The organism is Streptomyces sp. NPDC057445 (assembly GCF_042802855.1).
Lineage (GTDB): Bacteria > Actinomycetota > Actinomycetes > Streptomycetales > Streptomycetaceae > Streptomyces.
Map to the genome: position 1 here is coordinate 113,157 of NZ_JBHVDH010000005.1, position 112,158 is coordinate 225,314.

Genomic DNA, 112,158 nt, shown 5'->3' on the forward strand with positions numbered 1-112,158 from the left:
GCGAAGGCGCGGGCCCATTCGACGCCCCCGCCGCGCACGGCCGGCAGCAGATCGTGCTCGCGGGCCACGTTGACGGCGGCGATGACGTCCCCCGCGTCCGCGGCCCTGACGACAACCGCGGGCCGCCTGTCGTGCATGGCGTTGTAGACCTTCCGGGCCTCGTCGTAGCCGGCGTCGCCGGGCTCCACGATCTCGCCGTGGACGGCTTCGGCCAGACGCTCCATGAGCGGACGGTCCATGGCCGGTGCACAGCTGTTCATGACGGTGGCCACCTTCCGGGATCCTCGGTCGTGCCTGTGGATCCGTTGTAGGCACCGCCCCGGAGCGCGCGCATCGCCGGAGCGGTCCATCAGGGCAGTCCGGGGCATGGGCGGAACGGCCCATGCGGGGGGGCTGGGGCGTGTCATCGAAGGAATGGTGTCGGCCCTCTGCCAGAAGGCAGGGCCGGCGGCGTCCGGTGCCGGGGCACTCCGCGCCGTTGCCGGAGGTCCGGCGGGCGGGCGTGGAAGATCCCCGTCGAGCCCGGCCGGCGTATCGTCCTGACTCCCTGACCTCCTTTGACGCCCGTCGTGTCCGACACCGGCACGGCCCCAACGGCCACCGAGCGAAGGGGAAGTGGTCGGTCAGGACGCATCCGTCAGAGCCTGCGCATCCGCCTCGGGCTCCTTCGACGTGGCAGACACCGTCCGGCCCGAGCCGCCGCCACGGCTGAGGTGCACGCCGAACGCCGACGTCGCCAGGCCCAGTACGGCGGCCACGCACCAGACGATCCGGAAGTCGTGAAGTGAGGCGGCACCGACGTGGGAGCCGACCACCGCGACCAGGACAGCGACGCCGACCGTGGCCGAGATCTGGCGGACGGAGTTGACCAGCGCCGACCCGGTCGCCGCACGGTGCCCCGGCACGGCGTGCACACCGGCGGCCACCAGCGTGCCCAGGGCCAGACCGACACCCGCACCGGTCAGCAGCTGGCTGGGCAGCAGGTCACGCAGATAGTCCGGCGTGACGGACGTGAAGCACGCGAGCCAGACCATGCCGCCGGTGAACAGCAACCCGCCCGCGGCGACCAGCGGTCCGTGCCCGAAGCGCTGCGCGGTGCGGGCGGTCAGAAGGGTGACGACCGGCACGAGGACGGGACCGGGGACCAGGGCGACACCGGTGCGCAGCGCGCTCCAGTGCCAGACCTCCTGGCACCACAGCACGTTCGACAGCAGCATGATCGCGAAGGCGACACCGAACACGAGGCTGCCCGCGTTCGCCGCTCCGAAGCGCGGCAGCTGCAGCAGGTCCAGCTCGAACAGCGGATGGGAGTGCCGCAGGGACCTGAGGACGAACGCGGCGCCGCTGATCACGGCAACGGCCAGGAGGAGTACGGTCCTGCCGCTCGTCCAGCCCCAGTCGGGTGCCTGCACCAGCGCCCCGGACAGCGTCGCGACCGAGGAGATGACCAGCAGGGCGCCGAGGAGGTCGGGCAGCGGTCCGGCCTCCCGGGCGGCCGGCTTCGGCAGGACCGATCGGCCGGCGACGAGCGCCGCGATGCCGATGGGCACGTTGACGGCGAAGACCCACCTCCAGTCCACCTCGGTCAGGAGGCCGCCGGCGACGGGCCCGGCGGCCGCGGCGAGTCCGCCGACCGCAGCCCAGCTCCGGGTGGCCTGGATACGGCGCTCGGCCGGCACCGTCGCCAGCAGCAGGGCCAGGGACGTCGGAATCTGGGCGGACGCCCCGACGGCCTGCACCACCCGGGCCACGACGAGGGTCCCCAGGTTCGGGGCCAGGGCACAGCCCAGCGACGCGGGGTGAAGACGGTGATCCCGGTGAGGAAGACCGGCCGCTGGCCTATGCGGTCACCGGCACGCCCGGCCACCACCAACAGCGCGGCGAAGGCGATCGCGTAGGCGTTGAGGACCCAGGACAGCGAACCGAGGGTCGCGCCCCTGCCGCCCCCGGAGAAGGTGGCTCCCATGGCCGGAAGCGCGACGTTGACGATCATCAGATCCAGGTTGGTCATGAAGACGGCCACCAGGACGACTGCGGCAGCCGTTCGAGGGTGCTTTGAAAATCGAAGCAGGGTAGGCATGGCGCAAGCCAAGCACGGAGTGATTTGGAAATCAAACCCTGCCGGGGTGATACTGGGGCCGTGACCACGCGCATCGATCCCCAGGACATGGCAGGACGCCCTTGCTCGCTCGCCGCCGCCCTGCAGATCGTCGGCGACCGATGGGCCCTGCCGGCGATCCGCGAGGTCATGCTCGGCAACCACCGGTTCCGGCAGATCGCCAGGAACACCGGGGCCCCTACGGACCGCCTGGCGGCGCGCCTGAAGGCGCTGGTGGAGAGCGGCGTCCTCGAACGGCGCCCGCTGCCGGACGACGCACGCTACAGCGGCTACTACCTGACGGAGGCGGGGCGCGATCTGGGAGGCATCACCCGCGAGCTCATCGGCTGGGGCGACCGCTGGGCCGTCACCGCGCCGCCCGGCCGGATCAGCCACCGGGACCACGAACTCGTCACCCACACGGTCTGCGAGACCTGCGGCGAGCAGGTCCACGCAGAGGACGTCCACCGGGAGGAGCTGGTCCCCGGCTGGGACCGGTCCGGCCCGGTGCAAGCCCCGTAGACCGTGCGGTGGTCGTCGATCCCGCCCCGGAACGGGCGTGTGATCCGGGCACGGTTGTCGGCCCGGAAAGTCGTGCGGATCTCCGGTCGTCGCCCTTGATCAGCTCGTCCAGGGCCAGGAGTCGGTGGGCCAGGTCGCGCACCGGCTTCGCACCGACGAGCCCGCTACGAGGCGACCGTCGTGTCGGTGCCTGAGCCGGTGTCGGTGTCGGCCCTGGCACCGGTGATCCGCTCGGCCACACGCGACTCCCTTCCCGCTGCTGCTCACCGCGAGTCGGACCGCCCCTCACCAGCATAGGAGCGGCGGCCCACGGTGGGGTCCGTCGCGCGCGACGGACCGCTCGGCCCCTGCCGATCCGGCTCCCGCTCATCGGCTCCGGGAGGGACACTGCAGACAGGACGCCGCGCTCGAGACGGAGGACCGGCGATGAGCACCCACACCCCCACACGTATGACGGCAGTCCTGTCCGCCGAGCACCGTGCCCGGCTGCAGGAAGTCGGACGGGAGGTCAACATTCCCGAGGAGACCCGCATCTTCGAGGAGGGCGGTCCCGCGGACCGCTTCTGGATCATCCGCTCCGGGACGGTCACGCTCGCCATACCCGTTCCCGGACAGCGACCTGTCGCTATCGAGAGCCTGGGATTCGGCGAACTCGTGGGCTGGTCCTGGCTGTTCCCTCCCTATCGATGGCAGCTCAGTGCAGAGGCCATGACACCGGTTCGCGCGCAGGAGTTCGACGCACTCACCGTCCGCCTGATGATGGACGCCGACACGGCGTTCGGTTCGGCGATCGGGCAGTGGGTCGCCAGAGTCCTCGCCCACCGGCTGCACGCGGCCCGTGTCCGCCTTCTTGATCTGTACGCGCCGCGCGGCAGCGGCAGCATGCTGTGATCAGCGCGCGGCACGACGGCCGGCCGCTGACCCGGCGGGCGATCTCGCCGGTCGGGCGGCGCCTGAGCGCCTGCTACGGCAACAGGCGGAAAGGGCCCATCCACTTCTCGCGGATCCTGATTGCGCGGTGAACGTTCCGACCGTTGCTCCGCGTCCTCTGCAGGGCCCTTTCCGTCACTTCCATGAAAGCACCCCGGCCACGGACGGCAACACGGCCGCACCGCCCGCGGTCCGGCCCTCGTCCCTGAATGCGGCGCTCCTCTGCATGCGCGCCGCCTCACTCGCGCCCGTGGGCGCCACGGTTGCCGCGCTGGGATCCTGGAAGTGTGACCGTGCTGGGCGTCCATGAGGAGGTCGGCACATGAGCCGCAACGTGACCGCAGGTTTGGACGGGTCCCCGGAAAGCCTTGCCGCCGCCGAGTGGGCGGCCGGCGAGGCTCAGCTGCGCGAGGTGCCCCTGCGCCTGGTGCATTCCGAGGAGTCGCCCCCCGCGGCGGCCGTCCGGCTCGCCGCCCCGCAGGAGCGGCGCCGGTGGGCCGACACCATGCTCATCGATACCGCCGGCCATCTGCAGCGGACGCATCCCGGGCTGACGATCACCACCCGTCGGCTGCCGGGCCGGCCCGCCGAGGACCTGCCCGCAGCGGCGGGCGACGCCGACATGCTGGTCCTCGGCTCACGCGGTCTGAGCGGCCTCATGGGCTTCCTGGTGGGTTCGGCCGGTATGCACACGATCGCCGCCACGGAACAGCCGGTCGTACTCGTGCGCGCCCCGAAGGAACCGGGCGAGGAGCCCGTGTCCGTGCCGCCCGGGGTGTTCCGGGAGGTGGTCGTCGGCGTCGACATCCACCAGTCCTGCGACGAGGTCCTGGCCTTCGCCTTCGACGAGGCGGAACGGCGTGGGTGTGCGCTGCGTGCCGTGTACGCCTGGATCCTCGCCCCGGTCCTGAGCTACGACCCGTTGCTGGACCCGGGCGTCCAGCTCGAGGTGGGCCGGGGGATCGAGCGGACGCTCGGCGACATGCTGGCGCCCTGGCGGGGGAGACACCCCGGCGTCAAGGTCGTCGAGACCGCGCTCATCGGCGCACCCGCACAGCAGTTGCTGCACTTCGCCGCCGATGCGGACCTGGTGGTCGTCGGCCGGCTCATCCGTACGGCGCTCATGGGTGCTCACATCGGTCCGGTCGCCCACGCCGTGATACACCACTGCGCCGCCCCCGTCGCCGTCGTCGCCCACAACTGAAGCCCGGCCGGCCGCGTCGCCGATGATCCGGTCGAGGGTGCTTGTCCGCGTCGGCGTCGACCAGGGCGAGGTCGCGGGTCACGCCGACGGCCTCCGCGGAGGCTTCGCGCCGGGCGCGGGTGCCCGCCCTCGTACCAGCCGGGGGACGCCGACGCCGACGGGGATCATCGCCGCGGCGACCGGCCAGAGGGGCGCGGTGGCAGGCAAGGCGGTCAGGAGGGTCAGGTCGGCGCCCATCAGGGCCAGGCCGAGGTCGTCGGGACGCGCGATCCGAAGCGTTCCGCGGCCCGGGCGGCGGCGGTGCGACAGGCGGCGGCGGTGGGACGGACGGAGCCGCTGACGATGGTCAGGGAGCGACGAGGACCTTCAGGGCCTCGCGCTGGTCCATCGCCCGGTAGCCCTCGGGCACCTCGTCCAGGGTCACGGTGCGGTCGAAGACGCGGCCGGGCTCGACGGTGCCGTCCAGAACGGCGGGCAGCAGCTCGTCGATGTAGGCGCGCACCGGTGCCGGGCCGCCGGTCAGCGTGATGTTCGGGCCGAACAGGCTGGGGAAACCGACCGGGGCGTTCTCGTACTGCGGCACGCCGACCCGGCTGATCACGCCGCCTGGGCGGACCACGCCGACGGCCATCTCGTAGGCGGGCATGTGGCCCACGGCCTCCAGCACGGCGTGGGTCCCCTGGCCGCCGGTCAGCTCGCGCACCTTGGCGATGCCCTCCTCGCCGCGCTCGGCCACCACGTCGGTTGCGCCGTAGAAGCGTCCGAGGTCGGTGCGTTCCTTGTGCCGGCCCATCAGGATGATCCGCTCCGCGCCCAGTTGCTTCGCAGAGAGCACCGCCAGAAGGCCGACCGCACCGTCACCGATGACCGTCACCGTGGTGCGCTCATCGACGCGGGCCTGCCTGGCGGCGTGGTAGCCGGTGCCGTAGACGTCGGCCAGGGTCAGCAGGGAGGGCAGCAGCGCGGAGTCCTCGCCGACGGGCAGCTTGACCAGGGTGCCCTGGGCCTGCGGGACTCGGACGGCCTCCGCCTGGGCGCCGCCGACACCGCCGACGGCGAAGAACCCGCCGTTCGGGCAGGAGGTGTGCAGGCCTTCCCGGCAGAACTCGCAGGTGTTGTCCGCGTAGGCGAACGGCGCCACCACCAGGTCGCCCCGCTTCGGACCGGCCACCTCGGAGCCGAGCTCCTCGACGACGCCCAGGAACTCGTGGCCCATCGGCGCCGGCCCGTCGGAGGCCGCCATGGTGTGGTAGGGGTGCAGGTCACTGCCGCACACGCAGGTGCGCACGATGCGTACGACCGCGTCGGTGGGCTGTTCGATGACCGGGTCCGCTGCGTCCTGGACGCGCACGTCGCCGGCTTCGTACATGAACGCTGCTCGCATGGGGACGTCTCGCTTTCTTGTCGGAACCCAGGCGCTCGACGCCTCGTCGGCGATGTCCTGAGAAACGGGCGCCGTGAGGAACGGGCGCCGTTACGAGGGGCCGGACGCGGCCGTCGGGGACCGCGCGGTACGCGCGCCCGGGGAGGGGCGCACCATGTTCGCGCCCGGCCGGGAGGGCTCCTGGCCTGCGTGGGTGACGTCGAACCACACGTCCCGGTGAACGGATCCTCGCGGCCCGGCCCGTGGCCCGTACCTGCGTGGCACAAGCTGCGCGTGGAGGCCGTGAAGTACCCGGAACGGCCCCCTCACCGGCGCGCGGGGGCCTGGACAGCATGAGAAGCGCGGCAGAGCCGACGCCCACGCACCCGCGGGACCCCGGCTCTGTCGCAGCGCCGGCGCTCAGGCCTTGAACGCGTCGCGGCCGACGACGCACAGTGCCCAGATGATCAGGACTTCGATCGCGATGGCCACGATCGACCAGACGGGGAAGTAGGGCAGGGACAGGAAGTTCCCGATGATGAGCAGCACCGCCACGACCATGGCGGCGACACGGGCCCAGTGCGCGGCCATGAACAGCCCGACGCTCACCGCGATCGCGATCACTCCGAGGATCAGATGGATCCAGCCCCAGCTGGTCAGGTCGAACTGGAAGACATAGCTGGGGGTGATGACGAAGACTTCGTCCTGGGCGATCGCCATGATGCCGCGGAAGAGGCCCAGGAGCCCCGCGATCAGCAGCATCACGGCGGCGAAGAGCACCAGGCCTTCGGCCACAGCACCGGACGTCCCGGAGCGGGACTGGGGTGTGGAAGTCGTCATGTCTGTGCCTCGATTCGTCGTACGACCCGGGAGAGTCCGGCGGCGTTCGGCCGCCCCTGGCACCGCCCCGGCAGGGACCGTCTCGCGGCTTGTGCGGGTGTGGTGCCCGAACGCTTCCAGGAGACCCCCCGCGTCGCCGGAGTACCTCGCCCATGGCGGGTGATTTCCGTCCCGGGCGCACGCGCCGCGGCTGCCCGGGACGGAAAGCCCCGGCCCGCTGACCCGCTCGCCCGCTGACCCGCTGACCCGCTCTGTCAGGGGCCGACCGGTCCTGCCCCGTCCGAGCCGGCCTTCTGCCGGGTCGCCGCGCGGAGCGCGAACGCCCCGGCGAGTTCGACGATTCCGAGCAGGACCAGCCACAGCCCGAGGAGCCTGGCGAGCGCGACCGCGGAGTTCACCGGATAGGCCAGCACCACGATGCCGGCGACGACGCCCAGCGCACCGACGGCGAAGGCGGGGCCCCGGTGCCGCAGGTCGTGGTCCGCGATGGCGATGAACACGGTCAGCAGACCCGACAACAGCCAGAAGACCCCGACGATCAGCGACAACGCGGCGATCGTCTGCAGGGGATTGCGCAGACAGAGCACACCCGCCAGCACGGCCACCACCGCGATGAGCACCCCGGACAGCCGGCTTCCTTCACGGGCGCCGGCCCCGGAGAAGGCGGCCACGAACCGGAAGATGCCGGTGACCAGCAGTTGCAGGCCGATGATGATCGCCACGACGTGCAGCGTCCCGTTGGGCCACACGAGCACGACGATGCCCGGTACGAGTGTCACCAGGGCCAGGCCGAGCGCCCAGCCCCATGAGCCGCCGAGGTCGGCGAGGACGTCCTGGGGTTCCCTCGGGCCGCGGCCGGCCGGGAAATCACGCGGTGCGGTCATGATGCCTCCTTCGTCGCCTGTGAGTGTCCGTCGGTGGGCCGGCGGGGAAATCACCCCACCGGAGTGATTCCTCCTCGCCGGACGGACGCGAGTCGGGACGCGGAACGCGCTTCAGGTCACGTTGCTTGCTTCCAAAACTACGAAACCGTATAGTCCGATATCGTGAAGTCCGAAGACGTATCATCCGAACAGTCGGTACTGCTCGCATTGCAGCGGGCCACGCATACGACCCTGCATGCGCTCTCCGCAGAGCTCGTCGACCTCGACCTGACCGCCTCCGAGATCAATGCCCTGGCCAACCTCGCTGACGGCCGCGCCCGCACGGTCTCCGAGCTCGGCGCCGCCGCGGGGACCCGGCCGTCCACGTTGACCAGCGTTCTCGACCGGCTGGAACGACGGGGACACATCACCCGCGGCACCCGCACGGGCGACCGCCGCGCGGTGCTCATCGAACTGACGCCCACCGGCCGGCCGGCTGCGGAAACCATCCGGAAGGCCCTGACCGATCTGGAGCACCGTGCCGTCGCCGGGCTGCCGACCGAGGCGGTCGCCGGTTTCCGCGCCGTTCTCGGGGCGTTGACGAAGGTGTCCTCATGACCCGGACCGGCTCGGAACCGGACGGGACGGGCCCGGCCGCCTTCGACGAGCTGATGGCCGAGGTGATGGCGTGCTCCGAGCATTTCGGCCACCGACAGCACGTACACCTGACCTGGCTGGCGGTGCGACGGTACGGCGTCCCGGTGGCGGTCGGTCTGGTCGGTGACGGCATCCGGCGCACCGCACGCTATGCGGGAGCGCCCCAGAAGTACCACGCCACCGTCAGCCGGGCCTGGGTGGAACTGGTGGGGCACCACGTCGCCGAGGACGACACCGGATCCTTCTCCGTCTTCGCCGAGCACCAGCCCGCTCTGCTCGACAAGCGCCTGCTGACCCGCTTCTACCGCTCCGCGACACTGGCCGGTGCGCCCGCCAGAACCGGCTGGGTCGAACCCGACCTTGCCCCGTTTCCCTGGCAGGACTCCGCACGCCAGATGCATTGACCTGGAGTGTTGTTGACGGGCCGGCCACCTCCGGCCCTCAGCCGCATTGCCACGGCCTCGTGGTGCGACCGGTCCGGCGGGGCTCAGCCCTGGGCCGGCCCGGGCACGGTGATCACGGGGCAGACGGCCCGGTGCAGCAGGCCGTGCGGAACGGACCCGAGCCGCATGCCGGTGAAGCCCTCCCTGCCCCGGCGGCCGACGACCACGGCCACCGCGTACGCGGACGCCTCGGCGAGCACCTCGACCGGATGACCGCGCAGCACCGCGTGCGTCACCGGCACGTCAGGGTGGAGGGCCGACCGCGAGGCGACGGCTTCATCCAGCAGCGCCTCGCGCTTCTCCGTCTCGGCCCGCTCGTCACGAGGGCCGAGCAGCGGCGGCTGCCATACCCAGACCGGACGCACCGAGATGCCCCGCACGGCGGCGGCCTCCAGGGCGTAATCCAGTGCCGCGTCAGCCGCACGGCTGCCGTCCACCCCGACCACCAGGTACGCCGGCTCCTCGACGACACTCCCGGTTTCCGGAACCACGGCCACCGGACAGGCGGCGTTCGCGCTGACCGGGTAGGCCGTGGAGGCGGCGCTGAGCATCTCCGCCGACCGGCCGAGCCGGCGCGAACCGAGGACCACGAGCTGGGCGTGGCGGGACTGCCTGACCAGGACCTGGGCCGGGGTGCCGTCCGCGATGAACGTCGTCACCCCGAGGTCCGGAAGGCGCTCGTGGACGCGCAGCCTCGCCTCGTCCAACGCCTCGTCCCCGAGCGCGCGCAGCGCCTTGTGATGGGCGGTCTCCTCGACACCGGGCACATGGTGGAAGGCCGGCGTGACGGCGTGCACCAGTTGCAGGGGCACCCCCCGGCGGGCAGCTTCGTCCGCGGCCCGGTCCACGGCTGCCTCCGTCCGCTTCACGGCATCGACCCCGAACACGACCGGAAGTCCTTCGCCGGCAGCTGTCACGGCTCCTCCAACGATCAGGCGGCGATCGGCGAGCGGCCGGCGGCTGCCTGCCGCGGCCCCTGACCACACTGCTCCCGGCACACCGTGGAGGCACGTGACGGCCGTCCTGCCTCTGGTTCCTTGTCACACGGTGGCCTGCGGCCTTCGTCAACCGGTGTGGGCACAGCGCGCCGCGGCGCCGTCGCCGACCGGCATGTCACGCTGCCTCGGCCGCAGCGGCGCCCTCCCCGCCGACCTCCGGACGGACGATGACGACCGGACAGGGCGCGTGAAGTGCCACCTGCTGGCTCACCGAACCGAGCAGCAGCCGCGCGAAGCCTCCGCGCCCCCGGCAGCCCACCACCAGCACCTCGGCTCCCCCGGCGGCATCCACGAGCACCTCGACCGGGTTGCCCCGCACAAGGCGCTCGTGCACCCGGGTGGCGCCCGTGTCACCGAGGATGTCGCGCACCTCCTGGACGAGGTTGCGCTTGGCCGCTTCCGCGTCGAAGTCCGCGTCGACCGGAGGGGCCGACCAGCCATGAGCACCTGGCAGCTCGTATGCCGCCACCGCGTCCACGGTCGCTCCGATCAGACCGGCGTGCCTGACACCCCAGCGCAGTGCCGCGTACGACGAGGGTGAACCGTCGATGCCCACGACGACGCGCGGAGCCGGATCGCTCGTGCTCATGCCGTGCCACCTTTCTCGCAGTCCCCGTCATCCACGCTGCGCCACTCCCGGAAGGTTCGCCACGCAGGATCGGCCACGAGGAGCACGGCGTACCGGACCCACCGGAGGACGGTCCACGCCCGCCCTCGTCGCTGCCCAGGTGTCCGACCGCGCCACCCGGTTCCGGGCACCGGCGCGCTTACGTGACACTCCCCCGCCACTGCTCCGGCTGTCGCGCCGGACGAGGGCGAGCCCGGCCGCGGAAGCGGTTTCGAAGGAGCCGTGCGCGGCGACCACTTGCCGCCCGGCGGCGTCCGCAAGGGAGGCTACGATCACGGCGCACACGCCACGCGATGTCCCCGACGCCGGTGCGCCGGCGTCGGGGCACCCTGGTCCGGGACCACCGGGCGACTCCCGACGAGTGGTGGAGCGGCCCGGCGGGCCGGGGTGGCGACGATCGGGCAGGTCGTGCGGAGCCGACCGCCCGCGGTCATCGCGGAGATCAAGCGCCACTACGACTCGCTCTGCGCCGAGTTCACCGGCCCGGACGGCGCGCTGGTGCTTCCTCACGCGGCCCTGATGGCGTACGGCCGGGCATGAGATGTCTCGGCGTCACGGGACGCCGGTGTGCCGTCGCCAGTTCCGGTCGGCGCCTCACCGCTCCAGATGGGCCTCTGTGATCGCCAGTGCCGCCGCCATGATGCTGAGCTGCGGGTTCACCTCCGGACAGCCCGGCAGCACCGAGGCATCCGCGACCAGGACCCCGTGCACGCCCCGAAGCCGTCCAGACCCGTCGGCCGGGGAGCGCAGAGGGTCGGCACCGGCTGCCACCGTGCCCGAAGGGTGGTACGCGGAGAGATGGAGCTGTCCGGGGCCCACGCGCGCGAGAATGCCGTCCAGTTCCGGGAGTGCCCGGGCGCGCGGGGCGGTGGGGATGCCGGTGAGGACCTCCTCGGCGCCCGCGGCGAAGAGCAGTTCACCCATGGCGCGAACGGCTCTCATCAGCCGGCCCCCGTCCCGACGGTCCAGGTCGTAGCGGAGCAGGGTGCGCTCGCGGCCGATGACGCGCCCCGACGGGCGGTCGGCGATCATGGTCCCGAGAGTGGCGAGCCGGTCGGCTCCCTCCAGCTCGCGCCGCAACTCGCTCCCCAGGCCAGGCAGTACGAAGGAACCCATGCCGGGCGGTGTCGCGGTGGCCTCGATCAGCACGCCGCCGTCGTGGTGCTCCTCCACGCCCACACTCTGCAGCACCCCCTCCCAGGCGGTGACCGGCTCGGCGAACCGTCCCGCGACGCTGGTGGCCGGGTGGACGCTGAGATTGCGGCCGAGCCGGGGGTGTCCGCCGAGGCCCGAACGGCGCAGCAGGGGTGGCGACTGCAGGGCGCCGGCGGCGACGACGACCAGCGGGGCCAGGATCTCGAACTCGCCCCCGCCCTCACGGCGTACGCGTACACCCGCCGCCCGCGGACCGCCGGGACGGTCCGAGTCGACGAGGATCCGCCGTACCTGCGCTCCGGTGACGATCCGGGCGCCCGCGGCACAGGCGTCGGGCAGGACGGAAAGCTGCACGCTCTGCTTCGCGCCGGTCGGGCAGCCCACCACGCACTGGCAGGAACCCTTGCAGCCGGGTGCGTTGCGGCGCAGGGGTGCGGCCTGCCAGCCGAGGCGTTCGGCCCCGGTGAGCGCGATGCGGCCGTTGTTGCCGAGGACGTCGAGCGGCTGGGTGGCCACGTTCAGGGTGCGCTCGGCCTCGTCGAGACAGGTCTCGAAGCGCTCGGCGAGGTCGAACCCGAAGTCCTTCGTCCAGCGCGTCAGCACATGGTCAGGAGTGCGATAGCAGGTGCCGGAGTTGACGACGGTGGTGCCGCCCACGGCCCGGCCCACGGGCAGCAGCAGGGGCGGATTGCCCACGGCGACGGTGGCTCCTCCGTCCCGGTAGAGCTCCGCGAACCGGTCGAGCGGGGTGCGACGCCCGAACGACTCGGTGGAGTGATGGTGCCCTTCCTCCAGCACCACGACGACGAGTCCGGCCCTCGCCAGGGTCCGCGCGGCCGTGGCACCGCCCGCGCCGGAGCCGATCACGACGGCGTCAGCGGTGGTGCGTGCGGGCCACGCGTCGGCGGGTGTGCAGTCGAGCGCAGGGTCCTTCCGTGCCAACAGGGTCCGTTTCACGCCCTGTTGGAGATGGCGCTCGGTACCGGCGGCGAGCAGGACGGGCACCTTGAGCACGTCGAGCAGCGGGAGGAGCCGTTGTCGCGCGCCGACACCGGCGAGCAGGGCTTCCCTTTCGGGGCCGGTGAGGGCGGAGAGCGTACGGCCGGTCCGCGCCACGGCGTAGACATCGGCGGCGCGCGCGGCGGCGCGGACCCCGGCCCGGGCGGGCAGCGGCATCGATTCGAGGACCGCCTCCAGCCGCCCGGGGACACGTGCGGGCCAGTCCCCTGTGCCGTCGTCGGCGATCAGTGCGGCGACGAATCCGCTGAGGCTCATCGGGTGCCCACCTCCGCGTGCGCGGTGCCGTCCAGGGTCCACTCGGCCTCCGTACGCCAGCCGCCCCACCACCAGCGCTCCAGCAGCACCTGCGCGTCGGCGCTTTCGCTGTTGCGGCACACCGCGTGGGCTCCGTCCGGGTCGGTGTAGTCGAGCGCGAGGGTACGGTCCTCGGGCTGGGTGACCTCGACGCGGATGCGGCGCAGGCCGGCGCGTCCGGTCACCGTCCAGGTGGGCAGGCCGATGGCGGCGCGGAAGCGCCCGAGCCCGGCCCAGCCGACCGCTGTGCGCTCCGCCCGCCTCGGCCATGTGGCGTTGCCGCGGCGCAGCCGCAGGAAGACCAGGGGCGGAAGGCGTCGAAGACCGGGGCGCATGGAGACGGCGGCGACGATCTCCAGTACGTCTCCCCCGCCCAGGTCGGCGTGCAGCCAGGCCCAGCGGCGGGCGTTGCCGTGCCCGAAGATCCGGGCGGAGGCGCCGGGCGCGCCGTCGAGCGGAAGGGTCGTGTCCCCGTAGGAGAAGGTCCCGTCGTACGAGGCACGCGCGGCGGGGAGGATCTGGGCGGCCGGGAGCAAGGGGCGGCGCCAGGACCAGCGGGGGAAGGTGAACAGCGGTGTGTCCGCGGCCTGTTCGGTGAGATCCCAGCGCAGGGAGTCCGCCGTGCCGGTCAGCCGGCCAGGCGTGGCGGACACCCCGTCCGCGGCGAAGCCGGCGCTGTCGCCGGTCCACTTGGCGGGGCCGAAGCGGGCGTGCCGTACCGGCTCGTTCCTCGGGAACACCGCTGCCCAGCCGTGCGCGTACGGCTCGGATCCGTCGGCGGGGGCGGTGAGTTCGTGGTGGATCCACAGTCCGGTGCCGCTGGCCGGGTCGGTCAGGGTCGTGTACCAGACCTCGGTGCGCCCCGGCTCCCCGTCCCAGCGGGGCGCCATGAGCGCCCCGGGGTTCTCCCGCCTGGGGAAGCGGAAACTTGCGAGGAAGGGCACGAGCTGGGTGGTCACGGGGAAGCGCAGTGTGCCGGTGCCGACCCGCGCGCCGTCCTCGTAGAGCGTGTACGGCAGTACGGTCATCGACGCGACAGGCCTGCGCGGGCTCACGGACTTCCAGCCGTCGAGGGTGAGGCGACGGCCTTCGGCGGTGAACGAGATGCGGTAGCGGATACGCCGCCTGGCGAGCGGCGAGATCTCCAACTCGCCCTCGGCAGCGGGGTCGTCCGCCCATCCGGCTATGCGTATCCGGCCGGTGGTCCGGGCCTCGGTCGTGCCGAGAAGCCGCATGACGCGGTCCGCCGACACCAGCAGATCGAGACGGACCCGGCGGGTGCGGTCCTCGCCGTCGAGCCGGACCGTGCCGAGCATCGTCTCGCTGAAGGACGTACCGCGTGCGCCCGTGCCCGCGCCCGTCGCCGTACCCGTGTCCGCTCGTGCTCCTGTGCTCATGCGAGCCCCTCCAGCATGATCCGTTCGGTCGCCGTCAGATAGGCCTCGGCCGCTCGCCGTGCCGCGATCTCGTCACCGGCCGCCACCGCTTCGACCACCGGCTCCAGCCGCCCGTGGGCGACCTCGGCATCCGTGAAGGGGCCGACGAGCGCGGACCGGACCGGCAGATAGGCGTTGAAGAGGGTGTTGGTGAGCAGCGCGTAGACGCGGTTCCCGGTGGCGCGGGCCAGTGCCCGGTGCACCTCGACGTCGGCGAGCTGCACGGCGTCCGCGCTGTCGGCCGTCCGCACCGCGGCCAGCAGGGTGCGCAGCTCGGCGCGCTGCTTCCCGGTGGCGTGGACCGCGGCGCGCTCGGCGATCAACGCCCCGACGCTGCGCCGCACTTCGAAGATCTCGCCGATCCAGTCGGGGCTGTGCCGTACGAGCATGGGCAGCAGATCGGCTCCGCCGAGCCGCGCGAAGTCGCGGACCCGTGTGCCCACTCCGTGCCGGGTCTCGAGGAGCCCGGCCTGGACGAGACGGCCGAAGGCGTGCTTCAGGGTGGTACGCGTGACGCCGTAGCCGTCGGCGAGCTGGCGCTCCGGCGGCAGATAGCTGCCTGCGGGGTGGCGTCCGGCGAGGATGTCCTCCCGCAGCCGGTTCTCCAGAACGTCGACGATGGTTTCGCGGGGCAGTGCCTCCACGCCATTCCTCCCCGGTGGATCAGTGGATGAGCCACTCAACCAAGAGGGATCAGCGAAGTCAATGGCTCGTCAGCCCGAAGTCATGTAGGCCTTCAGGGCAAGGTGCACCTGCAGCGCCTGGTCGCCATGGCGCCACTGCTTCCCGATCAGCGCCGAGATCCGGTCGATGCGCTGGTAGAGCGTGTTGACGTGGACGTAGAGGGCGGCAGCGGTACGTGCCAGGCTCCCGTCGCAAGCGAAGTACTCCAGGGCCGTACGCACCAGTTCACTGCCGCGCGCCGCGTCGTGCGCGACGAGCGGGCCGATGGTGCGGGTCACGAAACGGTCCAGTTCGCTGCGGTCCGTCTGACCGAGCAGGATGCCGTGGATGCCCAGTTCGTCGCGGCAGGCGCCCTCGCCCGCCCGGTCGAGCGCGAGCAGCACGTCGAGACAGCGTGCGGCGTCGCGGTGCGCCTCGACCACCGCCGCGGCTCCGGGCGCCGCGGCTTCCCCTCCCACGGTGACCCGGCCACCGCCGCCCCCCGTGGTCAGCGCCTCTGCGAGTGCACGGGCGGCCCTGCCCGGGTCGTCGGCCCCGGGCAGCACGACGACGGTGTTACCGCCGTACTCGCCCGCGATCCCGCCCAGCCGTGTGGCGTGTGCGCTCGCCAGTTCCGTGATCCGGCGGCGGCGGTCGCCGTCCTCGCCGCGCGCCGCGAGGACCACATGGGCGTCCTCGAGATCGAGGCCGACCAGGGCGGCGCGGCGGCGCAGTCCGTCGGGGTCGCGGTGCGGGGCACCCAGCAGGTCGTCCAGGATCTCGCCGCGCAGCCGCTGCTCGGCCTCTGCGACCGAGCGCTCGCCGAGCAGCATCAGCGCGGCGGCCTGGGCGGCCCGTTCGAGGGCGTGCACGTCGGAGGCGTCGAGTCCGCCGCGTGCGAAGAAGAGCGTGCCCAGGTGTTCGCCGACGGCGACGATGGGGGTGATGCACATGCCCCCGCGGGTCACGGAGATCCTCCGGGCGCGTACCTCGCCCAACTCCCGCTTCCATGGCTGCGGTTCGGGCGGGGCCTCCCCGGCGGCGGCCAGCGGGCGGTCGTTCGCGTCGAGGACGAGGACGCTGCCGCGCAGCACTTCGGCGAGCGCGTGCGCGAGGCCGGCGGTGCCGCCGCCCTCCAGGGCGACGGCCGTCAGCCGCTCATGGACGGCCGCGGCCTTGTGCACCTCCTCGAAGAGCGTGGCGTTCTCGATGGCCAGCGCGGCATGGTTGGCGAGCGAGATGAGCAGTTCGACCTCCTCGGGCGAGAAGGGCCGCACCCGCCGGTTGGCGGCGAACAGCACGCCGTAGACCTGGTCGCCGAACTTGAGGGGTACGCCCTGGATGGCCACCAGGCCCTCGGCGGTGATGACGCCGTCGACGTAGTCGGAGTGCGCGAAGCGCTCGTCGTTGGGGTAGTCGGCGGTGTGGTACGGCTGTGCCGTCTCGGCGACCAGCCCGCCGAGTCCGGTGCCGACGGCGAGCCGGCCGGTCTTGAAGGCCTCCGTGGTGATGCCGTCGGTGACGCGGACATAGGTGTCACCGGCCTCCGGGTCGGAGAGCAGCAGATAGGCGACATCGGTACCGACGAGGGTGCGGGCCCGGCGGACGATCGCCTGGAGCACGTCCTCCAGGTCGCGCAGCGAGGCGAGGTCGCCGGCGGTCTCGTAGAGGCCGGCGAGAGCGGCTTCGCGGCGTCGGTGGGCGGCGAGCCGGGAGCGTATCTCCAGGGCGTCGTCGACCATGGGGCCGTCCGCCCCGAGGGCGTGGAACTCTTCCTCGTCCGCCTCCTCACGCAGGAGACGGAGCAGGGAACCGGTGGTGGTCGTGTGCGTCGTCGTCACACGGCCAGTGATACCTCACACCCGCTGCTCCTCGCCCATGGATGCACCCTCCGTCACGGACGGCGCGTCGGTGGAGGTTTTCTCCACCCGCCTGGCGAGGAGCCCGGCCGCCGTCCCCCACACCCCGCGCCGCAGCAGCAGCACTGCGGCGATGAAGACCGCTCCGGTGACCAGCTGGACGGACTCGAAGCCCGCGGTGGAAAGCCAGTCCTCCAGCCGTACGAGGGCGGCCGCTCCGACGACCGGACCCCACAGCGTGCCGATGCCGCCGAGCAGCACCATGACCACCGCCTTGCCCGAGGTGGTCCAGTAGACCTCCTGGAGCGAGGCGAAGCCGTGGTTGATCGCGTACAGTCCGCCGGCGATTCCGGTGAGGAAGGCCGAGCCGGTGAAGGCGGCGAGCCGGTAGCGGTCGGCGCCGTAGCCGAGGGCCCGCGTCCGCTCCGGGTTGTCGCGTACGGCGGTGAGGACGCGTCCGAACGGCGAGCGGACGGTCCGCCACGCCGCGAACAGGCCGAGGAGCACGAGGGGCAGGGCCGCGTAGTAGAACACGAAGCTGTCGTTCAGGTCGGCTCCGGGGAGGTCGCGCGGGATGGCCTGCAGTCCGTTCTCGCCGCCCGTCACGTCCTTCCACTGGTTGGCGGTGAAGTAGACGAGCTGGGCGAAGGCGAGCGTGACCATCGCGAAGTAGATGCCGGTGCGCCGTACGGCGAGGTAGCCGATGGGCAGCGCGAGCACGGCGGCGGCCAGCGCCCCGCCGAGCACGGCCACGGGGAACGGCAGTCCGGTGTGGATGGCGATGAGCCCCGTCGCGTACGCCGACGAACCCCAGAAGGCGGCGTGCCCGAAGGAGAGCAGTCCGGCGTATCCGATGAGCAGGTCGAGCGCGACGGCGAACAGCGCCCAGCACAGGATGTCGGTGGCCACCGGCGGATAGAGCAGCCACGGCAGGGCCAGTGCGCCCAGAAGCCCGGCGGCGAGGAGCGGCAGGCCGCCTCTTTCCACCATGTACTTGACGATCACGTGAGACCTTCCTTGCCGAACAGCCCGGCCGGACGGGCCAGCAGTACGACGGCCATGAGCAGGAACACCGAGGTCTGGGAGAGTGCGGGGACGTAGAGATTGCCGAGCGCCTGGAGCATGCCGATGGCGAAGCCCGCGATGACCGCGCCCGTCACCGAGCCGAGGCCGCCGATGACGACGACCGCGAAGACGGTGATGACGAGGTCGGCGCCCATCTGGGAGTTGACCGCGCGCATCGGCGCGGCGAGTACGCCCGCGAATGCGGCAAGTGCCACTCCGAAGCCGAAGACGGGGGTGACCCAGCGGCCGGTGTCGATGCCCAGCGAGCGGGTGAGTTCGGGGCGCTCGGTGGCGGCGCGCACGATAGTGCCGGCCTTCGTACGGGCGAGCATCAGCCACACCACGCAGCAGGCCACCGCCGAGACACCGAGCGCGAAGACCTGATAGGCCGGGAAGGTGAAGGCGCCGAGGTCGAGCGAGCCGGGGAAGGGGCCGCTCGCATAGGGCTGTGACGCGGACCCGTACTCGGCCCTCAGCAGGTCCTGGCAGACCAGAGCGATGCCGAAAGTGAGCAGAAAGCCGTAGAGCGGGTCGAGATCGGCGATCCGGCGGATGAGCAGCCGCTCGACGGCGACGCCCGCCGGCCCGAGACCGAGCGGGACGAGCAGCAGCGCCCACCAGAAGCCGAGCCCGGCGGCGTCCGCGAGCCGGACCGCGCCGAAGGCGCCGAGGGTGTAGACGGCGCCATGGGCGAAGTTGATGACCCTGAGCATGCCGAAGATGACGGCGAGGCCGAGGGCCAGCAGCGCGTAGAACCCGCCGCTGACCAGCCCGTTGAACGCCTGCTGGAGGCTGCCTGTGAGGGTGAACTGGGCTGTCATGACAGCCTGCACGCCGGGTCGGCGGGTGCGAAGGCCTGCGCGGCCGGGATCTTCCTGACCAGTTCCGTGGTGTCGGCCGGGTCACTTCCGGGCTTCTTCACGCGCGCGAGGTACGCGTCGTGGACGACCCGGTGGTCGGCGGCACGGACGGTGGCGGAGCGGGCGAAGACGTCCTCGAACGTCATGCCGTCGAGTTGCTTGCGCACGGCGGCGGGGTCGTCGGTCCCGGCCTTCTGCACCGCTTCCAGGTACTGGGTGGCCGCGGAGTAGTTGCCGGCGTGGTCGAAGCTGGGCACCTTGCCGGTGCGCTCCTTGAAGCCCTTCGACCAGTCCTTGGCCTTCGGGTCCATGTTCCACCACCAGGCGCTGGTGAACTGGGCACCCGCCAGCTTGTCCGCACCGATCGCCTGGATGTCGGTGTCCGAGATCAGCCCGACGGCCAGAGCGATCCCCTTCTCCTTCAGCTTGAACTGGTCGTACTGCTTGACGACGTTGACCAGATCACCGCCCGCCTGCAGAACGCCGAGCACCTTCGGCGCCGGCTTCATCGAGGACGCCTTGAGGAGGAAGGTGGAGAAGTTGTCGTTGGGGAAGGGGGTCGGGTCCTTGCCGACGACCGTGCCTCCGGCCCCCTTGACGGCGGCTTCGAACCCGGCGCTCATCGCCTCGCCGAAGGCGTAGTCGGGGTAGAGCAGGTACCAGCTCCTGCCGCCCTCCGCGGTGACGGTCGCGCCGGTCCCGTGGGCGAGCATGTAGGCGTCGTAGGCCCATGCGTACGTGTACGGATTACAGGACTTGCCGGTGAGTTCGGGGGTCGCGGCGCCGACGTTGAAGTACAGCTTCCGGGCCTGGCCCGCAACGGTCTGGACGGCGAGGGCCGCGGAGGAGGTAGGCACGTCGAACAGGGCGTCGGCGCCCTTGCGTTCGTACAGCTCACGGGCCTTCGTCGAGGCGGTCTCCGGCTTGTTCTGGTGGTCGGCCGAGAGCACCTCGATGTCCTTGGCGACGGCCTTGTCGCCGTACTTCTTCCTGTAGTCGTCGACGGCCATCCTCACGGCCTCGACCGATCCAGGGCCACTCAGCGAGGCGTAGACGCCCGAGAGGTCGGTGACGACTCCGAGCGTCACCTTTCCGCCGCTGATCTTGCCGCCTGACGACGACGGGCCGCCTCCGCCGCAACCGGCCAGGGCGGCGAGGAGCGCGGTCACCGCGGCCGAGGCCGTGAGGGCATGCCGAACGTGGGTCATGGCTTTCCTTTCGAGGGTGGTGCGCGAGGGTGCTGCGGACCGAGTCAGTTGCCACGGACCGAGGCAGATGCGGGAGATGCGGGAGGTGCGGGAGGTGCGGGAGGTGCTAAAGACCGAGGCGGTCGAGGAGCTCGTGCTCCCGGTCCTTCACGGCGGAGTTGTCCAGGGTCTCGACGACGCGGCCGCCGTCGAGGAGGTGGTGCCGGTCGGCGACGGTGACGGCGAACCGGAGGTTCTGCTCGACGAGGAGTACGGTCACGCCGTGCCGCTTGGCCTCACGCAGCACATCGCCGATGCGCCGGACCATGACCGGAGCCAGGCCCTCGGTCGGCTCGTCGCAGAGCATGATGCGCGAGCCCATCCTCAACACCCTGGCCAGAGCGAGGAGTTGCTGCTCACCGCCGGAGAGCTTGGCCGCCGGGGTACGGCGGCGCTCGGCCAGTACGGGGAAGGTGTCGTGCACACGCTCCAGTGACCAGCCGTGCGCCGGATCGCTGTAGGGGAAGGCGAGGTGTTCCTCGACGCTGAGACCGGCGTAGATGCCGCGGTCGTCGGGGACATGCCCGAGTCCGAGGCGGGCACGGCGGTGGGCGGGCAGCCTGTCGACGGTGCGGCCCGCGAGGGAGATGCTGCCGGTCGCGTGCCGGTGCAGGCCCATGACACAGCGCAGGAGGGTCGTCTTGCCTGCGCCGTTGCGGCCGACCAGGGTGGCGATCTCGCCGGGGGCGACGTCCAGGGACACCTGGTGCAGGGCCTGGGCCCGGCCGTAGAAGGCGTCGAGGCCCTCGACGCGCAGCGCCGGGACGGCAGTTGCCGGGGCGTTCCCTGCGGAGGCGTCATTCATGTCCCGCCCCCAGGTAGGCCTCGACCACCCGCTCGTCGGAGCGGACGTCGTCGTAGCTGCCCTCGGCCAGTATCCGACCGCGCTGCAGCACGGTGACGCGCTCCGCGAGCGACGCGACGACCTGCATGTTGTGCTCGACCAGCACGACCGTACGGCCCTGTCTCACCCGGCCGATGAGTTCGACGGTGCGCTCGATGTCCTCGGTGCCCATCCCGGCGGTCGGTTCGTCGAGCAGCAGCAGCTTGGGGTCGAGGGCGATCGCGAGGGCCAGCTCCAGTGCGCGGCCGCGGCCGTAGGGGAGCCGCCCCGCGGGTTCGTCCGCCCAGCGGGCGAGGCCCACCTGGTCGAGCAGTTCGAGCGCCCGCTCGCGATGGCGGGCCAGGGCACGGTCCGAGCGCCAGAACGCACGGCCGAGCGGGCTGCCCGCCATCAGCGCCAGCTCCAGGTGCTCCGCCGCGGTCGCGTGCTCGAAGAGGCTGGTGACCTGGAAGGAGCGGGCGACGCCGAGGCGGGCGATGCGCTCGGGTGAGTGCCCCGTGATGTCGCGTCCGTCGAGCACGATACGGCCGGTGCCTGCCGGTACATGGCCGGTGAGGAGATGGAAGAGGGTGGTCTTGCCCGCGCCGTTGGGTCCCACCAGTGCGTGCACCGTGCCTTCGGAGATCCGAAGATCGACCGGGCCCACGGCGGTGAACCCGCCGTAGGCCTTGGTGAGCGCTCGGGTTTCCAGCACGGGGCGGCTGCTCAGGGTCATGCCGACCTCGAATGTTCAGGTTCGACGCCGGCGATCGCCGGCGTGGCTCAGACCGTAGGAACGAGCCGCCTCGCAGGGCGACGGAGGAAATCTCCACTCCTCTGGGCCCGACAGCGTGGAACCGTTCCATGGCGCGCGGTGCGCCCCTCGGCGAACGATGTCGGACATTACCCGGACGTCACCGCCGCGCTTCCTGGAGGTTTCCGTGCCCTCGTACCACCGCACCGCCACCCCGCTCCGGAGGGCTTCGTGAATCTCGCACAGCTGGTGTCGGACACCGCGGTCCGCCACCCGGACCGTCCCGCACTGCGCCTGGACGACGAGGTGTTGACGTACGCCCGGCTGGAGCGGGACGCCGCACGGGCCGCGTCGTATCTGCGCTCGCTCGGCGTCCGCCCGGGCGACCGGGTCGGACTGTCCCTGCCCAATGTGCCCGCGTTCGCCGTGCTCTACTACGGCATCCTGCGGGCGGGCGGTGTGGTCGTCCCGATGAACCCGCTGCTCAAGGAGCGCGAGACGGACTACTACCTGGCGGACTCGGGCGCGGAGCACCTCCTGGGCGGGGACCGGGACTGGCCGGCGGTCCTGGCCGGGTACGAGCCGTACGACGAGGTCGCCGCCCGCTCCCCCGATGACACCGCCGTCATCATCTACACCTCCGGCACCACGGGCCACCCCAAAGGTGCGGAGCTCACACACGGCAATCTGCATCAGAACGTCACCGCCACGCTCACTTCGCTGCTGCGGCTCACGGAGCGGGACGTCGTCTTCGGCGGCCTTCCCCTCTTCCACTCCTTCGGCCAGACGTGCGCCCTCAACTGCGCGGTGGCGGCGGGCGCGTGCCTGACTCTGCTGCCGCGCTTCGACCCGGGCCGGGCGCTGGAGATGCTGCTGCGGGACCGGGTCACCGTCTTCGAGGGCGTGCCGACGATGTACGCGGCGCTGCTCGCGCATCCCTCGCTGAGCGCTGCCCACAAGCAGCATCTGCGGCTCGCCGCGTCGGGGGGCGCGGCGATGCCGGTCGAGGTCCTGCACGCCTTCGAGGAGGCCTTCGACTGTCCGCTGCTGGAGGGTTACGGCCTGTCCGAGACCTCGCCGGTGGCGGCCTTCAACCGGCCGGAGGGGCCGCGGCGCGCCGGGACCATCGGTGTGCCGATCGAAGGCGTGCGCATCCGCGTCCAGGACGATGCCGGCCGGGAGGTGCCCGCCGGGAACACGGGCGAAGTGGCGGTCAGCGGCCACAACATCATGAAGGGCTACTGGAACCGGCCCGGGGCCACGGCCGAGGCGATCCAGGACGGCTGGTTCCGCACCGGTGACCTCGGGGTGCAGGACCCCGACGGGCTCTTCCGGATCGTCGGCCGCAAGAAGGAAATGATCATCCGCGGCGGGTTCAACGTCTATCCACGGGAGATCGAGGAGGTGCTGTACGAGCACCCCGCGGTGGCCGAGGCCGCCGTGCTCGGCACGCCGCACCCGGAACTGGGCGAGGAAGTGACCGCCGTGGTCGCGCTCAAGCCCGGACACGGGACGGCCGTCGCCCCCGACGAACTGCGGGAGTTCGTCAAGGCGCGCGTCGCCCCGTACAAGTACCCGCGTCTGGTGCGGATCACCGACGCGCTGCCGAAGGGACCCACCGGCAAGATCCTCAAGCGGGAGATCACTCCGCCCGCACTGCCGATCCCCCAGGTGTGACCTTTGGACCGGGACCGGCACGGTCCTCGGTCCCCACGCAGGACGCCCCGGGTCCTCTCGGTCCCCCACACCGAGCCGAAGGAGCACAATCGATGAGGTTCCGCTCGCACGAGCGACGGAAGAACCTGAGAGCCGCCGTCGTCACCCTCGCCACGGCCCTGGCCGCGGCCATCGGGCTCGCGACGCCCGCTCAGGCGGCCGAACCGGCCCTGCCCGAGCTCAACATCACCGACACCTACATCACCGGGATCTCCTCCGGCGGCTTCATGGCGTCGCAGCTGCAGGTCGCCTACTCCGGCACCTTCAAAGGCGCCGGAATCTTCGCCGCGGGCCCCTACTACTGCGGCAAGGGCGGCATCGTCACCGGCCTGATCGCCTGCGGCACGGGCCTGATCTCCACCGATCCCGAAGGTATCGAGGCGATCGCCCGCCGCTGGTCGGCCGAGGGCAGGATCGACCCGCTGTCGAATCTGGCGGGCAAGCCCGTCTACACGTACCACGGAACCAAGGATCCGCTGGTGCGGGACCGGGTGAGCGACGAAGGGGTGCAGTTCTACCGGGACTTCGGGGCCCGGACCCTCTATCACGACACGGACCCGGCCGGACATGGCTGGCCGACGCCCAACGCGCCGCTGTCCTGCGGCACCACCTTCTACCCGTTCCTGATCAACTGCGGGAACGACCCGCAGGGCGAGATGCTGACCCACTGGCTCGGCAGTGTGAACGCCCCGGCCGCGAGCCAGACCGGGACGCTCAGCGCGCACGACCAGGACCGGTACGTTCCCGGCGGCTGGGCCCAGTGGTACAGCATGGGTACCAAGAGTTTCCTCTACACGCCCAGGTCCTGCGCCGAGGGCGCCGCGTGCAAGCTGGTGGTCGCCCTGCACGGATGTCTGAGCGACAACAAGTTCGTCGGCGACCGCTTCGCGCGGGAATCCCATCTCAACGAGTACGCCGACACCAACGATCTGGTGATTCTGTACCCGCAGACCGACATCAGCATCGTCCGTGGCAATCCGCAGGGCTGCTGGGACTGGTGGGGTTTCACGGGCAGTGACTACGCCCGGAAGTCCGGACCCCAGATGCGCGCCGTCGTCAACCAGGTCCACGCTCTCGGCGGCTGAGCCGCCACCGCACCCGAAGGGGAACAACAGATGACCAAGCCGGCCGAGCTCGACCTCCGGGTGGACGGCGGGACGCTTCGCGTCCTGCGCTTCGGCGAGGGACCCCGTACTGCCGTCGCGGCGCACGGAATCACCGCCTCGGCGATGTCCTTCGCCACCGTCGCCCGCCGGATGCCCCCGGACTGGTCCCTGTTCGCCCCCGACCTGCGGGGCCGGGGCGGCAGCAGCGCCGCCCCGGGCCCGTACGGCATCGACAGCCACGCCCGGGACCTCTGCGCGGTTGCCGAGCGCTGGGGCGGCGGCGCGCCCGTCGCCCTCGCGGGCCAGTCCATGGGCGCGTACGTCGCCCTGCGCGCCGCCGCCCGCCACCCGCAGCTCTTCGACCGTCTGCTGCTCATCGACGGCGGCCTCCCCCTCCCCGTCCCTCCGGACGCCGACCCCGACGCACTGCTCGACGCGTCGCTCGGCCCCGCGATCGCCCGGCTGTCCCTCACGTACGAGAGCGACGAGGCGTACGTCGGCTTCTTCCGCGCCCACCCCGCGCTCGGCCCGCACTGGAACGAGGACATCGAGGCGTACGTCCGCTACGACATCACCGGCCCTCCTGGCGCCCTCCGCTCCCGCGCCAAGGAGGACGTCGTCCGCCACGACGGCCGTGAACTCCTCACCACGGCCGCCTCCTTCGCGGCGGACCTGGCCGGCCTGTCGGTACCGGCACGGCTGCTGTACGCGCCCCTGGGCCTGATGGGCACCGAGCCGGGCATGCTCCCGGAACCGCTGGTCGCGCACTGGGCCTCCCAGGCTCCGATGCTGACCGCGGAGTCCGTCAGGGACTGCAACCACTACACGATCCTGATGGGCGCGGCACCGGCACGGACGGTCGCGGACCGCCTCACCTCACCCCTCCAATAGGTGCCCCATACATCCGGGCGCGATCACCCAGAAACGGACATATGGTTCAAAGGTGCCGGTGTGGCGACCTAGGAGGCACTGATGTCCGATCTCATCGTCATCGGCTATGACAGCGCTGCGGCCGCGAACGACGCGTTCAAGACGGTGCAGAAGCTGCAGAAGGACAAGGTGGTCGACCTCACCGGACTGGCCGTCGTCAGGGTGGACGAAGACGGCAAGACACACGTGGACACACCCCGGAGGGACGAGAAAGTGGCCATGTCGGCCACCGCGGGCGCCCTCTGGGCCATGGTCATCGGCCTCATCATCGCCACCCCGGCCCTCGGCGTGGTGGGCGCCGCACTCGGTGGGCTCTTCGGGAAGCTGCGCAAGATGGGGGTCGACGACAAGTTCCGCGGGAAGGTCGAGTCGCTCCTGGAACCCGGCTCCGCGGCCGTCGTGATCATGGCTCCGGAGATCGACGACGAGAAGTTCACCGCGGAGATGCGGTCCCACGGCGGCACCGTTCTGAAGACCTCGCTCGACGAGGAGGCCGAGAAGGAACTCGCCGAGCAGCTGACCGGCTCCGACTAGGGTCTTTCGTCCGGATCAGGCCGGTTCAGGGAGCGGGGTCCGGCGCGTGCAGATGCAAGGCGAAGGAGGGAGCCACTGCGGAGCACCGCGACTGACGACAACGCAGCTGGGGGCACCCCGGACGAAGCTCTGGGGGCGCGCGTGCCAGGGCACGCAAGCCCGGCAAGATCCGAAAGACACCCCTAGGACCTACGGCCTGCGCCCGGCCGGCCCCGCCCGAGCCGCCCGGGCGCTCGCACCAACACCCGCATGCTTCGAAAGGGTTCCCGATGCACCCCTCTCTCGGCTCCGACACCCTCGCCCGGCTGCGCCGTCATCGCCCCTATCCGGCGGTGTCGGTTCTGATGCCCACGCATCGCCGTGAACCCGACAACGCACAGGACCCGGTCCGTCTGCGCAATCTGATGACCGAGGCCAAGGAGCAGCTGGAGGCCGATCCGGCGATCACCCGTGCCACCCGGATGGACGTCGCCGAGCAACTGGACCAGGCCATGGCGGAGATAGACCTGGTGCACGCGGAGGACGGGCTGGTCGTCTTCGCCGCACCGGGAGAGCACGAGGTGTGGCAGCTGGGACGGAGCGTGCCCGAGCGTGTCGTGCTCTCCGACACCTTCCTGACCCGCAACCTCGTCTCCGCGCAGGCCGCCGAGCGGCCCTTCTGGGTGCTGACCGTCTCGTCCGACCGGGTCGGACTGTGGAGCGGCGTGGCCGATCGTGTCACTCCGGCAGAGGCCGGGTCCTTTCCCATGACCCGGACCGTCGAGAACTTCGACGCCGAACGCCGGGAACGGATCGGTGATGTGCCCAGCATCTTCTCCGACGAGGCCACCCGTCAGTTCCTGAAGGGGGCGGACGCCGAACTCTCCGCCGTTCTCAAGTCCGACCCCCGGCCGCTGTACGTGGCCGGTGAGGCTGCCGCACTGTCCCTCTTCGACGAAGCCGGCACGGTGGCCAAGGGGATGGCCGTCCACGTCACACAGGGAGGGCTGGCGTCAGGCTCGGCCGATGCCGTCTGGCACGCGGTCCGCCCGTTCGTCGAGGCCCAGGCCGAGAAAGAGGTCGCGGGTGTGCTCGAGGATCTGGACAAGGCCCGTGGCCGGCGGGCCTTCGCCGCCGGCGTGGACGAGATCCGCCAGAACGTGGAGTCCGGCCGGGTCGCCCTGCTGGCCGTGGAGGAGAACTACCGCGAGACCGTGCGCGACTCGGGCGGCCATCTGTCGCCGGCCGCCCCCGGCGACCTGGATGCCCTCGTCGACATCGTCGACGAGATCGTCGAACGGTCCCTGGAAACGGGGGCGAAGGTCCGCTTCGTACCCGACGGCACTCTCGCCGGCATGGGCGGCATGGCGAGCGCCCTGCGCTACTGACCCGTGCCGTAGGCCGGCCGACGCCCGGCCGGCCTCCGGCCGCCTTCCCGGTAGGTGACGGCATCGTCCCTCGGCCCGTCTCTGTCCCTCAGTGCCATGGCATGGCGTACTCAGTGCCCAGATTCCGACTTCGTGCCCCTCGTGCGGGGGCACCGCCTAGGCTGGGCGCCTCGCCGGGCCCGATTTGGGGGGTGCCCGGCCGAACTGAGGGACATCCATGCTCCGTACGCGTACCATCGCGGCCGCCGCCATGTCGGCCGCGGCGGGTCTCCTGCTGCTGCCGTCGCCCGCCCAGGCGGCCGGCTCGGTCCACCTTTACAAGATCTACTACGACAGTCCCGGCTCGGACCGCGGCGCCAACTCCAGCCTGAACGCCGAGTACGTGCAGATACGCAACACCACCTCGGCCGCCGTCAGCCTGAAGGGCTGGACCGTGACGGACGCGGCGAACCACAGGTACACCTTCGGGACGTTCACCCTCGGCAAGGGCAAGACCGTCACGATACGCACCGGGAAGGGCACCGCCACGAGCACGAACCTCTACCAGGGGCGCTCCTGGTACGTGTGGAACAACGACAAGGACACGGCGACCCTGAAGAAGCCGGCCGGCACCCGGGTCGACACGTGCTCGTACAACTCGACGCGCGCGGACTACAAGATGTGCTGACGTGAGCTGACGTCTTTCCGAGGGGCCTGCCGGCGTTCGAGCCGGCAGGCCCCTCGCCGTCGGTTCGCCGGCCCGGCGCGAGCGCCGTATCGCCGCCCGGAACCTGAGCGCAGGATGACGTCCAGGTGACTGCAGGGTGGCGGGCAGGTGACCACCGGGCGGCTGCCGGGTGCGGTCCAGCGTGGCAGGTTGATCCACCGGGGCCCGTGGCCTTCACTCGGTTCCGGCGTTTCGCCGAGTCCTGCAGCACCAGTCAGCGGGTCCTCTCGGACCGCATCCGACCGGCCTGGGGGTCGTTCACCGTGTCCGAGGCGATCAACGGATCTCCCGGCAGCTCGTATCCACTGGGTACGGCGCTCGACAACGCACCGATCACACGTCTGCACATGAGGTTCTGGCTGCTGGCCGGACTGGGGATTCTGCTCGACGGGTTCGACTTCTTCATCATCGGGGTCGCCAATCCCCTGATCACGAAGGAGTTCGGGGGGAGTTCCGCCCAGCAGGGGCTGCTCTCGGCCGCCGCGATCGTGGGAGCGGCCCTGGGCGCCGCACTGCTGGGCCCGCTCGGCGACCGGATCGGGCGCTCCCGGATCTTCCGGGTCGACCTGTGGCTCTTCGTCGTCTTCTCCGTCCTGTGCGCGTGTGCCTGGGACATCTGGTCCCTGATCGTCTTCCGGCTGCTGCTGGGCGTGGCGGTCGGACTCGACTATCCGATCGCGGCCAGCTATCTCGCGGAGATCCTGCCGGCGAGGAACCGGGGTCGCTGGCTGGTCGGCGCGTTCAGTCTGCAGGCGGTCGGCATTCTGCTCGGGGCGACGGTCGGGGTGGTGACTCTGCTGCTGCTCCCGGACCTCGACTCATGGCGGATCATGCTCGGGTTCGGTGCGCTGCCCGCCCTGCTGATCATCCGGCTGCGCCGGAACATGCCCGAGAGCCCTCGATGGCTCGCCGGGAACGGCCATGAGCGGGAAGCCTGTGAGATCGGGCAGGTGATGACCGGGCTTCGGGTGCACGTCAGCGAGTCGGACCGTGAGCGCCGGGAACCGCCGCCGGAGGGGCTGAAGGCATTTGTGCAGCCCCAGTTGTTCTCGCGCCGGCTGCTGCGGCGCACGGTGTTCGCAGCCGTTCCCTGGTTCCTCATGGACATCGCGACGTACGGGGTCGGCATCTTCACCCCCACCCTGCTGGCCGGGCTCGCCCTGAAGGGCCCGAACGCCACGTTCATCAGCGACGACATCGCGTCCACCGAGGGCACGGCCGTGCTGGACGTCTTCCTCGTGATCGGATTCGCGCTGGCGATCGTGCTGGTCGACCGCGTAGGCCGGGTCCCGCTGCAGCTCACCGGATTCGCGGTGATGACCGGTGCCCTCTGCCTCCTTGCCGCCGTGGGACAGCTCCACGGAGGTGCAGAGGCCCATCTGGCCCTGGTGTTCACCGGCTTCGCCCTGTTCAACACCTTCATGAACATGGGACCGAACGCCACGACCTTCGCGCTGCCCGCCGAGGTCTTCCCCTCCGAGGTACGTGCCGCGGGACACGGCTTCGCGGCCGGATGCGGAAAGCTCGGCGCCGCGCTGGGAACGTTCCTCTTTCCCGTACTCCTCGCGGACGTCGGCGAGAGCGCGCTGCTGTACGGCATCGCGGCAACCACCGCGCTCGCCTTCCTGGTCACCCTGGCCTTCCGCATCGAACCGGCAGGCCGCTCGCTCGAGGAACTCTCCGGCGAGGAGGCGGCCGCCGTCGCACCGCGGGTGACTCCTCCGTAGGGCGGTACAGCGGGCGGCGGACAGCGCGCGACGGACCCCGGACACCGGCCGGCCGGCTCCGTGGGACACAAGGACGGAAGCGACCAGGCACATGCGGGCGCCCGAGAAGACGGTTGCCTCGATACTGGGAGGAGCACCGGTGCCTGCGCACCCCGCAGGGGGCGCCGGGGACAAATCAAGATCGATAACCTACGACACGCTTCCTGACCTGCGAAGACCCTGTCCACAGCGATTGTTGTCAGTCTCATCAGGAGGAACCCATGAGGATGCTCATCAACGTCCCCGAGACAGTCGTCGCGGATGCCCTGCGTGGGATGGCCGCCGCACATCCCGAGCTGACGGTCGATGTCGAGAACCGGGTCGTGGTACGGGGCGACGCGCCCGTTGCCGGGAAGGTCGGGCTGGTGTCCGGCGGCGGGTCGGGGCACGAGCCGCTGCACGGCGGGTTCGTCGGGCCGGGGATGCTGTCCGCGGCGTGTCCCGGGGAGGTGTTCACCTCGCCGGTGCCCGATCAGATGGCGAAAGCCGCGGCTGCGGTCGACAGCGGGGCCGGTGTGCTGTTCATCGTCAAGAACTACACGGGCGACGTCCTGAACTTCGACATGGCGGCCGAGTTGGCCGAGGACGAGGGCGTCCAGGTCGCCAAGGTTCTGGTGAACGACGACGTGGCGGTGACGGACAGTCTGTACACGGCGGGCCGGCGAGGGACGGGGGCGACCCTGTTCGTCGAGAAGCTCGCGGGTGCGGCGGCCGAGGAGGGAGCGCCGCTGGAGCGGGTCGAGTCGATCGCCCGGGAGGTGAACTCGCGGTCGCGGAGCTTCGGTGTGGCACTGAGCGCGGTGACCACGCCCGCGAAGGGGACACCGACGTTCGATCTCCCACCCGGCGAGCTGGAGCTCGGCATCGGTATCCACGGTGAGCCTGGCCGGGAGCGCCGGCCGATGATGACGTCCCGCGAGATCGCGGACTTCGCCGTCAACGCGGTGCTGGAGGACCTCAAGCCGTCCAGCCCGGTCCTGCTTCTCGTCAACGGCATGGGTGCGACGCCGCTGCTGGAACTGTACGGATTCAACGCGGAGGTCCACCGGGTGCTCGGGGAGCGAGGAGTGCCGGTCGCCCGTACGCTCGTCGGGAACTACGTGACCTCGCTCGACATGGCCGGCTGCTCGGTGACGCTCTGCGCGATGGACGAGGAGCTGCTGCGACTGTGGGACGCGCCCGTACAGACCCCGGCGCTTCGGTGGGGGCGCTGATCCATGGAGCAGTCGGAAGGAGGACGCGTGCTGGACACCGGGTTCTTCCTGAGGTGGATGCACGCAAGTGCCGTCGCCGTGGACCGTGAGGCCGCGCACCTCACCGAACTCGACTCGCCCATCGGCGACGCGGACCACGGCACCAATCTGCAGCGCGGTTTCGCCGCGGTCACGGCCGTGCTGGAGAAGGACGCCCCGGACACGCCCGGGGCCGTACTGGTCCTGTCGGGACGGCAGTTGATCTCGACGGTCGGCGGGGCGTCGGGGCCGCTGTACGGGACACTCCTGCGGCGTACGGGCAAGGCGCTGGGCGAAGCCGCCGAGGTGTCGCAGCAGCAGCTCGCCGAGGCGCTGCGCGCGGGGGTCACTGCCGTGGCGCAGCTCGGCGGTGCGCAGGCCGGGGACAAGACGATGCTGGACGCGCTGGAGCCCGCCGTCGAGGCGCTGGGCGAGTCCTTCTCCGCCGCCCGGGAGGCCGCCGAGCAGGGTGCGCTCGCGACGGTGCCGATGCTGGCGCGCAAAGGCCGGGCGAGCTATCTCGGCGAGCGCAGCATCGGGCACCAGGACCCTGGCGCGACGTCCTCCGCGCTGCTGATGGCCGCCCTCGCCGAAGCCGGGGCCGGGGTGGAGGAGGCTTCATGAGTCCCGTCGGGATCGTCCTCGTCTCCCACAGCGCGGAGGTCGCCGCCTCCGTCGCCGAACTCGCGCGGGGGCTCGCGGGCGGCGGCGAGACCGCTCCGGTCGCGGCCGCCGGGGGCACGCCCGACGGAGGCCTGGGCACCAGCTCCGACCTGATCACGCGGGCCGCGGAGGAGGTCGACCGGGGCGACGGGGTCGCCGTACTTGCCGACCTCGGCAGTGCCGTACTCACCGTCAAGACCCTGCTCGCCATGGAGGACGAACTACCGCAGAACACCAAGCTGGTGGACGCTCCCTTCGTCGAAGGGGCGGTCGCCGCGCTGGTCACCGCCTCGGCGGGCGGCGATCTGGATGCCGTGGCAGCGGCGGCCGCGGAGGCGTACACCTATCGCAAGGTGTGACCCGCACATCGGTGCGCGGCTGGTGATGTACCCGGTCGAAGCACCGGTGTCGCAGCGCCTTGGTGAACGCGAAACCGGTGGGGTTCCGCCCCGTTCGCGTCCAGGGCGTGCGAGACCTCGACCGGGAGGCCGGGGGCCCGTCCCGGGTCGGCCCTCCATCCCTGCGCCTGCAGGCCCTCACCTTCGTCGGCCGTGATCGGCGGTCGGTACAGGATCGCGCCGGTCCGGCTTCTGACGGGACACACCCGACCGCAGGCGCGTTCAGAGCCGTGTCAGTTTTCGTGCCCGGCGGCTTCTTCGGGCTGGAGGTGCGTGTTGTCGGCGGTCCAGCCGGCGAGCATGCGCAGGGCGTTCTCCGACGGTGATCCGGGTTCGACGGTGTACAGGCCGAGCGTCTGCTCGGGGTCGCCCATGGGCGTGAAGGCTTCGAAGCCGAGGGTGAGGTCCCCGACGAGCGGGTGGTGGTAGCGCTTGGAGCCGTACCTGGGCTGGTACACGTCGTGGTCCGCCCACCATCGTCGGAAGTCCGGGTCGCCTACGGACAGTTCACCGACCAGCTGGGCGAGCCGGGGATCGCGCGGATGGTGGCTCGCGTACAGGTGCAGCATGCCCACGTTCTCGCGGGCGGTCTCGGGCCAGTCGACGTAGAGCTTGCGGGCCGCGGCGTCGAGGAACATGTAGCGGGCCATGTTCCACTCGTCGGCCGGCAGGCCCTCGAAATCACGGTAGAAGGCGCGGGCCAGGTGATTGGCGGCCAGGACGTCGAGGCGGTGGCCCAGAAGCAGTGCCGGAACGTCGGCGATGTTCTCCAGCGCCTGCAGCAGCCGGGGCGGGCACGTTGGGTCGCTCTCGTATGCGGGCGCTGCCGGGTGGGCTTGGCCAGGGCGAACAGATGGTTACGCTCGGTGTCGTTCAGTTGCAGCGCGCGAGCGACGGCATCCAGGACGGCAGCGGAGACACCCGTCGTACGTCCGCGTTCCAGCCGTACGTAGTAGTCCACGCTCACTCCAGCGAGCTGGGCGACTTCCTCGCGCCTGAGACCGGGCACCCGGCGCACGCCCGGGTGCGGGGGCAGACCGGCTTGTTCGGGGGTGATGCGGGCCCGGCGTGTCCGCAGGAAGTCCCGGACATCGGGCTCGGGCACGTGCTGGCTCATGTTTTTCAGGCTAGCCCTGCGAGCCGGCCGCGCCCTTGTCCGTGAGGGGGTACCGCTGTACCCCCCGTAGGCCACGCCCCGGGTCGAGGAGAGCTCTTCCTGGTGTTCCGGGCCGCTGGTGCTCTGGATGTGCCACCCGGCCACAAGGGCCGGCAGAACATCTGAGGAAGCCCAGCCATGAACCACCCCGTCCCGTCCTCCGACCGCAAGATCGTCCTGGTGACCGGCGCGTCCGGCGGCATCGGCGAGGCGACCGCCCGCCACCTCGCCGCCGCCGGTCACCAGGTCGTCCTCGGCGCCCGTCGCGTGGACCGCCTGGACCGTCTGGTCACCGAGCTCACCGAGGCCGGCCACCGCGCCGAGTCCGCGCAGCTGGACGTCACCGATCGCGACAGCGTGAACGCCTTCGTCGCGGGCGCGCTCGAACGTCACGGGCGCGTCGACGTCCTGGTCAACAATGCCGGTGTGATGCCGCTGGGCCTCATGGAGGAGCTGCGCGTCGACGAATGGGACCAGATGATCGACGTGAACCTGCGCGGCGTGCTGCACGGCATCGCGGCGGTCCTGCCCGCCATGCGCGAGCGCCGGTCCGGGCACATCGTCAACGTCGCCTCCACCGCCGCGCACCGCGTCGACCCGACCGGGGTCGTGTACTGCGCGACGAAGTTCGCCGTACGCGCCGTGTCCGACGGCCTGCGCCAGGAGACCACCGACGTCCGCGTCACCGTCGTCAGCCCCGGCCTCACCAAGACCGAGCTCACCCACTCCGGAGGCAACCCCGAGCAGCAGAACGCGGTGCGGGCGGCGCTCGAAGCGATCGGTATCGACGCTTCGGCCATCGCCCAGGCCATCGGCTACGCCATCGCCCAGCCGGCCGGCGTCAACGTCAACGAGGTCATCGTCCAGGGCACGGCGCAGGTCTGACGTCGTGCCGGAGGGCCGTCTGCTCGTGCCGCCGACCTTCGCGGCACCTGCCGCGGTCACCGCTGAACCACCGGTCACCGGTCACCGGTCACCGGTCACCGGTCACCGGCTGAACGGTTCGCTCCCGTGGCCGTGCGGCGGGCCCCCCCCGCACCCCCGGGCGGGGGGGCCCCCCCCGGCGCCCGGCCCCCCGCGTTGCTGGGGGGGGGGGGGCGGGGCGGCGCCGCCCCGCGCGGGCCGGCGGGGGGGGGCCCCCCCCCCCCACGGCGCCGGCCGCCGGGCCCTCGTCCGAGGGTGACGCCGTGCGTCAGCGCTCCTGACCGACCGCTCCCCGAGGGACAACACCCCACCCCTACTGGAGAGATCACCACATGACCCAGCAGTTTGCAGGCACCTCGGCGCTCGTCACCGGCGGCGGCAGCGGCATGGGGCGGGCCTCCGCCCTGGCCCTGGCCGCCGAAGGAGCCCTGGTGACGGTCGTCGGCCGCACGCGACTACTCGACCGAGATGCTCGACCACATGATCGCCCTCAATGTGTGCGGCGTGTTTCCTGTCGATGAAACACGGACTCCGGCACATGACGGCCCGGGGTTCCGGGGGCGATCGTGAACATGTCCCCCGGGGCCGGACCGATCGGCGTCCCCTGGTACTCCGGTCACGCGGCCACCAAGGCCGCCGAGATCACCACGACCAAGAGCTCGGCACTTCACCATGACCAAGAGCTCGGCACTCGAGGCCGCGCCCCACGGCATCCGCCTCAACGCCGTGTGCCCCGGCCCGGTGGACACTCCGATGATCGCGGCCCTGGACGGGACCAGCGCAAGTCGCTCGACACCGCCCACCCCCTTGGACGGATCGCGCGCGCAGAAGAGACCGCCGTGGCCCGACGCGATTCCTGCGACGCGGCAGGCGGCAGGGCCCGCACGGCGTCTCCCGCCGCGTCCGCGCTCTGCCCGACGTAGCGCAGCTCACGTCATCCCTCTTATGCAACTTGTTGCACAACACTCCTCCGACCGTCTACAACTGGGACCACGACACTGCGCGAGGAGGCGCCGGATGACCCCGTACCCGCACCTGCTGAGCCCGCTCGACCTCGGGTTCACAACGCTGCCCAACCGGGTGCTGATGGGCTCGATGCACATCGGCCTCGAGGAGGCCGAGAACGGCTTCGAGCGCATGGCCGCCTTCTACGCGGCCCGGGCACGCGGCGGCGTCGGCCTGATCGTCACCGGCGGTATCGCTCCGAACGAGCAGGGACGCCCCTACGACGGCGGAGCCAAGCTCACCACCGAGGCCGAGGCCGACAAGCACCGCGTGGTGACCGACGCGGTGCACGCGGCGGGCGGCCGGATCGCGATGCAGATCCTGCACTTCGGCCGGTACGCCTACCACCAGGAGCTCGTCGCACCCAGCGCGCTACAGGCCCCCATCAGCCCCTTCGTGCCGCACGCCCTCAGCGACGAAGAGGTCGAGCAGACCGTCGAGGACTACGTACGGGCGGCGGAACTCGCCAAGTCCGCGGGGTACGACGGAGTCGAGATCATGGGCTCCGAGGGCTACCTGATCAACGAGTTCATCGCGAGCGCCACCAACCGGCGCGACGACCGCTGGGGAGGCTCGTACACGAACCGGACCCGCTTCCCGCGCGAGATCGTCCGCCGCACACGGGAGCGCGTCGGCGACGACTTCATCATCATCTACCGCCTCTCGATGCTCGACCTGGTCCCCGGCGGTTCGTCGCTGGAGGAGGTCGTGGCCCTCGCCAAGGAGATCGAGGCGGCCGGCGCGACGATCATCAACACCGGTATCGGCTGGCACGAGGCCCGCATTCCGACCATCGCGACCTCCGTGCCGCGCGGCGCGTACACGTGGGTGACGCAGAAGCTGATGGGCTCGGTCTCGGTACCGCTCGTCACCAGCAACCGGATCAACACGCCGGAGGTGGCCGAGCGGCTGCTCGCCGAGGGGCGCGCCGACATGGTGTCGATGGCGCGGCCGTTCCTGGCCGACCCGGACTTCGTGACGAAGGCCCGGGAGGACCGCGCCGAGGCGATCAACACCTGCATCGGCTGCAACCAGGCCTGCCTGGACCACACGTTCAGCGGCAAGATCACGTCCTGCCTGGTCAATCCGCGTGCCTGTCACGAGACCGAACTGGTCCTCTCCCCCACCCGGCTGCGCAAGCGTCTCGCCGTCGTCGGCGCGGGACCCGCGGGACTCGCCTTCGCGGTGTCGGCGGCCGAGCGCGGACACGAGGTGACGCTCTTCGACGCCGCCGAAGAGATCGGCGGGCAGCTCAACATCGCCAAGCGGGTGCCCGGCAAGGAGGAGTTCGAGGAGACACTGCGCTACTTCCGCACGCAACTCGGGCTCCGAGGCGTGGAAGTGAAACTGGGGACGTTCGTCACGCCGGAACTGCTCACCGGATACGACGAGATCGTGGTCGCCACCGGAGTCACCCCCCGCACCCCCGAGATCGAGGGGGTCGGCCACCCGAGCGTCGTGAGCTATCTCGATGTGCTGCGCGACGGGGCCGAGGTCGGCGAGCGCGTGGCCGTCGTCGGCGCGGGCGGAATCGGCTTCGACGTGGTGGAGTTCCTGACCGACGGCGGCGAAGGCGCGAGCCTGGACCCGGAGACGTACTTCCGGCAGTGGGGTGTGGACACCGGGTACGAGGAGCGGGGCGGGCTGCGCACCCCCGAGCGGCCGGCGCCGCCGCGCACGGTGCACCTTCTGCAGCGCAAGACGTCCAAGGTCGGCGCGGGGCTCGGCAAGACGACCGGCTGGATCCACCGCACCGAACTCAGGCACCGCGGGGTCACCATGGTCGCCGGCGCCACGTACGACCGGATCGACGACGAAGGCCTGCACATCACCGTCGACGGCACTTCCACGACGCTCACCGTGGACACGGTGGTGCTGTGCGCCGGGCAGGAACCGAGGCGCGATCTGTACGAGGAGCTCAAGGCCGCGGGCCGCACCGTCCACCTCATCGGCGGAGCCGATGTCGCCGCCGAGCTCGACGCCAAGCGGGCCATCGACCAGGGCACGCGCCTGGCGGCGGCGGTCTAGGGGCCGCAGGGCCCGTACCTAGGATGCGGTCATGTCACTCCCGCACGCGATCCTCACCGCTCTGCTCGAAAAGCCGTCGTCGGGGCTGGAACTGACCCGTCGCTTCGACCGATCGATCGGCTACTTCTGGCAGGCCACGCATCAGCAGATCTACCGGGAGCTGGGGAAGCTGGAGGAGGCGGGGTACATCCGTGCCCTGCCTTCCGCCCAGCCGACACGCGGCCGGAAGAAGGAGTACGAGGTGCTCCCTGCGGGCCGCGAGGAGCTGACCTCGTGGGTCGGCAGGACCGAGGACCCGAAGCCCGTCCGGGACGCCCTGCTGCTGCGGATGCGGGCTGCGGCCGTGGTGGGCACGGAGGGTCTGGAGGCCGAGCTGCGACGCCATCTTGCCCTGCACGAGCGGCAGTTGGCGGAGTACACGGACATCGAGAAGCGGCACTTCCCGCCGGAGCGGGATTCCGTCGAGGACCGGCTGCGGCATGTCGTACTGCGGGGCGGGATCGACCTGGAGCGGTTCTGGATCGAGTGGCTGACGCATGCCCTGGAGGAGCTCGGCCGCCTTCCGGCCGACTCCTGAGGCGGGGATCAGCGCCCTGCCTCTGCGCTCCTGGAGGCTTCCCGCCCGCCGCCGGGATGCCGCCGAGTGCGGCGTTCACCCGGAGCCGGGATGCTGAGCAGATGGAGGAACGGGAGCGCTCGAGGAGGAGAGAACCTTGACCACACCGAGCAGGAATCCGGGAGAGGTGCCGTTCGTCCGCCGTCAGCCGGAACCGGCCGACAGCGTGATCTGGGAGCCCAGTGACCGCTGGGTACGCGGGACGAAAGGCGACGTCACGGTCGTCGACAGCCACCGGCCCCTGCTGGTCTGGGAGCCCGGGCGCCCCGTACCGCTGTACGCGTTCCCGGCAGAGGACGTCCGGACGGATCTGCTGCGAAGGACCGAGCGGCGCGCCACCCGGCGTCACGCGGGAGCGACGGTCTTCTACGACCTCGTGCTGGGAGACGAGGTCATCCGGTCGGCGGCCTGGAGCTGGCCCGGCGACGAGCTGGCCGGCTACATCGGCTTCGAGTGGTTCGGGCACGAGGTGCTCGACCACTGGTACGAAGAGGAGGAGGAGATCTTCGTGCATCCACGCGATCCGCACAAACGGGTGGACGCGCTGCCCAGCACCCGGCACGTCCAGGTCGAGATCGACGGCACGGTCGTCGCGGACACGCATACGCCCGTGCTGCTGTTCGAGACGCATCTACCCGTCCGGTACTACTTCCCGCGCGAGGACGTCCGCCTCGATCTGTTCGTCCCGACCGATGCGCGAACCCGCTGCCCGTACAAGGGCGTGGCGAGCGAGTACTGGTCATGGGCCGACGGCGGCGACGTACGGCCCGACATCGCCTGGAGCTATCCTGATCCGCTGCCGGCCGTGGGCATCATCAAGGACCGGGTGGCCTTCTACAACGAGTCCGTCGACATCGTCGTCGACGGAGAACGGCAGCAACGGCCCGTCAGCTTCTTCAGCAAGCCGAAGCGATAGCGCCGTGCCGCGGTTGCGCCCCCGGCGTCACACCACCAGAGGGCGGTCCGTCGCGGCGACGGGCGCCGGGAGCACGGTCGAGCCGGTCAGATAGCGGTCCGTGGCCGCCGCGGCGGCCCGCCCCTCGGCAATGGCCCACACCACCAGGGACTGGCCGCGTCCCGCGTCGCCGGCGACGAACACGCCGTCCGGCCCGGCGAGGCCGGTGCCCCCGGGCTGCTCCCCCGCGGCGGAGCGGGCCGCGAAGGCCGCGTCACGGGCGAAGTTCCCCCGCTCGTCCAGCGTGAGACCGAGCTGTTCCATCAGGCCGCTGCGCCGCTCGGGACCGGAGAAGCCGAGGGCGAGCAGAACCAGCTCCGCCGGGACGACCCGTTCGGTGCCCGGCCGCGGCCTTCTGCCCTCGGGCTCCACTTCCGTCAGGTGCAGGGCCCGGACATGACCGGCGTCGTCCCCCTCGAAGCGGAGGGTGGCGGAGGAGAACAGCCGGGGATCCGTGCCCTCCCGCCCGCGGGCCTCCTCATGCGCGTGGGAGATCCGGTAGATCTTCGGGTACGTCGGCCAGGGCTGTGCCTGCGGCCGGGAATCGCCCGGCTCGGGGTTGATGTCCAGCTGCACCACGCGGACGGCGCCCTGGCGCAGCACGGTGCCCAGGCAGTCCGATCCGGTGTCCCCGCCACCGACGATCACCACGTTCCTGCCCTCGGCGGTGACGGGGGACCTGGGGAGGTCGCCCTCCCTGACCCGGTTGGCCAGGGTCAGATAGTCCATGGCCTGGTGGATGCCGCACAGCTCGCGGCCGACGACGGGCAGCTCCCGCCGCTCCATGGCGCCGACCGCGACGACCACTGCGTCGTACCGTCTCCTGAGCTCGCCGGCGTCGAGATCGCCGCCGACGTCCACCCCCGTGCGGAACTTGGTGCCCTCCGCCCGCATCTGATCGATGCGGCGGTCCAGGTACCGCTTCTCCATCTTGAACTCGGGGATGCCGTAGCGCAGGAGTCCGCCGATGCGGTCGGCACGTTCGTAGACGGCGACGGTGTGGCCGATACGGGTGAGCTGTTGCGCCGCCGCCAGCCCCGCGGGTCCGGAGCCGATGACGGCGACCGTCTTCCCGCTGAGCCGCTGCGGCGGTTGCGGTGGCGCGTACCCCCGTTCCCAGGCCTGGTCGGCTATGGCCTGCTCGACATTCTTGATCGTCACGGGGTCGGCGTTGATGGTCAGCACACAGCCGTCCTCGCACGGCGCCGGGCACAGCCGCCCGGTGAACTCGGGGAAGTTGTTCGTGGCGTGGAGCCGCTCGGCCGCGGCCCGCCAGTCGCCGTGCTTCGCGTACGTGTTCCACTCGGGGATGAGATTCCCCAGCGGACAGGAGCTGTGACAGAACGGTATGCCGCAGTCCATGCAGCGCCCCGCCTGCTGGGAGACGAGGGGCAGCAGGACCTGCCCGGCGTAGACCTCGTTCCAGTCGCTCAGCCGTTCCTCGACGGGGCGCGCCGGGACGGGCCGACGGGGGGTGCGGAGGAAGCCCCAGGGGTCGGTCATGCGCCGCCTCCGTCGCTCACATGCGTAAATTACGGCGTTCTGACCAGCGTACGCCTGCTTTGTTCCGCTTTCATCGGCCGGTACGCGCCCGGCTCCGGTGTCCGGGGCAGCGGACCGGGGGTGGCGGCCGAAGGTGCCGGGCCCCCGCCCTGGCCGCTCGCGGTCATCATTTGTTCAATCGCGCGGTGACGATGTCCGCCATGGGGCACGGAGCCGACGGCCGGATCACCCCGGCCGCCGGTCCGGACGCGGACTCCGCCTGCGCCGGCGCCGGCGCCATCGCCGCCACTCTCCGGGCGCCTGCCACGCCCTCCAGGCGATGATCCTCACCCGGCTGCGACAGGGCCCTAAGACGGTGTTCAGTCCGTGGCGAGCCTTGTCGTCGTCCCGCCGGCTCGTCGACAGCGGTTCCACCAGGGCTCACCGGCCTTGCGGACTCGTAGCGGCGGTGCAGGCGGCGGCATCCGGACTGCCAGGACACCGCCCCGGCATCCGCCATGTATTGCCGGCAAGGGAATCCATTCCTCCACATGGTCCGGCCGCCGCCCCTGGGCCGTCGAGCCGTAAGAGTTCCGTAAGCAGTCCGCAAGGCAAGCAATCTTCGATAGAGCCGACTCGGCCAGTAACGTCTCCGAATGAACTGACAGCGCTCGGCGTTGCTGGGATCTCGATTCGATGCAACAGACGGCAAGGAGCGTGACCACGAACAGCGGTTTCCAGTTCCGACTCGGCCACCTCGTGCAGTCCCTCCGGAACAATTCGAGCGCGGTCGGGTCAGTTGCACTCATTGAGTTCGACTCATTCATCCCAGAGCGACCTCGCTGCACAATGAACGAGCAAAGGAAGAAGGAATGAAGCGGACATCCAAGCGGATATTCCCGTTAGCGTTGGCAACAACAATCGCTGCGATCCTCAGTACGGTGCTGTTCGCGCCCACCGCGAACGCCGCCGGGAACACCTGGATCCAGACGCTGCGTCTGACGCACGACGGTACAAACCACCTGTGCCTGGACAGCACCGGACGGTTGCAGCCCAACCCGGGCACGTGGATCGTCGAGGCACGTCAGTGCACGTCCGGTACCGGGAACCAACTGTGGCACCGGCGAGGCACCGAGATCCGCAAGGCGAATACGGGTCAGTGCCTCGACAGCAACAGGGCCGGTGACGTGTACATCATGGAGTGCAACGGTGGCACCTACCAGAAGTGGAGGCTCGTGGGGCGCAACGGGGGCATCCAGGTGAAGAACTTGGAGACGAAGCGCTATCTCGCCATCGGGTTCGAGTTTCCCTCCAGGCCTGGTTCAGGCTCATGGTTCGTGAGGACGTATCCCGAACCGCAGGAACTGGGGAACCTTCGCACCAGCACGTTCGATTTTGCCGGTGGATAGGAACTTTCCGCTCGATCACGTGACCATTCCGTGTTCGGGTGGCTGATGTGGGCATGGGGCGCGTGATCTGAGTGCTGGCCGGTGGGAACGGCGGCCGCCGTTCCCACCGGCTAAGGGGTCACGGAGCTCCTGGACGAAGCCGTCCACCACATCGAGTATCTGCGGCTCGGCGCCCGTGATCATCCAGCCCGCACCATGGATACTGAGCACTCCTAGATCGACTCGCTGACCACGAGGTGCGGACATGGTGAACCAGGGGCAGGGAACGGGGAGTTGGCAGCGGGGCGCGGACGGACGCCATGCCGTCGTCATCGGCGGCAGCCTCGCGGGGCTTCTCGCGGCACATGTGCTCGCGGAACACGCGGACAGGGTGACAGTGGTGGAGCGCGACCGCTTCCCGGGGGACGGGCAATCCCGTGCGGGCATTCCGCACGGCCGGCACGCCCATGTACTGCTCGAGGGCGGCCAGCTCGCCCTGGACTCCCTGTTGCCGGGCTTCATGGCCGAGTTGAGGGCGGCGGGCGCACCCCGGGTGGGGATGCCGTCGGACATGGTGCAGTGGCAGCGGGGCAGCTGGTTCATCCGCACCGCGCCCACGACGCACATCTACACCGGCTCCCGGGCCCAGATCGAGCACCTGGTGCGCGAGCGGGTGCTCGCCAACCCCAGGATCGAGACTGTCACTTCGGCGGAAGTCGTAGGGCTGGCCGGTGACGCCGTACGCGTTCGGGGCGTGCGGCTGCGCGAGCGCGGCGAGAGGCCGGAGACCGGCCGGGAGGAACCACGCACCCTCGAGGCCGACTTGGTCGTGGACGCCTCGGGCCGCGGATCGCGCGCGGCGCAGTGGCTGAGCGCCATCGGCGCCGAAGCCCCGGACGAGGAGACCATCGACACGGGTCTCGCGTACGCCTCGCGTGTCTACCGCGACAAGGGTGAGGACCTGGGCACCCACTCGCTCGGCTACTTCGTCGTCCCCAACCCCTCACAGGTGTACGGCGGCGTTGTGCTGCCCCTGGAGGACGGCCACCACCTGGCGTCCTTCTCGGGCCCGCGCGGCCAGGAACCGCCCACCGACGAGGAGGGGTTCATCGCCTTCGCCGCCCGTCTGCCCCATCCCTTCATCCACCGGTGGCTGCTCCAGGCGGAACCGCAGACGCCGCCGTTCGGCTTCCGGGCGACGGCGAACATCCGTCGTCGGTACGACCGTCCGGGCCGCCGACCAGCGGGCTTCCTGGCCACCGGCGACGCGCTGTGCACGTTCAACCCGGTCTACGGCCAGGGAATGTCGGTCGCCGCGATGAGCGCCGTGGCGCTCCGCGACGCGCTGTCCGATCCACGCCGTACGCCCACGACACGCCGCGTCCAGCAGGCACTTTTCGACGCGTCACGCCAGGCGTGGGACATCTCGGCGGGGTCGGACAAGGGCATGCCGGGTGCGACCGGGAACGCCCTCGCCACACGCGCGGTGGACCGGCCCGTCGGCTGGTATCTGGGCCGCGTGCAGGATCGCTACCCCTCCGACCCCGTGGTGGGCCCCGCCTTCCGCTCCGTACTCACACTCGCCTCCCCGCTCACCTCGCTGTTCGCGCCCAAGGTGGCGCGGGCGGTGCTCTTCGGCAAGGTGGCCGCGACGCCCGCACAACCCCCGATGACACGGGAGAAGTCGGGCGGCTGAGGGCGGGGGCTCAACGGTACGGCAGAGGGGAACCCCACCTCCGCTTCCCCTGCTCGCGCCCGGCGCGGGGCGAACCGCCGCGCTCCGACGGTGAGAACGGGGAGTTACCCCGCGCGGGGGCCGAGGAGTTGACGCCGCGAGCGCCGGGCGTCCCCGCGGAGTCCCGCCCGGCACGTGACTGCCCGAGAGCTTCACCCAGGAGGTGCTCCCGAGCACTCCCCCGTGGCATTCGGGCAGGCCCGGCGGCCCGGCGAAGCCGGGAAAGGCGCGCCCACGCCGCGTCGTCGGGCTCGGCCAAGTGCGTCCGGCAGGAGGACGGCTTGCGGTCCTCCTGCCGGGGGCCGCGGTGGAGCGCAATGCGGTGCCCCTGCCCGGCCGGCCGGAGCGGTCGACGAGGCCCTCCTCGTCCTCCGGGCGCCACCGGTGAGCCGCTCGCGGGCCCTGACCCGTGGGCGCGGGTCGCGCTTGCCGCATACCGGTGGAGCGATGGGTGGAGCTCCGCAAGGCGTGTCGGGCGAAGCGGGCGCGGAAGTCAGGCGTCTGGCCTCATGCCTTCTTCCGGCCCGCCCCGGGTGCCGGCGGGCCTTTGCGGCCGGGGCGGGCCGGTACCGCGGTGCATCGCGGTGACCGGATCCGCCACGTCGTCCGCCCAGTCCGGTCGACGGTCGACCGTACCCCGCTGACAGGATTCGTCAGGTGGCGTTGGCGCAGACCGCCCAGGCTGTGATCATGATGGTGACCCCGGTGTCATTCTCCAGATTGGCCCGCCATGAGGTGTCGCTGGCTGGGAAAGTATCCATGAGGACGAGACCGTTGCCGAGGGTGTTGCTGCGGATGCCTCCGCCTGTGACGACCTTCCCGGGCGGGCAGTTCGCCGTGACCTGGCAGAGGTTGTCGTTCTCACACGGCACAGTGTTGGAGACCCTTTCGTACCCGGAGACCCCGTTGGCACCAGGGGCTCCAGTCGCGCCGGTGGCTCCAGTCGCTCCAGTCGCGCCGGTCGCTCCAGTCGCTCCAGTCGCGCCGGTGGCTCCAGTCGGTCCAGTCGGTCCAGTCGGTCCGGTCGGTCCAGTCGCGCCGGTAGCGCCAGTCGCTCCAGTCGCGCCGGTCGCTCCAGTCGCGCCGGTAGCGCCGGTCGCTCCTGTCGCTCCGGTCGCTCCGGTCGGTCCAGTCCTTCCCTTGCACCAGTCTCCGCCGGCCTCGGCCGCCAGGGCGGAGGGAATGTCATCGAGGTTGAGGTACTCCCCGCACCGATCGGCCTCCGACGACGAAGTCGGCCCGCCTGTCGGCGGACCAACGGGCGCGGACGCCAGAGCGGTGCTGGCGAAGCCCATCATCACGAGGGCCATCGACGCGATCGCACCGCCGGTGAGCACTCTGCTTCGCGGGAGTGGCCCAAGGCGGGACCCGGTCATCCTCTCGGGACTCATGAAATGCCTTTCTTTTCCTTGACAGGCCTGAACTCGTCATTCGAGGGCCGACGACTGATAGGAGCTCAGAGGAACTCCCTATAACATGATTCGGTGCGCTCAGAGCGGCTGCGGGAGGCTCGCTCAGTGATCAGCCCATCGGCCGAGCCATTGAGCGCGGGCCCCATGGAATCCGAACGGTCATCCCTGTCCCGGCCGACCAGCAGGCCCACCGTCTGCGGCGAGGCGGCCGGCCGCCCGCCTTCGACCACGAGGCGTACAAGCAGCGCAACACGGTCGAGTGGTGCATCATCCGCCTCAAGCAGTGGCGTGGTATCGCCGCCCGCTACGAAAAGACCGCGACCATCCACCTGGCCGGATTCCGCGTCGCGGGCATCTTCCTTACGTTGTCGGTGGGTTGATTCCGGTCACTCGTAGGATCGGAAGACCCAGGGACGCGGGGTGTGGCTGGGCATCTTCAGTCCACTGGTGGGCTCCATCGGCCACTCATTTGATGCGCGCGACAAAGGTCGCTTGGGCGACGGGAAGACGGACGCCAGGGACGCCTTCTTCCTGCACACCTACAACCACCACCGTAGCCACACCGCACTCGGCGGCCGGCCACCGATCAGCCGTGTCAACAACGCTCCAGGTCAATACACCTAGTGCTCCGGTTCCGTGCCGCGCCAGACCGTCGTGATGTTGCAGAACTCCTTGATGCCGTGCCCGTCCAGCTCCCGCCCGTACCCGGAGCGCTTCACGCCTCCGAACGGCATGGCGGGATGCGATGCCGTCATCCCGTTGACGAACACCCCGCCCGCCTCCAGATCGCGTACGAAGCGCGTCACTTCGTTCTCGTCACGGGTCCACACGTTCGAACTCAGGCCGAAGGGCGTGTCGTTGGCGACCCGCACGGCCTCGTCCAGGTCCGCCACCCGGTACACGGTGGCCACCGGCCCGAAGGTCTCCTCCCGGTGGATCCGCATCTCGGGCGTGATCCCGGTGAGGACGGTCGGGAGGTAGTACCACCCATGAGGCCGGTCGCTCGGCCGGCCCGCGCCGCACAGCGGGTGGGCGCCGAGGCGCACGGCCTCGTCGACGAGCTCCTCCAGGTCGGTGCGGCCCTGTTCACTGGCGAGGGGGCCGACGTCGGTGGACTCGTCCAGCGGATCCCCCACCGTCAGTCCCTCCATCCGTGCGGCGAACCGTTCGGTGAAGGTGTCGTACACGTCCTCGTGGACGATGAAGCGCTTTGCCGCGATGCAGGACTGGCCGTTGTTCTGGACGCGTGCGGTGACCGCGATCCTCGCGGCCCTGTCGACGTCCGCGGACGGCATGACCACGTACGGGTCGCTGCCGCCGAGCTCCAGTACGGTCTTCTTCACCTCGTCGCCGGCGGCGGACGCGACCGAGCGGCCGGCGGGTTCGCTGCCGGTGAGCGTCGCGGCGGCGACCCGCGGGTCGCGCAGGACTCCCTCGACCGCGCCCGAGCCGATCAGCAAGGTCTGGAAGCAGCCCTCGGGAAAGCCCGCCCGATGGAAGAGGTCCCCCAGGTAGAGGGCGGTCTGCGGCACGTTCGACGCGTGCTTGAGCAGGCCGGTGTTGCCCGCCATCAGCGCGGGCGCGGCGAACCGTACGACCTGCCAGAGGGGGAAGTTCCACGGCATCACGGCGAGGACGACTCCGAGCGGCCGGTAGCGGACGAAGGCACGGGCGGCGCCCGAGTCCTTCGCGTCGGCGTCCGGGACGGGTTCGTCGGCCAGGAGTTCCTCGGCGCGCTCGGCGAACCAGCGCATCGCCTTCACACACTTGGCCGCCTCGGCCCTGGCGCCCGTGATCGGCTTTCCCATCTCGGTCGTCATGGTCCGTGCGATGTCCTCCTGGTCCTCCTCCAGGAGTCCGGCGGCTTCCTTGAGGAGCCGCGCGCGCTCACCGAATCCGGTGGTGCGGTAGTGCCGGAACGCCTCGTGGGCGGCGGCCACGCGGCGCTCGATCGCCTCGGGCCCGAGTGCTTCGAAGGTCTTGAGCGTCTCGCCGGTCGCGGGATTCACCGTGGCGATGGGCATGGCTGTGTCCTCCTTGGACTCGCATCTACGACCCTGCCGCGCCCCGGGCGGCGGCGCAACGCGGCGGCCCGGCCGTCCGGCCCGGGGGGGGCTGCGTCCGGGGAATCCGCCGGAGTGGGACCGCGATACGGGTCCGCCGGACGCTCGATGCGTCACCTTTCGGTCGCCGGTTCACCCGGACGGGCGAGCCTCAGCGCGGCGACGTACGCTCGTCAGGGCGACACAGGCTGGTCAAGGCACGGATCGCATGCCAGGGAGGCGAGCGGTGTGAACGGACATCGCTTCCGCGTCGGCACCCGGGTGCCGGCCGCGGCGACGGTCGCCGTCACGGCGGCTCTCGCGGTCGGCGGCGCGGCGCACGCGGACGACGACATCGAGTCGCAGAGCGCCCGGCAGATCTCCGAGCGGGCCGAGGAGGCCGTGCGGAGTGCCACGTCGGTGCACATCACGGCCAAGGGCGACCTCGACGGCGCCGCCCCGTCGGGCGAGCTCGATCTCAGACTGGACCGAGAGGGGAACTGCACGGGCTCGGTGAGCATGGGCGACGAGGGGTCCGTCGAGATCATCAAGCGCGGCGAGACGGTGTGGGTGAAGCCGGACGAGGCGTTCTGGAAGAACCAGCTGCCGGGGGCCGGCGAAGAGGCGGCGGAAATCGTCAAGGGCCGCTACCTGCGGGGCACCACCGACGACGCCATGCTCAGCGGTTTGGCCGAGGTGTGCGACCTCGACGCGTTCCTCGACTCGGTCAGCGATGCCCGGGGCGCGCAGGTCCCGCTCACCAAGGGCCGGAAGACAAAGGTCGACGGCGTCGATGTCATCCCGGTGACCGGGAAGCACGAGGGCCGCACGGCGACCATGTACGTCGCCACCGAGGGCAAGCCCTATCCGGTGCGGCTGAACGCGACGGGGCCGGGATCGAAGAAGGCCACCGTCGTTCTCTCGGACTACGACAAGCCGGTCCCGTCAGCCACTCCCCCGGCGGATCGGTCCGTGGACATTTCGTCACTGATGGATCTGCGGGCCGAGCCGTAGCCCCGGCCCCGTTTCGCGCCCCACCGGTGGCGGTGGTGTGACGCGGGCAGCAGACTCGGCGGCATGCCGGACAAGCGAAGCGCCGGTCTGCTTCTCTTCCGGCCCGCGGGCCGGAGCGTCGAGGTGCTCATCGGGCACATGGGCGGCCCCTTCTGGGCGGCCCGGGACGCGGGCGCCTGGTCGATCCCCAAGGGCGAGTACGGGCCGGAGGAGAAGCCCGAGGCCGCCGCGGTACGGGAGTTCGAGGAGGAGCTCGGACTGCCCGCCCCCGGCGGGGAGCGCGTACCGCTGGGCGAGAGCCGCCAACCGGGCGGCAAGATCGTCACGATCTGGGCGGTCGAGGGCGACCTCGACCCGGACCGGGTGTCGCCCGGCACCTTCACGATGGAGTGGCCGCCGCACTCCGGCGAGCTGCGGGAGTTCCCGGAGATCGACCGGGTCGGCTGGTTCTCCCCGGACCGGGCGGCGGCGCTGCTCGTACCGGGCCAGCGGATCTTTCTGGACCGGCTCGGCCATCACGTACGCGACGTCCGCTGACCGCATGCGTATCCCCGTCCCCTCCCGGAGGGAGTTCTTCGTGTCCGCTCGTTTGAAGGCCGCCGCGGCCACCGGCGCGGCGCTGCTCACCGCCACCGCGCTCCCCGCCGACGCCAGGGCCCGTACGGCCACCGAGGGTTCGGTGACCGCGGCGGAACTGCTGGCCGAGGTCAGGACCTGTGCGCGGATCTCGAACGGCTTCTACCGGACCGACCCGGGAGCGGCGGCGAACGTACCGGTGTGCGGGACGAAACAGGCGGTGTTCTGGAAGGCGGACATGGACATCGACTGCGACGGGCAGCGCACCACGCGCTGCAACCGGCGCACGGACCCGAACTTCGTGTCCGAGACCTCCTACCAGCAGTCCGACGGACAGCATCTCAACGCCGAGGAGCTGCCGTTCGTCGTCATACCTGGCGCCGGGTCCCTGTGGAAGCCCGGCTCCTACGGGATAGGCGGCGGCAGCGTCGTGGCCGTCGTGCACCGCGACACGGTGCAGTACGCGGTCGTGGGCGACACCGGTCCGGCCGGCATCATCGGCGAGGCGTCGTACGCGACGGCCAGTGCCCTCGGCATCGACCCCGACCCGCGGACCGGAGGTGCCCAGTCGGGTGTCACCTACATACTTTTCCGCGACTCGAAGGCCTCCCCCATCGAGTCCCACCGGGCGGCGGTCACGCTGGGTGATGCGCTGGCGCGGGAGTTCGTCGGTCGCCCGCAACAGGCCCGGGGAGGAGGATGAAGGCAGGGCAACGAGGAGAAGGGAAGCTCCATGCTGGGAGAGAGCAAGGCGTTCAGCGGCTTCTCGGCCGACGACATCGCGAAGGCGAAGCAGTTCTACGGCGGGACGCTCGGACTGCGGGTGTCGGAGGAGCACGGGCTGCTGATCCTGCACCTCGCCGGGGCCGCCCGAGTGCTCGTGTACCCGAAGGACGATCACACGCCCGCGGCCTTCACCGTTCTCAACTTCCCGGTGGACGACATCGACGAGGCGGTGGACGGTCTTGCCGCTCGCGGTGTGACGTTCGAGCGCTACGAGGGCCTGGGGCAGGACGAGAAGGGCATCGCCCGTGGCGAAGGCCCGGACATCGCCTGGTTCAAGGACCCGGCGGGCAACATCCTGTCCGTGCTCAAGGAGTAGTTCCCCCTTGGCCATGGAACCGGTGGAGGCACTGGAGCGGATCGCTTTCCTGCTGGAGCGCTCCGGGTCTCCGACGTACCGGGTACGGGCCTTCCGTACGGCGGCTGCGGCGGTCGCCGCGCTCGGTGAGCGCGAGGTGTCCGAGCGGGCCGTGGCCGGAACGCTGGAGAAGGTACGGGGACTGGGGCCCAAGACCGCGCAGGTGGTACGGGAGGCCCTGGCCGGGGAGGTGCCGGCCTACCTCCGGAAGCTGGAGGAGGAGTCGGCGGCCCGGTACAGCGGGGACGCACCCGGATCACGTCTGCGGGCGGCGCTGCGCGGCGACTGCCATCTGCACTCGGACTGGTCGGACGGCGGCAGCCCGATCGAGGCGATGGGAAGGGCCGCGGCGGCACTCGGCCACGAGTGGGCGGTGCTCACCGATCACTCCCCCAGCCTGACGATCGCCCGCGGGCTTTCGGCCGAGCGGTTGCGCGAGCAGCTCGACGTGGTGGGCGAACTCAACGACGCCTGGGCGCCGTTCCGCCTTCTCACCGGCATCGAGTGCGACATCCTGCTGGACGGATCGCTCGACCAGGAGCCCGAACTGCTCGACCGGCTGGATGTGGTGGTGGCCTCCGTGCACTCCAAACTGCGCATGGAGGCGCGGTCGATGACCCGGCGCATGGTCGCCGCGGCGACGAATCCGCTGGTGGATGTACTGGGGCACTGCACCGGACGTCTGCTGACGGGACGCCAGGGCGGGCGGGGGCGGCCGGAGTCGGAGTTCGACGCCGACGAGGTGTTCGCGGCATGTGCGGAGTCCGGTACGGCGGTGGAGATCAACAGCCGCCCGGAGCGCCTGGATCCGCCACGGCGCCTGCTCCGGCGGGCGGTGGGGGCCGGAACACTGTTCGCGATCGACACGGACGCACATGCCCCGGGGCAGTTGGACTGGCAGCTCGACGGCTGCGCACGGGCCGAGGAGTGCGGGGTCCAGGAGTCCCGGGTCATCAACACCTGGAGCGCGGACGAGCTGTTGCGCTGGACGAGGACCCGTGAGCTGCCGGACGGCTGACGCGTCTCCGTGCGCTGCCACATCGGCGGCCCGTGCCGGCCTCCTGCCCGGGCCGCCCCTGGTCACCGCTCGGCCCCGAGAGGCGCCGCCCACGCCGCTGTGCGTCGGCATGCGCTCCGCGGCGCTGCCGACGCGCGGGGCCGCCCACGCCGCCGGGCGCAGGCTGCCGTGCTGTGCGGGCCGCGAGGTGGGACCTTGGAGGAGGAGGCCGGAGCGCCGAAAGGACGGGATCAAGGTGACCGAGACGGACAAGCACAGCGAGGAAGTATCGGTGCAGCTCAGCGGCTCACCGGAGGACGCGGACGCCGTCTTCGGCGCCCTGCTCGCGGCGTACCCCTGCGACCGTGGCGCCGAGGAGCACCCGCATTCGATGGGCAAGGGCGGCCACCCGACGATCTGGATGGCCACCTACGACGTCTCGCCCGCGGACACGGCTGCGCCGGTCGCCGCGACCGCGCTCGGCGGCCCCGTCGCGGCGGAACTGTCCGGCTCGTACCCGGCGGTGGACCGCCTGGCCGATGCGCTCTCCTCGGGCTTCGCGGTCGAGGTGGAGCACGCGGTGTCCGGCGACGGCGAGAAGCAGCTGCGGCTGCGGTTGGAGTCGCCCGCCAAGGCGGCCTGACCCGGCGGCCCCGGGCCACGCCACGCCGGCCGCGCGCACGGGCGGGTATGGGTCGGGGGGGCTTCATATGCCTTGACAGGCATATAACCGGTGGCGCATATTCGAGCCATGACGGACGCGATCTGGTCGGCCCTGGTTGACCCCCACCGGCGGGCGGTGCTCGATCTGCTGCGCGTACGCGACCGGGCGGTCGGTGAACTGGTCGAGGCGCTCGGCCAGTCACAGCCGAACGTGTCGAAGCATCTGCGGGTGCTGCGGGACGCCGGCCTCGTCCGGGTGACCAAGCAGGCCCAGCAGCGCGTCTACGCCATGGAGCCCGGCCCGATGGCGGAGCTGGACGCCTGGCTGGAGCCGTACCGGCGGCTGTGGAACGACCGTCTCGACACACTTGGCCGCTACCTCGACGCAGACGCCGACAGCAGCGCTGACCACGCAGAGGAGCCATCATGAACCGCGGAACCTTCATCACCTTCGAGGGCCGTCCGGCCGTACGGTTCGAGCGCTCGTACCCGCACCCCGTCGAGCAGGTCTGGGCCGCCGTGTCGGAGCCGGAGGGGCTGGCCCACTGGTTCCCGTCGAAGGTCACGCTGGAACCGCGAGCCGGAGGGAAGATCGAGTTCTCGCACGATCCCCACATGCCGTCCTCGGCCGGCACGGTCCTGGACTTCGAGCCGCCCCACCGGTTCGCCTTCACCTGGGACGGCGACGAGATCCATCTGGAGCTGGCGGCGGAAGGCGACGGGTGCCGGCTGACGCTGACCAATGTGCTGACGGAGCGGAACACCGCGGCCCGCAACGCCGCCGGCTGGAGCGTCTGCCTCGACGAACTGGACAAGCACCTCGCCGGGGCCGGCGCCGAGGGCCCCCACAGCGACTCGGCCGCACCCTGGAAGCCTTACTACGACGCCTATGTCGCAGCGGGCATGCCCTCGGGTGCCGGGATCCCCGGCGCTTCGCAGCACGAAGCCTGACGGGATTCGTGACGCTTCGCAGCGCGAAGCCCTGGCGGGACCCCGCACTCAGGACGCCTCGACGGCCGCCTTGATGCGGTTGGCGAAGGCGTCCGCGTCCTTGCGCGCGGCGCTCAGGGCGAACCCCACGACCAGCTTCCCCAGGCCGTGGCCCTCAAGGGTGTTGAAGACCCTCAGCCGGGTCCTGCCGGCGTCGACGGGCTCCAGGTCGTAGCCGCCTTCGGGAACAGTGACGATGTTCTTGGAGACCTCGGTCCATCGGATCCTGCGCGGCGTCTCGAACTCGGTGATCCGGAACTCCCGGTCCGTCGTCATCCCGGCGTCCTTGACCTTGCTCCGGTAGACGGTCCCGACGGCCGTCGGGCCGCCGGTCGTCTTCGCCATCTCCTGCACCCTGGGGCTGAACTTCGGGTCGTTCTCACCGTCGGCGAGGAAGGCGAAGACCTCCTCGACCGGGCGGTCGATCACCGCCGTCGCCTCGAACCGTCCAGCCATGGTCTCTCCTTGCTCGCTCGTGCCACTGGCGTGGCGTCCGTGCCACAGGCCCGCAATCGTCCCAGCCTCCCAGACCCTGGTCCGGCGCACCCGTCGAACGGGTACGCCACGGACGTGACGGATCCTGGTGGGCACGGCGTACCGCGGTCACCACCGGCTGTGCCGGGCCAGTCCCGGCGGCGGGTGCACGGCGCCCGGTCGCGGGCTGCGACTCCCGCCTCTGGCTCGTCCGGGCGGTATGGGCCGTAAAGGTGAACCGTCCGGCCGGCCGGCGCGTCACTCGGACAGCCCGACGTCGCGCGCACGGCATGCCGGCGGGGCGAACCCCGGATGCCGGGCCCCACGGAAGTGCCGGACCCTACGCACGCAGACACACAGGAAGTTCCTGCACGCTGTTGCCGACGAAGCTGGCGTGGCGCGGCAGTTCCGCCTCCGGGAGGGCCAGGTCCAGCCCGGGGAAGCGGGTGAACAGCCGTTCCAGGGCGATGGTCGCCTCCATCCGGGCCAGCGGGGCGCCCAGACAGTAGTGCGGGCCGTGGCCGAGCGAGAGGTGGCGCGAGGCGGAACTGCGGGTGATGTCGAAACGGCCGGCGTCCGTTCCGTGCGCGGCGGTGTCCCTTCCGGCGGCCGAGTAACCGGCGAGGACCGGTGTGCCCATGGGGATGACGGTCCCGTCCAGGGTGAGGTCCTTCGTCGGGTAGCGGAAGGGGAAGTAGCTGACGGGGCTGTCCCAGCGCAGGGTCTCCTCGACCACGTCGGCCCAGCTCGCCTTGGCGTCCAGCACCATGCCGAGCTGGTCGCGGTGGGCACACAACGCTCGCACGGCGTTGGTGATCAGGTTCAGTGTGGTCTCGTGCCCCGCGATGATCATCAGCAACAGGGTGCCGATGAGCTCGTACCGGCTGAGCCGGTCCCCGTCCTCCTCACGTGCCGCGATCAGCGCGCTGGTGAGGTCGTCGCCCGGATCGGCGGTGCGCGCCGCGGCGACCGCGGTGAGCACCGCCACCAGCTCCTGGTTGGCGGCCATCGCCTCCTCCGGGCCGATGTCGGTGGCCACGACCTGTTTCGACAGATGGTGCAGCCGGTCCTGGTGTTCGGCGTCCACGCCCAGCAGTTCGCAGATGACCCCCATGGGCAGCGGCATGGCGAAGTGCCTGCGGAGGTCGGCGGTTCCGCCGCCGTCCGCGGCGGCCGTCTCGAGGCCGTCCAGCAGCTCAGAGGTCACCGTCTCGATGCGTGGCCGCAGCTGCTCGACCCGGCGCGCGGTGAACGCCTTGCTCACCAGCGCCCGCAGCCGGCGGTGGTCGGCCCCGTCGGCCGTCGTCATGCCCTGCACGGTCGCGAAGGTCTTCAGCGGCCAGCCGTCGGCTATCCGTCCCTCGCGCAGGGCGGTGAAGTGCTCGGCGCCCTTGGCCACGTCGGGGTGGGCGAGGAACTCCCTGAGCGCGTCGTGGCCCAGCACGGCCATGCCCGCCACCTCGCCCGGCAGTACCACCGGAGTCACGGCTCCCCGGGCGAGGAGCCGGGCGTTGTCCGCGTGGGGGCAGCCACCTGCCGGGTCCATCCGGTGCGGGGGCGGTGAGGTGTCCAACGGAGGTCTCCTGTCTGTGGTGCCGCAGTCCCTGGTGCCGCCGTCCCACGACTCGGCGGGCCGCGACCGCGGACCGCGAGCCCCTTTCGGACCTCCCCGTGGGACGGCTCCCACCGAGGCCGGCGAGCAGTCAGATCCTACGGTCAACCCGGCCTTTTCGAACGCCAGTTGGACAACTTCTGTCACCGAGCAGTGACGGTGCGCGCCTACACCCGCCGTACGACATGCAGCAGGTACTCCTTGCGGTCGAGCGGATTGCGGTCGGTGCGCGGCCGGACGGGAACACTCCCGCCGACCTCCGCGTAACGCGCGAAGGCGCACTCCAGAACGCCCTCGCCACGGGTCAGTCCGGGCAGCTGCTGCTCCAGTCCATGAATCCGGTTCGCCGGAATCTCTCCCTCCAGCGTGTACGAGGAACCCTGCGCCGTCGTGGTCCCGGGTACGGCGCGGTTGCGTGCCAGCGCGGAGAGCACCGGTCCGAGCGTGTCCGAGGGGGCCTCGAGCCGGAAGCGGTGCACCGGCTCGTGCACGCGCGTACCGGCCTCGCGCAGCGCGCTCATCAGGACCAGGGTGCCGGCGAGTCGGTCTGTGTACTTCCGTCGTCGACGCTGCCGATCTCGTCGATGACGCCCGCGGCGTGCAGCAGCCGCTCGGTCAGGCTTGTCTTACCGGCGTCCACATGCGCCAGAATTCCGAGGTTCAGTGTGCGCACTACGTGTCATGTCCTTTGAACAGGCGGGGGTTCCCTTCGTGATGGACATGAACGTTGTGCGCATTCCCGCTCCTCGGTCTTGTGGCTGTTGCCGGAAGTGCAGCAGACGGCTGCGCGGGCAGCAACCGAATTCCCCCGCCGGCGACGGCGCTTCGCGAAGCCGGGCTGCCGCACCACCTGCGCGGAGTGCGGCGGCCCCGCGCCGTCCGGTCAGCGCGGCGGGGTCACCGGCTCCCCCGTCCGGAGGACCCCGATCAGCTCCGTGACCGTGTCGGCCATGGCCTTTCTGCCGACGGACAGATACGTGCGCGAGTCGACCGCGCCGGCGTCCGCGGCGAGATACTCACGGATCGCCCCGGTCATCGCCAGGTTCAGCGCCGTTCCGATGTTGACCTTCGCGATTCCGCCGGAGACGGCCGCCGTCAGCTCCCCGTGCGGGACGCCGGACGAACCGTGCAGGACCAGCGGTACGTCCAGCGCCACGGACAGCCGCGCCAGCAGCCCGTGGTCGAGCGAGGCCGTGCGGGTCGTCATCGCGTGGGCGCTGCCGATGGCGACGGCGAGGGCATCCACACCGGCCGCCTCGACGAAGGCACGAGCCTCGTCCGGGTCGGTCCGTGCGCCCGGCGCATGGGCATCCAGTGGCGCCGCCCCGTCCTTGCCACCGACCTCGCCGAGCTCGGCCTCGATCCAGAGCCCGTTGCCGTGCGCCCAGCGGACCGCGGCCCGGGTCGCGGCGAGGTTCTCCCCGTAGGGCAGGTGCGACGCGTCGTACATCACCGAGCTGAAGCCGGCGTCGGCCGCCTGCCGCAGCAGGTCTCCGCTTTTGACATGGTCGAGATGGAGCGCGACGGGCACTCCGGCCGCCCGGGCCGCTTCGGCGGCGGCGCGGGCGAGCGGGCGGACCCGCCCGTAGCGGAACTTCACCGCGTTCTCGCTGATCTGCAGGATGACCGGGGAGCCGGCGAGCTCCGCCCCGGCGACGACGGCTTCGGCGTGCTCCAGGGTGATGATGTTGAACGCGGCCACGGCGCGGCGCTCCGCGGCGGCCTCGGCAACCAGCGTTCCGGTCTCCGCGAGCGGCATCGGTCAGGCTCCGGCGAGGATGACGGAACGGGTGAGGTGTCGCGGCCGGTCCGGATCCAGACCGCGCGCCTCGGCGACGGCGACCGCGAGACGCTGCGCCCGTATCAGCTCGGCCAGCGGGTCGAGCTCTCCTGCCACCCACATCCCGCCGGTGGCACGCACCTCGTCGGCGAGGCCCGACGGCGCGTCACCGATCATCCAGGTCGCCGTGCCGCGTGTGGTGACGCTGATCGGGCCGTGCCGGTACTCCATCGCGGGGTAGGCCTCGGCCCACGACCTCGACGCCTCCCGCACCTTGAGCGCTGCCTCACCGGCCAGGCCCACGGTCCAGCCACGCCCCAGGAAGGTGAACTGTGAACAGCCGGCGAGCCACTCGGGCAGCGGCTCTGCCAGCGCGTCGCGGGCATCGTCCACGACGGCGTCGGTGTGCAGGCCCGCGTGCGCGCGCAGCAAGGTGAGGGCCGAGGTGGCGAACCGCGTCTGGACCACGGACTTCTCGTCGGCGAAGTCGAGGACCACGACCTCGTCCGCGGCCGTCGTCACGGGTGTGGCGGGATCGGCCGTGATCGCGGTGGTACGGGTCCTCCCGCGCAGCCGGCCGAGGAGTTCGAGCACCTCCGTGGTGGTGCCGGAGCGGGTCAGCGCGACGACCCGGTCGTAGTGACGTCCCCCGGGGAACTCGGACGCCGCGAACGCGTCCGACTCGCCGTGCCCCGCGCCCTCGCGCAGGGCGGCCGCGGCCTGGCCCATGAACAGGGAGGTCCCGCAGCCGACGAACGCCACCCGCTCGCCTTCCGCCGGGAGTGCCCCGGTGCGGCTCGCGGCCAGTTGCGCGGCGCGGTCCCAGCACTCCGGCTGACTCGCCAGCTCGTTCGCGACATGGCTCATACCCATTGCTCCGTCCTTGGAGTGCAGCACCGACAGTATGCAGTTTTATGCAAAGTAGCGCGAGTTTTCGAACAGTTTCAAGCATTCGAGCCAGGATGCTGTGCGCTAAGGTCACGTCGAACGTTCGAGGAAGGGAACTGCGGATGTCCCGCGACGCCCGTTGGAAGGCACTGCTGGAACTGCTGGTCGAGCAGGGCCGGCTGGACGTCGACGAGGCCGCGGCCGCGCTGGATGTCTCGGCGGCGACGATCCGGCGCGATTTCGACCAGCTCGCCGAGCAGCAGATGCTCGTACGCACCCGCGGGGGCGCCGTCGTGCACGGGGTCTCGTACGAACTCCCCCTGCGCTACAAGACGTCGAGGCGCGCGGCGGAGAAGCAGCGCATCAGCGCGGCCGTCGCGGGGCTGATCTCCCCCGGCGACGCGGTGGGATTCACGGGCGGCACGACGACCACCGAGGTCGCCAGGGCGCTGGCCGCTCGGCCCGACCTGGCATCGGGCTCCCCGGCGCTCACGATCGTCACCAACGCCCTGAACATCGCCAACGAGCTGGCGATCCGGCCACAGTTCAAGATCGTGGTGACCGGCGGTGTGGCCCGTCCGCAGTCGTACGAGCTCATCGGTCCGCTCGCCGACGGCGTGCTGAGCCAGATCACCATGGATGTCGCGGTCCTGGGCGTGGACGCGTTCGACGTGGTCCACGGGGCCGCGGCACACGACGAGGACGAGGCCGCGATCAACCGGCTGCTGTGCGAGCGCGCCAGGCGGGTCGTGGTCGCCGCCGACTCGACGAAGCTCGCCGCCCGCGCCTTCGCGCGCATCTGCGGCGTCGAACAGGTCGACACGCTGGTGACGGACGCGGCCGTGCCGGACGAGACCGCGGCCCGGTTCGAGGAGGCCGGTGTGACGGTCGTCCGGGCCTGACCGGGCCCGCACGGGCTATAACTGGATGATGATCATCCATGTGGTCCCGCTCGACGACTGGCTCGCCATTCCCGAACGGCCTTACGCCCCGAAGACCTTCGCCGCGGAAGGCTTCATCCATTGCTCGCCCGACGAGGCGACGACGCTCGCGATCGTCGACGCGTACTACCGGACGACTCCCGGTCCTCTGATGGCCCTGCTCATCGACGAGGGCAGACTGCGCTCCCCCGTCCGGTACGAGCCGGCGGGAACCTCGCCGCCGGGTGTCGCCCCGGGCACACTCTTCCCTCATGTCTACGGACCGATCGAGCGGGAAGCGGTCGAAGGCCTCCTGGAGATCCAGCGGGACGCCGACGGCCGGGCCATGGGGTTCGTACCCTGGGCATGACGGCGTCCGCGGCCGCCGTCGCCGTCGCCGTCGCCGTTGCCGTCAGCCTCCGGCCTCCTCCGGCGGCGGCCACCCCGGGGACGCGCCGCCCGGGGAGAGCCGCTCGACCACTTCCGCCAGCTCGGTGCAGGCCTGTTCGATCTTGTGCCGGATGGCCTGCTGCTCGGTCACGATCGCCGACAGCAGCAGGCCGGTGAGCGCTGCGGAGCCGTTGAGCGCCTGGAGCGTGCCCATGACCGCGAAGAGGCCGTGCTCGTCGAACGGCCCGGCCCGGTCGGTCGCCGCCGAGATCGCCAGGACGGACACGACCAGCACACACGGGGCGGCACCGGGCAGTTGGAAGCGCAGTGCCGCCCAGATCAGCAGCGGGAACACCAGGAAGAGCAGGGAGAGGTTGCTTCTCGTGGTGAGGACCGTGACGGTGGCGACGCCGACCGCGAGCAGCACGGCCTCGACCACGCGGGCGGGACGGACCTCGGACGGCCACCGGATGTTCCGGGCCACCAGCAGCAGGGGTGTGATCACAAGAACACCCATGGCGTCGCCCGCCCACCACGCGGACCACACCGGCCAGAAGCTCTCCGGCGCGAGCTGGCCGTCCAGCACCAGGACCCCGGCCCCGACGGTCGCGCTGATCAGCATCCCGGCGAAGGCCCCCAGGAACACCAGCGCCACCCCGTCCCGCAGCCGGTCGAGCTCGGCGCGAAAGCCCACCCGACGCAACATCAGATAGGCGCAGACCGGGGCGAGGCTGTTCCCGGCGAGGATGCCGAGGACGGAGGCCCGGAACGGGCTGATGGCCAGGATGACGAGCAGGGTGCCCAGGGCGATCCCGGGCCAGATCCGCAGCCCGAACCAGATCAGCGCGGCCATGGCGATACCCGTGGGCGGCCACAGCGGCGTGACCACCGCCTTCTCGACGACGACTTGCAGCGTCAGCCCGACACGCGCCGCCGCGTAATAGGCGACGGCGACGGCGAGCATGAGGAGGACGACTGCACCGGTGTGCCGGAGTTCCCTGGTACGGACCACACCCGCCATCACACATCGTCCCCCGGCAGGGCGTCCGCCGTGACACGCGCCGCCACGGCTTCGGCACGCGCGGGCGCTTCATCTCACCCGGGCGCACGGTCGACAGCAGCCGGAGCCCGACCCTCACCACCCGCTTGCCTGGACCCTGGACACGCATCGTGGCGCAGTACGAGTACGGCGGCGTCGTCCGTGTGGTCGGTGAATTCGGCCGCCTTCATCACTTCGGCGGCGAGCTCTTCCGCGCCTGCCCCGGCGCCGGTCGCGGCGCCGATCAGCCCGGTCACCCGGTCGAGCCCCGTGTCGACCGGTACCCCCGGACCTTCTATCAGCCCGTCCGTGAGCAGGACGAATGTCCCGCCCCGGGTCAGCCGGCGCCTGGTCACCGGGTATCCCTCGCCCGCCTGGATGCCCAGCGGCAGGCCTCCGTCGTCCTGCACCGCTCCGCAGCGGCCGTCGTCCGTGGCCCAGACCGCGGGGACATGCCCGGCACGGGCGCTCTCGAGCATCCATGCCGTCGGATCGAAGCGGACGAAGGTGCAGGTCGCAAAGAGTTCGCGGCCGACGGACACCAGCAGGTCGTTGGCCCGGCTGAGCACCTCTCCCGGGTCGGTGGCCGCGGTGGCGACGGCTCGCAGCCCCATTCGGATCTGTCCCATGAACGCCGCAGCCTCGACATCGTGCCCCTGCACGTCCCCGATGGAGAACGCGAGTGAGCCGTCGGGCATGACGAAACCGTCGTACCAGTCGCCGCCGATCTCGAGGCCGTCACGCGCGGGGGCGTAGCGTGCTGCCGTTCGCAGCCCGGGCACAGAGGGCAGCACCGACGGGAGCATGTCCCGCTGAAGAGCCACGGCGAGGTCCACGCGGGCCCTGTGGTGTTCCGCCCCCTGCCGGGCCTGCGCGGTGAGATACCCGAGCGTGGTCAGGAGATCGTCGGCGCTCGCCGACCTCGGGGGACGACGCTGCGTCATTGACCGCTCCGATGCACCGCTCCGATATGTGCATGTTCCTGCACGAACCCGCCGCTCATCATACTTCCGGGCCGTATGAGTCGCTTGGTGAAGCGGTCCGGACCCCTCGCCCCTAAGATCACGAACAGTCCGGGACACGGCAGGAGGCAGCTCAGGTGACCACCCCCAGGCCCACGGCCACACCGACGTCAACGGCCACACCGACGTCCACGTCCGCGTCCACGTCCGCATCCGCGTCAGGCGGAAGCCGGGCCCGTCCCACCGTGGCGGTCCTCGGCACCGGAATCATGGGCGCGGCGATGGCCCGCAGCATGCTTCGCGCCGGGTTGCCCGTCCGGGCCTGGAACCGTACGCGCGCGAAGGCCGAGGCCCTGGTGGCCGACGGTGCCTACTGTGCCGCCACGCCCGCCGAAGCCGTCACCGGAGCCGATGTGGTGGTGACCGTTCTCAACGACGGACCGCGTGTGCTGGCCGCCATGCGGGATGCGGCCGACGGCCTCGCCCCGGGAACGGTGTGGGCCCAGGCCGCCACGGTCGGCGACGCGGCCACGTCCGAGCTTGCCGGATTCGCGCGCGAGCACGCGCTCATCTTCTTCGACGCGCCGGTGCTCGGCTCCCAGCCCGCTGCGGAGGCGGGCGAGCTCCTCGTCCTGGCCGCCGGCCCGCCGGACGCGCGGGCTGCCCTGGCCCCCGTCCTCGACGCCATCGGCCGCCGCACCACCTGGGTGGGCGACGACGGGTCGTCGGCCGCGGCCAGCCGTCTGAAGCTGGTCCTCAACAGCTGGCTCACCGCCGTCACCCATGCGACCGCCGAGGTCGTCGCCCTGGCCCGCGCGCTCGACGTCGACCCCCAGGCCTTCCTCGACTCCGTCGCCGGCGGGGCCCTGGACAACGGCTATATGCGCCTCAAGTCGGCGATGATGCTCAACGGTGACTACACCGCCACGTTCACCGTCGACAACGCCCTCAAGGACGCCCGCCTGATCACCGAGGCCGCCGACCGCGCCGGGGTCCGCCTGGACCTCGCCCAGGCAGGCGTCGCACGCTTCGAACGGGTGGAGCGCGCCGGGCACGGGGCCGACGACATGGCGGCCAGCTACCTGGCCTCCTTCGACGAGGGGGCCTGAGGCGGGCGGCGCCGGCTCCAGAACACGGCCTACGCGCCCGGGGGGTGCTCGTCCGCCGCGATCCTTCTCCGCACACGCTCCTCGTGGACCAGCCGTCCGACCAGCGCTCCGCCGTAGACGACGAACCCCACACCCACCAGCCAGGACTGCAGCACCAGCACCGTCCCGAACGGGCCGTACGTCACCGCGTTCGACGCGATCAGCGGCGAGAAGACGAACTGGGAGAAGATCCGCAGCCCGAGCAGCCCGAGCGCGGTCACAGCCGCCCCGGGCGCCAGCGCCCGCCAGCGGACCCGGCCGCAGAGCAGCAGCCGCTGCGACCACCAGAAGAAGAGAAAGGTTCCGATCAGATCGGCGCCGGCGACGAGGGCCGTCACCAGCGCTGAAGCGTTCGCGGGAGTCGGCGTGGCGACGAACGCCAGCAGTGCGGCGATCAGCACGGCCAGCCAGACGACGTGCCGCCACATCGTGTGCCAGCGCGCCGTCGGTACGGCCCACGCCCGCTCGTATCCGGTCTGTACGGCGGATCCGAAGGTCACACCGAACGCGGCCAAAGCGGCGAGACCGAGCGCGGTGGTCCGCTGGAGGGCCTCCCCCGGGGGGCCGAACAGCTGCTCCACCTCCTCCTGGGAAACCTCCGACACGCCCAGGCCCTGCACCAGCCACCTGGCGAAGCCCTGGCCGCTCGCCAGGTCGGCCGCCGCGACCACGACCAGCAGCGGAACCAGGGTGAGGAAGCCCAGAGCGGCGAAGCCCATGGCCCGGTGCATCAGCTCCATCTCGCGGCCCCGGTTCCAGGCGAGCCCGATCACGGAGTTCGGGATGCGCCGCCGCAGCCGGGCGAACCAGTGGCCGGGGCGCGCCTCGTCGGTCTCCTGCGGCACGCCGAATCTGAAGGGCATGTGCCGTTCGCTACCCGCAAGCGCGACATGACCCGTCGCACGTGCCGCCGAACGGGTGGCGGTGGCTTGTGGGATGACGTCGCCCGGGTGCCGCCGCACGGATGCCGTCGGGGGGGTCCACAGGCGCCTGCGCGGTCGCCCCGGAGGGCGGCGCAGTGTTAGAACTGGGACATGATCGGACGTACCCGCCGGTCCCGGCTGACGGCGGTCGAGCCGCCCGGCCGTCCGCGGGCTCACGGTCAGCACGAGCACCCGGCCGGCGTACGGCCACGGCCCCGTTCACGTTTCGGCGTACACAGTCTCGCCGCGCAGGTGTTCCTGCTGCAGGCGGTCATGATCATCCTCCTCGTGGCGGCCGGGGCGGCCGCCCTGGTCCTTCAGGCGCGCTACGACAGTGTGGAATCGGCCAAGTACCGCTCACTGGCGACGGCCGAGACGTTCGCGCACGCGCCCGGCACGGCGCTCGCGCTCAAGTCGGCCCATCCGACGGCGATCCTCCAGCCCGCCGCCGAGCAGGCCCAGCGCGGAGCGGGCGTCGACTTCATCACCGTGCTGAGCGTGGACGGCGTCCGTTACACGGACCCGGAGCCCGCGCTGATCGGCCGGCGCGCCGAAGGCGACATCTCCCGTGCGGCCAGGGGCGAGGCGTTCACCGAGACGTTCGAGGGCGGACCGCAGGACGCGGTCCGGGCGGTCGTTCCCGTCATGGACGCCGGCCGACGGGTCGTCGGCGTGGTCAGCGCCGGTATCCAGGTCACGAACCTCGGCGAGCTGGTGGACCGGCAGCTGCCGGTGGTGCTGGCGTCGGCCGCCGGTGCGCTGGCGCTCTCCACCGCCGGCGCCGCGCTCGTCAGCAGGCGGCTGCGGCGACAGACGCACGGCCTCGACCCTGCGGAGATGACCCGTATGTACGAGCACCACGACGCGGTGCTGCACGCCGTGCGCGAAGGCGTGCTGATCGTCGGCGGCGACGGACGGCTGGTCCTCGCCAACGACGAGGCGCGCCGGCTGCTCGATCTGCCACCCGACGCGGACCGGCGTCCCGCGTCCGAGCTGGGACTCGGCCCCGGCCTGACCCAGCTGCTCGTGTCCGGCGAGGAGGTGTCCGACGAAGTGTTCCTGTCCGGTGACCGGCTGCTGGCCGTCAACACACGTCCTACGGCCCCGTACGGGGGCGTTCCGGGCGTGGTCGCCAGTCTCCGCGACACCACGGAGCTGCGTGCCCTGTCCGGCCGGGCGGAGATCGCCCGGGAACGCCTGACGCTGCTGTACGAAGCGGGGGTGCGGATCGGCACCACCCTGGATGTCCGGCGCACGGCGGAGGAGCTGGCAGAAGTCGCCGTCCCCCGGTTCTCGGACTTCGCCACCGTGGAACTGCTCGATGATGTGCTGCGTGGGGAGGAGCCGACCAGCGCGGCCACGGAGATGCGGCGCACCGCGCTGCACGGCGTCCGTGACGACCCGCCGCTCCAGCCCGTGGGGGACGTGGTCAGGTACGTCATCCCGACGACTCCGATGGCCACGGCCCTGGGCAGCGGCCAGGCCGTGCTGGCCCGGGATCTGGCCACCCTCCACGAATGGAGGTCGCAGGACCAGGAAGGAGCACAGCGGGCGCTCGAATACGGCATCCGCTCGCTGATCACGGTGCCGCTGCGGGCCCGGGGCGTCGTTCTGGGGATGGCCAACTTCTGGCGGACCCGGAATCAGCCGTACTTCGACGAGGACGACGCCTCCTTCGCCGAAGAGCTGGCCGCCCGGGCGGCCGTGGCGATCGACAATGCCCGCCGGTTCACCCGGGAACACGCGATGGCGGTCACCCTTCAGCGCAGTCTGCTGCCCCGTGACCTCCCGGAGCAGGATGCGCTGGATGTGGCGTGGCGCTATCTTCCGGCGCAGGCCGGTGTGGGCGGCGACTGGTTCGACGTCATTCCGCTGCCCGGGTTCCGGGTCGCCCTTGTCGTCGGCGATGTCGTAGGTCATGGCATGCATGCCGCGGCCACGATGGGCCGGCTGCGCACCGCGGTGCTCAACTTCTCGTCCCTCGACCTGCCGCCGGCCGATCTTCTGGCCCGCCTGGACGATCTGGTGATCCGTATCGACGCGGACCAGAAGGCCGAGGAGCACGATGGCGCGCCGGTGACCGGTGCCACCTGCCTCTACGCGGTCTACGACCCGGTCGGCGGACGCTGCACGCTCGCCCATGCCGGGCATCTCCCGCCGGCCCTGGTCGATCCGGTGCTGGGCGTGACGTTTCCCGAGCTGCCGGTGTCACCGCCGCTCGGAATCGGGGGGCATCCCTTCGACGAGACGGAGCTGGATCTGGCCGAGGACAGCCGGCTCGTCCTGTTCACGGACGGACTCGTCGAGGATCGCCGGCGGGATGTCGACGAGGGGCTGGATCTCCTGCGCGCCGCCGTCGCCCCGCCGGGCCTGACACCGGAGGAGACCTGCCGGGCCGTGACGGATGCGATGCCTCTGGGCCAGTCGAGCGACGACATCGCGCTCCTCGTCGCCCGTACACGCCGGCTGCCGGCGGACAGGGTGGCTGTCTGGGACGTCCTGCAGGATGTCTCTGAGGTCTCGCGGCTGCGCGCCGAGGCCACGCGGAAGCTCGCCGAGTGGGATCTGCAGGAGGCGTCGTTCGTCACCGAACTCGTCCTCAGTGAGCTGCTCACCAACGCCGTCCGCTACGGCACCGACCCCGTCCGGGTCCGGCTGCTGTACGGTCACACCCTCGTCTGCGAGGTCTCCGACGGCAGCAGCACATCCCCCCATCTGCGGCGCGCCGCCACCACGGACGAGGGAGGCCGCGGGCTGTTCCTGGTCGCCCAGTTCGCGCAGCGCTGGGGGACGCGCTATGTGTCGGGGGGGAAGATCATCTGGGCGGAGCTGGCGCTGGGCGGCGCGCTCCCGGACGAGCCGGTGATGGTGTTCGACGAGGAACTGGCGTGGTGAGGGCCCTGCCGGGTCACGCCACGAGCCGGGCCTCGACTCCCGCCGCGGGCTGCTGGTGACCACCGCTGGCGAGCATCCGCACTTCTCCGCGGTCGCTGATCTCCGCCTGCACGATGCCGGTGTCGTCCGTGTACACGGGATGGCCGCCGGGGCCCTTCCGGTCGGTACGGTGTACGACGACGGCGTCCTCCGCCGCCCCGACCGCTTGTCCCGCGTCCGCCAGGGCGGTGTGCGCGAACACCAGCTCGTACGCGTCGCCCGTGTCGTTCCGGTTCATTACGCCCTCCTTTGCCGTGCGGCCGTGCACAGCGCCCGGATATGGCACCGAATGCCCATTATCGGGCAGTTCAAGCCGGACGCCAGTGCGAAAGCGGCCGTAACGGGCCGGGGCAGGGGACCGCGTGGCTCAGAACCGGGCGTGCGCGGTGATGTCCTCCTCGAACCGGTCGATCATCTCCGGCGTCACGGTGGGCCTGCACTGGGCGATCGCGGCCAGGTAGTCGTCGGTGCCGGCCCCCGCACGGTACCCCTCCGTACCCGACCCGTTCCCCTGCAGATCCCGCTCGAACGCGGACTGCGCGGCGATCCGGGCCGCGTGCTCGATGTCTGCCGGAGTGAACAGTTCGCTGACCGCCACCAGGGCCGTGACATCCACGTCGGGCCTGCCGTCCGTGTACCGGGACCAGATCGCCGACCGGGCAGCCTTGTCCGGCGTGCCGATCGGGATCAGATAGTCGAAACGGCCGTGCCGCAGAAACGCCGGGTCGAGCGAGCGGACCGAGTTCGTGGCGCACACCAGCAGCCGCTCGCCGCCCTCCCGGAAGCCCGGTATGAGCTTGAGGAGCTCATTGGTGACCCCGTGCATCCCGCCCGGCTGAGCGGGCTCTGTCCGCACGGGAGCGATCTCCTCGACCTCGTCGATGAAGACGAGCACCCGCTCCAGCTCGGCGATCCGCGCGAACGCGCTGCGCAGAGCCGCGGCGAGATTGCCCTCGTCGGCCAGCCGGGAGGGCAGCAGCTCCACGAAAGGCCAGCCGAGCCTGGACGCGATGCCCCGGGCGAACGTGGTCTTGCCGGTGCCCGGCGGCCCGAAGAGGGTGATGGCCCGGGGCGGCCGCACACCGTGGCGGGCTGCCCGCTCCGGCTGCGCCAGCGGCACGACGACCCGCCGTTCGATCAGGTCCTTCTCTGCTTCCATCCCGGCCACCTGGGCCCACAGACCGCCGGCCAGGAACCGGCCGCCGAGATCCTCCAGCAGGCCGGCCGCGGGGCCGTGGGCCGGTTCGGACTTCTCGAAGTAGGCGACCGCCGGCTGCCGCGTGTAGCCCGCGTTGAGCAGGCCCTCGCCGAGCAGCTCCTCCTCGGGCAGAACGTACGCGATCCGGCTCACGCGGGCGGCGACGAGCCGTCGCTCGAGCTCCACCAGCAGGGCGCTGGCGAGTCCCCGCCCGCGCCACGCGGAGGAGATGGCGATGCGCATCACCCAGGCCCGCTCACCGGCCACGGTGGCGAGGGCCGCCCCGATGGGGACGCCCTGGTGTACGGCGACGACGGCGGGCTGCCGGGAGGTGAGTGCGCCGATGCACTCCGCGAGGGAGAAGACCGATTCCTGGCCGAGTTCGGCCGTCGTGTCGATCAGGTGGACCACTGCCGCGAGATCGCTCTCTCGGTAGTCGTGGATGAGCCAGTTCACCGGTACCGCCCCTCGTGGGTCGCGTCTCTCGCGTCGTTCCGGTGAGGCTAGGGGCGGTGGCACGCGGTGATCCTGCGCCGTCGTGGACAACCCCCGCCCGGGAAGTGCGACGTTCCGTCCGTAGCCAGGCGCCCCCGCTGCCGGTCCCGGCTCCGCGGCGGTCGACCGGCTGCGGCGCGAGCAGGCCGTCGCCGACCGGGCAGCCCGGCTGGCGGAGCTCGCGCGGCTGGACGCGCAGGAGCACCGGCCCGACGAGGAGAGCGCCGGTGTGGCGGACGACCGGGTGCGGCTGATCTTCACCTGCTGCCATCCCGCCCTCGCGCTGCCCGGCCGGGTTCGCTGACGCTCAGGACGCTGGGGGGACCGAGCACGGAGGAGATCGCCCGCGCCTTCGTCGTCGCCCCGAAGCACCACGGGCGGGCCACCGGAATCGTGGGCGTGAGCCCGGCAGGATTCCTCTTGCCGGGCCCAGGACTCAGCAGATGCGCGGCAGTTGCTCGCCGAGCGGCATGTCGACCACGCGCGTGCCGCCGAGGCCGGTGCGGGCTACCACCATCCCGGGGTGGGCTTCGACCGCCTCGCCGATCACCGCCGCCCGGGTGCCGAGTGGGTGCGCCCGCATGGCCGCCAGGACCGCTTCGGCGTGCTCACGGGGCACGAAGGCGACCAGCTTGCCCTCGTTCGCGACGTACATGGGGTCCAGGCCCAGCACGGCGCAGGCGTTGGCCACGGCCGGCGGGACGGGGACGGCGCGCTCGTTGACGACCACCCCCGTGCCTGAGGCGGCGGCGATCTCGTTGAGTGAGGCGGCCAGTCCACCGCGTGTCGGGTCGCGCAGTACATGGAGATCGTCGGTGACCGAGAGCATCGCCTCGACGAGGCCGCCGAGTGCCGCGCAGTCGCTCTCGATCTCCACGCCGAACTCCAGGCCCTCGCGGACGCTCATGATCGCGACGCCGTGGACACCGATCTCGCCGCTGACGACCACGACATCGCCGGGGACGACGCGTTGCGGACGCAGGTCGACGCCGTTCGGGACGAGGCCGATGCCCGAGGTGTTGATGAAGATGCCGTCGCCGTGGCCCGCTTCCACGACCTTGGTGTCGCCCGTGGCCACCTCGACCCCGGCGGCCCGGGCGGCCTCGCCGAGGGCCTGGGCCACCCGGTTGACGACGGCCGTCTCGACGCCCTCTTCGAGGATGAACCCGCAGGACAGATACACGGCCCGGGCGCCGCTCATGGCGAGGTCGTTGACCGTGCCGTTGACCGCGAGGTCACCGATGCTGCCGCCGGGGAAGAACAGGGGCCGGACGACGAAGGAGTCGGTGGAGAAGGCCAGCCGCGCCCCGCCCAGTTCGAGCACCGCGGAGTCACCGAGACCGGCCAGTGCGGGACCGCCGAAGGCGGGGGCGAAGATGTGCTCGACCAGTTCGGCGGACATGGCACCGCCACCGCCGTGGCCCATCACCACACGGGGGTGGTCACGCAGCGGGAGCGGGCACGTCCAGGCCATGACGTCCGGTGCGAGGGGCGTGCCGGACTCCGCCGCCGACGAGGGTCCGGTCGCCGGGGTGGGCACGGTGTCGCCACGGTGCGGGGCTCGGGTGGTCTCAGACAACGGGACTGCCTTCCAGGGACACGGCCGGCAGATCGAGCCGCCGGTAGAGGTAGTAGGCGGCGCACGCACCCTCGCTGGAGACCATCGTGGCGCCGAGCGGGGTGCGCGGGGTGCAGATCGTTCCGAACGCTTCGCACTCATGGGGCTTCAGCAGGCCCTGCAGCACTTCGCCGCTGCGGCACGCGGCAGGTTCGCGGGTGTCGATGTCCGTGACCGAGAACCGGTGCTCGGCGTCGTACTCCCGATAGCGCGCGGACAGCCGCCAGCCGCTGTCCGGGATCACCCCGATGCCGCGCCAAGCGCGGTCGGTGACCTCGAACACGTCGTCCAGCATGGCTTGTGCCGGGAGATTCCCCTCCGGCCTGACGGCGCGCGGGTAGGCGTTTTCCACCGTGTGCTCGCCCCGCTCCAGTTGCAGGACGGTGCGGCGTACGCCCTCCAGGATGTCCAGCGGCTCGAATCCGGTCACCACGATCGGAACCCTGTACCGCTCGGCGAGTTCCGGGTACTCGCCGACGCCCATCACGCTGCACACGTGCCCGGCGGCGAGGAACGCCTGTACACGGCAGCTCGGCGACTGCATGATCGCCTCGATCGCCGGAGGTACCCGCACATGGGACACCAGCAGGCTGAAGTTGGGAATGCCGAGCTTGCGCGCCTGGTACACCGTCATGGCGTTGGGCGGCGCCGTGGTCTCGAAGCCGATGCCGAAGAACACGACCTGGCGGTCCGGGTTCTGCTGCGCGATCCGCAGCGCGTCGAGCGGCGAGTAGACCACCCGTACGTCACCGCCCTCCCCGCGTACCCGGAACAGGTCGCGGCCGGTCCCGGGAACGCGCAGCATGTCGCCGAACGAGCAGAAGATCACCTCGGGGCGGGAAGCGATCTCCAGTGCCTTGTCGATGACCTCCAGCGGTGTCACGCACACGGGGCAGCCCGGGCCGTGGATCAACTCGACCTCATCGGGGAGGAGTTGGTCGATGCCATGCCGGATGATGGTGTGCGTCTGGCCTCCGCAGACCTCCATCAGCGCCCAGGGCCGGGTCACGGTGGCGCGGATCTCGTCGAGCAGCCGTCGAGCCAGCTCCGGGTCCTGGAACTCGTCGATGTACTTCACCGCTGGGCCTCCCGTGAGGTGCTGTCGCCTGCGGCGGGGCGCTCGGTTTCTTCGGCGTCGGTGGCCGCCGGCTCCCACGGGTCGCCGAACTCCTCCTGGAGCATCCCGAGGTTCTCGAAGAGCTCCAGCGTCTGCCGGGCGGATTGCTCGTCCAGCCGCTGCAGGGCGAACCCGACGTGGACGATGGCGTATTCACCGACCTGAAGGTCCGGCAGATACTCCAGACACACCTCCTTGACGACCCCGCCGAAATCGACGGTGGCCATACGGGTGCCGTCCCGGTCCTCGATGCCCAGTACTTTGCCGGGTACCGCCAAGCACATGTGTTTCTCCTCGCTGTCGCGCTGCGGTGCGGTGCGGTGCGGTGCGGTGCGTCATCCGGCGGCTTCGGCCGTGGTGCGGGCCGCCACGACGAGCTGGCCGAGCGCCAGCCCTCCGTCGTTCGGGGGGATCCGGTGGTGACGCAGCACGGTGAAGCCGTCCTCGCGCAGTCCTCGGGCGCAGGCCGACGAGAGCAGCGCGTTGGCGAACACTCCCCCGGTCAGCGCCACCGTCCCGAGGCCGTGCTGCTCGCGAGCGGCGGCACAGACCGAGCGGACGAGACGGGCGACCGCCGTGTGGAAGCGCGCGGCGACGGTCGTGCTCGCAACGCCCTCACGTACGTCGGTGGCGATCGCGGCCAGCACGGGCGCGGGGTCGGCGCGCAGGGGGCCCTGGGAACCCGGATCCGGCGGAAGCAACGCGAAGGCATAGGAGCCGTCGTCCTCATCAGGGGCGCCCACCGCGGCGGCTTCGAGTTCCACCGCGGCCTGCGCCTCGTATCCCGCCCGGTGGCACACTCCCGCGAGGGACGAGACGGCGTCGAACAGCCGGCCCATGCTGGAGGTGGGCACGCAGTTCAGATCCCGCTCCAACTGCCTCTCCAGCACGGCGATTTCGCGCTCGGGGCAGGCGTCCACGCACGGCAGGCCGGGGGTCCATCCGATACCCGCCGCCCGCAGATGGGCGAGTGCCATCCGATAGGGGCGGTGTACGGCCGCGTCACCGCCCGCGAGCGGTACGTACGCGAGGTGCGCGAACCTGGTGAAGCCGGTGTAGTCGGCCAGCAGGAACTCACCGCCCCACACCGCGCCGTCGTCCCCGTAGCCGGTGCCGTCGAAGGCGACACCGATCACCTGCTCGCCGCCGTCCAGGCCGTGCTCTGCCATGGTCGCTGCGACATGCGCATGATGGTGCTGGACCCGTACGAGGGGCCGGTAGCCGGCGTGGCGCTGCGCCCACCGGGCCGATCGGTAGCCGGGGTGTCTGTCGGCCGCCAGAAGTCCGGGCCGTACGCCCGTGATCGCCTCCAGCTGCTCCTCGGCGAGGGCGAAGGCGTGCTGGACGGCGAGATCGTCCATGTCCCCGATGTGGGCGGACAGCCAGGCCTTGCGGTCGTTCCCCAGGCAGAGGGTGTTCTTGAGATCGCCGCCGACCGCGAGAGCGGGCGCCACCGACACCGGCAGGGTGACGGGCAGTGGGGCATAGCCGCGCGAGCGGCGGAGTGTCAGCGGTTCCCCGTCGCAGACGCGCACCACCGAGTCGTCGCAGGGCACATGGATCGGCCGGTCGTGCATCAGCCAGGCGTCGGCCAGATGGGCCAGCCGGTCCAGCGCTTCCGTGTCGTCCGTGACGATCGGCTCCCCCGCGAGGTTGCCGCTGGTCATCACGAGCAGACGGGGAGCGTCCTTGTCGCCGTCTCTGTCTCCGCTGCCGAGCCCGAGCAGCAGATGGTGCAGGGGGGTGTACGGGAGCATGACCCCGAGGTCCGGGCTGCCGGGGGCGACCGCGTCCGACAGCTGTGGGGCTCCGGGTCCGGCCGGGGATCCGGCGCGGCGTCGCATCAGGACGATCGGCCGGACGGCGCCGGTCAGCAACTCCCTCTCCACGGCGCCCATGTGCACGAGGTGTTCGACGGAGTCGATGTCCCGGGCCATCAGCGCGAACGGCTTGTCGCCGCGTGCCTTACGGCTGCGCAGCAGCTTCACCGCCGAGGAGTTCGCCGCGTCGCAGGCGAGGTGATAGCCGCCGAGCCCCTTGACCGCGAGGATCCCGCCGCCCGCCAGGATCCGGCGGGCCGCCGCCAGCGGGTCGGCCGCGACCGGTCCGGTCAGGCTCCGGTCGTTCGGGTCGGCCGCGAGCAGGTGCTCGGGCCGGAACCCCGGGGCGGCGGGAGCCAGGACCAGCCGGAGCCGGGGCCCGCAGGCGGGGCAGGCGACGGGCTGGGCGTGGAAGCGGCGGTCTGACGGATCGGTGTACTCCCTGGCGCAGTCGGAGCACATCGGGAAGTCGGCCATCGTCGTGTGGTCGCGGTCGTAGGGCAGGCCCGTGACGATGGTGAAGCGCGGCCCGCAGTGCGTGCACGTGATGAAGGGATGCCGGTGACGCCGGTCGGCGGGATCGGCGAGTTCGGCGAGGCAGTCGGCACAGGTGGCCGTGTCCGGTGAGACCAGTGTCCGTACCGGTCCGTCCGTCAGCGAGGCGAGGATGCTGAATCCGGTGCCGCCCAACGTGGGTACCTCTTCGTCGTGGACCGATTCGACGAGCGCCAGCGGCGGTGCGTCCACGGCGAGGCGCTCGCAGAAGCCGGCCACGGCGAGAAGGGGTCCCTCGACCTCTGCGATGACCCCGTCGCCCGTGTTGGTCACATGACCCGTCAGCTCGAGTCCGGTGGCAAGCGTGTACACGTACGGCCGGAAGCCGACTCCCTGCACCACGCCCCGGACGGTGACCCGGCGGCGCTGCACCGAGGTCGCGACGGCCGGTCCGGGCCGCAGTGACGTCACGGGCGGGCCTGCGCCATGACCGGGGCGTGCAACGGCGTGCCCTCGGCCGCCGCCAGGGCCCGGTCGATCAGGGTGCCGGCGCCCTCACCCGTACGTACGGAGGTGAGGACCACGTCCACACCGGGGTTGACCTGCTGCACATGGGCGCGGAAGGCCGCTTCGTCGAATCCGGCCGCCGCCGCGATGTCGGTCTTGGTGACGACCACGAGGTGCGCGAGGCCGAAGGCCGTGGGGTACTTCAGCGGCTTGTCCTCGCCCTCGGTCACGGAGGCCAGCACGACCCTCAGCGACTCGCCGAGGTCGTAGGAGGCCGGGCAGACGAGGTTGCCGACGTTCTCCACGAAGAGCAGCCGGGTGTCCTCGGGCAGCCAGCCGTCCAGATGCCCGGCCAGCATTCCGGCCTCCAGGTGGCACAGCCCGTCGGTGAGCACCTGCTTGACGGGAACACCGGAACGAGCGAGGCGCTTGGCGTCGTTCTCGGTCGCGAGGTCGGCCGTCAGCGCCGCGACCCGCAGCCCCCGCTCCCGTGCCAGCAGCAGCTCGCCCTCGAGGAGCGCGGTCTTCCCGCTGCCGGGGCTGGACAGGAGGTTGACCACGGTGGTTCCGCGGGCGGCCAGTGCGGCGCGCAGGGTCTGCGCTGTCGCGTCGTTCTTGGCGAGCACCGCCTGCTGCAGATCGACAACACGGCACATGGTCAGCTCTCCTCGGAGATCGGTTCGCGGTGGTGTTCACGCGCCGGGTCGTCGTCCCACTCCACGGCGGTGATGCGCAGCTCACGGCCGGAGACCAGCTCGGCTGTCGCCGCACCGCACACCGGACAGCACAGCTGCGGCGGCATGCCGACCGCCCAGTCGCCGGCGCACGGTGCGCAGCGGGCCCGGCCGGGGACGGATTCCGCGATCAGTTCGGCGCCTTCCAGAACGGTTCCGGCACAGGCCAGTTCGAAAGAGAAGGTGAGGGCGTCGGCGACCACTCCGGCGAGCTCGCCGACCTGCAGTCGTACGCTCCTGACGGCGGTGGCTCCGGCCGGGCGGGCCGCCTGGGCCACCTGGTCGACGACGGCCAGCGCGATGGACATCTCGTGCATCGGTCTCCGTCCTGCGGCGGGCGCCCCGTTCGGAGCCCATTACAGGGCGGGGCCGTCGGGCCCGGCCGAGCGGCGCGCCGACAACGGACGGTCGCGTACACCGTTCGGTGCAGCAGCCGTTGCCCGGGGTCGCCCGGACCACGCGTCACATCATGCGGATACGCAGATAGCGCTTGATGTCGGGCAGGACGGTGACGAGGGCGGCCACCGCGGAGGCGGCGGCCGCGCCGCCGATGACGGTCATCTTCTTGTTCACGGTCTTCTTGTGCATGGTCTTCCTCCTCATGTCAGGGCTTTGTGCTGCACCAGGTCCTTCACCGTCCGCACGGCCTCGGGCACGGCGGCGGCCACGCGCGGGCTGAGCCCGATGCCTTCCTCGACGTTCTCGGGTTCGCAGCCCACCACGAGGATCCGTCGCGGCGGGGTGGTGTCCGTGCCCGCGCACAGGGTGTCCAGCAGGGCCAGGACCGCGTCGGGCGACATTCCGTGACCGTCGAGCGAGACGCTCTTCGTGTCGTGGGCGCCGGGGGTCCCCGCCTCGATCACATACAGCGTCCCGGGCTCGCCGCCCCGCGCGGTCGCGTCCACGAGGACGACCGTGTCGTATCCGTCGAGAAGCCGGTAGGCCAGGTGGACACCCCGGATCCCGATGTCCGCCACTTCGACATGATCGGGCAGCGGGTGTTCCGTCAGGCGGCGCACGGTCTCCACGCCGAAGCCGTCGTCGCCGAGGAAGATGTTGCCGATGCCCGCCACCAGCGTGCGGGCGCCGTGCTGTGCGGGGCCGTTCACGCGTCCTCCAGGGGTTCGACCTCATCGGGCTGGAAGTACAGGAAGCGGCCCTGCTCGCGGCGGATGTCCGCGCCGGGATCGCCCTCGACCGTCACCGCCAGGTGGACACCGCCGTCCACGTCGTGCAGGACGGCCTCGACCTGGGCGCTGCGGCCCTGGAGGAAGAGGTCCTGGGCGTCGCTGTGGCGCAGACCGGGCCGCAGCACGACCCGGCTTCCGGCACGCACCGGCCGCCCGTCGACAAGGACGTGGTCGCGTCCCGGGTCGACACTCGCGTCGCTCCCCGGATCCCACCAGGGGGTCTCGGGGCGTTCGACGCCTGACCCGTCGGGCCCGCCGGATCCGGTGACCTCCCGGAGACTGCGCACGGCTCCGTGCAGACGCTCCAGCACTTCGGCGGGCATGGAGTCCGCCAGCTCGATCACGGCCGCCGCCCGGGCGTCGGTGCCCCGGGCCTCACGCTTCTCCTCGTCCGTGAGTGCCGCCGTGCGCAGCGCGAGGATCTCGTCGATCTCGGTGGCGTCGTACAGCGCGCCCGGACTCTCCGGCGCGATGGCCGGATGGTCCTCGAGAATGATCGGCGAGGAGAGGACGAGGTCGGTGCGGCCGGGTTCACCCGCGAGGACCGGCCAGGTGTGCAGGTTGCGGCAGGCGGCGACCGCGCCCCTGGCCCACTGCGGTGGGTCGGTCATCGACAGGAACGCGCCCGCGTCGAGGCACAGCAGCAGATGGCTGGCGACCAGCGAGCGCGGCAGCGCCGCATCCCGGTCGCCCGAGGGTTCCGGCAGCCAGGGGCTGGTGTTCTCGACGACGGCGGTCAGGCGGACCGCCCGGTAGGGTCCGTCGAGTTCGGCGGTGGAGAGCCGTACGACACCGCTGATCTCCTCGCGGCGGCGCACCAGTCGTCCGACGGTCCGCCCGGTCGCGTCCCGGACGGGCTCGGTCTCCTCGCACGCGGGCCGGGTGAAGGGGAACGCCGCCCCGTCGCCGTCCAGTTCCGACACGGGGACGGTGAGCTCGACGCGCTCCTCCACGCCCTCGTCCCAGGGGACCAGGACGCGGTCGTCGAGGTGCAGCTCGCGGACCGTCTCGAAGCCGCCGTCCGGACGGGCCTGTTCGACGATGCGCCGCGTGGTGTGCAGGAAGCGCGCCTCGACGGCGAGGTTCGCTCCGGGCCTCGGCTCCATCAGGCATTCGGTGTGCTGGAACTCGTGCTCCTCGCAGGCGGCGCTCCAGGCGGGCGGCACGAGCACACCGAACTGCCAGCGCAGCCGGTTCTTGGCCGAAGAGGCCCGGTACGGATAGAGCACATAGCCCTCGAACAGGACGGCGTCGGCCACGTGCCGGGCGGTGGCGAGCCGGGCTTCGGTCGCCGGGGAGAACGTGGCGGTGGTCATGATCCGGTCCTCTCGCCCGCCGCGTCGAGGAGCGTCTCCAGCGTCGCCTGCCAGGAGGGAAGTGCCCGACGCGACCGGTAGGCGAGCAGTGCGTCCATGGTGTCGTGCGGCAGGCGGATCCAGCCGCAGCCGGGGAAGTGCTGTTCAAGCATCTCCCGCCAGGTCTTCACCGGCATCCGGTACGTCGCCTCGCAGTCCCAGGGCACCGGCTCGACACGGAATCCGCCGGCCCCGGTGAAGGCGGTGCCGGAGAAGAGCATGAGCAGGGGCACCTCGCCGCCGGAAAGCGCGTGGGCGTAGCGGGTCGCGGCGATGTCCATGTCGTAGGTGCAGGGCACGACGAGGTCCGTCTCGGTCTCGCCGGTGAAGCCGGGAACCATGACGGAGATCTGTGCGAACTGCACGGGGTGCAGGGTGCTCCCCCAGCGTGAGCGCTCGCCGAAGAGGTCCGTCAGTCCCTGGGCCTCCTCGTCCTCGTAGGGGCGGCGGGCAGGCTCGATGCGCATCTGGCAGCGCAGGGCCAGGGCGTGGACCCGGGCGCCTTCTGATGCCGTGATGCGCAGCCGGAAGACGAGGGTGGGCCCCGCGGCGTACGGGTCGGCACGTACGCCGGTGCAGGTGAACGTGAACGCGGTCATGGCCGGCTCCCGTCCGGCGCCCCGGCCCGTCGGCGTACGTGCTCGAAGAAGGCGTCGAGGTCGGCCCGGGCCTCCGCGCCGCCGTCGAAGCCCTGCCAGCGCAGCCGCATCCGGCCCACCAGTTCGTAACAGATGTCGACCGGCACCAGATAGCACTCGGTGCGGCCGTCGGAGCGGCGCAACAGCAGGGCCTCCACATCGGGTTCGAGCAGTGCGGCGAGCCGGGTGCCGTCGAGGACGGTCTGCCAGGACGACGGCTCCAGTTCGCTCTCGGTCGCACCCGCCGGGCTCGGGTAGAGCGCCACGAGCCGGTCGAGTGCGGTGTTGCGGAAGAAGAAGGCGACGCCGACGGGGATCCGCAGGAGTTCCCAGGCGTTGTCGTCGATCCCGTGGGCGGGATCGGACAGGAAGCGGCCCGGGACCGCGCGGAAGCGGCCCTTCGAGGCGCCCGGGCGCGCGAGGAGCTGGGCGCAGGGGGAGCAGGCGCAGACCAGCGCGCGGTTCTCGGTGTCGACGAGGTGCGGGTGGCGTTCGCCGTCGAGCGGCGCACCGCACATCTCGCACCGTTCCTCACGGGGCGGCCGGGGCGCGGTGAACCGGCGCAGGCCCTTCTGCCGTTGCGCTGCGGGGCCGTTGTACGTGGCAGCGCCCGTGGCGGGCCGCAGCGGCCCCGGGCCGACGTGGGACGCGCTCACCGCGCCGTGGCCGGCGAGCGGCCCGCCCCGGAGACGGGCGGCGGCCCCGTGCCGATCTGGAGGAGGGCGGGCTCGCGCGAGGCGGGCGCCGCGTCCAGTTCCACGGCCGTCACCTCGGGTGCGAAGCAGGCCAGGGCCTCGACGGCGGCCTGCCGGGCGACCTCCTGCGTGCTGGGGCACCCGCAACCCGTCGAGCCCGTGACCCGCAGGCGCAGTACGCCGGTCGTCTCGTCGAAACCGGCGGACTCGACCGAGTGCTGAACGCCGTTCAGAGCGCGGGCGATCCGGGTGGGGACGTCCTCCGGGTGCAGATCGTGCAGAACCAGCAGGCCCGCCACCGATTCGTCGCCCAGCAGCGCGGCGAGCGGGGCGCCACCGGCTCGTGAGGCGGCCGGACGGCCCAGCAGCTCGACGGTCCTGGCCAGCCCGGCGCCGTAGAACTCCACGAGGCACCGCACCAGTTCCTCGACGGCCGCGCATGTCTGCTCGTCGCCGGAAGCGGCCAGCTGGTCGAGGATCTCCTCGACCCGCCGGCCCGCCGCTTCCGCGGTCACCGGGCTCATCCGGCGAGGCCGCTCAGTCCGGTGGGCACGTGCAGGGACTTCACGGTCCTGCCGTCGCCGACGTACATGTGGACGCCGCACGGCAGACAGGGGTCGAAGCTGCGGACGGCGCGCATGATGTCGATGCCCTTGAAGTTCTCCGGCGTGTTCTCCTCGAAGATGGGTGTGTTCTGCACGGCGTCCTCGTAGGGGCCGGGTGTGCCGTAGGTGTCGCGGGTGCTGGCGTTCCACGGGGTCGGCGGATAGGGGTGATAGTTGGCGATCTTGCCGTCCCTGATGACCATGTGGTGGGAGAGGACTCCGCGTACGGCCTCGGTGAAGCCGACGCCGATGGACTCGTCCGGCACGTCGAACTTCTCCCAGGTCTGGGTGCGTCCCGCGCGGACCTCCTCGAGGCCCTTCTCCGCGAAGTGGAGGGCCAGGGCCGCCGTGTAGGCCTGGAAGTAGGTGCGGGCGCGGTTGCGCTCCAGCGCGTTGCTCCACTGCGGGATCTTCCACTCGAAGGTGGTCTCCGGCTTGGTCAGCGTGCGCGGCAGGTTGATGACGACGCTGTGGCCGGTCGCCTTGACGTAGCCGACGTCGACGAGCCCGGACAGCGCCGTGGACCACAGTCGGGCGATGGGTCCGCCGCCGGTGTCCAGCGGGAGGTAGTCCTTGCCGTCGTACCAGCGCGGAGACATCACCCAGCTGTACTTGTCGTCGAAGTCCCGCTTCTGGGGGGCGGGGATGGTGTGCTGGTTCCACGGGTGGCGCGGGTCGACCGGGTTGCCGAGCGGGTCGTGGGTGACGAATCGCTCCATGCCCTCCCAGTCCTCGTAGTACGAGCTGCCGAGCAGGATCCGGATGCCGAGGTTGATCTGGGTGAGGTCGTTGGTGACCAGCTTCCCGTCGACGATGACACCGGGGGTGACGAACATCTTCCGTCCCCAGTCGGTCATGTTGGCGTAGGTGAAGTCGCAGTACTCGGGGTCGTTGAAGGCGCCCCAGCAGCCGAGCAGCACCCGTCGGCGGCCGACCTCCTCGTAACCGGGCAGCGCCTCGTAGAAGAAGTCGAAGAGGTCGTCGTGCAGCGGGACGACACGCTTCATGAACTCGACGTAGCGCATGAGACGGGTCATGTAGTCCGTGAACAGCTGGACGGACGCGATCGTGCCCACGCCGCCCGGGTAGAGCGTGGAGGGGTGCACATGGCGGCCCTCCATCAGGCAGAACATCTCCCGGGTGTAGCGGCTGACCTGGAGGGCTTCGCGGTAGAACTCGCCCTCGAGCGGGTTGAGGGAGCGCATGATGTCGGCGATGGTGCGGTAGCCGTGCTCCGCGGCGTGCGGGGCTTCGGTGCGCTCGGCGAGTTCCAGGACACCCGGGTTGGTCTCGCGGACCATCTTCTCGCAGTAGTCGACCCCTACCAGGTTCTCCTGGAAGATGTTGTGGTCGAACATGAACTCGGCGGACTCACCGAGGTTGATGATCCATTCACCGAGGTGCGGCGGCTTCACACCGTAGGCCATGTTCTGCGTGTACACCGAGCAGGTGGCGTGGTTGTCGCCGCAGATGCCGCAGATGCGACTGGTGATGAAGTGCGCGTCACGCGGGTCCTTGCCCCGCATGAAGACGCTGTAGCCACGGAAGACCGACGAGGTGCTGTAGCACTCCGCGACCTTCTTCTGCTTGAAGTCGATCTTCGTGTGGATGCCGAGGCTGCCCACGATCCGGGTGATCGGATCCCAGGACATCTCCACCAGGCCGGTGCCGTCGCCGGACGCTCTCGTTTTCGTCGCCATCGTGTGTACGGTGCCCTTCTTCACTCTTCAAGCAGGAGTTCGGGTGGTCGGTGTCCTGGAGGTGGTCACCACGGCGGGCGGTACCCGGTGGTGATCTTGGTGCCGGTGTGACGCCACTTCGGCTCCTTGTCCACGGTCTTGGCCGTGATGGTCCGGAGCCGGCGGATCAGGGCGCCGTACGCGCCGCTGGCCGTGCTGGAGAGCTTCGCGCCGGGGGGCTCGTCCATGAACGGCATGAACTTGTCCGGGAAGCCGGGCATGGTGCACGCGATGCAGATGCCGCCCACGTTCGGACAGCCGCCGATGCCGTTCATCCAGCCGCGCTTGGGCACGTTGCACTTGACGACGGGGCCCCAGCAGCCGAGCTTGACCAGGCACTTGGGCGAGTCGTACACCTCGGCGAACATGCCCTGCTCGTAGTAGCCGGCCCGGTCACAGCCCTCGTGCACGGTGGCCTGGAACAGCCACGTGGGGCGGAGTTTGTTGTCCAGCGGGATCATCGGCGCGGACCCGGCGGCCTGGTAGAGCAGATAGGTGAGGGTCTCGGCGAAGTTGTCGGGCTGGATCGGGCAGCCGGGCACGCACACGATGGGAATCCCGGCCTTGGACTTCCAGTCCCAGCCCAGGTAGTCGGGCACGCCCATGGCACCGGTCGGGTTGCCGGCCATCGCGTGGATGCCGCCGTACGTGGCGCAGGTGCCGATCGCGACGACGGCCAGCGCCTTGGGGGCCAGACGGTCGATCCACTCGCTGGTCGTGATGGGCTGGCCGGTCTCAGGGTTGTCGCCGAAGCCGCACCAGTAACCCTCCTGCTTGATGGACTCGTTGGGCACGGACCCTTCGACGACCAGGACGAACGGGTCGATCTCGCCGCGCTCCCCCTTGAAGAACCACTCGATGAAGGTGTCCGCGCCGCCGACCGGGCCGCACTCGAAGTCGATCAGCGGCCAGTGGACGGCGATCTTCGGCAGGCCGGGCAGCGCGCCGAGCGCGATCTCCTCGATGCTGGGCTGCATGGCGGCGGTCAGGGCGACCGAGTCACCGTCGCAGCTCAGACCCGCGTTGATCCAGAGAATGTGGATCGGCTTCTCGTCGGTGCCGGCCGCGCCGGACGAGTCCGCGGCGTCGACCGTGGTCGGCGTTGCTGCATCCATGAGGACGCCTCCTGGGGCGGTATGCGACAAAGGCCCCTTTTTGGGCCTTCTCTCTTGCTAACAGGCGGCCGGTCCCTCTGCCACCGCTCGTGGGTCCGGGGAATCGGCGGGCGGCTGTTCCTTCCTGACGAAAGCCCTGCGCAGTGCGTGATACGGGGCGGTGGGGTCGAAGAAGATGCCGCGCATACGGGTGAGCTCCTCCTCCCGGTAGGCGGCCAGCGGTCCGACGGCCTCCCGACGCTCGCCCTCGGCCTTCTTCGCGGCGATCCGCGACCGGGTGGCGGGAAACGTCGCCAGCCGCTGCGCCGACGTGGCGACTTCTGCGGTGAACTCCTGAGGACGGCAGTCGACGACCCGGTCCACCAGGCCGGACCGCAGCGCGGCGGTCGCGGTCACCGGCTGCGCCTCGCGGACGAGGCGTTCGGCCATCAGGGTGCCGACCCTGCGGGGCAGCGAGTACGTCCAGTACTCCGACCCGTACAGCCCCATCAGCCGGTAGTGCGGGTTGAGCACCGCGCCCGACCGGCACCAGACCTCGTCGGCGGCCAGCGCGAGCATCACCCCGCCGGCGGCGGCATTTCCGCCGACGGCGGCCACCACGATCCGGTCGGTGGTGGTCAGAACGGCCTCCACCAGGTCGTTCATGGCGTTGAGATTGGCCCAGGACTCCGCACCGGGGTCGGCCGCCGCCTCGATCACCTTGAGGTGGATGCCGTTGGAGAAGAAGTCGCGGCCGCCGCCCAGCACAAGAACCGAGGTCGGCCGGGAGCACGCCGCCCGGTACGCCTCCAGCAGCCGGCGGCAGTGCGCCGTACTCATCGCTCCGCCGGGGAACGTGAACGACAGGATCCCCGCCTGTCCCTCCTCGCGGTAGCGGATGTCGCTCCAGGTCCTGCTGAGCGGGTCGGGCTCCAGCGGCGCGGGAAGTTCAGGCACGGACGGCAGGCGGCCCGCCAGAGCGAGCGTGGCGGGGAGTTTGAACGTCGCGGGCATACCCGGCCGGCGACGCGCCCGTAGTTCGGGAATCCACACCGCTCCGTCGGCGGTGGCACGGCAGATGGCACCGGCACGGGTCGCCAGCAGCCGCCCGGGACGGCCGCGCAGACCGTCCTCCGGGTGGCCACCGTGGAGGAACCATTCGCCGCCGAGCAGTTCGTCCAGCACACCGGGCTGCGAGTCGGCGGCGCGCAGAGCCCGCAGGACGTCGTCGGTGGAGTCGTCCTCCCAGGAGATCCGCCGGAACTCCTGACGGAAGTACGGGCGGGTCAGGGCCGGGCCCGGCATGCTCCGCTGCGGCCGGGGCGTGTACGTGCCGGAGGCGAAGCGGTCGACCGCGAGCAGGACCGCGGCCAGCGCGGCGTCGGAGACCTCGCCCCGGTACAGGTCGCTCTTGGCGACGGGCGGTACGGGAAAGCTCCCCGTGGCCCAGATGTCACCTGCGTCCATCTCCTCGGCGGCCTGCAGAACGGTGACGCCCCACACCCCGGCGCTCTCATGGATGGCCCAGTCCAGGGACGACGGCCCGCGATCGCCCACCGGCCCTGGATGAACGACAAGACAAGTGTGCGCGGTCCACACATCGCGCGGGATGACGGCCTTCAGCATGGGTGCGAGTACCAGCTCCGGCTCGTGCCGGCGGACGGCATCACGCACGGCATCGCTGTGCGGGGTCAGTTCCACGGCGACGCCGTGTCCGCGGTCCCGCAGTTCGGCGTGGACTCGCTGGGTCAGGCTGTTGTACGCGCTGGCGACGAGCAGGATGTGCATGGCGGCCTTCCACCGGATCCGGCGGTCTCGGCCGCGACGAGGAGCAGCCGCCTTCGATCGTCTGGCACCTCCGGCCGGCGCTGCCGGTACGGGGCCGTGGAGGTCACTCGAAAGCGACCGTCGGGGCGACCGATCGGCGGCGGGCGTCGGGGCTCCTCCCGTGCTCGGAAGCCGGGGCTCGGAAGGCGATGGCCGGGAAGGGCGAGGGCCGGGAACGCCGTGGCTCGGAACGCGGTGGCTCGGAACGCGGTGGTTCAGAACGCCGTGTAGCGCTCCGGCATGGGGAGCTCCACGCCGTCGAGCTCCAGCGTGCAGCCGGGTTTGATCCGCACGAGGTGCGACTGGTGCACCCGGACCAGGAAGCTGCGGACGGGCTCGTCCGGGAGCTCGCCCGCCAGCACGGTCGTTCCCTTGCCGTGCTCGCGCCGGTACTGGATCACCTTGCCGTTGACCAGGAGCTCGATGCCGCCGGTCCTGCCGGGGCCCACGTTCACCGTGATCGAGTGCTTCCCCTGGTCGACGTGGAAGTGATGGTTGCGCGCCATGACACACCTCCGCGGAGCCGCCGGTACTCCAGACTAAGTCCGCAGCATGTCCGTCGCAGGGCGGCCCGGGGACGGGACCGCGGCCGACGGGAACCGGATGTGGCGGAATTGTGTCTGTCGTGGGGACAGCACCCGAGACCCGCACGGAAGATGCGGGCCCGGCCGCCGAGGGGGGCGGAAATGAACGCTTGGTCGGTCCCCGGGTACTCGGAGACCAGGGAACTCGGTGCGGGTGGCAGCGGACGCGTCGTCCTCGCCGTCCACGAGGCCACGGGCATCCCCGTGGCCGTCAAGTACCTCAGCGAGCGCATGCGCCGGGACGAGGCCTTCGTACGGGAGTTCCGGTCGGAGGCGCGGCTGCTCGGCGGGCTCGACACACCTCATGTGGTTCGGCTGTACGAGTACGTAGAGGCGCCGGACGGCGCGGCCATCGTCATGGAGCTGGTCGACGGCGTCGCCCTGCGCGCATTGCTGGCGAGGGAGGGCAGGACCGGGCCCGAGCCGGCCCTCGTGGTGCTGAAGGGATCGCTGCTGGGGCTTGCCGCGGCGCACCGGGCCGGTGTGGTGCACCGGGACTACAAGCCGGAGAACGTGCTGGTGGCGGCGGACGGTTCGTCGAAGCTGGTCGACTTCGGGATCGCCGCGGGGCGCGGTACCCGTCCCGGTGTGGCGGGCACTCCCGCGTACATGGCCCCCGAGCAGTGGAGCGGCGAGCCGGCCTCGCCCGCGGCCGACGTCTATGCCGCGACGGCGACCTTCTTCGAGTGTGTGACCGGCCGAAAGCCGTACGCCGGCGAGAACTTCGCCGAGCTGGCACTGCAGCACACCAGCGCTCCCGTGCCGGAGGAGGACGTGCCCGGGCCGGTACTTCCGCTGGTGCGGCGGGGTCTCGCCAAGAGCCCGCAGGAGCGGCCTGCGAACGCCGAGGCGTTCGTGGCGGAGCTGGAGGAGGTCGCGTACGCGGCCTACGGACCGGACTGGGAGGAGCGGGGGCAGCGGAAACTCGCCGCGCTCGCGGCGCTGTTGCCGCTGCTGTTCCCGTCCGCGGGTGCCCCGCCCGCGGGGACCGCGGCCCTGGCCACGACCTCGCTGGGGCGTGGTCACCGGTTCGGAGGGCTGTGGCCCGGCACGCAGGGGCTGCTCGCCGGAGTGCTCGCCCTTCTCCTGGGACTGGCCGTGGTCCTCACTGCGCGGGCCGCCGACGAGGCACCGGTGCGGGCGACGGCGCAGGCGGTGGCTACGACAAGCGCCGTACCGGATGCCGGACCGACCGGGACGTCGCCGTCCACGCCTGCGGCGAGTCCCGCACCGTCCGCGTCCCCCGGTCCTTCGGGAAGCCCGCCGGGGCCCACGCCCACAGCGACCTCCGCTCCGCCCGGCAGCCCTTCGGCGCCACCGGTCACGGTGACCGACCCGCCCGTTACGCCGGACCCGCCGGTCACCTCAGAACCGCCCGTCACGTCCGCGCCGCCGGAGACACCGGAACCGGCCCCGGTGAAGGTCACCTCCGTCTCCGTCGGCTCGCTGCGCCAGACGGGGGCGGCGACGGCGAGCGCGACCGTGAACGTGGTCACCGACGGGACCGGCCCCGTGACCATCGTCCTGGGCTGGGCGACCGGCGACACCGAGGGCGTCCCCGGCACCCCGGACGGCACCAGCACGTTCGAGCGCAGCGGCGCCACGCGGTACACGCTCACGGTCGACCACGCGTTCCAGGGGCGCGGCTGCTACTGGAGTGTCCGGGCCGACACCTCACCGGCCGCCGCGAACGGCGGATCCCAGCAGCAGATCCTGACCAGGCGGTGCATCATCACATGAACGACCCGCGGATCCCGTCGGCTCCACTCCCGGAGCCGGACGACGACTACAGCGCCACCGCGCTGGCGAGCCACTGGGTCGAGCGGCCCACCGTGCCGTACGACTCCGGCTCCGGCTCCGGCCTGGTGGAGGGCGGCGTGCCCGGCCTGGTGGAGGGCGGCGTGCCCGGCCCGGTCGACGGTGTCACGCCCGACCGGGTGGAGGGCGAGATCCTCCGCTTCGGCCCGGGTGTCACGGCCGCCGCCCGTACCCGCTTCGAGCAGGACAGCACGGCCACCGTCTGGCACGGCACACTCCCGGGCCGGGCACCCCTGCCACCCGAGCGCCCGCCCTCCCGCCTCACCGGGCTGCGCCGCTACACCCTCGCCGGGGTCGTGCTCTTCGCGGTGCTCTGCTTTCTCGCCTGGGACCGGTACGGGCCGGGGGTCGCTGTACAGAGCGTGTCCGTGCGCACCGACTCCGCCGGGCCCCGCTGCGACGGCACCGCCGAGATCACCGCCCTGGTGGCCACGAACGGGCGGGCGGGCACCCTGACGTACCGGTGGGTGCGCAGCGACGGCACGGCGTCGCAGGAGCTCACGGAACGACTGGCGCGCGGACAACGGCAGGCACGCCTGCGGCTGTTGTGGACGTTCCAGGGCGAGGGCGACTACGACGCGCGGGCCGAAGTGCGCATCACCTCGCCCACCCACCACAGCGCGACGGCCGGCTTCAGCTACAACTGCCCCTGATCCGCCCGCGCGGGGCACCGCCTGCCCGAGGCGGTACGACGGCTCGCGCCCGCAGCGCTTCCGTAGGCGCACCAGGGCAGGAAAACCTGGGCGGGCGGGCGGGCCGACCGTGAGCGCGTGGAGCACGGTGCCGAGACCCGCGGCCCGCGGCCCCGGCGAGCAGGCAGCCCATGGCGAGGACGGTGACCTCGATCAGGGTGCGGATGACCCGGATGGAGCGCCCGGTCGCGGTCGACACGCCGGGACGCCCTCGGTCGAACCGGTGCGGGCGCCGGTGAGGGTCCGTCCGCGAGCGAGCCGGCCGGACGGCGCACGGCCTCGCGCAGGGTGTCCCGGACGATCGCCTGCCGGCTGGTGATGACCCCGATGATCAGGGCCGTGGGTCGCACCGCGCTGCTCACGGTCACCTGTCTGCTGGCCGCGCTGCTGTGCGCGGTCATCGCCCTGCCGGTTCCGGTGTGGGGACTCACCGTGGTGATGGCGGCGCTCGACTTCTGTCTCGGGGTGGGGCAGCCCCTTTCGATGACGACCGTCGTCCGGGCCGCCCCGGCCGGGGCCCGCTCCACGGCCCTCGCGCTGCGACTCACCGGCAACCGCCTCGGTCAGGTCGCGGCGCCCGCCTCGGCCGGTCTCGTCGCAAGGGTAAGCGGGACCCTTCCCGGATGGGCCGTCCATAGCCGTAAGGACCGTCCGTAGCCGTCCATGCCGGCGCACGCTTCGGCCCCGGGCCTCGGGACGGCTTGACGAAAACCCGTTCCGGCGTTCGCCGACCCTGTGGACGCGCTCGCCCGCCGGTGATCACCTGCTCGGGCGAGGCCCGAGGGTCCCCGTTCCCCGGCGCGTCCTCCTGAGGGATGCCGGGCCCGGGGCAGCCGCCGGAGGCGCAGGATGTTGCTGCACTCCGGTCAGGACACCGCCGGCGCTGCGCACCCCCGGCCACGTGCCGTGACCGCGGCTACGGCCCCGGCGACCCGCCGCCGGAATCCGGGCAGGCGGAATCCGGGCAGGATGCTCCCCCAGGGGCCGCGAGTGCGGGGAAAAGACCCCGCCGCGCCGACTGTCCGGTTCTCCCGTATGGCCCCACCCGGCACTGCGGTGCTAGAAAGAACACCGTGATCAGCCGCTTCGACCGATTCCGGGGCGTATCGGTTCGGCAACTGATCCGCAAACGCCCCACCAGCGTCGCCGGGCAGGTCTTCGTCCTCCAGGTGGCGGTCGTGGTCCTGCTCGTTCTCGGGGCGATCCTGGCCCTGGTACTGCAGTCACGGGCCGACACCGACCGCGAGGCGCGGAACCGGTCGATCGCGGTCGCGGAAACGTTTGCGCACTCCCCGGGGCTGCTCGCCACCCTGAGACTGCCCGACCCCTCCCGGGTGCTTCAGCCGATCACCGAGGCAACCCGCAAGGACGCCGGCGTGGACTTCATCGTGGTGATGGACACCAAGGGCATCCGCTACACGCACCCCCAGCCGGAGCGGATCGGGCACCGATTCGTCGGCACGATCGAGCCGTCGTTGAAGGGCAAGGTCCTGGTCGAGAGTGTCCATGGACCGCTGGGCCACGAGGTCCAGGCGGTGGTCCCGGTGACCGACCGGAGGGGCTCCGTGGTGGCGCTGGTCTCCGCCGGTCTCAAGGTCCAGAACGTGACCGGCGCGGTGAACCGGCAGCTGCCGGTCATCCTCGGTGCAGGGGCGGTGGGCCTGGCCCTGGCCACGGCCGGTACCGCGCTGACGACCAGACGGCTCAAACGGCAGACGCATGGTCTCGGTCCGGCCGAGATGACCCGGATGTACGAGCACCACGACGCCGTTCTGCACGCCGTGAAGGAAGGCGTTGTCATCGTGGGCCCCGACGGCAAGCTTGTGCTCGCGAACGACGAGGCCAAGCGGCTGCTCGGCATGCCCTCCGACTCCGAGGGCAGGTCCGTCGCCGAGCTGCCCGGTCTGCACCCCGCCACCGCCGCGCTGCTGGCCTGCGGCCGTGTGGCCACGGACGAGGTGCATTCGGCCGGGGACCGGCTGCTGGTGGTGAACCAGCGGCCCACAGAAGGCCCCGGAGGGCCGATGGGCACGGTCGCGACCATCCGCGACTCCACGGAGCTCCAGGCGCTGACCGGCAGGGCGGAGATGGCCCGCAAGCGGCTCCAGCTGCTCTACGACGCCGGCGTCGGCATCGGGACCACGCTCGACGTCACCCGCACGGCGGAGGAACTGGCCGATGTGGCGGTCCCGCGCTTCGCGGACTTCGTCACCGTCGACCTGGCCGACCCGGTACTCAACGGCGAGGAGCCGAACGGGGGCGGTGGGCAGATGCGCCGTACCGCCGTCAGCGGCATCCGCGACGACCATCCTCTCTACGAGCTCGGCAGGCTGATCGCGTTCCTCCCCTCGACGCCGCAGGCCCGCGGTCTCGGCAGTGGACGGGCCGAGCTGGTACCCGTCCTGTCCGACGCCCCGGGCTGGCTGGCCCAGGACCCGGAGCGGACGAACGACGTCGTCTCCTACGGCATCCATTCACTGATCACCGTGCCCCTGCAGGCCCGGGGCGTGGTCCTGGGCGTGGCCAACTTCTGGCGCTCGGAGAAGCCCGGCCCCTTCGAGGAGGAGGACCTCTCCCTCGCCGAGGAGCTGGTCGCCCGCGCCGCGGTGTCCGTCGACAACGCCCGCCGCTACACCCGCGAGCACGCTCTCGCCGTGACCCTGCAGCGCAGCCTTCTGCCGCGCGCTCTGCCCGACCAGAGCGCGGTCGAGGTGGCACACCGCTATCTGCCCGCACAGTCCGGTGTCGGCGGAGACTGGTTCGACGTGATTCCGCTGCCCGGCAGCCGGGTGGCGCTGGTGGTCGGTGACGTCGTCGGCCACGGCCTGCACGCGGCGGCGACGATGGGGCGGCTGCGCACCGCCGTACACAACTTCTCGACGCTGGACCTGCCGCCCGACGAGATCCTCGGGCACCTCGACGATCTGGTGGGGCGTATCGACCAGGACGAGCCGGGCGCCGGCGCGGGCTCGGACGGCGGACCCGCGATGACGGGCGCCACCTGTCTGTACGCCGTCTACGATCCCGTGACCCGCCGGTGCACCATGGCGAGGGCGGGACATCCGCTGCCCGCACTGGTCCATCCCGACGGCACGGTCGAGTTCCCCGAGCTTCCGGCCGGGCCGCCGCTGGGGCTCGGCGGGATGCCGTTCGAGGCCGCGGAGCTGGAACTCGAGGAGGGCAGCCGGCTCGTGTTCTACACCGACGGGCTGATCGAGGACCGCAGCCGGGACATCGACGTGGGCATCGAACTGCTGCGTCAGGCTCTCGCCCATGCGGACCGGACCCCCGAGGAGACCTGCCAGGAGGTGCTGGACGCCCTCCTGCCCGCGCGCCCCAAGGACGACGTGGCCCTGCTCATCGCCCGCACCCGGTTCCTCGGCCCGGAGCGGGTCGCCGAGTGGGAGGTACCGTCCGACCCCAGCGCCGTCGCCGGAATGCGCGCCAAGGCTGTCGGGACGCTGGAGGACTGGGGCCTGTCGGAACTGGCCTTCGGTACCGAGCTGATCCTCAGCGAGCTCCTCACCAACGCCATCCGCTACGGCTCGGGGCCGATCCGGGTACGGCTGCTCCATGACCAGACGCTGACCTGCGAGGTGGCCGACGGCAGCAGCACCTCGCCCCATCTGCGCTATGCCGCCACGACCGACGAGGGCGGCCGCGGGCTGTTCCTGGTGGCTCAGCTCGCCCAGCGCTGGGGCACGCGGTACACCGCCGACGGAAAGATCATCTGGGCGGAGCAGCCGCTGCACGGCTCCTCACCTCAGGCGGAGGGCGCGGCGCTGCTCGGCTTCACGGACGCCGACCTCCTCTGAGGCGGGTCCGCCGGGCCGCGCGAGCGGCTCGGGGCCCGCGGAGGGCCGCCGCCACGCGCCGGGGGCGACGTCGTCCGGCGCCCTCACTGCTCCGGCCTGGGCGGGGCGTAGAACGCCGTGGTGGCGCGCACGGGCGCGGAGACCGTATCGGCCGATGCGCCAGCAGCGGAGTAGGCCTCGCCCCATGCCTGGCTGCTGCGGGCCATGACATCCCGGCCTCTGCGGACGCCTGCCACGCCGCCGCCTCCGCGGGATCGATCGAGCCGCCCTTCAGATGCTGTCCCGGACCGAGCACGGCCAGCTCCCAGCCGACACCGACCGCGCCGGGGCCGAACCGCTCCCGCATCTCGGGCGGGACGACGGTCCCGTGCTCCAGCTCGAAGACGGTCCGCCCGGCCTCCTGTGCCGTCGGACCTACTTCCACCTCGCTGAACCCGGGGTTCTCGCCCATCACCCAGCTCACCCTGAGCCGGTTCGGCGGCTCGCAGCGCAGATCTCCCCACCCGCGTTGCCGTCCAGCTGGTAGCGGCCGCCCGGCTTCAGCTCCCCGGTCAAGGGAAGGAACCAGCGGCTGGTCCGCTCGGGGTCGGTGCAGGCGTCCAAGACGTCCTCGACCGTGGCCGTGGCGTCGTACGTGCGCCGGAGCAGTACCGTGCGCGCCTCGCTCCCGGCCTCGGCCCGTCGGCCGACCTCGCGGACGACGTCGCTCATCGCTGTTCCTCCTTCGCGTTCCGTGTGCGGCGCTCGCGCTTGCCTCGCGCCGGCTCGGTACCGAGCGCGTCCAGCCGCTCTTCCCGGAAGCCGCGGAACCGGTCGAGCCATAGGTCGACCTCGCGCAGGGCGCGGAGTCGACGGCGTACAGCCGCCGGGTTCCCTCGGCGATCAGGGAACCCGGGGGCCCACCCTCGTGGCGTACGTACGACGGTCCCCGGAGCCCATGCGGAGTACCTGCGGCGGTCCCACGCCGCGTCCTCGGTTCCACTGGGGAGATGCAGGTGATTTCGGTCGAAGCCCCCGGCGGGGTCGAGCCATGAATCCTTCCGGCTTCCGGCAGTTCGCCCTCTTCGCCGCGATCGGCATCGCCAACACGGGGGTGTACTGCGCGGTGTACGCCGTGCTGAACGTCTGGCTCCCCTATCTGACTGCCCATGCCCTGGCGTATTCGGTGAGCGTCACCGGATCGTTCCTGCTCAACTCCCGCATCACGCTCAGGACGAGGCCGACATGGCGTGCCTTCGTGCGCTATCCCGTGTCGGGCGCGGCCAATCTCGTGGGCAGCGGGCTCCTTCTCCATCTGGCTGTGACCAGGCTGGGCATGGACGAGCACCTCGCCGCCGTAGCCGCGGGCGCGGTCGTCACCCCGCTCTCGTTCCTGCTCGCGCGGTGGGCGATCACCTCAGGGACCAGGAAGCCCGTCACGGAAGGCGCGTCGAGCGGATGACCCCCTCCAGGTGGTAGTAGTCGGCGACGCACCGGGCGGGCCATCGATCGCGCCCCTGATTGCCGAAGGGCTCCAGCATGCCGCTCACCGACAGCGGCTTGTACGGGAGCATCTCCGCGCCGTTCGCCGCCCGGGCGCGCAGCCACACGTCCTGCCGGTCCCACTGGTGGGCCCGTACGCGCATCTGCCGGCCCAGTTGGTGGAGCGGTACGGCGAGTCCCACGACCGTGGTGGCACAGACCAGCGCTGCCACTGCTGCCACCGCCGTCACCATGCCGGTCCCCCGCTCTGGCATCCGCGAGCGCAGCACACGCCCCAGCCGGCAGCCGGCGGCCACCAGCACGAGGACATAGAGCAGCAGGTAGTCGTTCCAGGTCCGGGCGGCGGACACGACCCGTGAGCCGAAGACGGGATGGGTGATCACGGTGCAGACGTAGCCGGCGACGAGGAAGGCGAGCCCGCCGAAGGCGACCAGCAGCGCCGGCGCGCCCGGGCGGAAGGCGGCGGGACCGGCCCGCCGGTCCCGCACGAGGAGGCCGAGCAGCACTCCCGCTGCGACGGCACCCGCGTACTGCCAGGTCGTGAACACCGTCTCCAGGACCCGCAGATAGCCGCGTGCGGCGGCGAGCAAGGTCTCCGGGGCGGCCATGGACGAGGATCCGGCGCCGTACCGCTCACGCCTGTTCCGCGCCCCCGGGGAGGTGACCAGCACAGCCGTACCGATGGCGACCCCGGCCATCGCGAGCAGGGCCGCGCCTCGGACACGGGCCCTGACGCCCCCGGTGAAGAGCCGCCCGCTCAGCGCTACGAGCCCCGAGAGCACGACGAGGACGACGACCGACGTCTCCTCGGACAGCGTGCCGAGGAGGATCCCCGCCGGCAGGAGGGCGGCGAGGGCAGCGGCACGGCCCCGGCGGCTGCGGGCACTCAGTGCCGGGACGGCCGCCGCGCAGGCGAGCACGGGAGGGAGGGTGTGCGAGACGGAGGCGGCGGGCCAGTAGAACGTCTTGTACGTGTTGGGCGTGGCGAACAGGAACACCGCGGTGGCCATGGCCCCCACGCACAGCGGGACGCCCCGCGGCGCGCGCAGCCCCGCCGCCCTCAGCAGGACGAGGACGAGGGCCCACAGCACGATCAGTACGAGCACTCCGCTGACGAGGCCGAACCACTGGTGACCCGCGACCGGGAACCGCGCGTACAGCCCGACGAGCAGGCCGTTGCCGATCCGGCCGTTGTCCGTGACGTAGAACTTCTCGACCAGCCCGGCGATGCCGTGGTCCCGGACGACGGGCAGGAAGCACCATTCGTCGGCGCTGGGCCGTACATGGCGGCCCAGCCACGCGGCCATGGCGAGCAGCGCGAGTGGCGGCAGCGCCGGAGCCACGGCCCGGACGACCGTGGCACTCCCCCGGCCGGCCGGCCGCGTGTGCCGCCGGCGTGGCGCGCACCCGTCCGGCTCGCGCGGGACGGTGGCGCCCGACGCGCCGACGGCCGTGTACGTCACTGCCTCTCGTAGCCCTCCTCGCCGCCCGCCGCCCGGCGGGTCCTTCCCACTCGAATCCAGGTGCGCGGAGCCCGCAACCGGCGCGGGTCAAGTGGCGCAATGCGGGCGCCCCGGCCGCGCTCCCACGGGCCGGGCGGTTCTGTCGGCGGCACTTGGACGCCACCCGTGGAAGGCATCCGCCACCCGGCGTGCGTACCTGGGCGCCCCGCGTCACGGCCTGTCAGGACGCGGTACGACGTGTTCGCCCGGCGTGGCGAGCTCCTCGACGTCACCGGCGCCGACCACCGCTCCCGTGGACTTCCTGCCTCGCCGCAGCCGGGCCTCGAGCCGGCTCGCGAAGGTGGTGAGCGCGAAGTTCAGCACCACGAACACCACGGCGACGACGGTGAAGCAGGCGATGGTGTTCGCACCGTAGTTGGCGCTCATGGGGCGCACCGACGCAAGCAGCTCGGAGAACCCGAGCAGCGCGCCGCCGAGCGCGGTGTCCTTCACGACGACCACCAGCTGACTGACGATGGCCGGCAGCATCGCGGTGACCGCCTGCGGCAGCAGCACGTACCGCATGACCTGGCCCCTGCGCATGCCGATGGCCTTGGCGGCGTCGGTCTGCCCCCGGGGCAGGGACAGAATGCCCGCCCGTACGACCTCGGCGAGCACCGAGGCGTTGTAGAGCACGAGACCGGTGACCACGGCGTAGAGCGGACGGCGGTCAGGGCTGATGTCGGTGAACTCGGAGTACGCCGCATTGGCGAAGAGCATGAGGATCAGCACGGGGATGGAGCGGAAGAACTCCACGACGGTGCCGGCCGTGCCGCGCACCCACCACTGCTCGGAGAGCCTGCCGATACCCAGGACGGCGCCGAGGGGCAGGGCGATGACCATGGCGAGGAACGCGGCGATGAGGGTGTTCTCAAGACCGGGCAGGATGTACGTCGTCCAGACCCGCGAGTCGGTGAAGAATGGCTGCCACTTGACCCACTCCAGCTGGTTCTTGTCGGCGAGGCTCCGGATCACCCACCAGAGGAGCGCGGCGACGGCTGCGAGGAACACGGCGGTGTACACGGCGTTGCGGCGTCTGGCGCGCGGCCCGGGTGCGTCGTAGAGGACGGAGGTCACCGCTTCACCGCCACCTTCTTGCTCACCCGGCCGAGGATCAGTCCGGTGGGAAGGGTGAGGAAGATGAAGCCGGCCGCGAAGATGGCGGAGATGAGAAGGAGCTGGGCCTCGTTCTCGATCATCTGCCGCATCAGCAGGGCGGCCTCGGTGACACCGATCGAGGCGGCCACGGTGGTGTTCTTGGTCAGGGCGATGAGCACGTTCGCCAGCGGGCCCACCACCGAACGGAAGGCCTGGGGAAGGACGACGAGGCGCAGTACCTGGGGGAAGCTCAGGCCGATGGCCCGGGCCGCCTCCACCTGGCCGACCGGCACCGTGTTGATGCCGGACCGCAGCGCCTCGCAGACGAATGCGGCGGTGTAGACGATCAGGCCGAGCACGGCGAGCCGGAAGTTGATCGTCTCGAACGTCTTCCCGCCCAGGGTGACGCCGAGCGTCTGGAAGAGGCCGAGCGAGGCGAAGACGATGACGACGGTCAGGGGGATGTTGCGCACCACGTTCACGTACGCGGTGCCGAAGCCGCGCATCAGGGGCACGGGGCTCACCCTCATGGCGGCCAGCGCCGTGCCCCAGATCAGGGCGCCTACGGCGGAGTAGACGGTGAGCTGCACCGTCGTCCAGAAGGCGCCCAGCAGGTCGTATCCCTCAAGGAAGTCGAACACGGTCTCCCGCCTTCGGCGCGTGGTCGGTCACGGACCGGACGGCGGCTCAGCCGACGATCACGCCGATCTTCGGGGCGGACTCGCTCTTGTACCCGGACGGCCCGAGGTTCTTCTTGACGTATGCGTCCCAGGAGCCGTCCGCGACCATCTTCTCCAGGGCAGCGTTGATCCGGCTCTTGAGTTCGCTGCCCTTCTGGACACCGATTCCGTAGTTCTCGTTGCTCATCCTGAAGCCGCCCAGCTTGAACTTCCCCTTGAACCCGGGCTGCGCCGCAAAGCCGGCGAGGATGGCGTCGTCGGTGGTGAGGGCGTCGACGGCCTTGTTCTCGAGGCCGGTAAGGCACTCCGAATAGCCGCCGTACTCCTGGAGCTGGGCCTTGGGCGCGAGTTTCGTCTTGACGTTCTGCGCCGAGGTGGAGCCGGTGACCGAGCAGAGCTTCTTGTCGTTCAGGTCCGACGGCTTGGTGATCGAGTTGTCGTCCGCGCGCATCAGGACGTCCTGGTGGGCGAGGAAGTAGGGCCCGGCGAAGTCGACCTTCTTCAGACGTTCGGGGGTGATCGAGTACGAGGCCGCGATGAAGTCGACGTCGCCGCGCTGGAGCAGCGTCTCGCGGTCGGCGCTCTTGGCTTCCTTCCACTCGATGTCGGCGGGCTTGTGGCCGAGTTCCTTGGCCACGTAGGTCGCGACGTCGACGTCGAGGCCGGTGAACTTCCCGTCCGGGGTCTTCAGGCCGATGCCCGGCTGGTCGTACTTGATACCGACGGCGATCTTGTGCCCGTCACCGCCGCCGCCGTCGCCGCCGGAACCGCAGGCCGCGGCGGTCAGGGAGAGCGCGAGCGCGGCGACGGCCGCGGTGGTGACCTGGTGAAGCCTCATCGTGATCATCCCTGGGATAGATGTGCGGTGCTTGTCGTGCTCAGTGGTGGAGGATCTTCGACAGGAAGTCCTTGGCCCGGTCACTGCGCGGGTTGACGAAGAACTCTTCGGGCGTCGTCTCCTCCACGATCCGCCCGTCGGCCATGAAGACCACACGGTTGGCGGCCGAACGGGCGAAGCCCATCTCGTGGGTGACGACGACCATGGTCATGCCGTCCCGGGCGAGCTGCTGCATGACCTCCAGCACCTCGTTGATCATCTCGGGGTCGAGCGCCGAGGTCGGCTCGTCGAAAAGCATGATCTTCGGCTCCATGGCCAGTGCCCTGGCGATGGCCACGCGCTGCTGCTGGCCGCCGGAGAGCTGGGCGGGGTACTTGTCGGCCTGGGAACCGACACCCACCCGGTCGAGGAGCGAGCGGGCGCGCTCCTCGGCGGCGCTCTTCTCCGCCTTGCGGACCTTGATCTGACCCAGCGTGACGTTCTGCAGCACGGTCTTGTGCGCGAAGAGGTTGAACGACTGGAACACCATCCCCACGTCGGCCCGCAGCCGGGCGAGCTGCTTGCCCTCGGCCGGGAGCGGCTTCCCGTCGATGAAGATCTCGCCCGAGTCGATCGTCTCGAGCCGGTTGACGGCCCGGCACAGGGTGGACTTCCCCGACCCCGAGGGACCGATCACGACCACGACCTCGCCCCGGTGGACGGTCAGATCGACGTCCCGGAGCACATGGAGCGCGCCGAAGTGCTTGTTGACCTTGTGCAGCTCGACCAGGGCACCGCCCGCACCCGGCATGGCATGGTCCTTGCTCACTGTCGCTCCGCTCCTCGGCTTCATGCTGCGTCCTCGCCGGGCGGTGCGCACGCCGGAGCCGGGCTTGGATCACCGGTCGGTAGCAGGGACACCGGGGAGCGGCTGCTCCGTCCAGATGATCTTGCCGCTTCCGGTCCTGCGGGTGCCCCAGCGCCGCGCGAGATGGGCGACCATGTCCAGCCCCCGGCCGCCCTCGTCGTCGTCCTCGGCGTGTCGCAGGTGGGGAGAGGCATTGCTGGTGTCGGAGACCTCGAAGGTCAGGACGGTGTCGCGGATCAGCCGGAGACCGACGGGCCCGGAGGAATAGCGGACCGCGTTGGTGACCAGCTCGCTGGCGATGAGCTGAGTGGTGAAGACGACGTCCTCGAGGTCCCAGTCCTCCAGCGCGTGGCCGACCAGCCGACGGGCCGCGGCGGCGCTCTCCGGCTCGTTGCGGAGCGTCCACAAGCGCACCTGGTCAGGGCCGAGCCCACGGGTGCGGGCCAGCAGCAGCAGAGCGTCGTCGTCGGGATCCTCGGGGAGCAGGGAGGCCACGAGGGCGTCGCACATCTCCTGCAGGGAATCGCTGGGGCGGCCGAGCACCTCGCGGTAGAGGGGCAGCCGGTCCTCGACCGGGCCGTGGAGCAGTCCGCAGTTCTGAAGGGCGAGGACGCTGCCTTCGGGAAGGCCGATCAGGGTGGTCGGATACGAGCTCACGCCCCGGCCCAGGACCGGACCCTCCGGGCAGTCGACAAGCCGGACGGTGCCGTCGGGAAGGGCAAGGACGGGCGGCGGATGGCCGGCCCGTGCGATGGCGCACTCGCGCGTGCTGGGGTCGTACACGAGGTAGAGGCATGTCGCGGTCAGGGGCGGATCGTCGGACCGCTCGAGGCCGGACACGGCCGGATACTCATGGGCGAGTTGCCCGGTCACGTCATGCAGGCGTTCGAGGACTTCGTGCGGCGGGAGGTCCATGGCGGCGAAGGCACTGACCGCCGTGCGCAGCCGCCCCATCGTGGTCACGGTCCGCATGCCGCACCCCGACACATCGCCCGCCACGAGGGCGACACGCGCTCCGGACAGTGGCACAACGTCGTACCAGACACCGCTGGAGACCACGGGGAGATAGGTGTACGCAGTCGCCACGGCGGTGTGCGCGGGCAGCCGGAGAGGCACCAGGGTGCGCTGGGTGAGACGCGCGAGCGTGTGCTCGCGGGTGTAGAGGCGGGCGTTGTCGACGCACACCGCCGCACGGGCGACCAGGTCGCGGGCGAGATCGAGGTCGGCGTCCTCGAAGGGCGGGGAGCCCCTCGTGCGGTAGAAGGCGGCCATGCCGAGCACCACGCCGCGGGCGGCGAGCGGTACCGCCATGAGCGAGTGTGCGCCCGCCCGCCGCAGCAGCTCGGCCTGGGCCGGGACTCGGGTCGTCCACGCGTCGTCGTGTTCCAGAGCGCGTACGAGCCGGGGCTGGAGGTCGGCCAGGGCCTGGGCGTAGGGCGTCCCGAAGGGCATCACCCGTACGTCCCCGATGCCGTACGGACTCTCCACCGGGATCGAGCGGACCGACCGGAAGCCCGCCCTGCGGACGGTGATCCGGTCGACCAGAGGGCCCGGGGCGGGGGCCTCACCGTGCAGCACGGAGTCCAGGACGTCGATCACGGCCACTTCGGCGAGTTCCGGCGCTGCGGAATCGGCGAGTTCCTGCGCCGTCCGGAACACGTCCAGCGTGCTTCCGATGGTCTCGCCGGCCCGGTAGAGCAGTTCCAGGCGCCGCTCGGCCCGGTCCCGCTCGGTGACGTCGACCACCGTCGCGGCGACTCCGAGGACGCGGCCGTCGGAGTCCTCGAGGCGGAAGGCGGAGAGGGAGAGCACCCGCTCCTCGTCACCGAGGTTCGGCAGGCGCACTCTGTTGCGGTGGTTGGTGACGGGCTTCCCCGATTCGAGCACCTGCCGGAGCATGCGCTCCGTGTCGTCCGCGATGATTCCGAGGTCGCTCCACTTGTGCCCCAGCAGGTCCTGGGGGTTCACGCCCTCCGCACCGGGCGCGCCGGTGTTGAACCGTACGACGCGCAGATCGCGGTCCAGCACGTGCAGGCCGATCGGGGGCCGGGTGAACAGCGCGTGCAGCAGAGCCGCGTCGAGTTCGGAATCCATGCCGTACGCGCCTCCTTTGTCGTACGGCGCATTGCACACACCTTGCCCTCCATTCACGCGCGCGAGGCCCGGCGGCGCACCCCGGCCCGGGCCCGTCCGGGTGAGAGGGCGCGGAACCGGCCATTGCCGCCGAGCTCTGAGTGACGCTCCGCACACGCTCGGCAACGCGCGCTCTCCGGGGAGGCGGATGGGCCATCCCCGGCGCATGTGCGGGAACCGGGCCGCGCCCCGGGGGACATCGGGCCGCGCCCCAGGGGACATCGGGCAGCCGTCCGGCCGACCTGGACGACGACGCAGCGCAAGGACCTCAAGTACAGCCTCGTTCCGTGCACGGCCGAAGGCGCCTCGTGCTCGGGCGCCGGCGGCACCGGCCTCGGGGTGAACTACGAGATCCCGCTTCCCCCGGGAGCCACCCGCACGGTCACTGTGACCTGTCGGATCGCCGCCGGCTCCGGCTGCAACGGCAACATCGGCTTCTCCTCGTACCTCCACCACGAGTACGACAACGGCCGGAGCATCAAGGAAGGAATCTTCACCGCCCCGGACACCCGGGTCGTCCGCCCTCCCACGACGCCGGCAGCCTCCTGACCACAGCCCCGCACCCGACGGCGACCCCGGAGCGCACACCCCTCGGGCGGCCGCCCGCCATCCGCGTTGCGGGCACGGACCGTACGCCGGAACGCCTGGCCGAAAATGAACGCTCGCGACACGCTCGCTTGTTCGGGCCACTTCCGACAGCAAGCGTTTACCCTCTGCGCCCACTCGATCTCTCCCCGCAGGGGAGCGGGTCACGGGGCGCCCGCCCCGACGCGGCACCTGCGCTTTTTCGTCAATTTTCACCACAGGCGCACAGAACCCACACGCAGCATCCACTATGTGACGCGTAAGGGCACAACGGCCGCACGCTTCCGGGGAGGGGCGTGCCCGTTGTGCTGGGGGGAAACGGGGAGGGACCTCACCGCATGAAGCGGACCCGCGCCAAGCGGACTCTACGCACGACCGCGCTCACCGCCGGAGCGCTCGTCCTCTCGCTGGGTATACCGGCGGCGCCGGTCCAGGCCGACGAGGGGACGCCCCGCATCGACCTGCGGGTGCTGATCGTGTCCGACGGCGGCCCGGCGACGGACGCCATCGCCGCCGAACTCGACGGTGCGGGGACCCCGTACACCGTCGTCGAACTCCGAAGCCCGGACCGCCCGTCGATCGACGCGGCCTTCCTCGCCGACACCGTCGACGGGCGACAGCGCGCCAAGTACCAGGCCGTCGTGCTGCCTGGAACAGCGCGGTGAAGGCCGGTCAGGTCACCGCCTACCGGGTCGGCGGCTCGGTGACCGTCACCGCTCCCGAAGGTGTCGCGGTGAACGCCACGATGCCGTCCGGGACCGGCCAGGCACTCCTGGACGGGACGGCCGCCTTCGGGCAGCCGTACGCGGGGACCGTCTCCGGTCGGGTCATCCCCGCGGCGGGCCAGGCGAGCGTGACGCTCTCCCTGCCGTCGGCGCCCGCGCCCGCGACCGGGACGGCGACGAGTACGGGGACGGGGACGGGGACCAGCAGCGGCACCACGCGCCTCACGGCCCCTTCGCCCGACGTGCCCGTGCCCGCCGGGGTCGGCCGTCATGTGCCGCCCGGCGCCGACCGGCGTCGCTGAACCCGGCCCCACCGGCCGACGCGAGGACGCGTTCCGGATGCCGTCCGGCGTCCGGAACCCTTCGCTCGCCCTCCGCCCCACCTCTTTCTGCCGTGGAGCTCATCCATGCACGTCCAGAACCGCGCGCCGCGCTCAGGCGCGGCGCGGGTCACCCTCCTCACCGAAGGCACCTACCCGCACAGTCATGGCGGTGTGAGCGTCTGGTGCGACCAGCTCGTGGGCGGCATGCCCGACATCGACTTCGACGTCATCGCGGTGACCGGCACCGGACGCGAAGCCGTCGTATGGGACCTGCCACCCCACGTCGCGGAACCTCTGACGGTCCCCATGTGGGGCCCCGCTCCCGCCGGTTCACCGCCGCGCGGCCGCCGGGAGCGAAGGCTCATGGCCGCGTACGAGAGATTTCTGACGGCCCTGCTCGACCCGTCCGCGGAGGACGGCTTCGCGCCGGCGCTGTACGAGATGGCCCGCGCCGCACGCGACGGACAGCTCGGTCCCGCGCTGCGCGGGGACCGCGCTCTGCGCGTCATGACCGGCGTCTGGAACCGGCCGGGCCTGACCGTCCGGGAAGCCCGGCCGTCGCTGCACGACGCGGTGACCGCCACCGGGCTGCTGGAGCATGCGCTCCGGCCGCTCGCGGCCCGCCCGCCGGAGCACGGCGTGGCGCACGCGGTCAGCGGAGGCGTTGCCGTCCTTCCGGGGCTGGCCGCCCTGGAACTCCACGGCGTCCCGCTGCTGCTGACCGAGCACGGCGTCTATCTGCGGGAACGCTATCTGGGCTACCGGACAGCGCCGTACCGCTGGCCGGTCAAGGCCGTGCTGCTGGGCTTCTTCCGGCTGCTGGCCGAGGAGACCTATCGGCGGGCGGCCCTGATCACACCCGGCAACCGGTACAACCGGCTGTGGGAGGAGCAGGGCGGCGCCGATCCCCGGCTGATACGCACCGTCTACAACGGCGTCGATCCGGCGGCCTTCCCGCCCGCCGGTCCCGAGCCGGAAGGCCCCACCCTGAGCTGGGCGGGCCGGGTGGACCCGATCAAGGACCTGGAGACCCTGATACGGGCGTTCGCCCAGGTCCGTGGTGTGCTCCCGGACGCCACGCTCCGGCTCTTCGGCGGCACTCCGCGCGGCGGCGAGGCCTATCGGGAGCGCTGTGAGGCGCTCGCCGAGGAACTCGGCCACGGCGACGCGGTCACCTTCGAAGGCCGGGTCGAGGACATCCGGGACGCCTACGCGGCGGGAAACGTGGTGATGCTCTCCAGCATCAGCGAAGGCTTCCCCTTCACGCTGATCGAGGCCATGTCGTGCGGCCGGGCGACCGTCTCCACCGATGTGGGGGGAGTGCGGGAAGCGGTGGGCGAGGCCGGTCTGGTCGTCCCGCCGCGCGATCCGGGCGCGATGGCGTCGGCCGCGCTCGAGCTGCTGGCCGATCGGCCGAGGCGCGCGGCCATGGGCGAGGCGGCCAGGCGGCGGGTGATCGAACAGTTCACGCTCCGTCAGACCGTCGACACCTTCCGGGCCGTCTACCTCGAACTCTCCGTACGGGGCACGCTCCGGCTCGCGGACCCGTGGAGCGGCGACCTCGACGAAGAGGCGGCTCTGAGGAGCGTGGCCGGATGAGCGGTCCCATGCCCCTCGAACCCGGTCCGGGCCATGGGGACGCCTTCGCAGCACGGCTCGCGACCCCCGAGGTCACGCTCGCTCTGCGCCTCTCGGCACGGGCACCCGACGGCACCCTCGCACTTCGCGTGCCGCGGGCGGCCGACGATCCGGTGGATGTGCTGGCCGCCGAACTGGCCGACCGGATAGGGCCGGCGGTGCACCCGTACGAGGTGGCCGCCGTGCTGGAGTCGGAGGGACTGACGGGCGATCAGATCAAGGAACGCTACGGCCACCCGGATCTGTTCTCGCTCGCCGCCGACCTGTACGGGCGCGTGCCGCGCAGCTTTCCTCAGCCGCCTCCGGGGGCCGATCCCTGGGCGCCCGATCATGTCCGGTGTGCCCTGCGCGGCGCGCTGTTCGCCCTGCCCGGACTGGCCTATCTGCTGACCGGTCAGCTGTGGCACGGCGAGCGGGGGGTGTACGCGCTGGTCGCGGCGGGCCTGCTGTCCTGGGCATGGGGGCAGGCGCTCAGTCATCGCGCGTATCTGCGGCTGACCGCGGGGCGGCGGGAGGCGGGCCTGACGCTGCTGGTCGGTGCGCCGGCCGGAGCCGTCGCCGCGGCGGCGGCCGGGCTCGCCGTGGCGGGCCCGGGCCCGGCGGCGCTGTTCGCCGTGGGGCAGTCGCTGTATCTCGCTGCGGCCGGAGTGCTGCTGGTGTGCGGCAAGGAACGGATCCTGCTGGCCACGCTCACCCCGCTGGTCGCGGGATCCGCGGTGCTGCCCTGGTGGGACCCGGGTCCCGCCCTGCGGATCGGACTGCCGTCGCTGACCGTGCTGTTGGCCGCCGTGGCCGCGGGGCATGCGGTCCGCGTCATGGTCGGGGCCGGTGCGGCGTCCGGCGCCGGCGCCCGGCCGCGGCTCGTCGAGTCGCTTCCGTACGGCCTGTTCGGGCTGTCCGCCGGTGTGCTGGTGATGCTCGTGGGGCAGCGGCAGCCGCTCGCCGTGATCGCGCTCACCGTGAGCATGGGCTGGGCGGAGTGGCTGCTGTACCGCTACCGGGGACTCTCGGTGGCGGCGCTCCGTGCGGCGGCGGACGAGACCGGATTCCGGCTGCGGTCCGCCGGCGCGCTGGCGATCTGTCTGGGCGGCTATCTGCTCCCGCTCGTGCCCGCGGCGCTGCTGACGGGCACAGAACCGGGCCCGCTGGTGGCCGTCGCGGCACTGCTGTGGACCGCGCTGCTGCTGCAGGCGTTCGGTGTCGCCTGGCCCCCGGCCGCGGTGGCACTCACCGCGGCGTCGGGCGCCGCGGCCACGGCGGTCCTCGGCCGGCCTCCCGGCACCGCGGCCCTGCTGGTCTGCTCCGGCACCGCGGCGGCACTGCTCGTCGTCGCCGTCCTCCGGCTGCTGGGGCGGCCGACCGCGCACGCCTGACCCCCCGGACCGGAACACACATCACAGAAACCGACACCACGCACACCCGACGGGCACTACTCCCCGCAAACCACCGATCACCGCAAGCCACCGATCACCACGAGACACCGACACAGACAACCGACACCGAAACCGACAGCACCGGACTGCCAGAAAAGGAACACCAGTTGACTTCCGCACCGCTCGCCGCCGTCACCGGGGCCGAGGGCTTCATCGGCTCTCACCTGACCGAGGAGCTCGTCGCCTCCGGTCACCGGGTCCGCGCCATGGCCCAGTACAATTCCTTCTCCTCCTACGGCTGGCTGGAGACCCTGCCGCCCGAGGTCCTCGACCATGTCGAGATCGTCCTGGGCGACGTCCGCGACCCCGGCTCCGTCCGCGCCCTCGCCGAAGGCGCCGACGCGGTCTACCACCTCGCCGCGCTCATCGCGATCCCGTACTCGTACCAGGCACCGCACAGCTATGTGGACACCAATGTCACCGGCACCCTCAATGTGCTGGAGGCCGTGCGGGCCCTGGGCATCCCCCGACTGGTGCACACCTCCACGAGTGAGACGTACGGGACCGCGCGGACGGCGCCCATCACCGAGGACCACCCCATCAACACCCAGTCCCCGTACGCGGCGTCGAAGGCCGGCGGCGACCGGCTCGCCGACAGCTACCACGCGAGCTTCGAGACGCCCGTGGTGACGCTGCGGCCCTTCAACACCTTCGGCCCCCGGCAGTCGATGCGAGCCGTGATCCCGACCGTCATCGGCCAGGTCGCCGCGGGCGCGCGCACCATCACCCTCGGCGATCTGCGGCCCACAAGGGACTTCACCTTCGTCAAGGACACCGCACGGGCCTTCCTGGCCGTGGGCACCGCGCCGGCCGCGTCCGTCGTGGGCCGGACCTTCAACGCGGGGACCGGCGGCGAGATCTCGGTGGGCGACCTCGTGCGCCTCATCGGCAAGGTGATGGACACCGACGTCGACGTGCAGGAGGACGAGCAGCGCATCCGCCCCGCGGCGTCGGAGGTCATGCGCCTCGTCGCGGACGCGACGAGGCTGCGCGAGGCGACCGGCTGGGCGCCGGAGCACGACCTGGAGCAGGGCCTGACCCGGACGGTGGAGTTCTTCCGCGAACCGGCCAACCTCGCCCGGTACAAGACCGACATCTACAACATCTGACGCTTCAGGACCGTCCGCGTCTTCCGACCGCCTTACCCACAAGGGGCTCCTCATGCACGCCGTAATTCTCGCCGGAGGCAAGGGCATCCGGCTGCGTCCGTACACCACCGCGCTCCCCAAGCCGCTCGTGCCGATCGGCGACCGGCACGCGATCCTGGAGATCGTGCTCCGCCAGCTCGCCGCCTGCGGCTTCACCAGCTGCACCATCGCCGTCGGCCATCTCGGCCACATCATCCGCGCCTATGTCGGCAGCGGTTCGCGCTGGGGGCTGAGCATCGACTACGCCACCGAGGAGAGCCCGTTGGGCACCATGGGCCCGCTGCTGACCATGCGGGACCGGCTGCCCGAGACGTTCCTGGTCATGAACGGCGACATTCTCACCGATCTCGACTACGCCGACGTGCTGCGACGGCACCGCGCATCGGGCGCCCCGCTGACGATCGCCACCTACGCCCGCAAGGTCCGCATCGACTTCGGGGTACTGACCACGGACGCGGGCAAGGTGGTGGGCTTCGCGGAGAAGCCGAGCATGGACTACCGCGTCTCCATGGGTGTGTACGGCCTGTCCCGCGGGACCCTCGACGGGTACACCCCCGGACTGCCACTGGGCTTCGACGAGCTCGTCCTCGACCTGCTGAAGGCCGGGGACGCGCCGGGCGCCTACGAGTTCGACGGATACTGGCTCGACATCGGCCGACCCGACGACTACGACCGGGCCAACGCCGAGTTCACCACGCATCAGTCGCTGCTGCTCAAGGGAGCCTGAACACCCCATGCGCATCATCCTTCTGGGCTACACCGGGTACCTGGGCGGCCACATCGCAGAGCAGTTGCGCGCGCTGGGGGGCACGCGGCTGTTCGGTGCCGGCCGCGCCCCCACCGCCGACCTCCGCGTCGACCTCGCCACAGCCGGCACGGGGCAGCTGGCCGATGCCCTCGCGGACTTCGCCCCCGACGCCGTCGTCAACTGCGCGGGGGCCGTCGGCGGCGACCCCGTGACGGACGCCGAGGTCAACGCCCGCGGCCCAGCCGTGCTGTGCGCGGCGCTCCGGAAGGCGGCGCCATCGGCCCGGCTGGTCCATCTTGGTTCTGCCGCGGAGTACGGGGCGACCGAGCACGGCGTACGGGTCACAGAGGACGCCCCGACCCGGCCGCTCGCCTCCTACGGCGCGACCAAGCTCGCGGGGACGGTCGCCGTCGCCTCTTCGGGGCTCGACGCGGTCGTCCTGCGTGTGGGGAATCCGGTCGGCCCCGGCGCCGCGCCCTTGAGTCTGCCGGGCGGCACCGCGATGCGGCTGCACCAGGCGGGCAGCGACCCGGGCGCCGTCGTGCGCTTCGGCGATCTGTCCGCGTACCGCGACTTCGTCGATGTGAGGGACCTGGCCCGGGCCGTGGTGCTGGCCACGACCGCGGACGGGCCGCTGCCCCGGGTTCTCAACATCAGCGGCGGCCGTGCCGTCCCGATCCGCGACCTGGTGCACACGCTGGCGGAAGCGGCGGGATTCCGGGGGCGGATCGACGAGGCGGGGAGCGGCTCGGCCCGCTCCGCCGGTGTCGCGTGGCAGTGCTCCGACATCACGGCGGCGCACGACGCCCTCGGCTGGGAGCCCCGGTTCGGGCTGGAGGACTCGCTCGCCGCCCTGTGGGCCTCGCTGTACGCACGGCCGGCAACCGGCCCGGTGGCGGAACAGGCGCCATGAACCTGCTCGTACCGCTCTATGTGCACCCTGCGCAGGACCCGGACGCCTGGCGGCTGGTCGCGGAGCGCGCCGACCGGATCTACGGTGTGGTGCTGAATGCCGCGAACGGTCCCGGCACCGCGCCCGATCCGGCGTTCGTCTCCGCCGCCCGCGCCTTGCGGGCGGCGGGCACGCGCGTCCTCGGCTATGTCGACCTGGACTACGGGGTACGCCCGGACGTCGCGGTGCTCCGCGATCTCGACCGCCACCACGAGTGGTACGGCACCGACGGCTGCTTCTTCGACCAGGTGCCCGCCGACCGGTCGGCCCTGCCCGCGTGCCGGCGTCTCGTGCGGGCGGCCCGGCAGCGAGGGGCGGCAACGATCGTGCTCAATCCGGGAGTTCACCCCGCCCCGGGCTACGCCCGTATCGCCGATCTGCTCGTGACCTTCGAGGGATCCTGGTCGGTCTATCTGGCCTCCTTCACCCGCCCCCGCTGGACCGCGCGTCACCCGGAGGAGCGGTTCTGCCATCTGGTGTACGGTGTGCCACCCGCGCTGGCCGAGGTCGCCACGCGGGCGGCGAAGGAGCGCGGGGCGGCGGTGTCCTGCGCCGTTGCGGACACCCTGCCCAACCCCTGGGCCGCTCCCCCGCCCGCCCTTCTCGGAGAAACACCGTGAGCCCCCAGGTCCGCCGCCCGCCGGTGTTCAGCGCCCTCGTCGCGCTACTCGCACTGCTCCTGGTGGCGGGATGTACGGCGCAACCCCCGCCGGGCCCGACACCCGGTCCGGGCCGCACCCGCTGGCAGCCCGGGCCGGGCACACCCTGGCAGTGGCAGCTGAACGGCCGCGCGGATCCGACGGCGGCGGATGTTCCCGTGTACGACATCGACGGCTTCGAGAACTCCGCGGCCGACGTCGCACGCCTGCACCGGGACGGCCGGAAGGTCATCTGCTACATCAACGCGGGCGCATGGGAGGACTTCAGGCCCGATCGCGCCGACTTCCCCGCTGCCGTGCGAGGCCGGCCGAACGGCTGGGACGGGGAGCGCTGGCTGGACATCCGCCGGCTCGATGTGCTCCGGCCGCTGCTGGAGCGGCGTTTCGACATGTGCCGCGACAAGGGCTTCGACGCGGTGGAGCCCGACCTCATGGACGCCTACCTCAACGACACCGGCTTCCCCCTGACGGCCGCCCACCAGCTCACGTACAACCGCATGATCGCCCGCATCGCCCACGACCGGGGGCTGTCCGTGGGCCTCAAGAACGATGTGCCGCAAATCCCGGCACTGGTCGAGGACTTCGAGTTCGCGGTCAACGAGGAGTGCGCCAGGTACGACGAGTGTGCGGCGCTCACTCCCTTCATCAAGGCGGGCAAGGCGGTCTTCCACGTCGAATACGACCTGTCCACAGAGGACTTCTGTGACCGGAGCCGACGTCTCGGCCTGTCCTCGATGAGGAAGAAGCTCGAGCTGGACCGCTGGCGGCAGCCCTGTTGAGGGTGGGCGGGCGTGACGGTGGGCGGGCGAAGGGGCGTGGGGCGGGGGTGATGGTGGGCGGCCCACCGGCCGCGGTCAGGAGGCGGGGCGCAGGAAGCGGCGGAGTTTCGTCAGTGTCCAGGTGTTGATGATGTCGTCCTTGGTCAGCCAGCCGCGCTGTGCGGTGGCCACCCCGTAGCGCATGTACGGCAGATGCGTGGTGGAGTGGGCGTCCGAGTTCACGGCGAATTTCACGCCGTACCGCTTCGCGCGCAGGATGTCCTCGTCGCCGAGGTCGAGTCGCTCGGGGTGGGCGTTGACCTCCAGCGCCGTGCCGGTTCTGGCACAGGCTTCGAAGACGGCGTCGAAGTCGGCGTCGATCCCCGGACGTCTGCCGATGCGGCGCGTGGTGGGGTGACCGATGACGGCCACGTAGGGGTTCTCGCATGCCCGGACGAGGCGGCGGGTCAGCGTCTGCCGGTTCTGGTTGAAGTGCGAGTGGATCGAGGCGACGCAGATGTCGAAGCCCGCGAGGAAGTCGTCGGGCCAGTCGAGGCCGCCGTCGGGGCCGATGTTGAGCTCCGTGCCGTGCAGCAGCCGCATCCCCCGGTGTCTGCGGTCGAGTTCGCGGACGCGCTCACGCTGGGCGAGCATCTTCTCCGTGGTCATGCGCTGCATGGCGAGATCGGGGGCATGGTCGGTGACCGCGTAGTAGGAGTATCCGCGCTCGGCAGCCGCGGCGACCATCTCTTCGAGCGGGGCGAGACCGTCCGTGAGGTCGGTGTGGGTGTGGAGGTCGCCGCGTATGTCCTTCTCTGTGACCAGGTCCGGGAGTTCGCCTCGCAGGGCTGCCGCGATCTCGCCTCGGTCCTCACGGAGCGTCGGCGGGATCCAGGACAGACCGAGACGGCGGTAGATCTCCTCCTCCGTTTCCGAGGTGATCTTCTTGCCGCTCTCGGCGTCGAAGAGCCCGTACTCGGACAGCTTGAGCTTCTGCCGTACCGCCATCTCACGGGTGCGGATGTTGTGCGCCTTGGAGCCGGTGAAGTACTGCAGGCCCGCCCCCCAGGAGTCGGGCGGCAGAACACGCAGGTCGACCTGGAGGCCCTTGGTGGTGCGGATGGAGGTCTTCTTGTCACCGTGTGCGATGACCTCGGCGGTGTACGGGAGGTTCCCGAGAGCCTCCATGAACGGCGCCGCTTTCTCCGCCGCGACGAGGATGTCGATGTCGCCGATGGTCTCCCGCATTCGGCGCAGCGATCCGGCGTACGTACAGCCTTCACAGCCCTTGATCCCCGAGAGCTCCCCGATGATCTGTTCGGCCGAGTCCATTGCGGCGTTGAGGAGGATGCGGCTGCCTGCCTTCTGCATGAGGGCGATGCCGTGGAGGAGGTTCTTCTCCGTCTTCTCGCCGAACCCTTTGAGATCGCGCAGCCGCTCCTCGTGGATGGCGTGGAGCAACTGGTCCACGGAGGAGACCTCGAGCTCCTGATAGAGCAGCATGGCCTTCCTGGGGCCGAGCATCGGGATCGTCATCAGCTCCCGGACACCGGCGGGGACGGACCGGCGGCGTTCCTCGACGACGGAGATCTGTCCGGACGTCAGGTATTCGGTCACCTTGTCGGCGATGGACCTGCCGACACCGGGGATCTCCCGCAGTTCCTTGGAGTCGAGTTTCGAGACATCGGCGTGATGGCCGCCGATGGCGCGGGCGGCCTTCTCGTAGGACCTGGCCCTGAAGGCATCGCCGCCGGTGATCGCGATGAGGTCGGCGTACTCCTGCAGGAGGGCCTCGATCTCTTCGTTGACCCTGGGCATGACTCCAGCGTCACACGGTCCCCAGCGCCGCGCCTGCTGGCACGTACACGACAATCCCATGGCGGCCCCAGGGACAGCCCGCTCAAGAAGTCGCAGCTCAGAAGGTTGACGCAGACAGGGGAACGTCGGATCGATCCATGGCGTTGAGTCCGGCAAGGCAGCCACCGTCGACGGGCTGTGGTGCCACCCCGTTCTGGTCACCCGTCCGGAGTTCCATGTCCAGTGTCCGAGCTGTTCCCACCGCACTCGCCGGGGCGTTCATAGCCATGCTCGTCGGCTGCTCCGCCGGCGCGGGCCCAGCGCCGCCCGGCAAGCAGGCCGCCGCCCCCGTCAGCTCCCCCGGAGGCGTGACGGCCGCGGCTCCGGCAGCCACCCCGACCGCCGGCCGGGCATCGGCCCCAGCGCCGCCTCCGGCACCGGTGGCCGAGGAACCCGTTCCCGAGAAGACCGCGGCGGCGACCGCGCCCGCCTCGCTCTCCATCCCCTCGATCGGCGTCGACGAGCTGCGAGTCGTTCCGTACGAGGGCACGACGGACGACCGACCGGGCACCCGGATCCAGAATCGCGGCGTCGCCGCCAGCCCGTACGGAGACGGTGGCGGGGTCGGCCCCGGCCAGGTCGGCAACTACCTGGTCACGGCTCACCGCCTCTCGGCCGGCGGACCGTTGCGCGACCTCCCGTCGGTCGGCGTCGGCGACAGGGTCCTCGTCAGCGCGGGCGGCACGGTCTACGAATACAGGATCACCGGGACCAGGAAGACGTCCTTCCGCTCCCAGCGCTCGCTCGCCGAGCAGCGGTCGGCGGTCCCCGGCTTCCCGGGCAGGCAGCCCACCAAGGCGATGATCACGATCTCCACCTGCGCAACCCCGGAGGACACCGCCGCAGGCAACCTCTGGCGCGACGACAGGGGCAACCCTGAGCACCGCATCGACAAGGTCGGCGTGCTGGCCTCGGTACGGGAGCACGGAGGCGGCCCGGGCACCGGGTGACGCCTCGGCCCGGTGGCCCTGCCGGCGCCGGCCGGCCCTCAGGCGACGGCGGCCAGCGTGTCCACCAGTCTGCGACGCGCGGCGCGCGCGGCGGGCAGGGCCGACAGCGCGACCGCTCCCAGTACGGCCGCGGCGGCCAGCAGGAGCAGCAGACCGAGGGACGGCGCATGGGCGATACCGGCGCCGACGCCGCTGGAGCGGCCCTGTGCGTCGATCAGCCAGAGCGCGAGCGGCACCCCGAGCCCGGCACCCACCACCGCCGCTGCCAGCGCGGTGAAACCCACGGCGCTCACCGTGACCGCCGTGATCTGCCGCGGGGACAGCCCGATCGCCTTCAGCGCGAGCAGGTCCCGTTCGCCCTCCCGTACCGTCCCGCCGATCGCCGTCGACAGTTCGGTGAGCCCGATCAGGGCCAGGACCACGATCAGCCCGACCACCACGCCGCGCATCGGCGAGAGCCGGTCGGCGGGGCTGGTCACCTCGTGGATGTCCAGCCGTCCCCGGGACGCCTCGGTCAGCGCCGCGCGCACCTCACCCGGGTCGGCGTCCGGTCGCAGCTGGAGCCGGTAGAGCGTCGGGCGCAGGGCCGGATCGTTCTCGCGCAGCGTGTCGAGGGAGGTGGAGACGGTGCGGCCGCCGTTCTCGGGCTCGATGCTGCGGCCGACGATGTGCAGGATCTGCGGGTGGCCGCCGACCGTCATCCGCACCCAGTCGCCCACCCCCACGCCCAGCAGATCCAGCAGTCCCTGCCCCGCGACGGCCTCGTCCGGGCCGAGCGCCGCCCGGCCCTCGGCGACGGAGTACGGATAGGGCTGCTGCCGCGTCCCGACGCCACGCAGCGCGATGGTGCCGGTCTGGCCCGGGACGAGCGCCGCGACCTCGACGCCCGGATGGGCCGCCTCCACCCGGTCGTCGCCTTCGAGGAGGGCCTGCGCCTCCCTCTCACCGAGGCTCTGGTCGGCCCGTGCCGTGAGCGGGGCGGCGAGGCCGAGCTGCTCCGGTCTGCTGTCGAAGCGGCCGATCGTCGTCAGCGCACTGAGAGCGACCGTGATCAGGAGCAGCGGCAGCGCGAGCCGGGCGACCGTGGCAGGTGTCTGCGGGCCGCGCACGAAGGCCCGGTGGAATCCGAGCACCAGCGCGGGCGGCACCCGCAGCCCCAGGGCCCGGCGGGCCGCACCGGTCAGCCCTCCGCCCGCGCCCGTCGCGGCCGGGAGCACCGGTACGGGCGGCACCCGGCCCGCCCGCCACGCCGCGAGACAGGTCGTGGCACCGATGAACACGACCGCCGCGACCGGCACGGCGAGCAGCGCCGCGGTGTGCCCGGGCAGCCCCTGCCACACACCGATCGCCTCCCCGAGTCTGCCGGGCACACGGCTGCCGAGCGTCTCGGTCAGGACGGTGGCGGAAACCGCTCCGAGCACCGCGAACGCCAGATGCTGGACGAGGAAGACACGAACCACCTGGCCCGGGGTGAAGCCGATCGCCTTGAGCACGGAGATGTCCCGGAGATGGCCGCGGACCCGGGTGCTGATCGCGCCGTACACGGCCAGCGTGGCCGCGAGCAGCGCGCCGAGCCCGAAGAGCCCGAGCACCTGGCCGAGCAGCCGGGTGTCGCCCTGTGCCTCCGCACGTGCCTCCTGCCAGTTCGACACGTCGGTGACGGCTCCGGCGCCGAGCCGGGTCACCGCGCGCTGGACGGCGTAGTCGGTGTCGTCCGGGTCGGCGAGGTGCAGCCCGATGACGTGTCCTGGCCGGTCGCCGTCGCCTTGTGCCGCCCGCACCGATGGCGGCAGTGCCCAGACGGTGCCGGGACGCTCGCCCGGCCGGTAGCGGGGCTCGGCGCTGTCCGCGACACCGAGGACGGTGAAGGTACGCCCTGTGCCCGACAGCGTGAGGACATCGCCGGGCCCGGCCACCAGCGCCTGGGCGATGCTGCTCTCCAGGACGACGCCGTCGGGGGCCTCCGCGGTGAGCCACCGACCGGATGTGACCAGCGGGCGTCCGGTCGTGGGCGGTTCCTCGGCCGCGCCGCGCAGCTCGACGCCGGCCCGTGCACCGCGGGTCTCCACCGCGGCGGTGGCGGTGCGGTAGGGCCCCGACACGGAGTCCACGCCCTCGAGAGACTCGAGGGCGGCCATGTCGGCGGCGGGTCCTGCGTGGATCCAGACATGCGCCCCGTGGGACTGCGCGAACACCCGCTGCCAGGGGTTGGTGGCGTAGCCGAAGAGGGCGGCCGCCAGCAGCAGCGCGGCGACGATTCCGGCGGTTGCGGAGACGATGAACAGCGCTTCGCCGCGGTGGGTGCGCAGATCGGCGTGCGCCCAGCGCAGAGTGGCTCGCACAGGTCAGTCCTTCAGCTCGAGGACGCCGGACAGCCCGGTGCCTCGCGCGGGCGTACCGCCCAGCTCGGCGTCGTCGGCTATGCGTCCGTC

The 112,158-nt window shown here is 71.4% G+C and carries 105 protein-coding genes and 7 pseudogenes (1 of these 112 cut by a window edge); 51 read left to right on the forward strand and 61 right to left on the reverse strand.

Annotated features, from left to right (window positions below; genetic code table 11):
- Nucleotides 1–623: 623 nt before the first annotated feature.
- Together ACFU5O_RS13945 and ACFU5O_RS13950 are read right to left on the reverse strand one after the other, a co-directional pair.
- Nucleotides 624–1,751, reverse strand: coding sequence for an MFS transporter (locus tag ACFU5O_RS13945; RefSeq protein ID WP_384239875.1), 1,128 nt, complete (start codon nt 1,749–1,751; stop codon nt 624–626).
- A gap of 110 nt (nt 1,752–1,861) precedes the next feature.
- Nucleotides 1,862–2,080, reverse strand: a pseudogene (locus tag ACFU5O_RS13950) (MFS transporter); the annotation flags it as partial.
- A gap of 60 nt (nt 2,081–2,140) precedes the next feature.
- Here ACFU5O_RS13950 and ACFU5O_RS13955 point away from each other — a divergent pair.
- The 3 genes from ACFU5O_RS13955 to ACFU5O_RS13965 all read left to right on the forward strand — a co-directional run bounded on the left by ACFU5O_RS13955 (nt 2,141) and on the right by ACFU5O_RS13965 (nt 4,754).
- Nucleotides 2,141–2,620, forward strand: coding sequence for a winged helix-turn-helix transcriptional regulator (locus ACFU5O_RS13955; RefSeq protein ID WP_384239877.1), 480 nt, complete (start codon nt 2,141–2,143; stop codon nt 2,618–2,620).
- Nucleotides 2,621–3,046: 426 nt separating this feature from the next.
- A complete protein-coding gene (locus ACFU5O_RS13960; RefSeq protein ID WP_384239879.1) occupies nt 3,047–3,511 on the forward strand; it encodes a Crp/Fnr family transcriptional regulator in 465 nt (154 codons plus the stop codon).
- 361 nt (nt 3,512–3,872) lie between these two features.
- A complete protein-coding gene (locus ACFU5O_RS13965; RefSeq protein ID WP_384239881.1) occupies nt 3,873–4,754 on the forward strand; it encodes a universal stress protein in 882 nt (293 codons plus the stop codon).
- Nucleotides 4,755–5,100: 346 nt separating this feature from the next.
- Here the strand turns inward: ACFU5O_RS13965 and ACFU5O_RS13970 are convergent, their stop codons facing one another.
- The 3 genes from ACFU5O_RS13970 to ACFU5O_RS13980 form a co-directional block, all read right to left on the reverse strand.
- Nucleotides 5,101–6,138 carry an alcohol dehydrogenase catalytic domain-containing protein gene (locus tag ACFU5O_RS13970; protein ID WP_384239882.1) on the reverse strand — a complete coding sequence of 346 codons (1,038 nt, stop codon included), beginning with the start codon at nt 6,136–6,138 and terminating at the stop codon, nt 5,101–5,103.
- 399 nt (nt 6,139–6,537) lie between these two features.
- Nucleotides 6,538–6,957 carry a hypothetical protein gene (locus tag ACFU5O_RS13975; RefSeq protein WP_384239884.1) on the reverse strand — a complete coding sequence of 140 codons (420 nt, stop codon included), beginning with the start codon at nt 6,955–6,957 and terminating at the stop codon, nt 6,538–6,540.
- A 254-nt stretch (nt 6,958–7,211) separates the two neighbouring features.
- On the reverse strand, nt 7,212–7,841 hold the full coding sequence (locus ACFU5O_RS13980) for an HdeD family acid-resistance protein (protein ID WP_384239885.1): 630 nt from the start codon (nt 7,839–7,841) through the stop codon (nt 7,212–7,214).
- A 162-nt stretch (nt 7,842–8,003) separates the two neighbouring features.
- Here ACFU5O_RS13980 and ACFU5O_RS13985 point away from each other — a divergent pair, with 162 nt between their 5' ends.
- Both ACFU5O_RS13985 and ACFU5O_RS13990 read left to right on the forward strand, forming a co-directional pair.
- Entirely contained in the window at nt 8,004–8,438 is a 435-nt protein-coding gene (locus ACFU5O_RS13985) for a MarR family winged helix-turn-helix transcriptional regulator (RefSeq protein ID WP_384239887.1), read from the forward strand.
- The gene (locus tag ACFU5O_RS13990; protein WP_384239888.1) at nt 8,435–8,881 is read left to right on the forward strand and encodes a hypothetical protein; all 447 of its coding nucleotides are present in this window, start codon (nt 8,435–8,437) and stop codon (nt 8,879–8,881) included. The genes ACFU5O_RS13985 and ACFU5O_RS13990 overlap by 4 nt, the downstream gene beginning before the upstream one ends.
- Nucleotides 8,882–8,964: 83 nt before the next feature.
- Here the strand turns inward: ACFU5O_RS13990 and ACFU5O_RS13995 are convergent, their stop codons facing one another.
- On the reverse strand, nt 8,965–9,837 hold the full coding sequence (locus ACFU5O_RS13995; RefSeq protein ID WP_384239890.1) for a universal stress protein: 873 nt from the start codon (nt 9,835–9,837) through the stop codon (nt 8,965–8,967).
- A 196-nt stretch (nt 9,838–10,033) separates the two neighbouring features.
- Nucleotides 10,034–10,507, reverse strand: coding sequence for a universal stress protein (locus ACFU5O_RS14000; RefSeq protein ID WP_384239891.1), 474 nt, complete (start codon nt 10,505–10,507; stop codon nt 10,034–10,036).
- A gap of 447 nt (nt 10,508–10,954) precedes the next feature.
- Here ACFU5O_RS14000 and ACFU5O_RS14005 point away from each other — a divergent pair, with 447 nt between their 5' ends.
- Nucleotides 10,955–11,086, forward strand: coding sequence for a hypothetical protein (locus ACFU5O_RS14005; RefSeq protein WP_384239893.1), 132 nt, complete (start codon nt 10,955–10,957; stop codon nt 11,084–11,086).
- Between the two features lie 54 nt (nt 11,087–11,140).
- On the opposite strand, the gene ACFU5O_RS14010 is transcribed toward ACFU5O_RS14005, so the two are convergent.
- From ACFU5O_RS14010 to ACFU5O_RS14050, 9 genes are all read right to left on the reverse strand, one after another.
- Nucleotides 11,141–12,976, reverse strand: a complete 1,836-nt coding sequence (locus ACFU5O_RS14010; RefSeq protein ID WP_384239895.1) for a GMC family oxidoreductase N-terminal domain-containing protein — start codon at nt 12,974–12,976, stop codon at nt 11,141–11,143.
- Nucleotides 12,973–14,412, reverse strand: coding sequence for a hypothetical protein (locus ACFU5O_RS14015; protein ID WP_384239896.1), 1,440 nt, complete (start codon nt 14,410–14,412; stop codon nt 12,973–12,975). The genes ACFU5O_RS14010 and ACFU5O_RS14015 overlap by 4 nt, the downstream gene beginning before the upstream one ends.
- Entirely contained in the window at nt 14,409–15,095 is a 687-nt protein-coding gene (locus tag ACFU5O_RS14020) for a FadR/GntR family transcriptional regulator (protein WP_384239898.1), read from the reverse strand. The genes ACFU5O_RS14015 and ACFU5O_RS14020 overlap by 4 nt, the downstream gene beginning before the upstream one ends.
- Nucleotides 15,096–15,164: 69 nt before the next feature.
- Nucleotides 15,165–16,955 carry a helix-turn-helix domain-containing protein gene (locus ACFU5O_RS14025; RefSeq protein ID WP_384239900.1) on the reverse strand — a complete coding sequence of 597 codons (1,791 nt, stop codon included), beginning with the start codon at nt 16,953–16,955 and terminating at the stop codon, nt 15,165–15,167.
- 15 nt (nt 16,956–16,970) lie between these two features.
- Complete coding sequence (locus ACFU5O_RS14030) at nt 16,971–17,978, reverse strand: branched-chain amino acid ABC transporter permease (RefSeq protein ID WP_384239902.1); 1,008 nt, start codon at nt 17,976–17,978, stop codon at nt 16,971–16,973.
- On the reverse strand, nt 17,975–18,859 hold the full coding sequence (locus ACFU5O_RS14035) for a branched-chain amino acid ABC transporter permease (protein WP_384239904.1): 885 nt from the start codon (nt 18,857–18,859) through the stop codon (nt 17,975–17,977). The genes ACFU5O_RS14030 and ACFU5O_RS14035 overlap by 4 nt, the downstream gene beginning before the upstream one ends.
- Nucleotides 18,856–20,106, reverse strand: a complete 1,251-nt coding sequence (locus ACFU5O_RS14040; RefSeq protein ID WP_384239906.1) for an ABC transporter substrate-binding protein — start codon at nt 20,104–20,106, stop codon at nt 18,856–18,858. The genes ACFU5O_RS14035 and ACFU5O_RS14040 overlap by 4 nt, the downstream gene beginning before the upstream one ends.
- A gap of 106 nt (nt 20,107–20,212) precedes the next feature.
- Nucleotides 20,213–20,950 carry an ABC transporter ATP-binding protein gene (locus tag ACFU5O_RS14045; protein ID WP_384239907.1) on the reverse strand — a complete coding sequence of 246 codons (738 nt, stop codon included), beginning with the start codon at nt 20,948–20,950 and terminating at the stop codon, nt 20,213–20,215.
- Complete coding sequence (locus ACFU5O_RS14050) at nt 20,943–21,704, reverse strand: ABC transporter ATP-binding protein (protein WP_384239909.1); 762 nt, start codon at nt 21,702–21,704, stop codon at nt 20,943–20,945. Before ACFU5O_RS14050 ends, ACFU5O_RS14045 begins: the two co-directional genes overlap by 8 nt.
- 249 nt (nt 21,705–21,953) lie before the next feature.
- Here ACFU5O_RS14050 and ACFU5O_RS14055 point away from each other — a divergent pair, with 249 nt between their 5' ends.
- The 10 genes from ACFU5O_RS14055 to dhaM all read left to right on the forward strand — a co-directional run bounded on the left by ACFU5O_RS14055 (nt 21,954) and on the right by dhaM (nt 32,101).
- Nucleotides 21,954–23,399, forward strand: a complete 1,446-nt coding sequence (locus ACFU5O_RS14055) for a long-chain fatty acid--CoA ligase (protein ID WP_384239910.1) — start codon at nt 21,954–21,956, stop codon at nt 23,397–23,399.
- A 92-nt stretch (nt 23,400–23,491) separates the two neighbouring features.
- Nucleotides 23,492–24,523: a hypothetical protein gene (locus ACFU5O_RS14060; RefSeq protein ID WP_384239911.1), complete on the forward strand. Its 1,032-nt coding sequence runs from the start codon at nt 23,492–23,494 to the stop codon at nt 24,521–24,523.
- Between the two features lie 30 nt (nt 24,524–24,553).
- On the forward strand, nt 24,554–25,435 hold the full coding sequence (locus ACFU5O_RS14065; protein WP_384239913.1) for an alpha/beta fold hydrolase: 882 nt from the start codon (nt 24,554–24,556) through the stop codon (nt 25,433–25,435).
- Nucleotides 25,436–25,516: 81 nt separating this feature from the next.
- Nucleotides 25,517–26,008, forward strand: a complete 492-nt coding sequence (locus tag ACFU5O_RS14070) for a DUF1269 domain-containing protein (protein ID WP_384239914.1) — start codon at nt 25,517–25,519, stop codon at nt 26,006–26,008.
- A gap of 269 nt (nt 26,009–26,277) precedes the next feature.
- On the forward strand, nt 26,278–27,375 hold the full coding sequence (locus ACFU5O_RS14075; protein WP_384239916.1) for a chemotaxis protein: 1,098 nt from the start codon (nt 26,278–26,280) through the stop codon (nt 27,373–27,375).
- 217 nt (nt 27,376–27,592) lie between these two features.
- Nucleotides 27,593–28,042, forward strand: coding sequence for a lamin tail domain-containing protein (locus tag ACFU5O_RS14080; protein ID WP_384239918.1), 450 nt, complete (start codon nt 27,593–27,595; stop codon nt 28,040–28,042).
- A gap of 302 nt (nt 28,043–28,344) precedes the next feature.
- Nucleotides 28,345–29,808 carry an MFS transporter gene (locus tag ACFU5O_RS14085; protein ID WP_384239920.1) on the forward strand — a complete coding sequence of 488 codons (1,464 nt, stop codon included), beginning with the start codon at nt 28,345–28,347 and terminating at the stop codon, nt 29,806–29,808.
- Between the two features lie 260 nt (nt 29,809–30,068).
- Entirely contained in the window at nt 30,069–31,061 is a 993-nt protein-coding gene (gene dhaK, locus ACFU5O_RS14090; RefSeq protein WP_384239922.1) for a dihydroxyacetone kinase subunit DhaK, read from the forward strand.
- Between the two features lie 27 nt (nt 31,062–31,088).
- Complete coding sequence (dhaL, locus tag ACFU5O_RS14095) at nt 31,089–31,703, forward strand: dihydroxyacetone kinase subunit DhaL (RefSeq protein WP_384239924.1); 615 nt, start codon at nt 31,089–31,091, stop codon at nt 31,701–31,703.
- Nucleotides 31,700–32,101 (forward strand): dihydroxyacetone kinase phosphoryl donor subunit DhaM, encoded by a 402-nt coding sequence (gene dhaM, locus ACFU5O_RS14100; RefSeq protein WP_384239926.1) that lies wholly within the window; start codon nt 31,700–31,702, stop codon nt 32,099–32,101. Before dhaL ends, dhaM begins: the two co-directional genes overlap by 4 nt.
- A 272-nt stretch (nt 32,102–32,373) precedes the next feature.
- Here the strand turns inward: dhaM and ACFU5O_RS14105 are convergent, their stop codons facing one another.
- Complete coding sequence (locus ACFU5O_RS14105; protein WP_384240422.1) at nt 32,374–32,925, reverse strand: hypothetical protein; 552 nt, start codon at nt 32,923–32,925, stop codon at nt 32,374–32,376.
- A gap of 125 nt (nt 32,926–33,050) precedes the next feature.
- Nucleotides 33,051–33,257 (reverse strand): annotated as a pseudogene (locus ACFU5O_RS14110) (helix-turn-helix domain-containing protein); the annotation flags it as partial.
- A 177-nt stretch (nt 33,258–33,434) separates the two neighbouring features.
- On the opposite strand from ACFU5O_RS14110, the gene ACFU5O_RS14115 reads away from it, so the two are divergent.
- The 5 genes and pseudogenes from ACFU5O_RS14115 (at nt 33,435) to ACFU5O_RS14135 (ending at nt 38,785) form a co-directional block, all read left to right on the forward strand.
- Nucleotides 33,435–34,181 (forward strand): SDR family oxidoreductase, encoded by a 747-nt coding sequence (locus ACFU5O_RS14115; protein WP_384239927.1) that lies wholly within the window; start codon nt 33,435–33,437, stop codon nt 34,179–34,181.
- 711 nt (nt 34,182–34,892) lie between these two features.
- Nucleotides 34,893–34,988 (forward strand): annotated as a pseudogene (locus ACFU5O_RS14120) (SDR family oxidoreductase); the annotation flags it as partial.
- 249 nt (nt 34,989–35,237) lie between these two features.
- Complete coding sequence (locus ACFU5O_RS14125) at nt 35,238–37,253, forward strand: FAD-dependent oxidoreductase (RefSeq protein ID WP_384240424.1); 2,016 nt, start codon at nt 35,238–35,240, stop codon at nt 37,251–37,253.
- Between the two features lie 31 nt (nt 37,254–37,284).
- The gene (locus ACFU5O_RS14130) at nt 37,285–37,830 is read left to right on the forward strand and encodes a PadR family transcriptional regulator (RefSeq protein ID WP_384239929.1); all 546 of its coding nucleotides are present in this window, start codon (nt 37,285–37,287) and stop codon (nt 37,828–37,830) included.
- Between the two features lie 136 nt (nt 37,831–37,966).
- Nucleotides 37,967–38,785: a DUF427 domain-containing protein gene (locus ACFU5O_RS14135; RefSeq protein ID WP_384239930.1), complete on the forward strand. Its 819-nt coding sequence runs from the start codon at nt 37,967–37,969 to the stop codon at nt 38,783–38,785.
- Between the two features lie 27 nt (nt 38,786–38,812).
- On the opposite strand, the gene ACFU5O_RS14140 is transcribed toward ACFU5O_RS14135, so the two are convergent.
- Entirely contained in the window at nt 38,813–40,327 is a 1,515-nt protein-coding gene (locus tag ACFU5O_RS14140) for a glutamate synthase subunit beta (protein WP_384239932.1), read from the reverse strand.
- Nucleotides 40,328–41,178: 851 nt separating this feature from the next.
- Between ACFU5O_RS14140 and ACFU5O_RS14145 the strand changes: the two genes are divergently transcribed.
- On the forward strand, nt 41,179–41,715 hold the full coding sequence (locus tag ACFU5O_RS14145) for a ricin-type beta-trefoil lectin domain protein (RefSeq protein ID WP_384239933.1): 537 nt from the start codon (nt 41,179–41,181) through the stop codon (nt 41,713–41,715).
- Nucleotides 41,716–41,959: 244 nt separating this feature from the next.
- The gene (locus ACFU5O_RS14150; RefSeq protein WP_384239935.1) at nt 41,960–43,390 is read left to right on the forward strand and encodes an FAD-dependent oxidoreductase; all 1,431 of its coding nucleotides are present in this window, start codon (nt 41,960–41,962) and stop codon (nt 43,388–43,390) included.
- 692 nt (nt 43,391–44,082) lie between these two features.
- Here ACFU5O_RS14150 and ACFU5O_RS14155 read toward each other — a convergent pair.
- From ACFU5O_RS14155 to ACFU5O_RS14165, 3 genes are all read right to left on the reverse strand, one after another.
- Complete coding sequence (locus ACFU5O_RS14155) at nt 44,083–44,301, reverse strand: hypothetical protein (protein WP_384239937.1); 219 nt, start codon at nt 44,299–44,301, stop codon at nt 44,083–44,085.
- On the reverse strand, nt 44,291–44,575 hold the full coding sequence (locus tag ACFU5O_RS14160; RefSeq protein ID WP_384239939.1) for a hypothetical protein: 285 nt from the start codon (nt 44,573–44,575) through the stop codon (nt 44,291–44,293). Before ACFU5O_RS14160 ends, ACFU5O_RS14155 begins: the two co-directional genes overlap by 11 nt.
- 886 nt (nt 44,576–45,461) lie before the next feature.
- Nucleotides 45,462–46,865, reverse strand: coding sequence for an NADP-dependent succinic semialdehyde dehydrogenase (locus ACFU5O_RS14165; protein ID WP_384239940.1), 1,404 nt, complete (start codon nt 46,863–46,865; stop codon nt 45,462–45,464).
- A 267-nt stretch (nt 46,866–47,132) separates the two neighbouring features.
- Between ACFU5O_RS14165 and ACFU5O_RS14170 the strand changes: the two genes are divergently transcribed.
- The 8 genes from ACFU5O_RS14170 to ACFU5O_RS14205 all read left to right on the forward strand — a co-directional run bounded on the left by ACFU5O_RS14170 (nt 47,133) and on the right by ACFU5O_RS14205 (nt 52,225).
- On the forward strand, nt 47,133–47,897 hold the full coding sequence (locus tag ACFU5O_RS14170; RefSeq protein ID WP_384239942.1) for a hypothetical protein: 765 nt from the start codon (nt 47,133–47,135) through the stop codon (nt 47,895–47,897).
- A 63-nt stretch (nt 47,898–47,960) separates the two neighbouring features.
- The gene (locus ACFU5O_RS14175; RefSeq protein ID WP_384239944.1) at nt 47,961–48,434 is read left to right on the forward strand and encodes an NUDIX domain-containing protein; all 474 of its coding nucleotides are present in this window, start codon (nt 47,961–47,963) and stop codon (nt 48,432–48,434) included.
- 4 nt (nt 48,435–48,438) lie between these two features.
- On the forward strand, nt 48,439–49,176 hold the full coding sequence (locus ACFU5O_RS14180; RefSeq protein WP_384239945.1) for a glycoside hydrolase family 75 protein: 738 nt from the start codon (nt 48,439–48,441) through the stop codon (nt 49,174–49,176).
- Between the two features lie 30 nt (nt 49,177–49,206).
- Complete coding sequence (locus tag ACFU5O_RS14185; protein ID WP_384239946.1) at nt 49,207–49,575, forward strand: VOC family protein; 369 nt, start codon at nt 49,207–49,209, stop codon at nt 49,573–49,575.
- 13 nt (nt 49,576–49,588) lie between these two features.
- Complete coding sequence (locus ACFU5O_RS14190; protein WP_384240426.1) at nt 49,589–50,632, forward strand: PHP domain-containing protein; 1,044 nt, start codon at nt 49,589–49,591, stop codon at nt 50,630–50,632.
- A gap of 235 nt (nt 50,633–50,867) precedes the next feature.
- Nucleotides 50,868–51,254, forward strand: coding sequence for a hypothetical protein (locus ACFU5O_RS14195; protein ID WP_384239947.1), 387 nt, complete (start codon nt 50,868–50,870; stop codon nt 51,252–51,254).
- A 108-nt stretch (nt 51,255–51,362) separates the two neighbouring features.
- On the forward strand, nt 51,363–51,704 hold the full coding sequence (locus tag ACFU5O_RS14200; protein WP_384239949.1) for an ArsR/SmtB family transcription factor: 342 nt from the start codon (nt 51,363–51,365) through the stop codon (nt 51,702–51,704).
- A complete protein-coding gene (locus tag ACFU5O_RS14205) occupies nt 51,701–52,225 on the forward strand; it encodes an SRPBCC family protein (protein ID WP_384239951.1) in 525 nt (174 codons plus the stop codon). Before ACFU5O_RS14200 ends, ACFU5O_RS14205 begins: the two co-directional genes overlap by 4 nt.
- A gap of 48 nt (nt 52,226–52,273) precedes the next feature.
- On the opposite strand, the gene ACFU5O_RS14210 is transcribed toward ACFU5O_RS14205, so the two are convergent.
- The 6 genes and pseudogenes from ACFU5O_RS14210 to ACFU5O_RS14235 all read right to left on the reverse strand — a co-directional run bounded on the left by ACFU5O_RS14210 (nt 52,274) and on the right by ACFU5O_RS14235 (nt 56,997).
- Nucleotides 52,274–52,720, reverse strand: a complete 447-nt coding sequence (locus ACFU5O_RS14210) for an SRPBCC family protein (RefSeq protein ID WP_384239953.1) — start codon at nt 52,718–52,720, stop codon at nt 52,274–52,276.
- A gap of 358 nt (nt 52,721–53,078) precedes the next feature.
- Nucleotides 53,079–54,284 carry a cytochrome P450 gene (locus ACFU5O_RS14215; protein WP_384240427.1) on the reverse strand — a complete coding sequence of 402 codons (1,206 nt, stop codon included), beginning with the start codon at nt 54,282–54,284 and terminating at the stop codon, nt 53,079–53,081.
- Nucleotides 54,285–54,517: 233 nt separating this feature from the next.
- A pseudogene (locus ACFU5O_RS14220) lies at nt 54,518–54,880 on the reverse strand (GTP-binding protein); the annotation flags it as partial.
- Between the two features lie 8 nt (nt 54,881–54,888).
- Nucleotides 54,889–55,023: pseudogene (locus ACFU5O_RS14225) on the reverse strand (GTP-binding protein); the annotation flags it as partial.
- Nucleotides 55,024–55,233: 210 nt separating this feature from the next.
- The gene (locus ACFU5O_RS14230; RefSeq protein WP_384239955.1) at nt 55,234–56,109 is read right to left on the reverse strand and encodes a ketose-bisphosphate aldolase; all 876 of its coding nucleotides are present in this window, start codon (nt 56,107–56,109) and stop codon (nt 55,234–55,236) included.
- 3 nt (nt 56,110–56,112) lie between these two features.
- Entirely contained in the window at nt 56,113–56,997 is an 885-nt protein-coding gene (locus tag ACFU5O_RS14235) for an SIS domain-containing protein (RefSeq protein WP_384239956.1), read from the reverse strand.
- Nucleotides 56,998–57,140: 143 nt separating this feature from the next.
- Here ACFU5O_RS14235 and ACFU5O_RS14240 point away from each other — a divergent pair, with 143 nt between their 5' ends.
- Entirely contained in the window at nt 57,141–57,920 is a 780-nt protein-coding gene (locus tag ACFU5O_RS14240) for a DeoR/GlpR family DNA-binding transcription regulator (RefSeq protein WP_384239958.1), read from the forward strand.
- Between the two features lie 28 nt (nt 57,921–57,948).
- A complete protein-coding gene (locus ACFU5O_RS14245) occupies nt 57,949–58,308 on the forward strand; it encodes a DUF952 domain-containing protein (protein WP_384240429.1) in 360 nt (119 codons plus the stop codon).
- Between the two features lie 42 nt (nt 58,309–58,350).
- On the opposite strand, the gene ACFU5O_RS14250 is transcribed toward ACFU5O_RS14245, so the two are convergent.
- From ACFU5O_RS14250 to ACFU5O_RS14260, 3 genes are all read right to left on the reverse strand, one after another.
- Nucleotides 58,351–59,340 (reverse strand): MASE1 domain-containing protein, encoded by a 990-nt coding sequence (locus ACFU5O_RS14250; protein ID WP_384240431.1) that lies wholly within the window; start codon nt 59,338–59,340, stop codon nt 58,351–58,353.
- An 83-nt stretch (nt 59,341–59,423) separates the two neighbouring features.
- Nucleotides 59,424–60,311 carry a PP2C family protein-serine/threonine phosphatase gene (locus ACFU5O_RS14255; protein WP_384239960.1) on the reverse strand — a complete coding sequence of 296 codons (888 nt, stop codon included), beginning with the start codon at nt 60,309–60,311 and terminating at the stop codon, nt 59,424–59,426.
- Between the two features lie 151 nt (nt 60,312–60,462).
- Nucleotides 60,463–60,600, reverse strand: coding sequence for a hypothetical protein (locus tag ACFU5O_RS14260; RefSeq protein ID WP_384239962.1), 138 nt, complete (start codon nt 60,598–60,600; stop codon nt 60,463–60,465).
- 10 nt (nt 60,601–60,610) lie between these two features.
- On the opposite strand from ACFU5O_RS14260, the gene ACFU5O_RS14265 reads away from it, so the two are divergent.
- Complete coding sequence (locus tag ACFU5O_RS14265) at nt 60,611–61,438, forward strand: NAD(P)-dependent oxidoreductase (RefSeq protein WP_384239964.1); 828 nt, start codon at nt 60,611–60,613, stop codon at nt 61,436–61,438.
- A gap of 29 nt (nt 61,439–61,467) precedes the next feature.
- On the opposite strand, the gene ACFU5O_RS14270 is transcribed toward ACFU5O_RS14265, so the two are convergent.
- Nucleotides 61,468–62,340: a YhjD/YihY/BrkB family envelope integrity protein gene (locus ACFU5O_RS14270; protein WP_384239965.1), complete on the reverse strand. Its 873-nt coding sequence runs from the start codon at nt 62,338–62,340 to the stop codon at nt 61,468–61,470.
- A 171-nt stretch (nt 62,341–62,511) separates the two neighbouring features.
- Here ACFU5O_RS14270 and ACFU5O_RS14275 point away from each other — a divergent pair, with 171 nt between their 5' ends.
- Complete coding sequence (locus ACFU5O_RS14275) at nt 62,512–65,295, forward strand: SpoIIE family protein phosphatase (protein WP_384239967.1); 2,784 nt, start codon at nt 62,512–62,514, stop codon at nt 65,293–65,295.
- A gap of 13 nt (nt 65,296–65,308) precedes the next feature.
- Here the strand turns inward: ACFU5O_RS14275 and ACFU5O_RS14280 are convergent, their stop codons facing one another.
- From ACFU5O_RS14280 to ACFU5O_RS14365, 18 genes are all read right to left on the reverse strand, one after another.
- On the reverse strand, nt 65,309–65,572 hold the full coding sequence (locus ACFU5O_RS14280) for a DUF6296 family protein (RefSeq protein ID WP_384239969.1): 264 nt from the start codon (nt 65,570–65,572) through the stop codon (nt 65,309–65,311).
- A 129-nt stretch (nt 65,573–65,701) separates the two neighbouring features.
- Nucleotides 65,702–66,988, reverse strand: coding sequence for a GNAT family N-acetyltransferase (locus ACFU5O_RS14285; RefSeq protein ID WP_384239971.1), 1,287 nt, complete (start codon nt 66,986–66,988; stop codon nt 65,702–65,704).
- A 475-nt stretch (nt 66,989–67,463) separates the two neighbouring features.
- On the reverse strand, nt 67,464–68,501 hold the full coding sequence (gene hypE / locus ACFU5O_RS14290) for a hydrogenase expression/formation protein HypE (protein WP_384240433.1): 1,038 nt from the start codon (nt 68,499–68,501) through the stop codon (nt 67,464–67,466).
- 97 nt (nt 68,502–68,598) lie between these two features.
- A complete protein-coding gene (hypD, locus tag ACFU5O_RS14295) occupies nt 68,599–69,723 on the reverse strand; it encodes a hydrogenase formation protein HypD (protein WP_384239972.1) in 1,125 nt (374 codons plus the stop codon).
- Nucleotides 69,720–70,046: a HypC/HybG/HupF family hydrogenase formation chaperone gene (locus ACFU5O_RS14300; protein ID WP_384239974.1), complete on the reverse strand. Its 327-nt coding sequence runs from the start codon at nt 70,044–70,046 to the stop codon at nt 69,720–69,722. The genes hypD and ACFU5O_RS14300 overlap by 4 nt, the downstream gene beginning before the upstream one ends.
- Nucleotides 70,047–70,097: 51 nt before the next feature.
- On the reverse strand, nt 70,098–72,548 hold the full coding sequence (hypF, locus tag ACFU5O_RS14305) for a carbamoyltransferase HypF (RefSeq protein WP_384239975.1): 2,451 nt from the start codon (nt 72,546–72,548) through the stop codon (nt 70,098–70,100).
- Nucleotides 72,545–73,240 (reverse strand): hydrogenase nickel incorporation protein HypB, encoded by a 696-nt coding sequence (gene hypB, locus ACFU5O_RS14310; RefSeq protein WP_384239977.1) that lies wholly within the window; start codon nt 73,238–73,240, stop codon nt 72,545–72,547. The genes hypF and hypB overlap by 4 nt, the downstream gene beginning before the upstream one ends.
- A 2-nt stretch (nt 73,241–73,242) precedes the next feature.
- The gene (locus ACFU5O_RS14315) at nt 73,243–73,635 is read right to left on the reverse strand and encodes a hydrogenase maturation nickel metallochaperone HypA (protein WP_384239978.1); all 393 of its coding nucleotides are present in this window, start codon (nt 73,633–73,635) and stop codon (nt 73,243–73,245) included.
- 145 nt (nt 73,636–73,780) lie between these two features.
- Entirely contained in the window at nt 73,781–73,906 is a 126-nt protein-coding gene (locus ACFU5O_RS14320) for a DUF6893 family small protein (RefSeq protein WP_384239980.1), read from the reverse strand.
- Nucleotides 73,907–73,917: 11 nt separating this feature from the next.
- A complete protein-coding gene (locus ACFU5O_RS14325) occupies nt 73,918–74,427 on the reverse strand; it encodes a hydrogenase maturation protease (protein ID WP_384239982.1) in 510 nt (169 codons plus the stop codon).
- On the reverse strand, nt 74,424–75,824 hold the full coding sequence (locus tag ACFU5O_RS14330; RefSeq protein WP_384239983.1) for a hypothetical protein: 1,401 nt from the start codon (nt 75,822–75,824) through the stop codon (nt 74,424–74,426). Before ACFU5O_RS14330 ends, ACFU5O_RS14325 begins: the two co-directional genes overlap by 4 nt.
- Complete coding sequence (locus ACFU5O_RS14335; protein ID WP_384239985.1) at nt 75,821–76,462, reverse strand: DUF6084 family protein; 642 nt, start codon at nt 76,460–76,462, stop codon at nt 75,821–75,823. Before ACFU5O_RS14335 ends, ACFU5O_RS14330 begins: the two co-directional genes overlap by 4 nt.
- A complete protein-coding gene (locus tag ACFU5O_RS14340) occupies nt 76,459–77,157 on the reverse strand; it encodes a DUF5947 family protein (RefSeq protein WP_384239987.1) in 699 nt (232 codons plus the stop codon). Before ACFU5O_RS14340 ends, ACFU5O_RS14335 begins: the two co-directional genes overlap by 4 nt.
- Entirely contained in the window at nt 77,154–77,720 is a 567-nt protein-coding gene (locus ACFU5O_RS14345) for a hypothetical protein (RefSeq protein ID WP_384239988.1), read from the reverse strand. The genes ACFU5O_RS14340 and ACFU5O_RS14345 overlap by 4 nt, the downstream gene beginning before the upstream one ends.
- Nucleotides 77,717–79,501: a nickel-dependent hydrogenase large subunit gene (locus tag ACFU5O_RS14350; RefSeq protein ID WP_384239990.1), complete on the reverse strand. Its 1,785-nt coding sequence runs from the start codon at nt 79,499–79,501 to the stop codon at nt 77,717–77,719. Before ACFU5O_RS14350 ends, ACFU5O_RS14345 begins: the two co-directional genes overlap by 4 nt.
- 65 nt (nt 79,502–79,566) lie before the next feature.
- Nucleotides 79,567–80,655, reverse strand: a complete 1,089-nt coding sequence (locus ACFU5O_RS14355) for a hydrogenase expression protein HypE (protein WP_384239992.1) — start codon at nt 80,653–80,655, stop codon at nt 79,567–79,569.
- Between the two features lie 57 nt (nt 80,656–80,712).
- Nucleotides 80,713–82,422: a hydrogenase maturation protein gene (locus ACFU5O_RS14360; protein ID WP_384239994.1), complete on the reverse strand. Its 1,710-nt coding sequence runs from the start codon at nt 82,420–82,422 to the stop codon at nt 80,713–80,715.
- A 254-nt stretch (nt 82,423–82,676) separates the two neighbouring features.
- A complete protein-coding gene (locus ACFU5O_RS14365) occupies nt 82,677–82,967 on the reverse strand; it encodes a hypothetical protein (RefSeq protein WP_384239996.1) in 291 nt (96 codons plus the stop codon).
- Nucleotides 82,968–83,147: 180 nt separating this feature from the next.
- Between ACFU5O_RS14365 and ACFU5O_RS14370 the strand changes: the two genes are divergently transcribed.
- The 4 genes and pseudogenes from ACFU5O_RS14370 to ACFU5O_RS14385 all read left to right on the forward strand — a co-directional run bounded on the left by ACFU5O_RS14370 (nt 83,148) and on the right by ACFU5O_RS14385 (nt 89,370).
- The gene (locus tag ACFU5O_RS14370) at nt 83,148–84,785 is read left to right on the forward strand and encodes a protein kinase (RefSeq protein ID WP_384239998.1); all 1,638 of its coding nucleotides are present in this window, start codon (nt 83,148–83,150) and stop codon (nt 84,783–84,785) included.
- A complete protein-coding gene (locus ACFU5O_RS14375) occupies nt 84,782–85,516 on the forward strand; it encodes a hypothetical protein (protein WP_384239999.1) in 735 nt (244 codons plus the stop codon). Before ACFU5O_RS14370 ends, ACFU5O_RS14375 begins: the two co-directional genes overlap by 4 nt.
- A gap of 318 nt (nt 85,517–85,834) precedes the next feature.
- Nucleotides 85,835–86,167: pseudogene (locus ACFU5O_RS14380) on the forward strand (MFS transporter); the annotation flags it as partial.
- 461 nt (nt 86,168–86,628) lie between these two features.
- Nucleotides 86,629–89,370: a SpoIIE family protein phosphatase gene (locus ACFU5O_RS14385; RefSeq protein ID WP_384240000.1), complete on the forward strand. Its 2,742-nt coding sequence runs from the start codon at nt 86,629–86,631 to the stop codon at nt 89,368–89,370.
- A gap of 83 nt (nt 89,371–89,453) precedes the next feature.
- Here ACFU5O_RS14385 and ACFU5O_RS14390 read toward each other — a convergent pair whose 3' ends face one another.
- On the reverse strand, nt 89,454–89,576 hold the full coding sequence (locus ACFU5O_RS14390; protein WP_384240001.1) for a hypothetical protein: 123 nt from the start codon (nt 89,574–89,576) through the stop codon (nt 89,454–89,456).
- A 253-nt stretch (nt 89,577–89,829) separates the two neighbouring features.
- The gene (locus ACFU5O_RS14395; RefSeq protein ID WP_384240002.1) at nt 89,830–90,081 is read right to left on the reverse strand and encodes a hypothetical protein; all 252 of its coding nucleotides are present in this window, start codon (nt 90,079–90,081) and stop codon (nt 89,830–89,832) included.
- 319 nt (nt 90,082–90,400) lie between these two features.
- Between ACFU5O_RS14395 and ACFU5O_RS14400 the strand changes: the two genes are divergently transcribed.
- Nucleotides 90,401–90,811 carry a GtrA family protein gene (locus ACFU5O_RS14400; protein ID WP_384240004.1) on the forward strand — a complete coding sequence of 137 codons (411 nt, stop codon included), beginning with the start codon at nt 90,401–90,403 and terminating at the stop codon, nt 90,809–90,811.
- Here the strand turns inward: ACFU5O_RS14400 and ACFU5O_RS14405 are convergent.
- From ACFU5O_RS14405 to ACFU5O_RS14430, 6 genes are all read right to left on the reverse strand, one after another.
- On the reverse strand, nt 90,786–92,315 hold the full coding sequence (locus ACFU5O_RS14405) for a DUF6056 family protein (protein ID WP_384240006.1): 1,530 nt from the start codon (nt 92,313–92,315) through the stop codon (nt 90,786–90,788). The two genes, ACFU5O_RS14400 and ACFU5O_RS14405, sit on opposite strands and share 26 nt — an antisense overlap.
- A 210-nt stretch (nt 92,316–92,525) precedes the next feature.
- The gene (locus ACFU5O_RS14410; RefSeq protein ID WP_384240008.1) at nt 92,526–93,431 is read right to left on the reverse strand and encodes an amino acid ABC transporter permease; all 906 of its coding nucleotides are present in this window, start codon (nt 93,429–93,431) and stop codon (nt 92,526–92,528) included.
- Nucleotides 93,428–94,093 (reverse strand): amino acid ABC transporter permease, encoded by a 666-nt coding sequence (locus tag ACFU5O_RS14415; RefSeq protein ID WP_384240010.1) that lies wholly within the window; start codon nt 94,091–94,093, stop codon nt 93,428–93,430. Before ACFU5O_RS14415 ends, ACFU5O_RS14410 begins: the two co-directional genes overlap by 4 nt.
- A 46-nt stretch (nt 94,094–94,139) precedes the next feature.
- Nucleotides 94,140–94,970 carry a glutamate ABC transporter substrate-binding protein gene (locus ACFU5O_RS14420; RefSeq protein WP_384240011.1) on the reverse strand — a complete coding sequence of 277 codons (831 nt, stop codon included), beginning with the start codon at nt 94,968–94,970 and terminating at the stop codon, nt 94,140–94,142.
- A gap of 40 nt (nt 94,971–95,010) precedes the next feature.
- The gene (locus ACFU5O_RS14425) at nt 95,011–95,760 is read right to left on the reverse strand and encodes an amino acid ABC transporter ATP-binding protein (RefSeq protein WP_384240434.1); all 750 of its coding nucleotides are present in this window, start codon (nt 95,758–95,760) and stop codon (nt 95,011–95,013) included.
- A gap of 87 nt (nt 95,761–95,847) precedes the next feature.
- Nucleotides 95,848–97,911, reverse strand: coding sequence for a SpoIIE family protein phosphatase (locus ACFU5O_RS14430; protein ID WP_384240013.1), 2,064 nt, complete (start codon nt 97,909–97,911; stop codon nt 95,848–95,850).
- Nucleotides 97,912–98,118: 207 nt separating this feature from the next.
- Between ACFU5O_RS14430 and ACFU5O_RS14435 the strand changes: the two genes are divergently transcribed.
- The 10 genes and pseudogenes from ACFU5O_RS14435 (at nt 98,119) to ACFU5O_RS14480 (ending at nt 106,940) form a co-directional block, all read left to right on the forward strand.
- Nucleotides 98,119–98,499 (forward strand): hypothetical protein, encoded by a 381-nt coding sequence (locus tag ACFU5O_RS14435; protein ID WP_384240015.1) that lies wholly within the window; start codon nt 98,119–98,121, stop codon nt 98,497–98,499.
- A gap of 374 nt (nt 98,500–98,873) precedes the next feature.
- Nucleotides 98,874–99,185: pseudogene (locus tag ACFU5O_RS14440) on the forward strand (hypothetical protein); the annotation flags it as partial.
- Nucleotides 99,186–99,196: 11 nt separating this feature from the next.
- Nucleotides 99,197–99,562 carry a hypothetical protein gene (locus ACFU5O_RS14445; RefSeq protein ID WP_384240016.1) on the forward strand — a complete coding sequence of 122 codons (366 nt, stop codon included), beginning with the start codon at nt 99,197–99,199 and terminating at the stop codon, nt 99,560–99,562.
- Between the two features lie 105 nt (nt 99,563–99,667).
- Nucleotides 99,668–101,182 (forward strand): GT4 family glycosyltransferase PelF, encoded by a 1,515-nt coding sequence (gene pelF, locus ACFU5O_RS14450; protein WP_384240018.1) that lies wholly within the window; start codon nt 99,668–99,670, stop codon nt 101,180–101,182.
- On the forward strand, nt 101,179–102,594 hold the full coding sequence (locus ACFU5O_RS14455) for a hypothetical protein (RefSeq protein WP_384240020.1): 1,416 nt from the start codon (nt 101,179–101,181) through the stop codon (nt 102,592–102,594). The genes pelF and ACFU5O_RS14455 overlap by 4 nt, the downstream gene beginning before the upstream one ends.
- Before the next feature lie 167 nt (nt 102,595–102,761).
- The gene (locus ACFU5O_RS14460) at nt 102,762–103,763 is read left to right on the forward strand and encodes an SDR family NAD(P)-dependent oxidoreductase (RefSeq protein ID WP_384240022.1); all 1,002 of its coding nucleotides are present in this window, start codon (nt 102,762–102,764) and stop codon (nt 103,761–103,763) included.
- A gap of 52 nt (nt 103,764–103,815) precedes the next feature.
- A complete protein-coding gene (locus ACFU5O_RS14465) occupies nt 103,816–104,529 on the forward strand; it encodes a sugar phosphate nucleotidyltransferase (protein WP_384240024.1) in 714 nt (237 codons plus the stop codon).
- Between the two features lie 7 nt (nt 104,530–104,536).
- A complete protein-coding gene (locus ACFU5O_RS14470; RefSeq protein ID WP_384240025.1) occupies nt 104,537–105,463 on the forward strand; it encodes an NAD-dependent epimerase/dehydratase family protein in 927 nt (308 codons plus the stop codon).
- Nucleotides 105,460–106,122, forward strand: a complete 663-nt coding sequence (locus ACFU5O_RS14475; protein ID WP_384240027.1) for a spherulation-specific family 4 protein — start codon at nt 105,460–105,462, stop codon at nt 106,120–106,122. The genes ACFU5O_RS14470 and ACFU5O_RS14475 overlap by 4 nt, the downstream gene beginning before the upstream one ends.
- A complete protein-coding gene (locus tag ACFU5O_RS14480; RefSeq protein ID WP_384240028.1) occupies nt 106,119–106,940 on the forward strand; it encodes an endo alpha-1,4 polygalactosaminidase in 822 nt (273 codons plus the stop codon). Before ACFU5O_RS14475 ends, ACFU5O_RS14480 begins: the two co-directional genes overlap by 4 nt.
- A 75-nt stretch (nt 106,941–107,015) precedes the next feature.
- Here ACFU5O_RS14480 and polX read toward each other — a convergent pair whose 3' ends face one another.
- On the reverse strand, nt 107,016–108,737 hold the full coding sequence (gene polX / locus ACFU5O_RS14485; RefSeq protein WP_384240030.1) for a DNA polymerase/3'-5' exonuclease PolX: 1,722 nt from the start codon (nt 108,735–108,737) through the stop codon (nt 107,016–107,018).
- Nucleotides 108,738–108,952: 215 nt separating this feature from the next.
- On the opposite strand from polX, the gene ACFU5O_RS14490 reads away from it, so the two are divergent.
- The gene (locus ACFU5O_RS14490) at nt 108,953–109,726 is read left to right on the forward strand and encodes a class E sortase (protein WP_384240032.1); all 774 of its coding nucleotides are present in this window, start codon (nt 108,953–108,955) and stop codon (nt 109,724–109,726) included.
- 38 nt (nt 109,727–109,764) lie between these two features.
- Here the strand turns inward: ACFU5O_RS14490 and ACFU5O_RS14495 are convergent, their stop codons facing one another.
- Complete coding sequence (locus ACFU5O_RS14495; RefSeq protein ID WP_384240034.1) at nt 109,765–112,068, reverse strand: ABC transporter permease; 2,304 nt, start codon at nt 112,066–112,068, stop codon at nt 109,765–109,767.
- Between the two features lie 3 nt (nt 112,069–112,071).
- On the reverse strand, nt 112,072–112,158 hold the final stretch of the coding sequence (locus ACFU5O_RS14500) for an ABC transporter ATP-binding protein (protein WP_384240036.1). Its footprint extends 690 nt past the window's final position; 87 of the gene's 777 nt are visible here — the last part of the coding sequence; its start codon lies off the right edge, out of view; its stop codon occupies nt 112,072–112,074.

Bases quoted from the DNA above. Each gene is read 5' to 3' on its own strand.
- ACFU5O_RS14280 (WP_384239969.1), bottom strand. From the start codon at position 65,572: ATGAACCGGAACGACACGGGCGACGCGTACGAGCTGGTGTTCGCGCAC.
- ACFU5O_RS14395 (WP_384240002.1), bottom strand. From the start codon at position 90,081: ATGAGCGACGTCGTCCGCGAGGTCGGCCGACGGGCCGAGGCCGGGAGC.
- ACFU5O_RS14260 (WP_384239962.1), bottom strand. From the start codon at position 60,600: ATGATTCCGGTGCCGAGGACCGCCACGGTGGGACGGGCCCGGCTTCCG.
- polX (WP_384240030.1), bottom strand. From the start codon at position 108,737: ATGCCCAGGGTCAACGAAGAGATCGAGGCCCTCCTGCAGGAGTACGCC.
- hypE (WP_384240433.1), bottom strand. From the start codon at position 68,501: ATGGCCTGGACGTGCCCGCTCCCGCTGCGTGACCACCCCCGTGTGGTG.
- ACFU5O_RS13970 (WP_384239882.1), bottom strand. From the start codon at position 6,138: ATGCGAGCAGCGTTCATGTACGAAGCCGGCGACGTGCGCGTCCAGGAC.
- ACFU5O_RS13980 (WP_384239885.1), bottom strand. From the start codon at position 7,841: ATGACCGCACCGCGTGATTTCCCGGCCGGCCGCGGCCCGAGGGAACCC.
- ACFU5O_RS14400 (WP_384240004.1), top strand. From the start codon at position 90,401: ATGAATCCTTCCGGCTTCCGGCAGTTCGCCCTCTTCGCCGCGATCGGC.
- ACFU5O_RS14000 (WP_384239891.1), bottom strand. From the start codon at position 10,507: ATGAGCACGAGCGATCCGGCTCCGCGCGTCGTCGTGGGCATCGACGGT.
- ACFU5O_RS14035 (WP_384239904.1), bottom strand. From the start codon at position 18,859: ATGACAGCCCAGTTCACCCTCACAGGCAGCCTCCAGCAGGCGTTCAAC.
- ACFU5O_RS14345 (WP_384239988.1), bottom strand. From the start codon at position 77,720: ATGAGCCCGGTGACCGCGGAAGCGGCGGGCCGGCGGGTCGAGGAGATC.
- ACFU5O_RS14080 (WP_384239918.1), top strand. From the start codon at position 27,593: ATGCTCCGTACGCGTACCATCGCGGCCGCCGCCATGTCGGCCGCGGCG.
- dhaK (WP_384239922.1), top strand. From the start codon at position 30,069: ATGAGGATGCTCATCAACGTCCCCGAGACAGTCGTCGCGGATGCCCTG.
- ACFU5O_RS14430 (WP_384240013.1), bottom strand. From the start codon at position 97,911: ATGGATTCCGAACTCGACGCGGCTCTGCTGCACGCGCTGTTCACCCGG.
- ACFU5O_RS14185 (WP_384239946.1), top strand. From the start codon at position 49,207: ATGCTGGGAGAGAGCAAGGCGTTCAGCGGCTTCTCGGCCGACGACATC.
- ACFU5O_RS14365 (WP_384239996.1), bottom strand. From the start codon at position 82,967: ATGGCGCGCAACCATCACTTCCACGTCGACCAGGGGAAGCACTCGATC.
- ACFU5O_RS14425 (WP_384240434.1), bottom strand. From the start codon at position 95,760: ATGCCGGGTGCGGGCGGTGCCCTGGTCGAGCTGCACAAGGTCAACAAG.
- ACFU5O_RS14240 (WP_384239958.1), top strand. From the start codon at position 57,141: ATGTCCCGCGACGCCCGTTGGAAGGCACTGCTGGAACTGCTGGTCGAG.
- ACFU5O_RS14040 (WP_384239906.1), bottom strand. From the start codon at position 20,106: ATGACCCACGTTCGGCATGCCCTCACGGCCTCGGCCGCGGTGACCGCG.
- ACFU5O_RS13960 (WP_384239879.1), top strand. From the start codon at position 3,047: ATGAGCACCCACACCCCCACACGTATGACGGCAGTCCTGTCCGCCGAG.
- ACFU5O_RS14050 (WP_384239909.1), bottom strand. From the start codon at position 21,704: ATGACCCTGAGCAGCCGCCCCGTGCTGGAAACCCGAGCGCTCACCAAG.
- ACFU5O_RS14300 (WP_384239974.1), bottom strand. From the start codon at position 70,046: ATGTGCTTGGCGGTACCCGGCAAAGTACTGGGCATCGAGGACCGGGAC.
- ACFU5O_RS14200 (WP_384239949.1), top strand. From the start codon at position 51,363: ATGACGGACGCGATCTGGTCGGCCCTGGTTGACCCCCACCGGCGGGCG.
- ACFU5O_RS14205 (WP_384239951.1), top strand. From the start codon at position 51,701: ATGAACCGCGGAACCTTCATCACCTTCGAGGGCCGTCCGGCCGTACGG.
- ACFU5O_RS13965 (WP_384239881.1), top strand. From the start codon at position 3,873: ATGAGCCGCAACGTGACCGCAGGTTTGGACGGGTCCCCGGAAAGCCTT.
- ACFU5O_RS13975 (WP_384239884.1), bottom strand. From the start codon at position 6,957: ATGACGACTTCCACACCCCAGTCCCGCTCCGGGACGTCCGGTGCTGTG.
- ACFU5O_RS14330 (WP_384239983.1), bottom strand. From the start codon at position 75,824: ATGACCACCGCCACGTTCTCCCCGGCGACCGAAGCCCGGCTCGCCACC.
- ACFU5O_RS14470 (WP_384240025.1), top strand. From the start codon at position 104,537: ATGCGCATCATCCTTCTGGGCTACACCGGGTACCTGGGCGGCCACATC.
- ACFU5O_RS14255 (WP_384239960.1), bottom strand. From the start codon at position 60,311: ATGACGCAGCGTCGTCCCCCGAGGTCGGCGAGCGCCGACGATCTCCTG.
- ACFU5O_RS14145 (WP_384239933.1), top strand. From the start codon at position 41,179: ATGAAGCGGACATCCAAGCGGATATTCCCGTTAGCGTTGGCAACAACA.
- ACFU5O_RS14210 (WP_384239953.1), bottom strand. From the start codon at position 52,720: ATGGCTGGACGGTTCGAGGCGACGGCGGTGATCGACCGCCCGGTCGAG.
- ACFU5O_RS14180 (WP_384239945.1), top strand. From the start codon at position 48,439: ATGCGTATCCCCGTCCCCTCCCGGAGGGAGTTCTTCGTGTCCGCTCGT.
- ACFU5O_RS14125 (WP_384240424.1), top strand. From the start codon at position 35,238: ATGACCCCGTACCCGCACCTGCTGAGCCCGCTCGACCTCGGGTTCACA.
- ACFU5O_RS14335 (WP_384239985.1), bottom strand. From the start codon at position 76,462: ATGACCGCGTTCACGTTCACCTGCACCGGCGTACGTGCCGACCCGTAC.
- ACFU5O_RS14275 (WP_384239967.1), top strand. From the start codon at position 62,512: ATGATCGGACGTACCCGCCGGTCCCGGCTGACGGCGGTCGAGCCGCCC.
- ACFU5O_RS14390 (WP_384240001.1), bottom strand. From the start codon at position 89,576: ATGGCCCGCAGCAGCCAGGCATGGGGCGAGGCCTACTCCGCTGCTGGC.
- ACFU5O_RS14315 (WP_384239978.1), bottom strand. From the start codon at position 73,635: ATGCACGAGATGTCCATCGCGCTGGCCGTCGTCGACCAGGTGGCCCAG.
- ACFU5O_RS14130 (WP_384239929.1), top strand. From the start codon at position 37,285: ATGTCACTCCCGCACGCGATCCTCACCGCTCTGCTCGAAAAGCCGTCG.
- ACFU5O_RS14265 (WP_384239964.1), top strand. From the start codon at position 60,611: ATGGCCCGCAGCATGCTTCGCGCCGGGTTGCCCGTCCGGGCCTGGAAC.
- ACFU5O_RS14455 (WP_384240020.1), top strand. From the start codon at position 101,179: ATGAGCGGTCCCATGCCCCTCGAACCCGGTCCGGGCCATGGGGACGCC.
- ACFU5O_RS14140 (WP_384239932.1), bottom strand. From the start codon at position 40,327: ATGACCGACCCCTGGGGCTTCCTCCGCACCCCCCGTCGGCCCGTCCCG.
- ACFU5O_RS14215 (WP_384240427.1), bottom strand. From the start codon at position 54,284: ATGGACCCGGCAGGTGGCTGCCCCCACGCGGACAACGCCCGGCTCCTC.
- ACFU5O_RS14475 (WP_384240027.1), top strand. From the start codon at position 105,460: ATGAACCTGCTCGTACCGCTCTATGTGCACCCTGCGCAGGACCCGGAC.
- ACFU5O_RS14165 (WP_384239940.1), bottom strand. From the start codon at position 46,865: ATGCCCATCGCCACGGTGAATCCCGCGACCGGCGAGACGCTCAAGACC.
- ACFU5O_RS14360 (WP_384239994.1), bottom strand. From the start codon at position 82,422: ATGCACATCCTGCTCGTCGCCAGCGCGTACAACAGCCTGACCCAGCGA.
- ACFU5O_RS14115 (WP_384239927.1), top strand. From the start codon at position 33,435: ATGAACCACCCCGTCCCGTCCTCCGACCGCAAGATCGTCCTGGTGACC.
- pelF (WP_384240018.1), top strand. From the start codon at position 99,668: ATGCACGTCCAGAACCGCGCGCCGCGCTCAGGCGCGGCGCGGGTCACC.
- ACFU5O_RS14150 (WP_384239935.1), top strand. From the start codon at position 41,960: ATGGTGAACCAGGGGCAGGGAACGGGGAGTTGGCAGCGGGGCGCGGAC.
- ACFU5O_RS14245 (WP_384240429.1), top strand. From the start codon at position 57,949: ATGATCATCCATGTGGTCCCGCTCGACGACTGGCTCGCCATTCCCGAA.
- hypB (WP_384239977.1), bottom strand. From the start codon at position 73,240: ATGTGCCGTGTTGTCGATCTGCAGCAGGCGGTGCTCGCCAAGAACGAC.
- ACFU5O_RS14235 (WP_384239956.1), bottom strand. From the start codon at position 56,997: ATGAGCCATGTCGCGAACGAGCTGGCGAGTCAGCCGGAGTGCTGGGAC.
- dhaM (WP_384239926.1), top strand. From the start codon at position 31,700: ATGAGTCCCGTCGGGATCGTCCTCGTCTCCCACAGCGCGGAGGTCGCC.
- ACFU5O_RS14015 (WP_384239896.1), bottom strand. From the start codon at position 14,412: ATGAGCACAGGAGCACGAGCGGACACGGGTACGGCGACGGGCGCGGGC.
- ACFU5O_RS14350 (WP_384239990.1), bottom strand. From the start codon at position 79,501: ATGGCGACGAAAACGAGAGCGTCCGGCGACGGCACCGGCCTGGTGGAG.
- ACFU5O_RS14420 (WP_384240011.1), bottom strand. From the start codon at position 94,970: ATGAGGCTTCACCAGGTCACCACCGCGGCCGTCGCCGCGCTCGCGCTC.
- ACFU5O_RS14070 (WP_384239914.1), top strand. From the start codon at position 25,517: ATGTCCGATCTCATCGTCATCGGCTATGACAGCGCTGCGGCCGCGAAC.
- ACFU5O_RS14010 (WP_384239895.1), bottom strand. From the start codon at position 12,976: ATGAGCCTCAGCGGATTCGTCGCCGCACTGATCGCCGACGACGGCACA.
- ACFU5O_RS14230 (WP_384239955.1), bottom strand. From the start codon at position 56,109: ATGCCGCTCGCGGAGACCGGAACGCTGGTTGCCGAGGCCGCCGCGGAG.
- ACFU5O_RS14320 (WP_384239980.1), bottom strand. From the start codon at position 73,906: ATGCACAAGAAGACCGTGAACAAGAAGATGACCGTCATCGGCGGCGCG.
- ACFU5O_RS14490 (WP_384240032.1), top strand. From the start codon at position 108,953: ATGTCCAGTGTCCGAGCTGTTCCCACCGCACTCGCCGGGGCGTTCATA.
- ACFU5O_RS14065 (WP_384239913.1), top strand. From the start codon at position 24,554: ATGACCAAGCCGGCCGAGCTCGACCTCCGGGTGGACGGCGGGACGCTT.
- ACFU5O_RS14375 (WP_384239999.1), top strand. From the start codon at position 84,782: ATGAACGACCCGCGGATCCCGTCGGCTCCACTCCCGGAGCCGGACGAC.
- ACFU5O_RS14175 (WP_384239944.1), top strand. From the start codon at position 47,961: ATGCCGGACAAGCGAAGCGCCGGTCTGCTTCTCTTCCGGCCCGCGGGC.
- ACFU5O_RS13990 (WP_384239888.1), top strand. From the start codon at position 8,435: ATGACCCGGACCGGCTCGGAACCGGACGGGACGGGCCCGGCCGCCTTC.
- ACFU5O_RS14465 (WP_384240024.1), top strand. From the start codon at position 103,816: ATGCACGCCGTAATTCTCGCCGGAGGCAAGGGCATCCGGCTGCGTCCG.
- ACFU5O_RS14355 (WP_384239992.1), bottom strand. From the start codon at position 80,655: ATGGATGCAGCAACGCCGACCACGGTCGACGCCGCGGACTCGTCCGGC.
- ACFU5O_RS14075 (WP_384239916.1), top strand. From the start codon at position 26,278: ATGCACCCCTCTCTCGGCTCCGACACCCTCGCCCGGCTGCGCCGTCAT.
- ACFU5O_RS14190 (WP_384240426.1), top strand. From the start codon at position 49,589: ATGGAACCGGTGGAGGCACTGGAGCGGATCGCTTTCCTGCTGGAGCGC.
- ACFU5O_RS14370 (WP_384239998.1), top strand. From the start codon at position 83,148: ATGAACGCTTGGTCGGTCCCCGGGTACTCGGAGACCAGGGAACTCGGT.
- ACFU5O_RS14060 (WP_384239911.1), top strand. From the start codon at position 23,492: ATGAGGTTCCGCTCGCACGAGCGACGGAAGAACCTGAGAGCCGCCGTC.
- ACFU5O_RS14270 (WP_384239965.1), bottom strand. From the start codon at position 62,340: ATGCCCTTCAGATTCGGCGTGCCGCAGGAGACCGACGAGGCGCGCCCC.
- ACFU5O_RS14045 (WP_384239907.1), bottom strand. From the start codon at position 20,950: ATGAATGACGCCTCCGCAGGGAACGCCCCGGCAACTGCCGTCCCGGCG.